This is a genomic window from Cohnella soli (assembly GCF_042655525.1).
GTDB lineage: Bacteria > Bacillota > Bacilli > Paenibacillales > Paenibacillaceae > Cohnella > Cohnella soli.
The window spans coordinates 56200-171542 of record NZ_JBHSMI010000008.1 but is presented as its reverse complement, the minus strand read 5'-3'; the positions used below and the strand labels follow the sequence as shown (position 1 = coordinate 171542).

At 53.7% G+C, this 115343-nt stretch carries 113 protein-coding genes and 1 pseudogene (1 of these 114 running past the window's edge); 5 read left to right on the top strand and 109 right to left on the bottom strand.

Annotated elements, in window-relative coordinates; all coding sequences use genetic code 11:
• From ACFPOF_RS04530 to sucC, 74 genes are all read right to left on the bottom strand, one after another.
• A protein-coding gene (locus ACFPOF_RS04530) for a ribonuclease J (RefSeq protein ID WP_378130010.1) crosses the window boundary here: on the bottom strand, nucleotides 1-746 show its beginning. The gene continues 934 nt to the left of window position 1, outside the view; 746 of the gene's 1680 nt are visible here — the first part of the coding sequence; it begins with the start codon at nucleotides 744-746; the stop codon falls past the left edge of the window.
• Between the two features lie 271 nt (nucleotides 747-1017).
• Entirely contained in the window at nucleotides 1018-1893 is an 876-nt protein-coding gene (dapA, locus tag ACFPOF_RS04525) for a 4-hydroxy-tetrahydrodipicolinate synthase (RefSeq protein WP_378130008.1), read from the bottom strand.
• 14 nt (nucleotides 1894-1907) lie between these two features.
• Nucleotides 1908-3140, bottom strand: coding sequence for an aspartate kinase (gene dapG, locus ACFPOF_RS04520; RefSeq protein WP_378130006.1), 1233 nt, complete (start codon nucleotides 3138-3140; stop codon nucleotides 1908-1910).
• Nucleotides 3141-3212: 72 nt separating this feature from the next.
• Nucleotides 3213-3809 (bottom strand): dipicolinate synthase subunit B, encoded by a 597-nt coding sequence (locus tag ACFPOF_RS04515; protein ID WP_378130004.1) that lies wholly within the window; start codon nucleotides 3807-3809, stop codon nucleotides 3213-3215.
• On the bottom strand, nucleotides 3806-4705 hold the full coding sequence (dpsA, locus tag ACFPOF_RS04510) for a dipicolinate synthase subunit DpsA (protein ID WP_378130088.1): 900 nt from the start codon (nucleotides 4703-4705) through the stop codon (nucleotides 3806-3808). Before dpsA ends, ACFPOF_RS04515 begins: the two co-directional genes overlap by 4 nt.
• 118 nt (nucleotides 4706-4823) lie before the next feature.
• Nucleotides 4824-5267 carry a dUTP diphosphatase gene (gene dut / locus ACFPOF_RS04505; RefSeq protein ID WP_378130002.1) on the bottom strand — a complete coding sequence of 148 codons (444 nt, stop codon included), beginning with the start codon at nucleotides 5265-5267 and terminating at the stop codon, nucleotides 4824-4826.
• Complete coding sequence (locus ACFPOF_RS04500; protein ID WP_378130000.1) at nucleotides 5230-6510, bottom strand: M16 family metallopeptidase; 1281 nt, start codon at nucleotides 6508-6510, stop codon at nucleotides 5230-5232. Before ACFPOF_RS04500 ends, dut begins: the two co-directional genes overlap by 38 nt.
• Nucleotides 6511-6575: 65 nt before the next feature.
• Nucleotides 6576-7580: a polysaccharide deacetylase family protein gene (locus ACFPOF_RS04495; protein WP_378129998.1), complete on the bottom strand. Its 1005-nt coding sequence runs from the start codon at nucleotides 7578-7580 to the stop codon at nucleotides 6576-6578.
• 140 nt (nucleotides 7581-7720) lie between these two features.
• The gene (pnp, locus tag ACFPOF_RS04490; protein ID WP_378129996.1) at nucleotides 7721-9829 is read right to left on the bottom strand and encodes a polyribonucleotide nucleotidyltransferase; all 2109 of its coding nucleotides are present in this window, start codon (nucleotides 9827-9829) and stop codon (nucleotides 7721-7723) included.
• A gap of 177 nt (nucleotides 9830-10006) precedes the next feature.
• The gene (gene rpsO, locus ACFPOF_RS04485; protein WP_378129994.1) at nucleotides 10007-10276 is read right to left on the bottom strand and encodes a 30S ribosomal protein S15; all 270 of its coding nucleotides are present in this window, start codon (nucleotides 10274-10276) and stop codon (nucleotides 10007-10009) included.
• Between the two features lie 379 nt (nucleotides 10277-10655).
• The gene (locus ACFPOF_RS04480) at nucleotides 10656-11639 is read right to left on the bottom strand and encodes a bifunctional riboflavin kinase/FAD synthetase (protein ID WP_378129992.1); all 984 of its coding nucleotides are present in this window, start codon (nucleotides 11637-11639) and stop codon (nucleotides 10656-10658) included.
• An 18-nt stretch (nucleotides 11640-11657) separates the two neighbouring features.
• Nucleotides 11658-12632: a tRNA pseudouridine(55) synthase TruB gene (gene truB / locus ACFPOF_RS04475; protein ID WP_378129990.1), complete on the bottom strand. Its 975-nt coding sequence runs from the start codon at nucleotides 12630-12632 to the stop codon at nucleotides 11658-11660.
• Nucleotides 12629-13615, bottom strand: a complete 987-nt coding sequence (locus ACFPOF_RS04470; protein ID WP_378129988.1) for a DHH family phosphoesterase — start codon at nucleotides 13613-13615, stop codon at nucleotides 12629-12631. The genes truB and ACFPOF_RS04470 overlap by 4 nt, the downstream gene beginning before the upstream one ends.
• Before the next feature lie 165 nt (nucleotides 13616-13780).
• On the bottom strand, nucleotides 13781-14137 hold the full coding sequence (gene rbfA / locus ACFPOF_RS04465) for a 30S ribosome-binding factor RbfA (protein WP_378129986.1): 357 nt from the start codon (nucleotides 14135-14137) through the stop codon (nucleotides 13781-13783).
• A 64-nt stretch (nucleotides 14138-14201) separates the two neighbouring features.
• Nucleotides 14202-17375, bottom strand: a complete 3174-nt coding sequence (infB, locus tag ACFPOF_RS04460) for a translation initiation factor IF-2 (RefSeq protein WP_378129984.1) — start codon at nucleotides 17373-17375, stop codon at nucleotides 14202-14204.
• Complete coding sequence (locus ACFPOF_RS04455; RefSeq protein ID WP_378129982.1) at nucleotides 17368-17700, bottom strand: L7Ae/L30e/S12e/Gadd45 family ribosomal protein; 333 nt, start codon at nucleotides 17698-17700, stop codon at nucleotides 17368-17370. Before ACFPOF_RS04455 ends, infB begins: the two co-directional genes overlap by 8 nt.
• Nucleotides 17684-18004 (bottom strand): RNase P modulator RnpM, encoded by a 321-nt coding sequence (gene rnpM / locus ACFPOF_RS04450; RefSeq protein WP_378129980.1) that lies wholly within the window; start codon nucleotides 18002-18004, stop codon nucleotides 17684-17686. The genes ACFPOF_RS04455 and rnpM overlap by 17 nt, the downstream gene beginning before the upstream one ends.
• 11 nt (nucleotides 18005-18015) lie before the next feature.
• Nucleotides 18016-19113: a transcription termination factor NusA gene (gene nusA, locus ACFPOF_RS04445; RefSeq protein ID WP_378129978.1), complete on the bottom strand. Its 1098-nt coding sequence runs from the start codon at nucleotides 19111-19113 to the stop codon at nucleotides 18016-18018.
• Nucleotides 19114-19152: 39 nt separating this feature from the next.
• Complete coding sequence (gene rimP / locus ACFPOF_RS04440) at nucleotides 19153-19614, bottom strand: ribosome maturation factor RimP (protein WP_378129976.1); 462 nt, start codon at nucleotides 19612-19614, stop codon at nucleotides 19153-19155.
• A 200-nt stretch (nucleotides 19615-19814) separates the two neighbouring features.
• A complete protein-coding gene (locus ACFPOF_RS04435; protein ID WP_378129974.1) occupies nucleotides 19815-24146 on the bottom strand; it encodes a PolC-type DNA polymerase III in 4332 nt (1443 codons plus the stop codon).
• A 271-nt stretch (nucleotides 24147-24417) separates the two neighbouring features.
• Nucleotides 24418-25866 carry a proline--tRNA ligase gene (gene proS, locus ACFPOF_RS04430; protein WP_378129972.1) on the bottom strand — a complete coding sequence of 483 codons (1449 nt, stop codon included), beginning with the start codon at nucleotides 25864-25866 and terminating at the stop codon, nucleotides 24418-24420.
• Between the two features lie 64 nt (nucleotides 25867-25930).
• On the bottom strand, nucleotides 25931-27199 hold the full coding sequence (gene rseP / locus ACFPOF_RS04425) for an RIP metalloprotease RseP (protein ID WP_378129970.1): 1269 nt from the start codon (nucleotides 27197-27199) through the stop codon (nucleotides 25931-25933).
• Nucleotides 27200-27283: 84 nt separating this feature from the next.
• Nucleotides 27284-28429 (bottom strand): 1-deoxy-D-xylulose-5-phosphate reductoisomerase, encoded by a 1146-nt coding sequence (locus tag ACFPOF_RS04420; protein WP_378129969.1) that lies wholly within the window; start codon nucleotides 28427-28429, stop codon nucleotides 27284-27286.
• A 69-nt stretch (nucleotides 28430-28498) separates the two neighbouring features.
• Nucleotides 28499-29290: a phosphatidate cytidylyltransferase gene (locus ACFPOF_RS04415; protein WP_378129968.1), complete on the bottom strand. Its 792-nt coding sequence runs from the start codon at nucleotides 29288-29290 to the stop codon at nucleotides 28499-28501.
• Nucleotides 29291-29294: 4 nt separating this feature from the next.
• Nucleotides 29295-30095 carry an isoprenyl transferase gene (locus ACFPOF_RS04410; protein WP_378129966.1) on the bottom strand — a complete coding sequence of 267 codons (801 nt, stop codon included), beginning with the start codon at nucleotides 30093-30095 and terminating at the stop codon, nucleotides 29295-29297.
• 91 nt (nucleotides 30096-30186) lie between these two features.
• The gene (gene frr / locus ACFPOF_RS04405; protein ID WP_378129964.1) at nucleotides 30187-30741 is read right to left on the bottom strand and encodes a ribosome recycling factor; all 555 of its coding nucleotides are present in this window, start codon (nucleotides 30739-30741) and stop codon (nucleotides 30187-30189) included.
• Nucleotides 30741-31469 (bottom strand): UMP kinase, encoded by a 729-nt coding sequence (gene pyrH, locus ACFPOF_RS04400; protein WP_378129962.1) that lies wholly within the window; start codon nucleotides 31467-31469, stop codon nucleotides 30741-30743. Before pyrH ends, frr begins: the two co-directional genes overlap by 1 nt.
• A 75-nt stretch (nucleotides 31470-31544) precedes the next feature.
• Nucleotides 31545-32195, bottom strand: coding sequence for a translation elongation factor Ts (gene tsf, locus ACFPOF_RS04395; protein ID WP_378129960.1), 651 nt, complete (start codon nucleotides 32193-32195; stop codon nucleotides 31545-31547).
• A 118-nt stretch (nucleotides 32196-32313) separates the two neighbouring features.
• The gene (rpsB, locus tag ACFPOF_RS04390; protein ID WP_378129958.1) at nucleotides 32314-33012 is read right to left on the bottom strand and encodes a 30S ribosomal protein S2; all 699 of its coding nucleotides are present in this window, start codon (nucleotides 33010-33012) and stop codon (nucleotides 32314-32316) included.
• Between the two features lie 180 nt (nucleotides 33013-33192).
• Complete coding sequence (locus tag ACFPOF_RS04385) at nucleotides 33193-33759, bottom strand: RodZ family helix-turn-helix domain-containing protein (RefSeq protein WP_378129956.1); 567 nt, start codon at nucleotides 33757-33759, stop codon at nucleotides 33193-33195.
• Nucleotides 33752-34327 carry a hypothetical protein gene (locus ACFPOF_RS04380; protein ID WP_378129954.1) on the bottom strand — a complete coding sequence of 192 codons (576 nt, stop codon included), beginning with the start codon at nucleotides 34325-34327 and terminating at the stop codon, nucleotides 33752-33754. Before ACFPOF_RS04380 ends, ACFPOF_RS04385 begins: the two co-directional genes overlap by 8 nt.
• A gap of 26 nt (nucleotides 34328-34353) precedes the next feature.
• Nucleotides 34354-34674, bottom strand: a complete 321-nt coding sequence (locus tag ACFPOF_RS04375; protein WP_378129952.1) for a hypothetical protein — start codon at nucleotides 34672-34674, stop codon at nucleotides 34354-34356.
• 29 nt (nucleotides 34675-34703) lie between these two features.
• Nucleotides 34704-36113 carry a DUF342 domain-containing protein gene (locus ACFPOF_RS04370; protein WP_378129951.1) on the bottom strand — a complete coding sequence of 470 codons (1410 nt, stop codon included), beginning with the start codon at nucleotides 36111-36113 and terminating at the stop codon, nucleotides 34704-34706.
• A gap of 17 nt (nucleotides 36114-36130) precedes the next feature.
• The gene (locus ACFPOF_RS04365) at nucleotides 36131-36919 is read right to left on the bottom strand and encodes a FliA/WhiG family RNA polymerase sigma factor (RefSeq protein ID WP_378129949.1); all 789 of its coding nucleotides are present in this window, start codon (nucleotides 36917-36919) and stop codon (nucleotides 36131-36133) included.
• A gap of 16 nt (nucleotides 36920-36935) precedes the next feature.
• Nucleotides 36936-37370, bottom strand: a complete 435-nt coding sequence (locus ACFPOF_RS04360; protein ID WP_378129947.1) for a hypothetical protein — start codon at nucleotides 37368-37370, stop codon at nucleotides 36936-36938.
• A gap of 1 nt (nucleotide 37371) precedes the next feature.
• Entirely contained in the window at nucleotides 37372-37866 is a 495-nt protein-coding gene (locus ACFPOF_RS04355; protein WP_378129945.1) for a chemotaxis protein CheD, read from the bottom strand.
• Nucleotides 37866-38483 (bottom strand): chemotaxis protein CheC, encoded by a 618-nt coding sequence (locus tag ACFPOF_RS04350; RefSeq protein ID WP_378129943.1) that lies wholly within the window; start codon nucleotides 38481-38483, stop codon nucleotides 37866-37868. The genes ACFPOF_RS04355 and ACFPOF_RS04350 overlap by 1 nt, the downstream gene beginning before the upstream one ends.
• Nucleotides 38484-38486: 3 nt before the next feature.
• Nucleotides 38487-38948 (bottom strand): chemotaxis protein CheW, encoded by a 462-nt coding sequence (locus tag ACFPOF_RS04345; RefSeq protein WP_378129941.1) that lies wholly within the window; start codon nucleotides 38946-38948, stop codon nucleotides 38487-38489.
• A gap of 30 nt (nucleotides 38949-38978) precedes the next feature.
• Entirely contained in the window at nucleotides 38979-41072 is a 2094-nt protein-coding gene (locus ACFPOF_RS04340) for a chemotaxis protein CheW (RefSeq protein WP_378129939.1), read from the bottom strand.
• Nucleotides 41073-41113: 41 nt separating this feature from the next.
• Nucleotides 41114-42682: a protein-glutamate methylesterase/protein-glutamine glutaminase gene (locus tag ACFPOF_RS04335; protein ID WP_378129937.1), complete on the bottom strand. Its 1569-nt coding sequence runs from the start codon at nucleotides 42680-42682 to the stop codon at nucleotides 41114-41116.
• A gap of 72 nt (nucleotides 42683-42754) precedes the next feature.
• Nucleotides 42755-43618 (bottom strand): MinD/ParA family protein, encoded by an 864-nt coding sequence (locus tag ACFPOF_RS04330; protein ID WP_378129935.1) that lies wholly within the window; start codon nucleotides 43616-43618, stop codon nucleotides 42755-42757.
• Nucleotides 43611-45005, bottom strand: coding sequence for a flagellar biosynthesis protein FlhF (flhF, locus tag ACFPOF_RS04325; RefSeq protein WP_378129933.1), 1395 nt, complete (start codon nucleotides 45003-45005; stop codon nucleotides 43611-43613). Before flhF ends, ACFPOF_RS04330 begins: the two co-directional genes overlap by 8 nt.
• Nucleotides 45002-47035, bottom strand: coding sequence for a flagellar biosynthesis protein FlhA (flhA, locus tag ACFPOF_RS04320; protein WP_378129931.1), 2034 nt, complete (start codon nucleotides 47033-47035; stop codon nucleotides 45002-45004). The genes flhF and flhA overlap by 4 nt, the downstream gene beginning before the upstream one ends.
• Before the next feature lie 23 nt (nucleotides 47036-47058).
• Nucleotides 47059-48147 carry a flagellar biosynthesis protein FlhB gene (gene flhB, locus ACFPOF_RS04315; RefSeq protein ID WP_378129929.1) on the bottom strand — a complete coding sequence of 363 codons (1089 nt, stop codon included), beginning with the start codon at nucleotides 48145-48147 and terminating at the stop codon, nucleotides 47059-47061.
• 28 nt (nucleotides 48148-48175) lie between these two features.
• Nucleotides 48176-48961: a flagellar biosynthetic protein FliR gene (fliR, locus tag ACFPOF_RS04310; protein WP_378129927.1), complete on the bottom strand. Its 786-nt coding sequence runs from the start codon at nucleotides 48959-48961 to the stop codon at nucleotides 48176-48178.
• 5 nt (nucleotides 48962-48966) lie between these two features.
• Nucleotides 48967-49236, bottom strand: a complete 270-nt coding sequence (fliQ, locus tag ACFPOF_RS04305) for a flagellar biosynthesis protein FliQ (protein WP_209746858.1) — start codon at nucleotides 49234-49236, stop codon at nucleotides 48967-48969.
• Nucleotides 49237-49269: 33 nt separating this feature from the next.
• A complete protein-coding gene (fliP, locus tag ACFPOF_RS04300; RefSeq protein WP_378129925.1) occupies nucleotides 49270-50016 on the bottom strand; it encodes a flagellar type III secretion system pore protein FliP in 747 nt (248 codons plus the stop codon).
• On the bottom strand, nucleotides 50013-50555 hold the full coding sequence (locus ACFPOF_RS04295; protein ID WP_378129923.1) for a flagellar biosynthetic protein FliO: 543 nt from the start codon (nucleotides 50553-50555) through the stop codon (nucleotides 50013-50015). Before ACFPOF_RS04295 ends, fliP begins: the two co-directional genes overlap by 4 nt.
• Before the next feature lie 27 nt (nucleotides 50556-50582).
• The gene (locus ACFPOF_RS04290) at nucleotides 50583-50945 is read right to left on the bottom strand and encodes a response regulator (protein ID WP_378129921.1); all 363 of its coding nucleotides are present in this window, start codon (nucleotides 50943-50945) and stop codon (nucleotides 50583-50585) included.
• A 21-nt stretch (nucleotides 50946-50966) separates the two neighbouring features.
• Nucleotides 50967-52160 (bottom strand): flagellar motor switch phosphatase FliY, encoded by a 1194-nt coding sequence (gene fliY / locus ACFPOF_RS04285; protein WP_378129919.1) that lies wholly within the window; start codon nucleotides 52158-52160, stop codon nucleotides 50967-50969.
• Nucleotides 52150-53151 (bottom strand): flagellar motor switch protein FliM, encoded by a 1002-nt coding sequence (fliM, locus tag ACFPOF_RS04280; RefSeq protein ID WP_378129917.1) that lies wholly within the window; start codon nucleotides 53149-53151, stop codon nucleotides 52150-52152. The genes fliY and fliM overlap by 11 nt, the downstream gene beginning before the upstream one ends.
• Nucleotides 53152-53190: 39 nt before the next feature.
• A complete protein-coding gene (locus ACFPOF_RS04275) occupies nucleotides 53191-53673 on the bottom strand; it encodes a flagellar basal body-associated FliL family protein (protein WP_378129915.1) in 483 nt (160 codons plus the stop codon).
• A complete protein-coding gene (locus ACFPOF_RS04270; RefSeq protein WP_378129913.1) occupies nucleotides 53670-53903 on the bottom strand; it encodes a flagellar FlbD family protein in 234 nt (77 codons plus the stop codon). Before ACFPOF_RS04270 ends, ACFPOF_RS04275 begins: the two co-directional genes overlap by 4 nt.
• Before the next feature lie 67 nt (nucleotides 53904-53970).
• Nucleotides 53971-54789 carry a flagellar basal body rod protein FlgG gene (gene flgG / locus ACFPOF_RS04265; RefSeq protein WP_378129911.1) on the bottom strand — a complete coding sequence of 273 codons (819 nt, stop codon included), beginning with the start codon at nucleotides 54787-54789 and terminating at the stop codon, nucleotides 53971-53973.
• Nucleotides 54790-54881: 92 nt separating this feature from the next.
• The gene (locus ACFPOF_RS04260; protein ID WP_378129909.1) at nucleotides 54882-55268 is read right to left on the bottom strand and encodes a TIGR02530 family flagellar biosynthesis protein; all 387 of its coding nucleotides are present in this window, start codon (nucleotides 55266-55268) and stop codon (nucleotides 54882-54884) included.
• Nucleotides 55261-55728, bottom strand: a complete 468-nt coding sequence (locus ACFPOF_RS04255; protein WP_378129907.1) for a flagellar hook capping FlgD N-terminal domain-containing protein — start codon at nucleotides 55726-55728, stop codon at nucleotides 55261-55263. The genes ACFPOF_RS04260 and ACFPOF_RS04255 overlap by 8 nt, the downstream gene beginning before the upstream one ends.
• A gap of 26 nt (nucleotides 55729-55754) precedes the next feature.
• Nucleotides 55755-57173, bottom strand: coding sequence for a flagellar hook-length control protein FliK (locus ACFPOF_RS04250; RefSeq protein WP_378129905.1), 1419 nt, complete (start codon nucleotides 57171-57173; stop codon nucleotides 55755-55757).
• Nucleotides 57174-57439: 266 nt separating this feature from the next.
• Complete coding sequence (locus ACFPOF_RS04245) at nucleotides 57440-58351, bottom strand: MotE family protein (protein ID WP_378129903.1); 912 nt, start codon at nucleotides 58349-58351, stop codon at nucleotides 57440-57442.
• 37 nt (nucleotides 58352-58388) lie between these two features.
• Nucleotides 58389-58844 (bottom strand): flagellar export protein FliJ, encoded by a 456-nt coding sequence (gene fliJ, locus ACFPOF_RS04240; protein WP_378129901.1) that lies wholly within the window; start codon nucleotides 58842-58844, stop codon nucleotides 58389-58391.
• A 10-nt stretch (nucleotides 58845-58854) separates the two neighbouring features.
• Nucleotides 58855-60174 (bottom strand): flagellar protein export ATPase FliI, encoded by a 1320-nt coding sequence (gene fliI, locus ACFPOF_RS04235; RefSeq protein ID WP_378129899.1) that lies wholly within the window; start codon nucleotides 60172-60174, stop codon nucleotides 58855-58857.
• Nucleotides 60161-61003: a flagellar assembly protein FliH gene (gene fliH, locus ACFPOF_RS04230; protein ID WP_378129897.1), complete on the bottom strand. Its 843-nt coding sequence runs from the start codon at nucleotides 61001-61003 to the stop codon at nucleotides 60161-60163. The genes fliI and fliH overlap by 14 nt, the downstream gene beginning before the upstream one ends.
• A complete protein-coding gene (fliG, locus tag ACFPOF_RS04225; RefSeq protein ID WP_378129895.1) occupies nucleotides 60996-62006 on the bottom strand; it encodes a flagellar motor switch protein FliG in 1011 nt (336 codons plus the stop codon). The genes fliH and fliG overlap by 8 nt, the downstream gene beginning before the upstream one ends.
• Nucleotides 62007-62017: 11 nt before the next feature.
• Nucleotides 62018-63592 (bottom strand): flagellar basal-body MS-ring/collar protein FliF, encoded by a 1575-nt coding sequence (fliF, locus tag ACFPOF_RS04220; RefSeq protein ID WP_378129893.1) that lies wholly within the window; start codon nucleotides 63590-63592, stop codon nucleotides 62018-62020.
• Nucleotides 63593-63685: 93 nt separating this feature from the next.
• Nucleotides 63686-63985, bottom strand: a complete 300-nt coding sequence (fliE, locus tag ACFPOF_RS04215) for a flagellar hook-basal body complex protein FliE (protein ID WP_378129891.1) — start codon at nucleotides 63983-63985, stop codon at nucleotides 63686-63688.
• A 60-nt stretch (nucleotides 63986-64045) separates the two neighbouring features.
• A complete protein-coding gene (gene flgC / locus ACFPOF_RS04210) occupies nucleotides 64046-64492 on the bottom strand; it encodes a flagellar basal body rod protein FlgC (RefSeq protein WP_378129889.1) in 447 nt (148 codons plus the stop codon).
• 3 nt (nucleotides 64493-64495) lie between these two features.
• Nucleotides 64496-64903 (bottom strand): flagellar basal body rod protein FlgB, encoded by a 408-nt coding sequence (gene flgB, locus ACFPOF_RS04205; RefSeq protein ID WP_378129887.1) that lies wholly within the window; start codon nucleotides 64901-64903, stop codon nucleotides 64496-64498.
• Nucleotides 64904-65164: 261 nt separating this feature from the next.
• Nucleotides 65165-65935, bottom strand: coding sequence for a GTP-sensing pleiotropic transcriptional regulator CodY (gene codY / locus ACFPOF_RS04200; RefSeq protein ID WP_378129885.1), 771 nt, complete (start codon nucleotides 65933-65935; stop codon nucleotides 65165-65167).
• A gap of 68 nt (nucleotides 65936-66003) precedes the next feature.
• Entirely contained in the window at nucleotides 66004-67425 is a 1422-nt protein-coding gene (hslU, locus tag ACFPOF_RS04195; RefSeq protein ID WP_378129883.1) for an ATP-dependent protease ATPase subunit HslU, read from the bottom strand.
• Nucleotides 67422-67970 (bottom strand): ATP-dependent protease subunit HslV, encoded by a 549-nt coding sequence (gene hslV / locus ACFPOF_RS04190; RefSeq protein ID WP_378129881.1) that lies wholly within the window; start codon nucleotides 67968-67970, stop codon nucleotides 67422-67424. The genes hslU and hslV overlap by 4 nt, the downstream gene beginning before the upstream one ends.
• A 94-nt stretch (nucleotides 67971-68064) precedes the next feature.
• Complete coding sequence (gene trmFO / locus ACFPOF_RS04185; protein ID WP_378129879.1) at nucleotides 68065-69396, bottom strand: FADH(2)-oxidizing methylenetetrahydrofolate--tRNA-(uracil(54)-C(5))-methyltransferase TrmFO; 1332 nt, start codon at nucleotides 69394-69396, stop codon at nucleotides 68065-68067.
• Between the two features lie 83 nt (nucleotides 69397-69479).
• A complete protein-coding gene (gene topA / locus ACFPOF_RS04180; protein ID WP_378130086.1) occupies nucleotides 69480-71576 on the bottom strand; it encodes a type I DNA topoisomerase in 2097 nt (698 codons plus the stop codon).
• Between the two features lie 59 nt (nucleotides 71577-71635).
• Entirely contained in the window at nucleotides 71636-72856 is a 1221-nt protein-coding gene (gene dprA, locus ACFPOF_RS04175) for a DNA-processing protein DprA (RefSeq protein WP_378129877.1), read from the bottom strand.
• 152 nt (nucleotides 72857-73008) lie between these two features.
• The gene (gene sucD / locus ACFPOF_RS04170; RefSeq protein WP_378129875.1) at nucleotides 73009-73935 is read right to left on the bottom strand and encodes a succinate--CoA ligase subunit alpha; all 927 of its coding nucleotides are present in this window, start codon (nucleotides 73933-73935) and stop codon (nucleotides 73009-73011) included.
• Between the two features lie 65 nt (nucleotides 73936-74000).
• The gene (gene sucC / locus ACFPOF_RS04165) at nucleotides 74001-75161 is read right to left on the bottom strand and encodes an ADP-forming succinate--CoA ligase subunit beta (RefSeq protein WP_378129873.1); all 1161 of its coding nucleotides are present in this window, start codon (nucleotides 75159-75161) and stop codon (nucleotides 74001-74003) included.
• 394 nt (nucleotides 75162-75555) lie between these two features.
• On the opposite strand from sucC, the gene ACFPOF_RS04160 reads away from it, so the two are divergent.
• A complete protein-coding gene (locus ACFPOF_RS04160; RefSeq protein WP_378129871.1) occupies nucleotides 75556-77112 on the top strand; it encodes a YifB family Mg chelatase-like AAA ATPase in 1557 nt (518 codons plus the stop codon).
• Between the two features lie 141 nt (nucleotides 77113-77253).
• Here ACFPOF_RS04160 and ACFPOF_RS04155 read toward each other — a convergent pair whose 3' ends face one another.
• The 17 genes from ACFPOF_RS04155 to ACFPOF_RS04075 form a co-directional block, all read right to left on the bottom strand.
• Entirely contained in the window at nucleotides 77254-77988 is a 735-nt protein-coding gene (locus tag ACFPOF_RS04155) for a GTP pyrophosphokinase (protein ID WP_378130084.1), read from the bottom strand.
• Between the two features lie 129 nt (nucleotides 77989-78117).
• Complete coding sequence (locus tag ACFPOF_RS04150; RefSeq protein WP_378130082.1) at nucleotides 78118-78534, bottom strand: YraN family protein; 417 nt, start codon at nucleotides 78532-78534, stop codon at nucleotides 78118-78120.
• 25 nt (nucleotides 78535-78559) lie between these two features.
• Nucleotides 78560-78877 carry an EscU/YscU/HrcU family type III secretion system export apparatus switch protein gene (locus ACFPOF_RS04145; protein WP_378129870.1) on the bottom strand — a complete coding sequence of 106 codons (318 nt, stop codon included), beginning with the start codon at nucleotides 78875-78877 and terminating at the stop codon, nucleotides 78560-78562.
• Entirely contained in the window at nucleotides 78874-80751 is a 1878-nt protein-coding gene (locus ACFPOF_RS04140) for a hypothetical protein (RefSeq protein ID WP_378129868.1), read from the bottom strand. Before ACFPOF_RS04140 ends, ACFPOF_RS04145 begins: the two co-directional genes overlap by 4 nt.
• 120 nt (nucleotides 80752-80871) lie before the next feature.
• Nucleotides 80872-81555 (bottom strand): ribonuclease HII, encoded by a 684-nt coding sequence (locus tag ACFPOF_RS04135; RefSeq protein ID WP_378129866.1) that lies wholly within the window; start codon nucleotides 81553-81555, stop codon nucleotides 80872-80874.
• 43 nt (nucleotides 81556-81598) lie between these two features.
• On the bottom strand, nucleotides 81599-81733 hold the full coding sequence (locus ACFPOF_RS04130; protein ID WP_378129864.1) for a hypothetical protein: 135 nt from the start codon (nucleotides 81731-81733) through the stop codon (nucleotides 81599-81601).
• Nucleotides 81734-81784: 51 nt separating this feature from the next.
• Entirely contained in the window at nucleotides 81785-82240 is a 456-nt protein-coding gene (locus ACFPOF_RS04125; RefSeq protein ID WP_378129862.1) for a thiol-disulfide oxidoreductase DCC family protein, read from the bottom strand.
• Nucleotides 82241-82426: 186 nt separating this feature from the next.
• On the bottom strand, nucleotides 82427-83305 hold the full coding sequence (gene ylqF / locus ACFPOF_RS04120; RefSeq protein WP_378129860.1) for a ribosome biogenesis GTPase YlqF: 879 nt from the start codon (nucleotides 83303-83305) through the stop codon (nucleotides 82427-82429).
• Nucleotides 83306-83403: 98 nt separating this feature from the next.
• Nucleotides 83404-84102 (bottom strand): signal peptidase I, encoded by a 699-nt coding sequence (gene lepB, locus ACFPOF_RS04115; protein WP_378129858.1) that lies wholly within the window; start codon nucleotides 84100-84102, stop codon nucleotides 83404-83406.
• A gap of 78 nt (nucleotides 84103-84180) precedes the next feature.
• Nucleotides 84181-84525 carry a 50S ribosomal protein L19 gene (rplS, locus tag ACFPOF_RS04110; RefSeq protein ID WP_378129856.1) on the bottom strand — a complete coding sequence of 115 codons (345 nt, stop codon included), beginning with the start codon at nucleotides 84523-84525 and terminating at the stop codon, nucleotides 84181-84183.
• A 177-nt stretch (nucleotides 84526-84702) separates the two neighbouring features.
• The gene (gene trmD, locus ACFPOF_RS04105) at nucleotides 84703-85488 is read right to left on the bottom strand and encodes a tRNA (guanosine(37)-N1)-methyltransferase TrmD (protein WP_378129854.1); all 786 of its coding nucleotides are present in this window, start codon (nucleotides 85486-85488) and stop codon (nucleotides 84703-84705) included.
• Between the two features lies 1 nt (nucleotide 85489).
• Nucleotides 85490-86011: a ribosome maturation factor RimM gene (gene rimM / locus ACFPOF_RS04100; RefSeq protein WP_378129852.1), complete on the bottom strand. Its 522-nt coding sequence runs from the start codon at nucleotides 86009-86011 to the stop codon at nucleotides 85490-85492.
• 132 nt (nucleotides 86012-86143) lie between these two features.
• A complete protein-coding gene (locus tag ACFPOF_RS04095) occupies nucleotides 86144-86377 on the bottom strand; it encodes a KH domain-containing protein (protein WP_209746958.1) in 234 nt (77 codons plus the stop codon).
• A gap of 26 nt (nucleotides 86378-86403) precedes the next feature.
• A complete protein-coding gene (gene rpsP / locus ACFPOF_RS04090; RefSeq protein WP_209746960.1) occupies nucleotides 86404-86676 on the bottom strand; it encodes a 30S ribosomal protein S16 in 273 nt (90 codons plus the stop codon).
• Between the two features lie 40 nt (nucleotides 86677-86716).
• Complete coding sequence (ffh, locus tag ACFPOF_RS04085) at nucleotides 86717-88114, bottom strand: signal recognition particle protein (RefSeq protein ID WP_378129850.1); 1398 nt, start codon at nucleotides 88112-88114, stop codon at nucleotides 86717-86719.
• A gap of 29 nt (nucleotides 88115-88143) precedes the next feature.
• Complete coding sequence (gene ylxM / locus ACFPOF_RS04080) at nucleotides 88144-88494, bottom strand: YlxM family DNA-binding protein (protein WP_378129848.1); 351 nt, start codon at nucleotides 88492-88494, stop codon at nucleotides 88144-88146.
• A gap of 103 nt (nucleotides 88495-88597) precedes the next feature.
• Nucleotides 88598-89956: an MFS transporter gene (locus ACFPOF_RS04075; protein WP_378129846.1), complete on the bottom strand. Its 1359-nt coding sequence runs from the start codon at nucleotides 89954-89956 to the stop codon at nucleotides 88598-88600.
• A gap of 143 nt (nucleotides 89957-90099) precedes the next feature.
• Here ACFPOF_RS04075 and ACFPOF_RS04070 point away from each other — a divergent pair, with 143 nt between their 5' ends.
• Nucleotides 90100-90957: a helix-turn-helix transcriptional regulator gene (locus ACFPOF_RS04070; RefSeq protein WP_378129844.1), complete on the top strand. Its 858-nt coding sequence runs from the start codon at nucleotides 90100-90102 to the stop codon at nucleotides 90955-90957.
• A gap of 69 nt (nucleotides 90958-91026) precedes the next feature.
• Here the strand turns inward: ACFPOF_RS04070 and uraD are convergent, their stop codons facing one another.
• On the bottom strand, nucleotides 91027-91542 hold the full coding sequence (uraD, locus tag ACFPOF_RS04065) for a 2-oxo-4-hydroxy-4-carboxy-5-ureidoimidazoline decarboxylase (protein WP_378129842.1): 516 nt from the start codon (nucleotides 91540-91542) through the stop codon (nucleotides 91027-91029).
• 33 nt (nucleotides 91543-91575) lie between these two features.
• Nucleotides 91576-92586: a signal recognition particle-docking protein FtsY gene (gene ftsY / locus ACFPOF_RS04060; protein WP_378129840.1), complete on the bottom strand. Its 1011-nt coding sequence runs from the start codon at nucleotides 92584-92586 to the stop codon at nucleotides 91576-91578.
• A 152-nt stretch (nucleotides 92587-92738) separates the two neighbouring features.
• Between ftsY and ACFPOF_RS04055 the strand changes: the two genes are divergently transcribed.
• The gene (locus ACFPOF_RS04055) at nucleotides 92739-93104 is read left to right on the top strand and encodes a hypothetical protein (protein WP_378129838.1); all 366 of its coding nucleotides are present in this window, start codon (nucleotides 92739-92741) and stop codon (nucleotides 93102-93104) included.
• Here the strand turns inward: ACFPOF_RS04055 and smc are convergent.
• The 11 genes from smc to ACFPOF_RS04000 all read right to left on the bottom strand — a co-directional run bounded on the left by smc (nucleotide 93017) and on the right by ACFPOF_RS04000 (nucleotide 104566).
• On the bottom strand, nucleotides 93017-96586 hold the full coding sequence (gene smc / locus ACFPOF_RS04050; protein ID WP_378129836.1) for a chromosome segregation protein SMC: 3570 nt from the start codon (nucleotides 96584-96586) through the stop codon (nucleotides 93017-93019). The genes ACFPOF_RS04055 and smc overlap by 88 nt on opposite strands.
• A gap of 38 nt (nucleotides 96587-96624) precedes the next feature.
• Entirely contained in the window at nucleotides 96625-97326 is a 702-nt protein-coding gene (gene rnc / locus ACFPOF_RS04045) for a ribonuclease III (protein ID WP_378129834.1), read from the bottom strand.
• Nucleotides 97327-97415: 89 nt separating this feature from the next.
• Nucleotides 97416-98654, bottom strand: a complete 1239-nt coding sequence (fabF, locus tag ACFPOF_RS04040) for a beta-ketoacyl-ACP synthase II (RefSeq protein WP_378129832.1) — start codon at nucleotides 98652-98654, stop codon at nucleotides 97416-97418.
• Between the two features lie 99 nt (nucleotides 98655-98753).
• Entirely contained in the window at nucleotides 98754-98987 is a 234-nt protein-coding gene (acpP, locus tag ACFPOF_RS04035) for an acyl carrier protein (protein WP_378129830.1), read from the bottom strand.
• A gap of 65 nt (nucleotides 98988-99052) precedes the next feature.
• Nucleotides 99053-99799 carry a 3-oxoacyl-[acyl-carrier-protein] reductase gene (fabG, locus tag ACFPOF_RS04030; RefSeq protein ID WP_378130080.1) on the bottom strand — a complete coding sequence of 249 codons (747 nt, stop codon included), beginning with the start codon at nucleotides 99797-99799 and terminating at the stop codon, nucleotides 99053-99055.
• A 46-nt stretch (nucleotides 99800-99845) separates the two neighbouring features.
• Nucleotides 99846-100772 carry an ACP S-malonyltransferase gene (gene fabD, locus ACFPOF_RS04025; protein WP_378129828.1) on the bottom strand — a complete coding sequence of 309 codons (927 nt, stop codon included), beginning with the start codon at nucleotides 100770-100772 and terminating at the stop codon, nucleotides 99846-99848.
• A 50-nt stretch (nucleotides 100773-100822) separates the two neighbouring features.
• On the bottom strand, nucleotides 100823-101809 hold the full coding sequence (locus ACFPOF_RS04020) for a beta-ketoacyl-ACP synthase III (protein WP_378129826.1): 987 nt from the start codon (nucleotides 101807-101809) through the stop codon (nucleotides 100823-100825).
• A 10-nt stretch (nucleotides 101810-101819) separates the two neighbouring features.
• Nucleotides 101820-102809, bottom strand: a complete 990-nt coding sequence (gene plsX, locus ACFPOF_RS04015; RefSeq protein ID WP_378129824.1) for a phosphate acyltransferase PlsX — start codon at nucleotides 102807-102809, stop codon at nucleotides 101820-101822.
• Between the two features lie 53 nt (nucleotides 102810-102862).
• Nucleotides 102863-103438 carry a transcription factor FapR gene (fapR, locus tag ACFPOF_RS04010; RefSeq protein WP_209747100.1) on the bottom strand — a complete coding sequence of 192 codons (576 nt, stop codon included), beginning with the start codon at nucleotides 103436-103438 and terminating at the stop codon, nucleotides 102863-102865.
• A gap of 383 nt (nucleotides 103439-103821) precedes the next feature.
• Nucleotides 103822-103995, bottom strand: a complete 174-nt coding sequence (rpmF, locus tag ACFPOF_RS04005; RefSeq protein WP_209747011.1) for a 50S ribosomal protein L32 — start codon at nucleotides 103993-103995, stop codon at nucleotides 103822-103824.
• Nucleotides 103996-104047: 52 nt separating this feature from the next.
• A complete protein-coding gene (locus tag ACFPOF_RS04000; RefSeq protein ID WP_378129822.1) occupies nucleotides 104048-104566 on the bottom strand; it encodes a YceD family protein in 519 nt (172 codons plus the stop codon).
• Nucleotides 104567-104745: 179 nt separating this feature from the next.
• Between ACFPOF_RS04000 and ACFPOF_RS03995 the strand changes: the two genes are divergently transcribed.
• A complete protein-coding gene (locus ACFPOF_RS03995; RefSeq protein WP_378129820.1) occupies nucleotides 104746-105981 on the top strand; it encodes a nucleotidyltransferase in 1236 nt (411 codons plus the stop codon).
• A 69-nt stretch (nucleotides 105982-106050) separates the two neighbouring features.
• Entirely contained in the window at nucleotides 106051-107328 is a 1278-nt protein-coding gene (locus ACFPOF_RS03990; RefSeq protein ID WP_378129818.1) for a hypothetical protein, read from the top strand.
• 45 nt (nucleotides 107329-107373) lie between these two features.
• Here ACFPOF_RS03990 and coaD read toward each other — a convergent pair whose 3' ends face one another.
• From coaD to ACFPOF_RS03965, 5 genes and pseudogenes are all read right to left on the bottom strand, one after another.
• A complete protein-coding gene (coaD, locus tag ACFPOF_RS03985; protein ID WP_378129816.1) occupies nucleotides 107374-107904 on the bottom strand; it encodes a pantetheine-phosphate adenylyltransferase in 531 nt (176 codons plus the stop codon).
• On the bottom strand, nucleotides 107891-108529 hold the full coding sequence (gene rsmD / locus ACFPOF_RS03980; RefSeq protein WP_378130078.1) for a 16S rRNA (guanine(966)-N(2))-methyltransferase RsmD: 639 nt from the start codon (nucleotides 108527-108529) through the stop codon (nucleotides 107891-107893). The genes coaD and rsmD overlap by 14 nt, the downstream gene beginning before the upstream one ends.
• Before the next feature lie 364 nt (nucleotides 108530-108893).
• Nucleotides 108894-113795: an OmpL47-type beta-barrel domain-containing protein gene (locus ACFPOF_RS03975; RefSeq protein ID WP_378130076.1), complete on the bottom strand. Its 4902-nt coding sequence runs from the start codon at nucleotides 113793-113795 to the stop codon at nucleotides 108894-108896.
• A gap of 184 nt (nucleotides 113796-113979) precedes the next feature.
• The gene (locus ACFPOF_RS03970; RefSeq protein WP_378129814.1) at nucleotides 113980-114630 is read right to left on the bottom strand and encodes a hypothetical protein; all 651 of its coding nucleotides are present in this window, start codon (nucleotides 114628-114630) and stop codon (nucleotides 113980-113982) included.
• A gap of 61 nt (nucleotides 114631-114691) precedes the next feature.
• Nucleotides 114692-115343: pseudogene (locus ACFPOF_RS03965) on the bottom strand (hypothetical protein); the annotation flags it as partial.

The following is a 115343-nucleotide window of genomic DNA, read 5'->3' as shown; positions in this document are numbered from 1 at the left end:
TCCGCCGCCGCGTTAATGACTTGCTGCACACGATGTACGTTCGAAGCGAACGTTGCAACGACGACCCGCTGCTTAGCGGAACGGAACAGCGATTCGAATTCCTTGCCGATGTTGCTCTCGGAAGGCGTATATCCGGCGCGTTCGGCGTTTGTGCTATCGGACAGCAAGGCGAGAACGCCCCGGCTGCCGATTTCCGCCATCCGCTGCAGATCGGCGAACTGGTCGTTCACCGGAGTATGATCGAATTTGAAATCGCCCGTATGAACGACGTTGCCCTCCGGCGTCTCCAAGCATACGCCGACGGAATCCGGGATACTATGGTTCGTCCGGAAAAAGCTTGCTTTTATCGTACCAAACGTCAATTCCGAGTCTTCGTTGATCAAATGGCGTTTCGTATCGCCGAGTAAACCAGCCTCTTTCAGCTTGTTCTCGACAAGACCGAGCGTAAGCTTCGTGCCGTAGATCGGTATGTTTAATTGCTTAAGCACGTAAGGCAAACCGCCGATGTGATCCTCGTGTCCGTGCGTTAACAAAATCGCTTTCACTTTATCGCGGTTCTCGAGTAAGTAAGCGATATCCGGAATGACGACGTCGATGCCGAGCATTTCCTCTTCCGGGAATTTCAGTCCAGCATCAACGACGACGATGTCGTTGGCATACTGGATGCAATACATGTTTTTCCCAATTTCCCCAACTCCGCCTAGCGCGAAGATGAGCAATTTATCTTGGTTGTTTTTCTTTGACAATGCTAGAACCTCCTAGATCCATTCGACGCACCCGATCGATATGAAATTTTCAATTTGCTATTATTTACTAGCCGCACCCAATCACTCTCAATCATTATACATGAAGCAATTCAGGAAAAACAAGCGAAAACGCCTTCCTCCCAATTAGCCTACCCTTCCCGGCCGAGGAGATTCCAAGACCCGAAAATAACGAAAACCGGCGTCCGGAGGACGTCGGTTCCCTTCACGCGGCGACTGGGCGACGGAGCGACCGAACATTGTCCTGGATGGATTAGCCGAGCAGATCGCGAAGGAACTGCTCCTCCGCTTCCGTGGCGCCCACAAGCGGCAGGCGAACGCCGCCGACCGGTAAACCGCGAAGACCGAGCGCATATTTGACCGCGACCGGATTCGGCACGGGATTCGGGCAATTAAACAATCCGTCGAATACCGGGTATAATTCCGCGTTCAGCGAACGCGCGTCCTGAACGCGTCCTTCGAGATACGCCGCTACCAAGTCTTTCATCTGAGCACCGACGATATGACTGGCGACGCTGACGATGCCGTAAGCGCCTACGGACAGCGCCGGAAGCGTTACGCCGTCATCACCGGTGTACAATACGAAGCCTTCCGGAGCGGCGCTGACGATTTCCGTCATCTGCCCTAGCGAAGCGCATTCCTTCGTCGCAACGATATTCGGAATTTGCGCCAAGCGAAGCGTAGTCGCCGTTGTCATGCTAACGACCGTGCGAGACGGTACATTATAGAGGACAATCGGGAGCGAAGTCGCTTCGGCGATCGCACGGAAATGCTGATAGATGCCTTCCTGGCTCGGCTTATTATAATAAGGAGCAACAAGCAGAGCGCCGTCGACGCCGACTTCTTCCGCTTTTTTTGTCAATTTCACGGAGTGGGCCGTCTCGTTGCTTCCGGTACCTGCGATAATTTTACATCGTCCGGCTGCGTGCCGAACCGCGAAGCGGAACAGCTCGACTTTCTCCTCGTCTGTAAGCGTCGGCGATTCGCCGGTCGTTCCGGAGACGACAATACTATCCGTTTTCTGCTCATCGATCAAATAATCGATCAGTTTGCCTGTCGTTTCCCAATCGATATTCAAATTCTCGTCGAAAGGCGTGACCATTGCTGTAATTAATCGACCGAAATCCATTGCGATATCCTCCTCTAATTTCCGTGCGCTGGCGTCAGATGCAGACCGAAAGCGGCATGCAGCGCTTGAAGCGCCTCAGCCAAGTTGCGTTCGGCAATGAGCACCCAGATCGTAGCGTTCGAATCCGCCGATTGGAAAATCGGAATGCCGGCATTCGTCAACGCTTCCACGATAATAGCCATAACGCCCGGTTCACCGTTCATGCCTCCGCCGATGACGGATACCTTGGCGCACCCGCGTCTGATAACCGGCGCAAAGCCTGATTGTTCAAGCAAGCCAACCGCCGTTTCCGTATCGGCTTCTGATACTGTATAATGCACGCCCGTAGGCATGACGTTAATGAAGTCGACGCTGATGCCATGTTTAGCCATCGCGCGGAAAATCTGCAATTGCAAGTCCGACGGGCCGTCGCCGCTCGCGACCGCGAGTTGGGTAACGCCTCTGACATGCGCGAGCCCCGTCACCGTTCTGTCGTACCAGATCCCTTGGCTTCTCAGCGATTGTGCGTTCGTGACGAGCGTGCCGACGCCGTCCGAGAACGTCGATCGAACACGAACCGGAATGCCGGCTTTCATCGCGATCTCGACCGCTCTTGGATGAATCACTTTGGCGCCATTCTGCGCCATATTGCAGATTTCCTCGTAACTGACCGACGATAGCGGCCTGGCATCGCTCACCCAACGCGGATCTGCCGTCAATATTCCGTCGACGTCCGTGTAGATGTCCACGATATCGGCGCCGAGCGCGGCGCCGAGCGCGGTGGCAGATGTATCGCTGCCTCCGCGCCCTAGCGTCGTGGTCTCCCCGTCGGCAGTTGCGCCCTGGAAACCTGCGACGATAACGACCTGCTTGTCTGAGAGATGCTTGAGCAGCCGTTCCGTCCGAATTTCGACGATACGCGCCGAACCGTAACGGCCGTCGGTGACAATGCCGGCTTGGCCGCCGGCAAGCGCCACCGATGGAATGCCTTCGCTGCAAAGCAGACTGCACAACACAGCGGCGGAGATCAATTCGCCGCAAGACAGCAGCAAGTCCTTCTCTCGCGGAGGCAGATGATCGCCGTTGGCGCGAACGAGCTCGAGCAGCGAATCCGTTGCGTAAGGATCGCCGCTCCTGCCCATTGCCGATACGACGACGACAAGTCGGCTGCCAGCCTCGTATTCTCGTGTAATATGACGGAGGACGTGCCGCCGACTGCTGTCGTCGGTCAGCGACGTCCCGCCGAACTTCTGCACGATCAGATCCATTTGCTCTTCCTCCGCTCCTGCGATGAACTGATCAACGAGGGGAACGAGAACGAATGACTGCCGCGAATAAGCTTACGCGTACAAGAAACGTTCGATGAGCATCGGTTGCAATTGTTTGTTCTCAAGTGCCGCTTCGCAAGTTTCCATAACCAAATCCATTCTCGCAACTAGCGAGTTCGGCTTGGCTGTCGGATTGTCCTGCCCGAACGGCACGAAATAAACGTTTTTCATAATCAACAGCTTGGCGATGTTCGCCGCATTCAGCCCCAACCCATCGTTCGTCGATATCGCGAGCACGAGCGGGCGTTGGTTGCGCATTTGCGCCTTGGCAGCCATCAGAACCGGTCCGTCCGTCAACGCATTGGCCAGTTTGCTCGTCGTATTGCCCGTGCAAGGTGCGATCGCCATAACGTCGAACTTCTTGGTCGGGCCTAGCGGTTCGGCTTCTACAATAGAAGATATGATTTCGTTGCCCGTAATTTGACGCAAACTTTGTTGCCAATGATTCGAAGAGCCGAAGCGGGTGTCCGTCGTCATAATCGATTGCGAAACAATCGGCACGACGTTCGCCCCCGCATCGACGAACCGCTGAATTTGGGGCATAACTTCCTCAAGCGTGCAATGCGAACCGGATAACGCATAGCCCACCGTTAATCCTGTCCAGTTCATGGCTGATTCCCCCGTAATCGGTCGTCTTCCAGAATGATCTGGGTGAGACTGTTCGCGATGATGCGACCTGCCGTCTTGGGCGCCACGATTCCGGGTAATCCGGGGGCGAGCAACGCCTTAATTCCGCGCTTCTCTGCGAAGCGGAAATCGGTGCCGCCGGGCTTAGAGGCAAGGTCGATAATACATGCGCGCAGGGGAAGTTGTGCGATCACTTGTGCTGTGACTATCATAGTCGGAATTGTATTAAAAATCAAGTCGATATTCCCCGCGAGACGCGCCAAATCAGGCATATAGAACGGCTCGAAACCCATCTCGTAAGCTCTTGCGAACGACTCGTCGCGGCGAACTCCAACCTTCACTTTGGCGCCGAGCGCCTGGAGCGTCCGTGCCATCGTGAACCCCGTTCTCCCTAACCCGAGAACGATGCAATTCGACCCATGAATCGTAATGTCGGTGTTCTGAATCGCCATCATAACCGCGCCTTCCGCTGTCGGAATGGAGTTATAGATGGCCACGTCGTCTCTTTCGAACAGCTCTACTAGTTCGATGCGATGATTCTCGCACAGCTTTCGCAGGAATGGCTTCGCCATCCCCGTAATTACCTTGCCCGTTCTGGGCATGGCGGCGAGGTAGGCGTCCGTCAGCTTCAGCTCCTCATCTGAAAATAGAGCTGATATCATCCCTTCGTCGTCCGTCCCTACCGCCGGCAGCACGAGCGCCGTCGCCTGACTGAGAAGTTCGGGCGCCCATTCTGCTTTGACCGCCCCGCTGAACGGAGTGTCCAGCCGGTCGAAGCCGACCATCGTCACCGTCGCGTCCAGCTCCGTCAATCGCCGGATGACTTCAAGTTGCCTGGCGTCTCCTCCAGCGAGAACGATATGATGTCCCGTAAGGATCTTCGTTCCCTCCCCTCGGCATTGTTGCATAGATCATCGTATGCATGAGCCCAGTCCAGGGTGCGGAAACGAAAAAACGCAACCGTTCCGGCACAAGGCCGATCGGTTGCGTTATGTATTACTTACCCGTATGTCCGAAGCCGCCTTCTCCGCGAACGGTATCAGACAGTTCATCCACTTCTTCGATCGATACTTGCGGCACGCGCTGGAACACCATCTGTGCGATCCGCTCTCCTCTTTCAATCGTAAACGGCTGCTGACCGAGATTCACAAGCAACACTTTCACTTCGCCCCGGTAATCAGCGTCGATCGTTCCCGGGGTGTTCAGACACGTAATGCCGTGTTTATAGGCAAGCCCGCTCCGCGGTCGAATTTGCGCTTCGAGCTCAACCGGCATCGCCATCGCGAAACCCGTCGGCACAAGCGCCCTCTCGCCGGGGGCTAGCACAAGCGGCTCCGCGACGGCAGCGTGCAGATCGAAACCCGCGGCCATATCCGACATTCGGCGCGGCAGCGCAACGTCTTCATTCCCCGGTAGTCTTCTCAATTGCACTGGATACAATGAATTCCCTCCCGATTCCGGCGAGCGGTTTCTCGCTCGATCCGACGAGCGCAACCGAGCACGGCTGCGCCATTATTTCTTGCATAATATCGTTCAAATGCGACATCTCTACTTGATCGATACGTTCGAGCATTTCGTCCAGCGTATAGTGTCGACCGAGCATCAGCTCGTTTTTGCCGATTCGGTTCATCCGACTGCTCGTGCTCTCCAAGCTAAGAATGAGATTGCCCTTCAGTTGCTCTTTGCCGCGCGTGAGCTCCGCTTCCGTTAACCCTTTGGCTGCGATCTCGTTCAGCAATTCCATCGTTATATCGTACACTTCGCGCGTCTGCTTCGGCGCCGTTCCCGCATACACGGTAAAAAGACCGCTGTCCGCATACGACGTATGATACGAATAGACGGAATAAGCAAGTCCGCGCTTCTCCCGGATTTCCTGGAACAGATGCGAGCTCATGCCTCCGCCAATCGCATTGTTTAGCAAGATCATGGCATACAAGTTTTTCTCCTGGATCGAATAACCCGGGAACGTCAGGCACAGATGATTCTGTTCCGTCTTTTTCTTGTGGAACAACGCGCGGGAATGAAACTTCGGCACTTCGAGCTGTGAATCGGCCCCTTTCACGTCAAAAGAACCAAAATGCTTCTCGAGCAATTCAAGCACTTCTTCTCCAACGTTGCCTGCAAGGCTGACGACCGTATTATCGATCCTGTAACGCCGATTCATGTAATTGCGCAAATCAGCGGAGCTCATCGCATTCAGCCGTTCGGCCGTGCCGAGAATCGAGTAGGCGAGCGGATGGCCATCGTAGGCCGCTTTCGTCGACAAATCGTGCACCGTATCGTCCGGCGTATCTTCGTACATCGAAATTTCTTCGAGAATGACGTTTTTTTCTTTTGCGAGCTCAACGTCCGACATTTGCGATTCGAAAAACATATCCGACAAAATATCTACGGCAATCGGTAAATGCTGGTCGAGTACTTTCGCATAATAACACGTGTACTCCTTGGCGGTGAAGGCGTTTACGTTACCTCCAATGCCATCGAATCGATCGGCAATATCCTTCGCGGAATGGCGTTTCGTCCCTTTGAACAACATGTGTTCGATAAAGTGGGAAATGCCGTTATTGGTCTCATCCTCATAACGGGAACCGGTTTTGACCCAAATGCCGAACGATACCGACCGGCTCGTCGGTATGGATTCGATCATGACGCGCAATCCGTTTTTGAGTACGTATTTGTTCATCCGATTTCCCCCTTTGCCTCTTCTGCGTCAGGCAGTAGTACCAATATATCAAATTCCGACAACCGTCACAACCGAATGTCGATCCGCTCCGATGACAGCGTCTGTGCCACCGTCCCGGGAACTAACCCTTTTGCCCGTATCACTTTGATCATTCCGGCCAGCGCGCCCTTTGACGTTGATGTCGGGTGCATCAGAATAAGGCTGCCCGGACCGACTTTGCGAGACACTTTCTCGATGACGGAGGACGGATCAGGTTTCATCCAGTCGATCGTATCGAGCGTCCAGAGCACGGTTCTCAGTCCGAACTCGGAAGCGACCTTTACCGTATTGGCGTTAAAGTCTCCGGACGGAGGCGCGAACCACACATTGTGAACGCCTAACTGCTTCAGCAATTCTTCCGTCTTGCCTATTTCCTCGCGTTGGCGAGCAGCGCCAAGCTTGCTCATGTCCGGATGGGTGTATGCGTGGTTGGATACCTCGTGGCCCTGTGCGATAATTTCCTTCGCCGTATCCATATGTTTCGAGAGCCAGGTTCCATCGAAAAAAAACGTCGCCTTCACACCCGACTCTTTTAATGTTGCGAGCATCGGCGCCAAAAATTCGTCTCCCCATGCGACATTGATCATGAGCGCGACTGACGGTTTGCCTTCGTTCCCTCTGTAGATCGGTTGCAAAGGCAAGTCATTTAACGACACTTTGGGTTTAATCGCCTTATATACCCACGGAAAGGTTTTGTCGCCTGGCGACGCGCCAACCGACTTCGCCTTGGCGTACGTCAATTGCACATCAACCGTCCGTCCGTCGTACCCGGGAATTGCCTTCCATACACGGTCAATAACCGCATCGACCGGTTGCCGCTTCCGCTTGTCCGCTTCGCTTTGAATATACTCAAGCAATTGCGATTCCGGTTCGCCGGTCGCTGCCGGGACGACAGCTTCCGCCCCCGCGCCTTCGGCATGTTTGACAGCATGAACGTATTCGCCCATCGTTCCGTACGACCCCGCAAACCACACCGCGCAGCCGGCCAATGCAAGAACGGCGATAAAAGTAGCCGACATATTCTTTTTCATCTCATTCACCCCGTCTTGTCCAGCAATCCCTGCCTTCATACTATGCCCGGAAACACAAAAAGAGACCTCCCGATGAAGAGTCTCTATTGTGTGGATCTATGCAGTTGGGGCGAATCACGGCAAATCGGTCAGCCGGAAAATTATACCGACGGCTGAGCTTGCTCCGGATTGCTTAGCAATGCTTTGCGGGACAAATTAATCCGTCCCATGTTGTCGATCTCGGTGACTTTGACCGTTACCGTATCGCCAATGTTCAGGACGTCTTCCACTTTCGCCACCCGCTCGTTCGCAACTTGGCTAATATGGATAAGCCCGTCTTTGTTCGGCAAAATTTCGACGAAGCAGCCGAATTTCTCGATCCGCTTGACGGTACCGGTATAAATCTCGCCAACCGCGACTTCTTTGACGATGCCTTCGATAATCGAGCGGGCGCGTTGGTTCGCCGCTTCGTCAGCCGATGCGATGTATACGGTGCCGTCTTGCTCGATATCGATCTTGACGCCGGTATCTTCGATGATTTTATTGATGATCTTCCCGCCCGAGCCGATGACGTCGCGGATTTTGTCCGGGTTGATCTTCAAGGAAATGATCTTCGGCGCGTATTTGCTCAGTTCTTTGCGCGGTTGTTGGAGCGTTTCGAGCATTTTGCCGAGAATGAACAGACGTCCCTGTCTCGCTTGCTCGAGCGCCTCGGTCAGAATCGCCCGGTCAATGCCGTCGATCTTGATATCCATCTGGATAGCCGTAATGCCTTCCGCCGTACCCGCGACTTTGAAGTCCATATCGCCAAGATGGTCTTCCATGCCTTGAATATCCGTCAGAATCGACGTATGTTCGCCATCCTTGATCAGTCCCATCGCCACGCCTGCAACCGGCGCTTTAATCGGCACGCCAGCGTCCATCATCGCGAGCGTGCTCGCGCAGATGCTAGCCTGGGAAGTGGAACCGTTCGATTCGAGAACCTCGGAGACGAGACGAATCGTATACGGGAATTCCGCTTCGGACGGGAGCACCTTAAGCAACGCGCGTTCGCCAAGTGCGCCATGACCGATCTCGCGGCGCCCAGGCGGACGGAGCGGACGGGCTTCGCCGACGGAGAATGGCGGGAAGTTGTAGTGGTGCATAAAACGCTTCGATTCTTGCGGGCTGATCCCGTCGAGAATTTGCACTTCTCCGAGCGGTCCGAGCGTACAGATGCTAAGCGCTTGCGTCTGTCCGCGCGTAAACAGGCCGGAGCCGTGCGTACGAGGCAAAAGAGACACATCGCTTGAAATCGGACGAATTTCGTTCAGCGCACGTCCGTCCGGACGGACTTTGTCATGCGTGATCAAGCGGCGAACTTCGTTTTTGACGATATCGTACAGTGCTTCTTTGACATCCTTAATCTTAGCCGGCGTCTCCGCGTACTGAACGGCGAAGTGTTCGACCGTCTCGGCGTTGATCGCATCGATCGCCTCTTGGCGGGCGTGCTTCTCGGCGATGCTGACGGCTTGTACCAACCGAGCCTTCGCGAACGCTTGCACTTCGGCTTCGACTTCCGCGTCAACGGCGTGAAGCTTCACGTCCATCTTCGCATTGCCGGCGACAGCGACGAGTTCGTCGATTTTGTCGACGATTTTCTTGATCTCGTCGTGACCGAACATAATCGCCTCGAGCATGACTTCCTCGGACACTTCGTTCGCTTCCGCTTCAACCATCATGATGGCATCGCGCGTTCCCGATACAACGACATACAAATCGGAAACTTCTTCTTGCGCCTGCGTCGGATTCACAATGAATTGTCCGTCCACGCGACCGACAATGACGCCTCCAACCGGCCCGTTAAACGGTACGTTGGAAATCGCCAGCGCCGCGGACGTGCCGATCATCGCCGCAATTTCCGGAGAACAGTCTTGGTCGACGCTCATGACGAGATTAACGATTTGTACATCGTTGCGGAATCCTTCAGCGAACAGAGGGCGAATCGGACGGTCCGTTAGACGGCTCGCCAAAATCGCTTTCTCACTCGGACGTCCTTCACGCTTAATGAAGCCCCCCGGAATTTTGCCGACTGCGTACAACCGTTCTTCGTAGTTGACCGTCAACGGGAAGAAGTCAAGATCTTTAGGTTCGTTCGAAGCCGTAACTGTAGACAGTACGACCGTTTCTCCGTAACGTACGACGATGGCGCCGTTCGCCTGCTTGGCCAAACGTCCCGTCTCCAAAGCGAACGGGCGGCCGCCGAGCAGCATTTCCACGCGTTGTTCCAAACTGATTCCCTCCTTATGATTATCCTTATGTACTTCGACACATTTTCTATTATTTCCTGCCAGAAGTTTCTTAGGCAGTTCCCCGGCGAATAACGGAAAAAGCAACCTGATGCCGATACGGGGCGTAGAGCCCCATATCGGCGCGTCCAGGTTGCTTTCGTCGGTAACGTAACCGAATTAACGGCGCAGTCCCAATTTCGCAATCAGGGCGCTGTAACGGCTAACGTCTTTGTTTTTCAAGTATGCGAGCAACTTACGGCGTTGGCCAACCATCTTGAGCAAACCGCGACGGGAGTGGTGGTCTTTCTTGTGCTCCCTGAAGTGTTGCGTCAGATTGTTGATGTTCTGCGTAAGGATAGCGATTTGGACCTCCGGGGATCCCGTGTCCGAAGCGTGTGTCTTATGCTCGTTAATCAACTCTTGTTTGCGTTCTTGTGTCAATGCCATCCTTGGTCACCTCCTAATCTTATAATCGCCATTAGCCAAGCGGGCGTTGGTGAAGTCGCGTCGCCAAGCCAAGGTTCATCGTCGCTCTTGCAAGGGGCTAGCCCGTCTGCGGCAACGTTGTATAGTATAGCATAATGAGAGGCGAACATTCAACAGTTAAGAAAACACAGTTGCGAAAATACACCTCATGGTAATCGCCTACTGGACGCACGCGATTTGCAAGAACCGCCAAGAGCCTCGTACAACCGCAGCATTTTGTTCGATTAAACGCAACTACGACGCGCCACGGTGACTCCGTGCAGGCATTTAGTTCGACTAAACGCAACTACGACGCACCGCGGCGACTCTTGTTTGCTCAAGCGATGCTCTATCGTCGTCGTTACAGCCGCGATCCTAACTCGAACAGCCGTCTCGCTGCGGCAGCATCGCTCGTGATTTGCTCGATGAGTTGACCGATAGATTCAAACTTCTTTTCTTCTCGGAGGAATGAATGGAAAGAGAGCGTGAGCGTGCGCCCATACAAGTCCCCGTCAAAGTCGAACAAGTGCGCTTCCAACTTCAACGCGCCGCCCGGTGCGACAAATGTAGGACGGAATCCGACGTTCAGTACGCCTTCGTAACGGCTTTCCCGAGTGCCGGTTTCACCGTGCACGTCGATCCATATGGCATATACGCCGAAACGCGGAATGACATATGGTTGCTCCGGGTTCACGTTTGCTGTCGGAAAGCCGAGCTGCCGACCGCGGGCATCGCCGTTTACGACCGTTCCCGAAATCGCGTAGTTCCGCCCTAGCAGCCGAGAAGCCTCCAGACAATCGCCTGCTTGCAACTTTTCCCGGATGCGCGTGCTGCTTACTTTGTCGCTATTCAAAAATACCGGCGATACAACTTCGACGTCGATCGACCCCTCGCCGTAATTCCGAATAGCTTCCGCGTTGCCCGCTCCACGGTGGCCGAAAGCGAAATCGAAACCGACTGTCGTCGACTTCGCCCCAAGCGGGACGAGGATCGACCGGACGAACTGTTCTGCTGTTACTTCGGAGAACGCCTTGTCGAACCGGATAACATAAGTCGCTTCCACGCCAAGCTCGGCTAGTAGCTCAAGCTTGTCTTCAAGCGGCGTCAGTACAGTCTCGTACTGCGAGCCTTGCCCGAGCACGACACGCGGATGTTGGCTGAACGTCATCACCGCTGGAACAAGTCCTCGACGGCGAGCGGCGTCTACCGCCTGGCGGACGACTTCCCGATGGCCAAGATGCATACCATCGAAGAAACCGATTGCCAGCGATACGCCTTGCGGCTTCATTGCTTCTACAGGCAGCCCTTCCGCTACATGGACTGCCGATAATTCATACCGTTCCACTTGATGCCGACCTCCTGCTCAATCGGACGGTTCGCCGACCGATTCCCGTTCCGGTTCAGGTTCCGAAGGATGGAACACTTTCACCGGACTGACTCGAACTTTCCTCTCATCCAGCTCATACAAGCCGAGAAAAGCGCCGTCCGAACGATATAGCTTCAATAGTCCTGGATGGGAAGGGCGCGGCTGCAGCTTCACCGCTGATACACCCTTTCCTTGTAACACGTGCAACGACTCCGGATAGGATGCTTCCGCAGAGGGAACATTCGTCAGCAAGCCGTCCGGGGCCAGCAGTTTTTCCCGCAACTCGCCGTTTGCGACTAGCTCGGGAATTTGCTCCAGCGTTACGCATTGCAGCTGGCGAATGCCTGCACTTTCGGTTCGGACAAGCTCGGCCATCGTTGCGGGTACGCCAAGCTTGCGCCCGATATCGACGCATAACGTGCGAATATATGTGCCTTTGGAACAAGTGACCGAGAACGTCAGCTCGGGACGGGCGACGCCACAGTCAACGCTCTCGACGTCGAGGGAATAAATCGTTACTCTTCTTGCCGGGCGTTCGATTGTGACGCCCTCTCTTGCCAGCTCATAAAGCCGCTTGCCTCCGATTTTGACCGCTGACACCATCGGAGGCACCTGATCGATTTCACCGACGAACGACTTGGCCGCTTCAATGATCGTCTCTTCCGTCAGAAAGGAAGCATCGCTTTCTTCCAAGACGTTACCCGTCAAATCTTCCGTATCCGTCGAAAGACCGAAACGGAGTGTCGCCCGATAGGTCTTGGGCAGCTCTTGCAAATATTCGACGAAGCGGGTAGATCGCCCGATACAAAGCGGGAGTACGCCTGTAACGGCGGGATCTAGCGTGCCCGTATGGCCGATCCGACGCTCCTTCAGCATGCCGCGCGTCTTCGCAACGACGTCATGCGATGTCCATCCGGCCGGCTTCCATACGGCAAGTACGCCTTCCCATAACGGAATCTTGTTGTCGCTCATGATTCATCCAACGCTTTCTGGACTTCGGCGACGACTTGTTCGATCGCTTCCTGCAGCGGCACGGTTAATCGCAACCCTGCCGCGCGGACGTGTCCGCCTCCGCCGAACGTCTGCGCGACGGCAGCGACGTTAACTTTGCCCGCGGAGCGCAAACTCGCCTTTACAGACGTACTTCCGTTTTCCTTGAACAAAATACCGACTTCTATGCCATCAACATTGCGAGGATAATTCACGAGCCCTTCCAAGTCCTCGTTCGTCGCTCCCGTCTCTTCCAAGTCCTCGGAAGTGACCCAAAGCCATGCGATACGCTGGTCTTGGCTGAACTCAAGACGGTTTAACCCCCGACGGATCATTGACAGCTGCCCCGGCGTCATTCGTTCAAGCAGATGCTCGGCCAGCTCCGGTCCGTTGACGCCCTCTTTGAGCAGTCTTGACGCCATCGCCATGACGGCCGGACTCGTGTTCGAATACCGGAAACCTCCCGTATCCGTCATTAAGCCGGTATAAATCGCCGTCGCAACGTCGTTGTCGAGAGCGATCCCGAATTCGTCGATCAATTCGATTAAAATCTCCGCCGTCGCCGCAGCGTCGAACTTCATCAGATTCGCAGCGCCGAAGCCGTCGTTCGTCGGATGGTGGTCGATATTTAAAATAACCGCGTCCGGAGCGATCCACGACACCGACCGCCCGACCCGCGCGTAATCGGCGCAATCGACGCAAATGACGTTGCGATACGTCTTGACCGACTTCTCGCCGTTTTCTCCCGGTGTTTCGATCGTGCTGCTATTCCATAAATAACGCAGCTTCGAAGGTACGGGGCCTTCGTTAAGCATCGTATACCGCTTGCCCAGCTTATCGAGCAGCCACCCCGTTGCCACGGTGGAACTAATCGCGTCGCCGTCTGGCTGCACGTGAGAAACGATCAGAAAATCGTCTCTCTCGCGAATGAAGTCCGCCGCTTCCCGCAGAGCGTTGACCCACATGCTGTTTCCCCCTAGCCTTTGTGTCCATACCACGGCTTTAAACGCCTATAACGTTAATGAAACTGCAGTCGATTTGGCCGCGGTTATACAGCAAAAGATAAGCGTTAGCTTATCCTTTGCTCATAACCAGATCCGAACGCGGTTGCCCGACATTCGACTGATCTTCTAACTATCACGAGAATCCTGGTTAATTTGGTTCAATAACGCTTCGATGTGGCTGCCGTACGCGATAGAGCTGTCGAACTTGAACTCCATGACTGGCGTATGGCGCAGTTTTACTCTGCGCCCGAGCTCCGAACGAAGGAATCCGTTCGCCCGTCCGATCGCTTTCAGCGTCTCCGCCTTCTGCTCCTCGCTGCCGAGAATGCTCAAATACACTCTCGCGAGAGACAGATCGTTGGTGACGTCCACGCCGGTGACGGTAATGAAACCGATCCGGGGATCTTTCAGCTCCGTCTGGATGATGGAGCTGATCTCCTTCTTGATCTGTTCGCCGACCCGCCCGACCCGAAATTTGGCCATGCTGATCCCACCTTATCTGTCTTGCTTGTATAAAGTTGTTCAACGTGCCGCTGGCCTCAATCGCTTAACGCTCGACCGCTTCCATGACGAACGCTTCGATGATGTCGCCTTCTTGCAAATCGTTGAATTTGTCGAGCGTAATGCCGCACTCGTAACCTTCCGACACTTCTTTCGCATCGTCTTTGAAACGTTTGAGCGTATCGATCTTGCCCGTGTAGAGAACAACGCCTGCGCGAGTAAGACGAGCTTCTGCGTTGCGCGCGATTTTGCCGTCGATCACCATACAACCGGCGATCGTGCCGACTTTCGTCACTTTGAACGTCTGACGAACTTCCGCGTGACCGAGTACTTTCTCTTTGTACACCGGATCGAGCATACCCTTCATCGCATGTTCGATTTCCTCGATCACTTTGTAGATGATCGAGTGCAAACGAACATCCACTTTTTCCTGGTCCGCGATCAGTTGCGCGCGCGGCTCCGGACGGACGTTAAAGCCGATAACAATCGCGGACGATGCGGATGCAAGAACGATATCGGACTCCGTAATGGCGCCGACGCCGTTGTAGATCGTGCGGACGCGAACGCCTTCGATTTCGATTTTCTCGAGCGAGCCTTTAAGCGCCTCAAGCGAGCCTTGAACGTCAGCTTTGAGAATGACGTTAAGTTCTTTGATGTCGCCTTCTTTGATTTTGCTGAACAAATCTTCAAGCGTAACCGTCTGATTCGCCTTGATCTGCGATTGGCGCGTCTTGATCGAACGTTTGTCGGCGATTTCGCGCGCTTTGCGTTCGTCTTCGAACACCATGAACGGATCGCCGGCTTGCGGCACTTCCGTCAAACCCGTAATCTCGACCGGCGTCGATGGTCCCGCTTCCTTGATGCGGCGTCCGCGGTCATTCGTCATTGCGCGAATACGTCCGAAGCAGTCGCCGGCCACGAAGGCGTCGCCTACTTTAAGCGTACCGTGCTGTACGAGAATGCGGGCAACCGGCCCTTTGCCTTTGTCGAGCTCGGCTTCCATGACCGTACCGCGCGCCCGTTTGTCCGGGTTCGCTTTGTAGTCGTTCACTTCCGCAACGAGAAGAATCATCTCGAGCAAGCCGTCCAGGTTGATGCGTTGCTTGGCGGACACTTCAACGAAAATCGTGTCGCCGCCCCACTCTTCCTGTACGAGACCGTATTCTGTCAATTCTTGCTTTACTTTATCCGGGTTTGCGCCCGGCTTGTCGATTTTGTTCACCGCGACGATGATCGGCACGTTTGCCGCTTTCGCGTGAGCGATCGCTTCGACCGTCTGCGGCATAACGCCGTCGTCGGCCGCGACGACAAGGATCGTAATATCGGTCACCTGAGCACCGCGGGCACGCATCGTCGTGAACGCTTCGTGACCCGGCGTATCCAGGAACGTAATTTTTTTATTGTTGATCTCGACTTGGTATGCACCGATATGTTGCGTGATGCCGCCAGCTTCGCCGCTTGCGACTTTTGTCTCGCGAATAGCATCAAGAAGCGTCGTCTTACCGTGGTCGACGTGACCCATGATCGTTACGACTGGCGGACGGGAAATCAGATCGTCCGGATCGTCGTTCTCTTCGACCGTCTCGAATTGCGTATCCTCGACGACGATTTTCACTTCGGTTTCAACGCCGTATTCGCCAATGACGAGCAGTACCGTATCCAGATCGAGCTCTTGGTTTATCGTCGCCATAACACCCATCATGAGCAATTTCTTAATCACTTCGGACGCATCTTTATGAAGCAGCTTCGCCAGTTCACCGACCGTCATGCTGCCGCGAACGATAACTTTCTTAGGCGTGTTGTCGATTTTCTCGCGAGGAGGCATATTGCCTTTGCGGGCGTTTTTGCCGCCTTTGCCTTTCGGACCGCGGAAATTCGTCCGACCGTCTTCGAAACGGCTATTGTTCTCTTTCCGTTTGCCTGCCGCCCCGCCCGGAGCACCCGAGCGATTGAAATCATCGCGTTTGCCGTCCGGACGACCGCCGCGAGCACCTGCACCCGCAGCGGAAGAGCTGCGTCCTGCGCCGATGCCTTGACCTGGGCGGCTGGCAGCCGCGTTGCTTGTTCCGCCGCCGCCACCGAAACCTCCACCTTGCGGGCGAGGCGCTCCGCCGAAACCGCCGCCTTGTGGACGGTTGCCATATCCGCCGCCTTGACCGCCGCCTTGCGGGCGGTTGCCTGCATATCCGCCTTGACCGCCGCCTTGCGGACGGTTGCCTGCATATCCGCCTTGACCGCCGCCTTGCGGACGGTTGCCTGCATATCCGCCTTGACCGCCGCCTTGCGGACGGTTGCCTGCATATCCGCCACCTTGACCGCTGCCTTGTGGACGGTTGCCTGCATATCCGCCACCTTGACCGCTGCCTTGCGGACGGTTGCCATCGCGGTTGTATCCGCCCTGACCGCCTTGGCCTTGCGGACGGTTGCCATCGCGGTTATATCCGCCCTGGCCGCCTTGGCCTTGCGGACGGTTGCCGTCGCGGTTGTATCCGCCCTGACCGCCTTGGCCTTGCGGACGGTTGCCATCGCGGTTGTATCCGCCCTGGCCGCCTTGGCCTTGCGGACGGTTGCCATCGCGGTTATATCCGCCCTGGCCGCCTTGGCCTTGCGGACGGTTGCCATCGCGGTTATATCCGCCCTGGCCGCCTTGGCCTTGCGGACGGTTGCCATCGCGGTTGTATCCGCCCTGGCCGCCTTGGCCTTGCGGGCGATTGTTATCGCGACCGCTGTCGCTTTGACCGCCCTGACCGCTGACTTGCGCAGCCGGAGCCGGAGTCGTTGGAGCAGTCGGAGCCGGATTAGCAGGTGCTGCAGGCGCCGCTGCTGCCGGTGCGGGCGTTGGAGCCGCTGCGGATGGCGCCGGCGCAGCAGACACCGAAGCAGCCGGACGGGATTGCGACGCGGAACCGCTGCCGCTGTTGCCGGAACCCGCATTCGAAGAAGCGCCGCCTTGCGGACGACGATCGCCCGATGGCGCGCTGGAAGCCGCCGGTTTGGCCGCTTGTTGCGACATTTTGGCCGCCGCTTTCTCTTTCACGTCGCGGAAAAATTTCTCGACTGACTGTGTCATGCCATCTTCCATGACGCTCATGTGGTTATTGACCGGCATGTTTTGCCGCTTCAATATCGTAATAATTTCTTTGCTGCTCATGTTGAGCTGCTTGGCGTATTCGTAAACTCTAAGCTTATCTTTGTTATCCGTTTGATCTTGTTTACTCAATATTCTCCACCTCCGAGTGTTGAACCCAACCGGCGATCAGCATATCGGCGAATCCCCGATCCGTGACCGCGAACAGCACGCGTTCGGGTTTGCCGACCGCAGATCCTAATTCGAATCTGCTGTGGCCGATTAGCAAACGCACGCCGTAACTATTGCATTTATCTTTGACTTTTTTCGTCGTATTGTCCGATGCGTCTGCCGCAAGCAGCACAAGCTTCGCTTCCCCCGAGCGAACTGCCTTCAGCACGATTTCCTCGCCGCTGATCAGCTTTCCCGCCCTCATAGCGAGGCCCAGTCGCGACAGCGCCTTATTCGCCGGCTTCATCGTCGTCCGCCAACTCCTTGCTCGCCTGGAATTCGTCTTCGACTTTCACGAAGTCGGCTTCCAATCGATCGTAAATGTCGGGGGAGACGGGCACTTTGAGCGCACGCTCGAACGCCTTAGATTTCTTCGCCAGCTTAAAGCAGGAAACTTTACCGCACAAGTACGCGCCCCGACCGGGTTTCTTGCCCGACAAGTCAATCTGAATATCTCCTTGTGGGGAGCGGACAACGCGAATCAACTCTTTTTTGCCCATCATTTGCTGACAGGCGACGCATTTGCGTTGCGGAATTTTTCTAGGTCTCACGAGGATCCCCCTCAGTCGATGGAGACGCTGTCCTGGTGCATCGTCGCTCCGCTCGTTTTCGGACGGCCGTATTCCTGCTCCGCCTGCGTCTCACTCTTGATATCGATTTTCCAACCGGTCAGCTTCGCCGCGAGGCGAGCGTTCTGGCCTTTGATGCCGATCGCAAGCGAAAGCTGATAATCCGGCACGATGACCCGTGCCATTTTCTCCGCTTCGAATACGATCACTTCCAACACTTTCGATGGGCTAAGCGCGTTCGCGACGTATTCGTCGACCGCTTCCGACCATCTGACGATATCGATCTTCTCGCCTTTCAGTTCCGTGACGATCGATTGGACGCGAGCTCCCCGTTGACCGACGCAGGAGCCAACCGGGTCGACCTCCTCGTTGCGGGAGTACACCGCGATTTTCGAACGGAATCCCGCTTCGCGTGCGACCGAACGAATCTCCACCGTACCGTCGAATATTTCCGGAACTTCAAGCTCAAATAACCTTTTCAGCAGCCCAGGGTGAGTGCGGGAAAGGATGATTTGCGGTCCTTTGCTCGTGTTCTCAACTTTCGTAATGAACGCCTTGACGCGGTCCAATTGCTTGAACTTGTCAGTCGGCATCAATTCCGTAAGCGGAAGCGCCGCTTCGACTTTACCGAGATCGACGTATAAGTTGCGCAAGTCCATACGCTGGATAATGCCGGTCACGATGTCTTGTTCCTTGTCCACGTAGGCGTGGTAGATCAATCCGCGTTCCGCTTCGCGAATGCGCTGCGTGACGACCTGTTTCGCCGTTTGAGCGGCGATGCGGCCGAAATCGCGAGGCGTAACTTCAATCTCGGCGATGTCATCCAATTGATAGTGCGGATTGATTGAACGGGCAGCTTCCAAGGAAATTTCCAAGCGCGGATCAAGTACATCTTCGACGACCGTCTTGCGCGCATATACTTTAATCTGCCCTGTTGTCCGATTAATGTCCACGCGAACGTTCTGAGCCGTATTAAAATTACGCTTATAGCTGGAGATGAGTGCCGCTTCGATAGCTTCGATAAGGACATCCTTGCTGATGCCCTTATCGCGCTCGATTTCGGACAGCGCTTCTATAAACTCCATGCTCATTTCAACATCATTCCTCCTCATTTACGCGACAAAAAATATTTAGAAAACGATGGCCAGCCGCGCGGACGCTACTCTGTCGTACGGGATGACGACTTTGCGCCGACCAACCATCACGTTCAGCGTCGTGCCGTCAAAACTGTCCAAACGTCCTTCGAACTCTTTCGCGCCGTCGATTTTCTCGTAGGTCGTTACGAATACGTGTTTGCCGACCGCTTTCGAGACATCTTCGGCTTTCTTTAGCGGTCTTTCGGCGCCTGGCGAGCTGACTTCCAGGAAATACGCTTCCTCGATCGGGTCCAGCTCATCTAATTTCCCGCTGATGAACTCGGAAACGATGCCGCAATCGTCGATGTCGATGCCGCCTTCCTTGTCCACGTACACGCGCAGAAACCAGTTGCTGCCTTCTTTCACGTACTCCACGTCCACCAGTTCGAAGCCGTTCTCCTCCATATATGAAGAAGAAAAGTTTTCCACGATGGATTTGATTTGCGACGAATTCAAATGGGTTGACCTCCCGATGTTACAGCTGGATTGTCTCTCCGCCCCCCGCATTTCCATCCCGCGCAACGCAAAATGACCGCAGACAAAACGGAAAGAGTGGGTTTCCCCACTCTTCTGCAGACAGTGTTATCCACATGATTACCAAAATTAATATACCATAATCTTGACGAAGCTGGCAACTACAACTTTCCTTCGCTTTCCTAGAACAGCATAAGCTGGTTCGATTCGGGCAAGCCGCGGAAAGCACCAAGTCCGGCAAGCAGTTCGACGATCGTTTTACTTGCTTTCGAGCGCTGCTGGAAGTCTTCGATCGACAAGTATTCGCCGTCTTCCCGAGCCGCCGCAATGTTGCGCGCCGCATTTTCCCCGACGCCGGGGATGGCGCCGAATGGTGGAATGAGACTGTCACCGTCGACCAGGAAACGCGTCGCTTCCGACCGATACAAATCGATCGATTTGAATTTGAACCCGCGCGCCGTCATCTCGAGTCCCATCTCGAGGATGGAAATCATATTTTTCTCTTTCGTCGTCGCTTGGAAACCTTTCTCCTCGATTTCGATGAGCATTTTCAGAATCGCTTCATACCCTTGGCAGAACAGTTCGACGTCGAAGTCGGCGGCGCGCACCGAGTAATACGTCGCGTAATATTGGATGGGATAATACAATTTGAAGAACGCCGTTCGCACCGCAGAAATAACATAAGCCGAAGCATGGGCTTTCGGGAACATGTACTCGATACGCAAGCAAGAGTCGATGTACCATTGCGGCACTTTGCACCGCTTCATTTCCTCGATCCACTCCGGGGTCAACCCTTTGCCCTTCCGGACGCTTTCGGTAATTTTGAACGCGAGCGATGCATCCATTCCTGCTTTATAGATGAGGAAAAGCATAATGTCGTCCCGGCAGCCGATTACGGTTTTGATCGTACATGTGCCGTTCTTGATCAACTCTTGCGCATTGCCGAGCCATACGCCCGTACCGTGGGATAGTCCCGATATTTGGAGCAAATCGGCGAACGAAGACGGCTTCGTCTCCTCAAGCATCTGACGAACGAACCTCGTGCCCATCTCCGGTACGCCGAAAGTTGCGACGTTCGAACGAATTTTCTGAGGCGATACGCCGAGCGCTTCGACCGAATTGAATAAGCTCATGACTTTCGGATCGTTCATCGGAATCGTTGTCGGATCGACACCGGTCAAATCTTGCAGCATCCGCATCATCGTCGGATCGTCATGTCCTAGAATATCGAGTTTGAGCAAATTCGCTTCGAAGGCGTGATAATCGAAGTGTGTCGTTTGCCACTCGGAGTTTTTGTCGTCTGCCGGAAATTGAACCGGCGTTACATCTTCGACATCAATATAATTCGGTACGACTACGATGCCTCCGGGATGCTGGCCTGTGCTTCGCTTAACACCCGTGCAGCCCGACGCAAGCCGGTTCAACTCAGCTCCGCGCCACGACTTGCCGTGCTCTTCCTCGTATTTCTTCGTGAATCCGAATGCCGTCTTCTCCGCAACCGTGCCAATCGTCCCCGCGCGGAACACTTGCTTCTCCCCAAACAACACTTTCGTATAGTTATGGGCATGCGGTTGATAGTCGCCCGAGAAGTTCAAGTCGATATCGGGAACTTTGTCCCCTTTGAACCCTAGGAACGTCTCGAACGGAATGTCTTGCCCTTCCCCTCTCATGATCGTTCCGCAATTCGGGCATGTTTTGTCCGGCAAGTCGAAACCGCTCGGCACGCTGCCGTCCAGAAACCATTCGCTGTTTTTGCATTCGGGATTACGGCACAAGTAATGTGCGGGCAGCGGATTGACTTCTGAGATGCCGAGGAACGTCGCGACGACTGACGAGCCGACCGACCCCCGTGAACCGACGAGATAGCCGTCGCTGTTCGATTTTTTGACGAGCTTCTCGGAAATGAGATAGTTGGCCGCGAAGCCGAACTTGATAATCGGCACGAGTTCCTTCTCTAGCCGAGCCGTCACGACCTCGGGAAGCTCTTCGCCGTACATCGATTTCGCCGTTTCGTAACACGTCGCACGGATTTCCTCGTCCGCGCCTTCGAAGATCGGCGAGAACAGCCCGTTGTCTACGGGCCCGCCTTTGCTTGGGAACATATCGAAAGGCTCGAATCGATCCGCAAGTGCAGACGTGTTCGTCACAACGACTTCCTTCGCTTTCTCCGGTCCAAGAAACTGGAATGCTTCGAGCATTTCCGCTGTCGTACGGAAATGCGCGTCCGGCTTGCGTTGGTCTTTCAGCGGACTGAAGCCTGTAATTCCGTGAATCGTGATGTCGCGGAATATTTTTTCCCGCGGGAGCAGGTAGTGCACGTTGCCGGTTGCGATTACAGGTTTCATTAGTTTCTCGCCGATGCGAACGATGCGCCTCAGCGCTTCTTCTAGCGCCGCGCGGCTGGAGACGAGCCCTTTATCAAGCAAATGCATGTAGAAATCGAGCGGCTGAATTTCGAGCACGTCGTAAAATTGCGCGACCTCTTCCGCCTCTTCCTGCGACTTGTTCAGCACCGTCTCGAACAGCTCGCCTTTCTCGCAACCGGATATGACAAGCAAACCTTCGCGATATTCGACAAGTTTGCTCTTCGGGATGCAGGCGGTCTTGTTCAAATAATCGGTATGCGACAGCGAGATCAGCTTAAACAAATTTTTCTTGCCGGTCGCGTTCAGCGCATAAATGCCGCAATGGAACGGCCGCGTCGTCTTCCAACTGTTGATGTTAACTTCGTTTAATTGATGAAGTCCGATAACGCCCCGATCGAGCGTATCTTTCAATAGACCGTTCAAAATTCCGCCGAGCGCAATCGTATCGTCGATCGCCCGGTGATGATTTTCGAGCGAGACTTTGTACAGCGCGGCGAGCGTATTCAGACGATGATTTTTCATCGTAGGATGCAAGAAACGCGCCAGTTCAAGCGTGTCGAGCGCCGGATTCTGGAGCAGGGGCTCCCCGATCCGCTTCAAGTTTTCCTGGATAAAGCCGATATCGAAACGCGCATTGTGTGCAACAAGCACTGCATCGCCAACGAATGTGACGAACTCCTTCAGCTTCGGCTCAAGTTCCGGTGCATCCTGAACCATTTCGTCCGTAATGTTCGTCAATTGCTGAATGTTATACGGGATCGGCTCATGCGGGTTGATGAACGTCGAGTATCGTCCCGTCTCCTGGCCGTTCACCATCTTAATGCCGGCAAGCTCGATTATTTTGTTGTCCGTAACCGACAAGCCCGTTGTCTCGATATCGAACACGACGTATTCGGCATCGGCCAAACTTTGCTCCCGTGGTTGAATGACCATTGGCACGGAGTCGCTCACGACGTTCGCTTCGACACCGAACAGCACTTTAATGCCGTGCTTTTTACCGGCCTTCGCGGCCTCCGGGTAACATTGCACGTTCGCATGGTCCGTAATGGCAACCGCTTTGTGCCCCCATTTCGCCGCAGTCTTGATGTAGACGTCAACCGGCGTGACTGCGTCCATCGTGCTCATCGTCGTATGCAAATGGAACTCGACACGCTTCTCTTCGGCCGTATCCTTCGGTTCGGATGGTGCGGAGACCTCGCGAATATCGCTCGGAAACATGACAAGCTCTGGCGGGTTCAGGAACCGGTCATATTCGATTTTCCCTCTTAGCTTCACCCATTTGCCGTTGGCGAGCAGGCTGAGCATTTTGATATCTTCTTTATTTTTGCCGAACACTTTGCAAGACAGCGAATCGGAGAAATCCGTCACCGAGAACGTAAACAGCGTGCTGCCCGTCCGAAGTTCCTTCGTCTCCAGGCCGAACACCGCCCCTTGCACGGTCACTTTCTTCTCTTCCTCGCGAATTTCCTGAATCGGCACAGCAGGTTCCTTAATGTCATAGCCGTGGGCAAGCACTTGCGGCGGTTCGCCTTCCTCGACCGGCGCCTCTTCCCGCACGCTGGCCATCATCAGCTCGATGGCGGCGCGATTTTCCTGCTCGATTTTCTGCGTGAAATCGTTGTAAGTGTCCGGCGTCGTCTCGCCGACCGTCATCTTGATTCGGAGCGAACGGCCGAACCGTTCCTCGTAATATTTGACTGCCTGAACGTCAAGCTCCTTTTTGCGCGCAAGCCCAAGATTCGTCTCGTTCATAAGTGCAATCGTGACGAGTTCCTTGTCGAACTCAAGCTCCGCTTTCGCCAACCAGCCGCCTGCGGAGGCGACTTCCCGCTGCATCCATTCGATAAAGAGCGGCCAGTACTCCCGTACGATCTGCTCCGTCGTCACTTGGCTCGCATACCGCAGCACGTGCGTAATGTCAGCGACGTGACCGAGCTTCGCTTTCACCCTCTCGACGAAACCCGCATAAACCGCTTTCGGCAGCAGCGCCTCTTTGGTCGTATAGATTGTCCATTCTTTTCGCGAACGGCTAATTTCCACCTTCTCGATCTGACCGTCGCGAAAATGCTGGTTAAGCCATTCGGTCGGCAGTTCGGCCTGCTGCAGCAGCACCTCGAATCTTTTGCGTCCATCGTTCGTCGGCTGCATCGCTTCATTCCTCTCTTCTTTTCCGTTCCGTAGATCCCGTAAATAGAAAAGCTTCCGTGAATAAAGCCCGGAAGCTATCGTATGCGCTTTGTCTATTATTCTACCTGAATGAGTAGGGCGGAGCAATAGAGAACGGGCCGAAGCCATGGCAAACGTTTGTGAACGGAGCCAGGTCGCAATTACCGCATACCATCTGAGCATGCTTCTTCCAAACTAAAAAAACTGCAAGCGACACAATCACGAGTCGCTTGCAGTTTTTTAATAATTCGTCTTAATAGGCCCGCGCGAACACAACCGTATGCTGCGAAGCTTCTCCGCAGACGAGACATTTCGTCTTCGTCTCGGCAGGCTCGAACGGAATGTTGCGGCTTGTCGCCCCGGTTTCCGTCTTGACTTGCGCCTCGCATGCGTCCGAGCCGCACCAGCCGGCGAGCGCGAAACCGCGCTTCTCTTCCAGCGCCGACTTGAATTCATCCAGCGTCTCGACGGAGAAGAAGTTTTCCTCACGGAAACGCTTGGCGCGTTCGAACATTTCGCCGTGGATTTGTTCCAACATCGCCTGCACTTCGGCGACGATATTGTCGAGAGGCACGGATTTCTTCTCGCCGGTCACACGGGAAACAAGCACGCATTGTCCGTTCTCGATATCGCGCGGCCCGAGCTCAAGACGCAGCGGGATGCCTCTCATTTCGTATTCGTTAAACTTCCAGCCGGGAGACACGTCAGCCCGATCGTCAACGCGAACGCGAACGCCTGCAGCTTTCAACTGCGAGAACAGCTCGTCCGTCTTGCCGATAACGACTTCGCGCGTCTTCGGCGGCCCGATCGGAATCATAACGACTTGTGTAGGCGCCACTTTGGGCGGCATGACAAGACCGCGGTCATCGCCGTGCACCATAATCAGCGCGCCGATCAAACGCGTGCTTACGCCCCATGAAGTCGTGTGACAATATTGCTGCGTATTCTCGCGATCGAGATATTTGATATCGAATGCGACTGCGAATTTCGTACCGAGATAATGGGAAGTACCTGCTTGCACTGCCCGTCCGTCTTTCATCATCGCTTCGATGGAATAAGTGTCGACAGCTCCCGCGAATCGCTCCGACGGCGTCTTCTGACCGCGGATGACCGGGATAGCAAGCACGTTCTCGACGAACTCGGTATAGACGTCGAGCATTTGCATCGTCTCACGGCGAGCATCCGCCTCGTCTTCATGGGCCGTATGTCCTTCCTGCCAGAGGAACTCGCTTGTCCGCAGGAACGGAAGCGTTCTTTTCTCCCAGCGGACGACGTTCGCCCATTGATTGATAAGCATCGGCAAATCGCGGTACGAGTTAATCCATTTGGCATACATATGCCCGAACATCGTTTCGGAAGTCGGCCGAATCGCCAGCTTCTCTTCGAGCGGCTCACCGCCCGCTTCCGTCACAAATGGGAGCTCGGGATTAAACCCCTCGACGTGCTCCTGTTCCTTCTGGAAAAAACTTTCGGGGATGAACAACGGGAAATAAGCATTCCTGTGCCCTGTTTCTTTAAATCTGCGGTCAAGATCTCTTTGGATATTCTCCCATAGCTCGTACCCTTCCGGACGGAAGACGATACAGCCGCGAACCGGCGAGTAATCCATCAGTTCGGCTTTCTTGATGACATCGATATACCAACGGGAAAAATCTTCGCTCTGCGGCGTAATTTCCGTAACGAACGCTTTATCCTTCGACATGACGGTTCCCCAACTCCTACGTTAAATGTTGCGGTATGCTATGCGGCGTTAAGCCGAAAGTGGCTTAATCCTTAACCAACCCGATTATATCATTGTACGTGACGACGATCATGAGCAGCATGAGCATGGCGAAACCGATGAGGTGCACCATACTTTCGCGGCTCGGATCGACCGGCTTGCCCCGCACCGCTTCCAGACCGAGGAAAAGCAATCGGCTGCCGTCGAGCGCGGGAATCGGCAGCAGGTTAAAGATCCCCAAGTACAAGCTGAGAATGGCTGCCCATCTCGTTAAATCCGGAAGACCTTCCTTTGCGATCTGCCAAGTCATTTGCGTCGTCTTCACCGGTCCGCCGAGATCGTCCAGCTTCACTTCGCCGAACACGATTTTGCGGAAGCCTTGGAAAATCATCTCGGTCGTAAATTTCATCGCCTCTCCGGAAAGACGCACCGTCTCCAATGCCCCTGTTTTCCGATATTCACCCACAAAAGCGATGCCGATCAGCCCCGTTTTCGAGTCCGGCGTAATTTTCAAGGTCACTTGCTTGCTGTTACGATCAACGATCCACGTCATCGCTTTGCCGGGAGATGATTTGATCTGGGAGATGGCCAGATCTACGTCTCCTCCGATTTCATGCCCGTTGATCGATTTGACCAAGTCATCGCTGTGAAGTCCACCGAGCTCAGCCGGGCCTCCAGCGCTGATGTGGGAAACGAACACTTTCGAAGAAGTGTCGGAAGGAACGCCTTGCAACACGAAATACAAGCCAAACAATACAAAGGCAAGCAGGAAATTCATGACCGGTCCGGCAAAGATCGAAAGAGCTCTCTTGCCGACAGACTTCTGCCCGAATTGACGATCGAGTGGCGCAATCTGCGTCTCGCGTCCTCTTGCAATGACAAGCGCTTGCGGATGCACGTTGTACTTCTCGATTTCCCCATCGACATTCAGAGAGATGAACAAATGGTTTTCCAGGTCGACCGCCGTCACTTCTCCGCTGAAAACACCGGTACCGGACCGCTCTCCAAGCTTATCCAAATACAGCCTCGTTACGAGCCCGTCCTTCACGCGAACGGCAAGCGTCTGCCCGGCCTGCACTTCGACGATTTCCGGATCTTCCCCCGCCATGCGCACGAACCCGCCGATCGGCAGCAACCGCAACGTGTAACGGGTTTCCCCGCGTTTGATTGAAAAAAGCTTCGGCCCGAAGCCGATCGCGAATTCACGCACGAGAATGCCGGCTCTCCGCGCGAAGTAAAAGTGTCCCCATTCGTGCAGCGAGACAAGCAAGAAAAACATAAGCACGGTCAACAACGCGACTTGAATATTTCCCATCGATTCAACCCCTTCATACCGAGCGAACGGCTGCTCTTAGATTAACATTATTCTCCGAGCCGTTACAAGAGAATACCCTGTCGCTTAAACTTCGCTCGCGGACGCCTCCGAGCGGGCCCAAGCGTCCGTCTCCAATATGGTTTCGAGGTCGGGATCGGAAATGCCGGCATGTTTGGCCAGTACGTCCTCAATAATGCGTTCGATGGCGAGAAATGAAATTTCCTTGCGCAAAAAACGAGCGACGGCAACTTCGTTGGCCGCGCTATAGACGGTCGTCGCCGTGCCGCCGCTGCGTCCTGCTTCGTACGCAAGGAGCAAGCACGGGTAACGATCGAAGTCCATCGGCTTGAAGTGCAGCGTACCTTGCTTCAGCAGATCCAGCGGCGTAGCCGGCGAGACGACACGCTTCGGATATGTGAGCGCATATTGGATCGGCACTCGCATGTCGGGGTTGCCAAGCTGCGCCATAACGCTTGTGTCGACGAATTCAACCATCGAGTGGACGATGCTTTCCGGGTGGAGCATAACGTCGATACGATCGTAAGGCAAACCGAACAACCAGTGGGCCTCAATCACTTCGAGCCCTTTGTTGACCATTGTCGCCGAGTCGATCGTGATTTTGGCGCCCATGCTCCAGTTCGGATGTTTCAAGGCGTCCTCGACCGTTACGCCGGTTAGCTCTTCCCTGCCCAGATGGCGGAAACTGCCTCCCGAAGCGGTCACGATAAGTCGGTTGATCGTTGATACATCCTCGCCGTTTAAGCATTGAAAAATAGCGGAATGCTCGCTGTCGATCGGTAGAATGGACACACCTCTGCGCTTCGCTTTGTCCATCACGAGATGACCTGCCGTCACAAGCGATTCTTTGTTGGCTAGGCCGATGTCGGAGCCCGCTTCGATCGCCGCCAGCGTCGATTTAAGTCCTACGCTGCCGATCAGGGAACAGACGACGTAATCAGCACCTGCATGGGAGGCGATCTCCGTCAACCCCGCTTCTCCTGACAGCACGCGTACGCCTTGCGGCGCCTCGGCACGAATGCGGTCCGCGAGAGCTTCGTTGCCGGCGGACACCCATTGCGGCTTAAACGCGTGAACTTGCTCAAGCAGCAAATCGACGTTGTTGCCGGCCGCTAATCCGACAACTTCAAAATGTTCCGGCATCCGGGATACAACATCCAGCGTCTGCGTCCCGATCGAACCGGTGCTCCCCAAAATCGCAATTTTTTTCATCGATGATGCTCCCCCAAAAACGGATAACCGTACTTGTCGAACTTTTTCATTATGTAGTCGAAACGATTCTTACATCGTCAGCAGTCCGAGTAGATGGACAAGCGGAAACACGATTAGCCAGCTGTCCGTTCGATCGAGCACGCCGCCGTGACCCGGCAACAATTGTCCGGAATCTTTCACGCCGCGGAAACGTTTGTAAGCCGACTGCACTAAGTCTCCCAGTTGACCTGCGACCGCCGCAGTCAAGCCGATGAGCGCCGCTTGTCCATAACCGAGCCATTCCGACTGGCAATATGCGAACACGAGACCGACAACGACGGCGATAACGAGACCTCCGAGCGCGCCTTCGATCGTTTTGTTCGGACTAATGGACGGCCATAGCTTTGTCTTTCCAATCGCTTTTCCGACAAAGTACGCCCCCGCATCAGAAGCCCAAATACAGAAAAAAGTAAGCGCAGACCAGAATATGCCGTGTTCGAGATCCCTTGTAACCGCCATGTAGTGAAAGCCTGTTCCGACATAAACGGCGCCGAGAAACATAACGCTTGCATGTTCAAGCTGAATCCGGTTTTTGCTGAATACCGTCGCGCTCAGTAGAATAAACATCAGCACCCACGTTACCGCTTCGAAAGAGGGCAACTCCCATTCGAAGGGGAGCTTCGGAAGTGCAATAAGCGCGACAGCCGCGAATCCGAACAACACGTCCAGTCGTGTCCAACGCTGTCCGTTCAGTCTGGCGTATTCCCAATAGCCGATCAACGCCAGCAGAAGCAGGAGCCCCGTATAGTACCAGCCCCCCGCTAGAAGCAAGCCGATAAATGCCGCGCCGGCGACAACTCCGGTCACGATCCGTTGACCCATCGTGTCAAAGCCCCCCGTATCGCCGTGCGCGTCTCTGGTACTCGCGAACGGCGTCGTAAAGATGATGTTCGTCGAATTCCGGCCAGTACACGTCCGTGAACCAAAATTCACTGTATGCGAGCTGCCAGAGCATGAAGTTACTTAGCCTTAGCTCACCGCTTGTACGGATAAGCAGATCGGGGTCCCGAAGGCCGCTCGATAGCAATTGTCCGCAAATGTCGGCTTCTCCGATATTTTCCGGGTTAAGCTCGCCAGCTGCGGAAAGCCTCGCCAGTTCTTTGACCGCATCGACAATCTCGCTGCGGCTGCCGTAATTCAACGCAAAATTCAAAATAAGACCTGTATTGTCTTTCGTCCGTTCGATCGCTTCTTCGATTGCCGTTAGTGTGTGCGCGGGCAGAAACTCCCGCCGCCCCATCATGCGGACCTGGACGTTGTTCTCGATGAGTTCGCCGAGCTCCAAAGCCAAAAACTCTTGCGGAAGCTTCATGATATACTCGACTTCGGATTGTGGCCTTTTCCAGTTTTCCGTGGAGAACGCATACAACGTCAATACTTTGACGCCGATGCGGTCGGCCGCTTTCGTCACGCGTTTGACCGCTTTCATTCCATTATGGTGCCCTGCCACCCGCGGTAATCCGCGTGCTTTCGCCCAACGGCCGTTGCCGTCCATGATGATAGCGATATGCTCCGGCACGTTATCGCCCTCCGGAAGGGCTTCGGACTTCACTTGCGTGTGCCGAATGTCTTCGTCCTTGAAGACGCCGCTCTTCAGCTTGCGGAGCCATCCTCCGATTCCACTCATTGCCGTTCCCCCCAAAGGCGGGCAATCTTACTCCGCCGGTTCAACAAAAGAGAATAAACCCCACCTTTCGGAGGGGTCTTGCGCTCGTGCATTACACTTCCATAATTTCTTTTTCTTTGGAGGCAAGAATTTTGTCCACTTCGGCGACATATTTGTCGGTGATCTTCTGTACGTCTTCCTGGTGGCGGCGGGACTCGTCCTCCGAAATCTCGCCTTTTTCTTTTTTCTTGATCTCGTCGTTCGCGTCGCGCCGAATGTTCCGGATCGCGACTTTCGCTTCCTCGCCAAATTTCTTCGTCGATTTGGCAAGCTCGGCACGTCGCTCTTCCGTCAATGGAGGTACGATCAGGCGAATGATGCTGCCGTCGTTCGCCGGCGTCAGTCCGACATCGGATTTCATGATCGCTTTCTCGATCGCGCCGAGAGCGGTTTTGTCCCATGGTGTAATAATGATCGTCCGAGAGTCCGGCGTGTTGATCGAACCCATCTGGTTAATCGGTGTTGGCGTTCCGTAATAGTCCGCTTGTACGCGGTCCAGCATCGCTGCCGATGCTTTGCCTGCGCGCAGCGTTTGAAGGTCGCGCTTCAGCGCGCCCAGCGCTTTCTCCATCCGTTCTTCTGCGTCTTTCTTGATCGCTTGCGGCATTAGTCTGTGCTCCCCTTTACGATCGTGCCGATCTTCTCGCCCAGGACGGCACGTTTAATATTGCCTTTCTCGGTAATTGCGAATACGAGAAGCGGGATATTGTTGTCCATGCAAAGAGACGATGCGGTAGAGTCCATTACGCCCAAGTTTTTATTCAGGACGTCCATATACGTCAATTGCTCGTATTTCTCTGCCGTTGCGTCTTTGAACGGATCTGCGCTGTAGACGCCGTCGACTTTGTTTTTCGCCATCAGAATGACTTCTGCTTCGATCTCCGCCGCACGAAGCGCAGCCGTCGTATCGGTCGAGAAGAAGGGGTTACCCGTTCCCGCCGCGAAAATAACGACGCGCCCTTTCTCCAAATGGCGAATCGCGCGGCGACGAATGTAAGGCTCGGCAATTTGCTGCATCGCAATCGATGTCTGAACGCGGCTTGGCACGTCCATCTGTTCGAGCGCGTCTTGAAGCGCCAGAGAATTCATGACCGTCGCCAACATGCCCATATAATCGGCCGTCGCGCGGTCGATGCCCTTCTGGCTGCCGGCAATGCCGCGCCAGATGTTGCCGCCGCCGCATACGATCGCCACTTCAACGCCGAGCTCGATCACTTCTTTGATCTGCTCTGCAATCGACAGAATCGTCGATGCGTCGATGCCGTAGCCGTTCGGCCCGGACAACGATTCGCCGCTTACCTTCAATACTACACGTTTATAGACGGGACGTTCCAAATTGTTGTACCTCCAACCGTTCTGATGGTTAAAAAAGAGGGAACACGCCGTGTTCCCAAAAGGGTAAAACCGATCTTATTGTTTAACTTGCGCCATAACTTCTTCGACGAAGTTGTCCACTTTTTTCTCTAGGCCTTCGCCCAGTTCGAAACGCGCGAATCTGCGAATGGAGATTTTCTCGCCGATTGCAGCGATTTTCTCGTTCAACAACATCGTGATCGTTTTATCTTGATCCTTTACGAACACTTGCTCCATGAGGCAGTTTTCCTCATAGAATTTGTTCATGCGGCCTTCGACCATTTTGTCGACGATTTTCTCCGGTTTGCCTTCGTTCAGCGCTTGGTTGCGGAGTATTTCTTTTTCTTTGTCCAGTTCGGCTTGGGATACTTCTTCCCGGCTCAGGAACTTAGGGTTAGCCGCTGCGATCTGCATCGCGATGTCTTTAACGAATGTGCGGAATTGGTCGGTTTTTCCGACGAAGTCCGTTTCGCAGTTGACTTCGACGAGAACGCCGATACGTCCGCCTGCGTGGATGTAGGACTCAACGACGCCTTCAGTAGCGACGCGGTCGCCTTTTTTCGCTGCCGCGGAAAGTCCTTTTTCGCGGAGCAGTTCGGCTGCTTTCGTCAAATCTCCGTTTGCTTCCTCGAGAGCTTTTTTGCAATCCAGCATGCCTGCTCCTGTTCTTTCGCGGAGCGTTTTCACGTCTGCTGCGTTAACTGCCATTCGTATTCCTCCTAATAGTTAAGGCCTTAATCGGCCAGGTATGTTTTCTGGAAAAAAAGGGCGGTGAGAAGACATTCTCTTCTGACCACCCTTTACCGTAAGCTGTATGTGGCGGCGATTAGGCCGTCGTTTCTTCGCCTTGGCGGGACTCGACGATGGCGTCCGCCATTTTTGCCGTCAAGAGCTTAACGGCGCGGATTGCGTCGTCGTTACCCGGGATGACGTAGTCGATTTCGTCCGGATCGCAGTTCGTATCAACGATACCGACGATCGGAATGCCCAATTTGCGCGCTTCCGCAACTGCGATACGCTCTTTGCGCGGATCGATGATGAACAGCGCATCAGGCAGTCTACGCATATTTTTGATGCCGCCGAGGAACTTCTCGAGGCGCTCTTTTTCTTTGCGAAGGATAATAACTTCTTTTTTCGGCAGCACTTCGAAAGTGCCGTCGTTTTCCCATTTGTCCAATTGGTGCAAACGATCCGTACGCTTCTGGATCGTCGAGAAGTTCGTCAACGTACCACCCAACCAACGTTGGTTGATGAAGTATTGACCGGAGCGCTCAGCTTCCTCTTTCACGGAATCTTGCGCTTGTTTTTTCGTGCCGACGAACAGCATCGTGCCGCCGTTTTCAGCCAGTTGGCGAACGAAGTTGTACGCTTCGTCTACCTTCTTAACCGTTTTCTGCAAATCGATAATGTAAATGCCGTTACGTTCAGTAAAGATGTACTTATCCATTTTCGGGTTCCAACGACGTGTTTGGTGACCGAAATGAACACCTGCCTCAAGCAGTTGTTTCATGGAAATGACCGCCATCTTCCTGCACCTCCTAGTGGTTTTTGGTGAATCTCCGCCGCCTTTCGCTTTTCCCGCCAAAGCTCGCCGTCGAACCGGAAAGCACCGTTGTCGGAATTGAAAGACGTGTGTTTTTTACACCGAGAAATACTATACCATATCGCTCTTTATCGCGCAATGGGGCACTACGAAACAACTAAGCTATCTTTTTTTGCGAACGAGTTCTGCGATGATCTGCTCGTATGTCGGCTTACCGGTGAAGATCGCGTTGCCGACATTCATTTTCTTGGCGATCGGACGCGCTTGCTCGATGAAATCTTTGGAGTCGTCCACAATGCCGAGCTTTTGTAAGCTTTCTGCGACTTCGGTCAGCGACATGCCGGCACCGATGTACAACGTTACTTTATCGTTCGATGGCGATACAACCGGCGCATCCGGCTCAGTCGGCACAGAAGCAGATGGCTCAGTCGGCTCGGTCACGGGTGCTACTCCCTTACTTGAACTCGGCGAGGCCGGCGGTTGATCCGATTCTTCGCCCGCTTTTCCCTTGCTCGGCACAGACGACGACACTGCCTCGTCAAGACGCTGCTGCAGTTCCTTGTCGGTCAGCAACAATAGCCCTTGTTCCTTGGCTTGCGCGTCAAGCTGATCACGGGTCATCGCGACGCCTTCTGTCTGCTCCCTGGCCGTATTAATCAACTGTAACATCGATGCGCCGAGCATAATGCCGAGACCGAATCCAATAAGCCAGTTCCGATGTTTACGCATGCAGCTCTTCCTCCCGGCGAGCGAGCTGCAAAATCAATTGCACTTCGCCTTTGTTCATCCCAAACTCTTTGGCGATTTGGTCGACCGACTTGCCATTGTCGTGCATCGAGAACAGCTCCGGGTATCTTCCCCGCAGCGTCGGCGGTACGTTCGGTTCCGCTATTGGCTCTTCTACTTGCTCCTCAGGAGCGCTCGCCGGACTTCCCAACTCAGTCTCCACCGCCAGCACTTGCGCTTCAGGGACACCGGCCGCGGGTTCTATCGCAGGCGAGATAACAAGTTCCTGCACCGGAGCTCCAGCCGTTCGGCGTGCCCACGATTCCATTTGATGCTCGAGATCGACGATCCGCCGGCCGAGCCGCGCCACAGTGTCATCTTGCTCTCTCTTGAATTTCGCTACCGCGTCTACCAGTTCGCGATTTTCGGCTTCTAAATCTTCCAGAAGCTGACTATAAGCTTCTTCGCTTACGAACGACGACTCCTTCTCGCGGTTCGGCGCCTTCGGCATTAGCCACGAATAACCGGCGATCGCCGCTCCGAACAACACGACACTGATCCAAGGACTCACTTGTCCTCCCCTTTCCAGCTTACGCGTCAGCCCATAAAGTCGATATGTTTGCCTTTAAACGGATGCTCCGCCGCTTTGGGCTCGACAGCCTCATTATCTCCGTTTTTTTTGTTCGACTTCGACAATTGCCGGCGATCCCGCTCATGGGGCTGTCGGTCCGAAATCGTTTCATTCGATGCGGATTCCGCCTTGACGCTCCTGTGAGCGTCATGCTCCGCCGCCTTGGCAGCTTGCTGGCCAAGCATCGATTGCTCCGTCGCGGAGCGCAACTGTTGCTGCTGCTGCAAAGGCGACATTTCCATCGCCCGAGGAAGGGAAGCTTGCAAATCGATCGATTTGTAGCTCACGACCATTCACCTCGCTGATCGAATATCGGTTAATACGGAGCCATCATAATTTCGCCTTCGGAAAAACGGAGGGACACGTGCTGGGCAGAATCTTTGATGAATCGCGTATATCTGCCGATCACGATTTTCGTGCCGCCCCACAGCGTATGTACGGCATCTACGCGTGCAGTCGTCGCATCCTCAAGCGTTTTTTCGATTTCGAGAATACGCTCTTTCGCGACTTTCAACTCTTCGGCGACTTGCCGTTTCGTTGACGTCAGCTTCACCCTGAGCGCCAGCTTATCCGCGGTCAGCTGTCCGACTGCAGCCATCTGATCAAGTAGCGATAGCGCTTTCTCGGTCTTGTCCGCACTATCCGCGAGTTGTCTCATCGTCGCTCTGAGATCGTTAAGCTCAAGCCGCAGCTCCGGCCGGACGCCGACTTCGACTACGGTCGCCGTGGACATGGAATTGCCGATCATCCGCGCGGTGACTCGATCTCCCGCCTGAACGATACCACCGACGATGAGCCCTTTTGCTCCCAAGCATTTTACCGCTTTGCCGGCGCGAACGTTAGAGTGCATGATGCTTTGGGAGACGATCACCTCTTCTCCGGCAATCACGTTGCCTTCCTGCACGAAGGAACAACGCACATTTCGACCCGCTTTTACGAATCCTTTGTTGCTTCCGATGATGCCGCCGGATATTTCGATCGAACCGTCCGATTCGACTTCCGCGCCTTCGATACCGCCGGTTACGCGAATGTCGCCGGAAGCTTTCACCCGGAACCCCGTCAATACGTTGCCTCGGACGACCACCGTGCCCACGAAATCGATATTTCCAACTTTGTAGTCGACATCTCCGTTCACTTCGAACACGGGGAAAACGTTCAACTTGTCTTTGTCCGTCTTCGTGACCATGCCATCAATCGCAGCATACAAACCGATTTTCTCCGGGTTCACGACGACGTTTTTGCCAACTTTGAACTGAACGTCCTTGCCCTCTTTAGGCGGAATATCGTCTCCGTTCACCGACTTGCCCGGTATTCCGGGTTGTGCGGGCACGCGTTCGGCGATGAGTTGGCCCGCTTTGACATTAGGCAAGTGCGTAACCTGCTTGTAGTCGACGGTGCCGTCCTCCCGTTCGAGCGGTCGGCGTTCCTCCTCTTCGTCTTGGCCCACGATCACTTTGACGTAACCGTCCACGCCAGGCTGTGGAGGTGTGCCGACCGCGATAAGGTTTTGACTGAAGAAGAAATCTTGCGGCCTCTTCGCGATCAAAGCTACCGTGTCCGATTGAAGGCCGTACTTAACCCCCTGCGATTGAAAAAATTGCTCCAGATCGCGAGAGGTGAGCTTTAGATCGCCTTCAACTTTCTTGAATACGAGAAATGCGTTCAGCTTGTCGTCTGAAATTGCGACTTGCAAGCTTTCCACGAGTGGAAGGTTTTCGCCCGACATTAAAATCACCCCTTTGCTTATCCGTTGTATAGAAGCTGTTCCCTATGTTTCGAGAGCGCACCTCTCAATCTCAGGATCGCCTTTGAATGAAGCTGGGAAATACGCGACGGCGACAAACTCATCACTTCCGCGATTTCGCTTAGAGACAAGTCTTCGTAATAGAACAAGGAAACGACGATTCTTTCTTTGGCCGTCAGCTTCTCAATGCCGATTTTCAAAGATTCTTTCAAATAGGTCTCGTGAACTTTCGATTCGGGATTGATCGCTTTATCGTCGACAAGAAGTGTTAGGCGTGTCTCCGACTCTTCTTCCCGGATCGGATCTTCAAGAGAGAAGACCGCTGCGACGGCGACCTCTTGCAGCATTTGTTGAAATTCCTTGTCGCTTATGTTTAAGTAGTCGCATATTTCGTCATCGGAGGCAGAGCGTAACAGCTGCTGCTCCAATACCGCATAGGCGTCTTCCATTTTTTTCGCTTTGTCACGTACGGAACGCGGCACCCAGTCGCCTTGCCTGAGGCCGTCGATAATGGCGCCGCGAATTCTCCATGAAGCATACGTCTCAAACTGCAGCCCGCGACGATAATCGAATTTCTCGATTGCGTCGATTAAGCCCATCGAGCCGTTGCTGACCAGGTCGTCCTTCCATACGTTTTTCGGCAACCCGGCCGCCATTCGGCTGGACACATAGTCCACGAGCGGCAAATAAAGCTCGATCAGGGTGTTTCTCGCATCCGCATCTTCATGTTCTTTCCACCGTTGCCATACTTCTTGATGGGATAACCGTGAACGCGTTTGATCGGCCATCGCTGCTTCACCTTCCTTATTCGTCCGTCAGACGCCGAATCGCCTGAACCACTTCCTCCGGATTCGGGTTGTCAAGAGAAACTAACCGTTTCGGTTGCAACGGTTGGAACCCGGTTCCGTTATTGCCGGAATCCGTCTTCCCGCCTGCCCATTGCTCTTTCAATAAATCGGTCAACGAATCCCCTTCATCGGGGGTGGACACGTCTACATTCGTTCCTCTCCCGGCCGGTTCGGAGGCAGGCTCCGCATTCTTCTCCAGTCCCGGAGCAGCCGGGCGTATCGCTTGAGGAAGAACAAAACCTACAACAACCGCGATCGCTGTAAAAGCAAGAAAAGCGTATAAGCTTCGTGCCAAAGTCGTTCCGAACGGGTTGTTCGGCAGCGAGAACATAAAAGTGAGCAAAGCGCCGAACGCGCCGAAGCCGAGGATGAACCGCCAGGAACGTTTCATTTCAAATCTCCTTTACTCCGTACTGCACGCTCCGGATCGTGAAGATGCCCGATTCGGTGCTAAGTTCGACCGTTCTTCCGTAATTGCCGCCCGTATCTTCCGAGGTTAAGGAGATGGCGTAGCGGGCGAGCATTTGTTTCGTCGCTTCGACGTTGCGTGGACCGATTCTCATCGAATCCCCTCCGCCCATAAACGCAAACATTTGCGCCCCTCCCGCCATTTTGGCGACTAGCCTCCCGGCCGAAACTCCTTTTTTCTTAAGCCGCTCAAGCAGTTCAGGCACGGCTGTATCGGCGTATTTGGCAATATTCAGTTGCCCTTCCCTCGCGATGTCCGACGACGGGAGCATAATATGGGCCATGCCCCCGATCTTCAAGACGGGATCATATAACGTAAGACCGACGCAAGAGCCGAGTCCTGTCGTCTTGATCACCGCTCCCCTTTCCGCAATGTTCAAGTCGGCCATTCCGACTTTGATCAATGAACCTTCGGTCATTAGAGCGGCACTCCCAACGCGCGGAACAGCTTGTCGAAAGATTCCGGATCCGGAATGAGGAAAAATTGTCCGTCCGCTTCCTGCTGTCCTTCCAAAAAAGTCGTATCGATCAAAAGCGCGTCGTCGCCCATCGTGCCGAACTGAAGCAGACCGTAGCTGAGAATGGCGCCCGCCATGTCGACCGCCAAGGAAGGGACGGTAGGAGACATGTTTAGTCCAGTGAAATCTGCGAGAGACGATAAGTAAGACCCCGCCAAAATATTTCCGATTTCGTTTAATGCCGAAAGTTCCAGCTCGCTGTACATGTCGTCTTCAGCTGCAGCGAAACCAAGCAAATCCTGCAAAATTCTTCTGGCAGGTTCCCGATTAATAATGAAAAACATATTGCCGGGAGCGTCGCCTTCCACCCTAAGGAAAATCGCAATAACGACCGCTTCGCTGCCGCCGACCCGGTCTGCAATCGCTTCGAAAGGAAGCAGGCTGACCGTCGGAACGGCCATGTCGACCGGTTTGTTAAGCAACGTCGACAGCGCCGTCGCGGCATTGCCCGCGCCGATGTTCCCGACTTCCCTGAGCACATCCATCTTGAAGTCTGCGTCGTTCTTAAAAAGGCTCACCGGTTACTCCCCTATTTGTTCTAGCTGAATGATTTCACTGCGGTTGAGCACTTCGATCAAGTTCAACAGAATAAGCAGTCGGCTTTCTCCGATTTTGGCAACGCCGCTAATGTATTTCGCCTTAATGCCGCCAACGACTTCAGGCGGATTCTCGATCGTATCGCTCATGACATCCAAGACGTCATTCGCGGAATCGACGATAAAGCCGACTTCCAAATCGTTCGCGGCAACGATAATAATCCGCGAGTTTTCCGTAAACTCCGTTTCTGTCAGTCCGAACCGGCCGCGTAGGTCGATGACCGGAATGACGACTCCGCGCAAGTTCACAACGCCTTTAACGAAAGCTGGCGTCTTCGGCACCCGCGTAATCGGCATCATGCGTTCGATCGTACGGACTTTGTCCACTTCGATCCCGTACTCCTCGTGCGCCAGCGTAAACACGATGACTTTCAATTCCTCAGCCATGAATGAATTCCTCCTCGAAAGTCCGGTCTATTATTTGATCAATGCGTTCGGATCGATAATAAGCGCTACTTGCCCGTCGCCGAGAATCGTAGCTCCCGACACGACGCCCAGGCTGCCTGCCAAATATTTGCCAAGCGGCTTGAGCACGATTTCGTTCTGCCCGATGAACTCTTCGACCAGCACCGCCGCCAGCTTGTCTCCTTTGCGAACGATCAGCATTTCGGTTTCCGTCTCGTCGTCGTCGCGATAATCCGGAGAATCTACCAAATCTGCAAGCGAGAGAACCGGCACGATGCTTTGACGGTATTCGATAATCCGGTTACCGTGCAACATGCGGATATCCGAACGTTTGACCGCACCGGTTTCCACGATTGACGAAAGCGGGAATGCATACTTCTCGCCGCCGAGCTTAACGAGCATCGCTGCAATAATCGACAACGTAAGCGGCAATTGAATGGAAAACTTCGTTCCGGCTCCTAGAGTCGATGTAACCGATACGTGCCCGCCGAGCGCTGCGATCTTCGATTTGACGACGTCTAAGCCGACGCCCCTGCCGGAAATATCCGAAATTTTGTCTGCCGTACTGAAGCCAGCGGCGAAAATAAGCATGTTGATTTCGTCATCGCCCAGTTTCTTCGCTTCTTCCGGTGTCACAACGCCGCGTTTGATCGCCGTCTCGAGTACTTTCGGTCGGTTGATCCCTTTACCGTCCTCTTCGATCTCGATGAACACGTGATTGCCGCTATGATACGCTCGCAATATCACCGTTCCAACTTCCGGTTTGCCAAGCTGCGTCCGTTCGGCGAAAGGTTCAATGCCGTGGTCGACCGCGTTGCGGATCAGATGGACGAGCGGGTCGCCGATTTCGTCGATAACCGTTCTGTCGAGCTCTGTTTCGGCGCCGACAATTACGAGATCGACCTTTTTGTCAAGCGACTTCGCCAAGTCTCGAACCATACGAGGGAATCGGTTAAAGACGCTCTCGACCGGAACCATCCGCAGCTTCAGGACGATGTTTTGCAAATCCGCGCTGACGCGCGCCATATGCTCCACCGTCTCTGTCAAATCGTTGCGACGAACTTCCGAAGCGAGCTGCTCGAGCCGAACTCGGTCGATCAGCAACTCGCTGAACAAGTTCATGAGCGTGTCCAGCCGATCAATATCGACGCGGATCGTGCGCGGAGCATTGCTGCCGCCGGAAGCAGCGGGAGCGGCTGCAGGAGCTCGGGCAGGCGCCGGGGCGGCGGAAGAAGCGGCGGCAACAGGCGCCTGGTCTGCGGTCGCTGTTGCGGCGACTTCTTGGGCTGCGGGCGATGCCGCGTTACCGTTATGCTGAGCGTTGGTTAATTCGGCGAGCGAGTCGCGATCGACGGCGGTGAACGTCGCCGACTCAATCTCCGATACCCGAGACACTTGATCGCGGATCGAAGCATCGTCCTCTTTCGTTATGTAATACACAGAGAAGCCCCGATCGAACTGCTCTTGCTCGATTTCTTGAACGGACGGGAAAGACTTAACGACTTCGCCGTTGCGTTCCAACACATCGAACACCATGTACGCACGTGCCGCTTTGAGCAAGCAATCCTCTCGCACGATCACTTCGATATAAAATGCTTTGTGTCCGGCTTCGATCGACTGGTTCAAGACGGACATCTGGTACTGGTCAAGCGTGAGCGATGCGGACAACGTCGGAGCTTTTGCTGCCGGGGCCGTTGTGTTCGTGCCCGCCGCTGCTCCGCCAACATCGCCTTTGACGATACCCTTCAGCCGCTGCACAAGCTCCTCGACGTCCCCTTTACCGGTTCCGCCGCCTACGATGTCTTGCACCATCGCTTCCAAAGCATCCAAACATTTGAATAACGTATCGAAAATATGACCGTTCATTTGAAGTTTGCCGTTGCGAACAAGATCCAGCACGTTTTCCATGTCGTGCGTCAGCGCGGCTAAGTCTTCGAATCCCATCGTTGCAGACATTCCCTTTAACGTATGCGCAGACCGGAAAATCACTTGAACGATGCTGATATCCTCCGGCTGCTGCTCGAGCCGAAGCATATTTTCGTTCAGCGATTGCAGGTGATCGTTAGATTCGTCGATAAAAATGGACATGTATTGATTCATTTCCACTGGCCGGACACCTCCTCGTAGGCTGAACTAACGCGAGTCATTTAGGCTTTGCGGTTATTCACTTCCCGGACGAGCGCCGGGGCTATGCTTTGTAACGGAAGCACTTGGGACGCTGCGCCAAGCTCGACCGCCGAGCGAGGCATGCCGTATACGACGCAAGTCTGATCCGATTCCGCGATTGTCGTCGGCGCGCCATCGTCCCGAAGAGCTTTCATGCCTTTCGCTCCGTCGCTTCCCATCCCAGTCATGAGAACAATGTGCCTCTTCAATTGCTTCTGTCCGATCAGCGATTCGAACAATACGTCGACGGAAGGCATATGCCCGCTTCTTGGCCCTTCTTCCGACAGCCGAATTTTATATTTGCCCGAGGCGTCTTTAGCAAGCGACATATGTTTGCCGCCGGGAGCGATATATGCGGTCGCCGTCTCCACAGCCTCCCCGTCCGACGCCTCCCGAACGTGAATGTCGCAAAATTGATCCAGACGTTGGGCGAGCGAATGCGTGAATTTCGGCGGCATATGCTGCACGACCAGAATCGGCGCTGGGAAATCCGCAGGAATACCGGTCAGCACTTCATGAAGCGCCCTCGGCCCCCCTGTAGAAGTGCCGATCGCGACCAACTGCGTAAACGTCCCCGAGGGCTTCGGAGCCGGCGGCTGCGCGGCGACGGGCGGTGGCGATTTCGGCGTTTCGGAAAGTGGACGAGTCGCTTTCTTATCTCCGGTCGGCAATGCCGAAACGGCGGCTGGTTTCACAGGTTTCGCCGGCTTCGCCTCCATTGGCTCCTTCGGTTTGGTAATTCCTATCGTCGGCAGCGACTTCGAATGCCCGACTAGCGGAACAACCGAAGCGCTTGCTTTATTATCAGCAGCCGACGGTGAGGCTTGGGCTGCGGACTTCCGCTCTTCCGGTTTGGTGCTCCTCGCATTCGTCGACTCCGCTTTAGGCTCCAACGCCCGGCCGGACGCGCTTACCGAGGACACCCCGGCTTCGGCTGAGTTTCCGGCATTTGCGGGTTCGGCAGCCGGTGAGACGGCTGGCCTAGCCTTGCCAAGCAAACGATTCGGATGGTCAGGTTTCGCCGGCTTTCTATCGGATTCCATCCCGCGCCGTGAAGGCGACTCCGCCGCTGCAGGCTGTACGACAGGGCCATCCTGGCTTGCTGTCTTTTCCACGAAAGCCGTATGAACTTGATACGTCTTTCGCCCCATTGTCTCTAGCGCGATGTGAAGCTTCTCGAGCAATTGCTCCCTTACCTGATGGATATCAAGCCTAACGGCTCCGTCCGGCTTTCGCACGAAATCGACGGCCCCGTATTGTAGCGCCTTGATCGTGTCTCTCGTGCCATTGTCCGTAACGGCAGACAACATAATAACGGGTGTCGCTCTCGCTTCCATTATCCGCTGAAGCGCTTCAATCCCGTTCATATGCGGCATTTCCAAATCCATCGTGATAATATCGGGTTCCAGTTCAAGCGCCAGCTTTACGGCTTCTTGGCCGTTCGATGCCGTTGCCAGTACGGTGAAAGCTTCGTCTGCATCGATGACGTCGCTGAACACTTTTCGCATAAATGGGGAATCGTCAACAATCAACACTTTATATTCCGGCATTTTACGCCCCTCCCGTATAATCTAGTTGGTTGGTCTCGCTGTCGTTCGTGATGCGGCCGAGATGCCTGTGAACTAACTCCACAATTTTTTCATCCTGTTCAGGAACCCGGATAAGCCTTTCGGCTTCTGTTCCCTTTCTTCAAGCAGGAAACGAGATGCGATTCTGTCGATTCCTTTCGCCGCCTCGCTGTCGGGGAAAGCGACTGCCAACGGCGTTTGGCGTTTGACGGCTTTCATGACGTTCGCATCGTCGGGAATGTAACCAAGAACAGGGATGTCCAATCCTAAATACTTGTCGGCGACTTGACGGAAGTTGTCCGCCGTCTGCCTCCCCTCTCGTTCGTCTGCCACCCGATTCACGATGAGCTTGAACGCTGGCTCATGTCCCATCGTCTTCAACATCTTCACAAGCGCGTAGGCGTCCGTGATCGCAGTCGGCTCAGGTGTCGTGACGACGATCGTCTCTTCGGAAGCTGCGATGAATTTCACTGTTTCCTTCGACAATCCGGCGCCCGTGTCGAACAGAATAAAGTCGACGTGACCGTGAAGCTTGCCGATCTGTTCCGAGAAATATTCGAGCTGTTCGTCGCTCAAGCGAACAAGATCCTGGAATCCGGAGCCGCCAGCGATAAATTGCAATCCCCCAGGACCGATCTGGATAATTTCCCAGATCGACTTCTCGCCTTTCAGCAAGTGGATCAAATTGTATTTCGCCGGGGTTCCCAGCAATACGTCGATGTTTGCGAAGCTGACATCCGCATCGAATACGAGTACGCTATGTCCCCGGTTCTGAAGCGCCATCGCGAAGTTCAGGCTAAAGTTTGACTTCCCAACGCCGCCCTTGCCGCTCGTGACGGTTATAATCCTCGTCGTCCTTGCTGAACGGGAATCCTTCGAGTGCACGAGATGTCGGAGTGCTTGCGCTTGGTCAATCATCGCCCGGTTCCCCCAGAAGTCGGTTTACGATGGCTTCCGGTTCGAACGACCGAATATCATCTGGCACTGCTTGACCGCAAGTATAATAGGAGATCGTCAAGTCGAATTCCATGGCCAAGTTCACGATAGCCCCGTAAGAATCCGTCTCGTCGAATTTAGTGAGCAACAGTTGTTTGACGCCGTATTTTATAAATTGCGAAGCGACCAGTTTCATATCCGAGTATTTATGGGTCATGCTAAGCACGAGAACCGTTTCCGTTTGATCGGCTGGAGACAGCAGACTGTTCACTTCGGAGACAAAAAGTTCGTTTCGGTAATTCCGCCCCGCCGTATCCATAAACAGCAGGTCTCTGTCGGCGAGTTTCGAATAAGCCCGCGCTAATTCTCCCGGAGAGAACACGACTTCCAAAGGCAAGTTCAAAATGTCCGCATACGTTCTCAGTTGATCAACTGCCGCGATTCTGTACGTATCCGCCGTAATAAAACCAACGTTCCTTCGACGGACAAAAGCTTGCTCGGCCGCCAATTTCGCGATTGTTGTTGTCTTGCCGACACCTGTCGGGCCTACGAAATGTACGACCCGCGTTTGCTCGTCGATGCCGCCGCCTTTTATCCCTCCAACCCAGGAGATCAACACTTGCCGGGCGGCTTCGTAAGCGGCCGCGTTGCCAGCTTCCCCGGTCTCGCTTAGTTTGGCATTCGTCTCTTCTGCGAACTGCTCTACGAGGGAAGGTTCCACGCCTTGCTCGGCGAGTCTTCGACTCCACTTCATCACAGATGCTGGCATCGTTCGGAACGTTTGCTGCTTCGTCAGCTTTGCCATCATCTCTTTCATAGAGCGAAGCTCCAGCAATAGCGAATCCGACTCGGCGGAATGGTGAGGTGTCGAATCGGTCGACGCCTTCGCCACTTCTAGCTCAGGCTCTCGCTCTTTCGTTGCGATCGCCTGGGCGATGACGTTCGCGATCGATTCGGCCCGACTCGCGGGCGACTCCTCTCTTGCCCGCTCAGCAACAGGTGCCGCGGGAAGCGGATTGGCGCTTCTACCGCTGTCGGAGAATGGCGCCTTTACGTAGCGATCGCGAATAGCGCTTGGCGGCAGCATCGGCGACGCAGCCGGCTCGAGATCCGGCTGCGATTCCTGCGACACGGCCACCTCTTTTTTTAGCGCTGGCGAAAGCGTAAACGCGGGTTTTCTCGGAGCCGGTTTTTTCGCCGATTCGTCGACCGCCGCGAGCACTTCCACCTTTTTCTTGCGGAACATGCCAAGAAATCCGCCTACGCGGATTTCTTTCGTATTCAGGATAACCGCATCGGAACCGAGCTCAGCTCGTATTTGCTGCACCGCTTCGGGCAATTGATCCACGATATATCGTTTTACCTTCATGCACTCACCACCCCGACGCTTTGGACTTCGATGCTAGGCTCGAGCTCGCTGTACGAAATGACAGGCACGTCTTGCAAACTTCTTTCAAGCAACTGGCGCAAATACATCCGAATCGTCGGAGAAGTGAGAACGATCGGCTGCTGACCGGTTTGCACTAGCCGGTTTACCTGCTCCGTCACGCGCTGATAGATGCTTTGAGAGGAAGCCGGATCCATCGCGAGGTAACTTCCGTGATCGGATTGCTGCACGGCTTCCGCGATTTTCTTCTCGACGGCCGGGCTAAGCGTAATGACTTTAAGCGGCTCTTCCGAGTTCGCGTATTGCTGGGAAATTTGACGCGACAGACTCTGCCTGACATATTCCGTAAGAACGTCCGGATCTTTCGTGAACTTGCCGTAATCCGCAAGCGTCTCGAATATCGTAACCAAGTCGCGAATCGAAATTTTTTCTTTCAACAGCTTGGAGAGCACTTTCTGGATGTCTCCAACGCCAACGATCGACGGAATGAGTTCCTCGACAAGCGCGGGGTATGTTTCTTTGACACTGTCGATTAGTGCTTTCGTTTCTTGCCGTCCGATCAGTTCGTGCGCATATTTCTTGATCACTTCCGTCAAGTGCGTGGCAACGACCGACGGAGGATCGACGACCGTATACCCGGCCATTTCCGCACGTTCTTTCGTCGCTTCGTCGATCCAGAGCGCCGGCAAACCAAATGCCGGCTCCTGAGTTTCGATACCCGTAACGGAATCGTCGTCGAAACCGGGGCTCATCGCCAAATAGTGATGTATTAACAATTCGCCGCGCGCTACCGTATTTCCTTTCATTTTGATGACGTATTCGTTCGGTTTTAGTTGAATATTGTCGCGAATTCGGATAACCGGTACGATCAGGCCCATTTCCAAGGCGCATTGCCGTCGAATCATAATAATTCTGTCGAGAAGATCCCCGCCCTGCTGCGTATCCGCAAGGGGAATGAGACCGTAACCGAACTCGAACTCGATCGGATCGACTTGCAGCAAGCTGATAACGCTTTCCGGGCTCCGAACTTCCTCGATCTGTTTCTCTTCGACGAGAAGCTCTTCTTCTTGCTGCTTCCGATTCAAGTTCCGCTGCAGGCGATAACCGGCTACGGCTAACACGACTGCGTAAGGCAGCGTCGAAATGAGCGGAATCGGCGTTGCAAAACCGAGCAGCGTAACGGTGCCGGCGACGATATAAAGCAGCTTCGGATAACGCAGCAATTGCTGGCTCAGATCGTCCGCCATATTGCCGTCGGATGCCGCTCTCGTGACGATAATACCCGCCGCCGTGCTGATGAGCAACGCCGGAATTTGGCTGACGAGGCCGTCGCCGATCGACAGGATCGAATATTTTTCGATCGATTCCATTGCCGAGAAACCATGGAAAGCCATACCGACAATAAAGCCGGCGATCAAGTTAATGACCACGATAATGATGGAAGCGATCGCGTCCCCTTTAACGAATTTGCTTGCACCGTCCATCGAACCGTAGAAATCGGCTTCCTTCTCAATCTTCTCACGACGTTCGCGCGCTTGCTGCTCGTTGATCATCCCCGCGTTCAAATCGGCATCGATGCTCATCTGTTTGCCCGGCATCGCGTCGAGCGTAAATCTCGCGCCGACTTCGGCTACGCGCTCCGAACCTTTCGTAATGACGATAAACTGTACAACGACCAAAATAAGAAACACGACGAATCCGATGGCGATCTCTCCGTTTGCAACGAAACGTCCGAACGTCTCGACGACGTGTCCGGCATCCGCTTTGGAAAGAATAAGTCTCGTTGTGGAGACGTTCAACGCCAATCGGAAAATCGTCGTGATCAGGAGCAATGTCGGGAATATTGAGAAATGCAACGCATCTTTCGTGTTCATCGCGATCAGCAAAATCATGATGGCGACTGAAATATTAATAATGAGCAATATATCGAGTAGCCCTTTGGGAATCGGAACGACCATCATCAGGACGATGCCGATGACACCGACCAAAATGCTTAAGTCCCGGATTTTCATAAGCCGTCCCTCCCCATCTTTCGTTATCTCCGGCCTTTAAGCCGATATACGTATGCCAGCACTTCCGCAACCGTCTGAAAGAGATCGCCGGGAACGCTTTCCCCGATGTCGGTTCTTTCATACAACGCACGGGCGAGCGGCTTGTTTTCCATCGTAATGACGTCGTTCTGCTTCGCGATTTCCCGAATGCGCAGCGCCAAATAATCTTGCCCTTTGGCGATTACGGTCGGAGCGTCCATCTTCGAAGCATCGTATTTGAGCGCGACGGCGAAGTGCGTCGGGTTCGTAATGACGACGTCGGCTTTCGGCACTTCCTGCATCATACGCATAAGCGCCAATCGCCTCTGACGCTCCTTGATCTTTCCTTTGATCAGCGGATCGCCTTCCTGGTTCTTGAACTCATCCTTAATATCTTGCTTACTCATTCTCAAGTTTTTTTCGTATTCGTACTTCTGGTACATATAGTCGCCGATTGCAAGCACGAACAACAGCGACGCGACGAAAATGCCGAGTTTAATCGTCAGATTGCCGACGAAAGAGAAAATGTCTTGAACAGGCATATTGGCGAGCTTCAAGAAATTGCTCCGCTCGGACCATAAAATCGTATACACGATTAAGCCGACGGTCAAAAGCTTAAGCATACTTTTTGAGAACTCGACCAATGAGCGAAGTCCGAATAAATTTTTCGCGCCCGACAACGGATTTAACTTGTTAAACTTCGGTCGGATCGGCTCGAGTGTAAATAACCATCCAATTTGTACATAGTTGCTGCCGAATGCGATCAGGATAACAACGGCAAAAATCGGCGCCAGCACAAGCAGTATTTGAATGACGAAACTTCCCAACAGCTTCAGCGTGTTCTCCGCCGTCACTTCCATATTTAACCGGTGCAACAGCACATCGCTGAACAACGTCATAATTTGCTTTTGCATGAACGGCCCCAACATGATCAAACAGCAAATGCCGGCAAGCAAAATAAGCGAACTGGCGATTTCCGGGCTTTTGGCAACCTGACCTTTTTGACGGCTGTCCTGACGCTTTTTGGACGTCGCCTTCTCTGTCTTCTCGCCCGCGAACAACTGCAGGTCCATTCTCAGCCGATAACGGGACATGACGCCTTCTCCTTTATCGCGCCTTCGTTCAGGAGGTTGATTTCATAATAACGAACAACTTCTCCAGCGCTTTGAACATATGGTCGAATACGAGCTGGAACAGAACGCTGAACCCCGGCAACAGCAATACGAGCATCGCAAGTCCGATCAAAATTTTCACCGGAACACCGATGACGAAGACGTTGTACTGGGGAGCCGTCCGTGCAAGCAAAGCCAAACCGAAATCCGTTAATAACATGCTGACGACGATCGGGGCGGCAATTTGCAGGCTAAGCATAAACGTGTCCGTAAACGTGCGCGTCAGAAACTCTGTAATGTTGCCACCGTAATAAATGGCGAACAATTGGTTGTCGAGAGGCAGCCATTTGTAACTGTCCATAATCGCCGTTAACAAGTAATGATGACCGTTCAACGACAAAAACACGAGCATCATAAGCATGTACTTCAAGTTGCCCAGCATCGGCGCGGATACACCGGTAATTGGGTCGACGATGTTCGCAATGCCGAATCCCATCTGCATATCCATCAACGCACCGGATGTTTGGACGACCGTAAAAAAAATGTAGGACGTGTAGCCGATAATGAGACCGGCGAACACTTCTCTCACGATTGCTAGTATGTAGGTCGCGTCGGCTGTCACTTTCGTATCGAAGCCAATGGTCAGAAAAACGATGAGCGATACGAAAAACGCCAGACCGATTTTGATCATTGCAGGAAACGTGCGGGACGAAAAAATCGGCGCCACTACAAAAAACGATGAAATCCGACAAAAAACAAGCAGAAAGGCAGGAAACAGATCCGTTATTTGCGCCATTGTCATCACCGAATGTAACTCGAAAGATTGCCGAGCAACTGGCTTGTGAAGTCGATCATCATGTTCAAAATCCATGGACCGAACAACAGCAAGGCAACGAATACGGCGACGATTTTCGGAATAAATGCAAGAGTCTGCTCCTGAATTTGAGTTGTTGCTTGGAAAATACTAACGAGAAGGCCGACGATCAAGCCGATGCCAAGCATCGGCGCGCTGACCTTTAGAACCAGATACATAGCCTGACCCGCCAGGCCGATGACGAATTCGGCGCTCATGCGTTCCCTCCTACGTTACGATTGCGCGTTCCTTCAAGTGCTGAAGCTGGTCAACAGAGATTTCACGACAAGGTACCAACCGTCGACGAGCACGAACAGCAAGATCTTGAACGGCAGCGAAATCATTACGGGCGGCAGCATCATCATACCCATCGCCATGAGCGTACTTGCGACAACCATATCAATGACTAGAAACGGTATAAAGATCATGAATCCCATTTGGAACGCCGTTTTTAATTCGCTGATGGCGTAGGCCGGAACTAGCACCGTAATAGGAATGTCTTTGTACGTTTCCGGCTTTTCTGTTTTCGTATAGTTCATGAACAGCAACAGGTCTTTAGGCCGGGTATGCTTGTACATAAACTCCTTCATCGGAATCGAAGCTTTCTGCAGCGCTTCCGTCTGAGTGATCTTATTCGCCAAGTACGGTTTCAAAGCCGTCTCGTTCACTTGGGAGAACGTAGGCGCCATGACGAACATCGTCATAAACAGCGCTAAACCAATCAATACTTGGTTCGGGGGCATTTGTTGCGTGCCGAGCGACGTGCGAACGAAGCCGAGTACGATAACGATCCTTGTAAAGCTGGTCATGAGAACGAGAATGGCAGGTGCCAGACTCAATATCGTGATCAGGAGCAGCAGCGATAACGCTGACGCGCCTACCGGTTCGCTTCCGTCTCCCAATGTCACGCCTACGATCGGTTCGGCATACGCGGACGCTTGAAAAGCGAGAAATAACGCTTGAAGCGCAACAAAGCTGTAAATCAATTTTTTTCTCATGGCTTTTCTGACCGATCTTCGGATCGACCGTCCTCCATCAATTGCTCCACCCGCTGTCTTCTCTCGGAAAGCTGGCGAAGCCTGGCTTCGAGCGTTTGCTCGAAAACCCCGTCGCCGCGAGTTTTCGCGGCGTCGTTCGCCTCTTCCTGCGGCCGGTTGCGCCCTGCCCATTGGCGAAGCCACTCAGGCAGTGAAGCTCCCGTATTCGCGGAAACGGCCTCATGCTCAGCCAAGAGCGCGGCAACCATTTCGGGGTCCGTGATCGATTCAAGCAGCGTAACGTTCTCGCCAACGCCAAGCACGTAGATTCGGCCATTCCATTCTACGATCTGCATCGACTTGTTCGTGCCAAGCGGAAATCCGCCGAGCGATCGAAGAGCCCGATTCATTCCCCAACCGCGATTGCGTTTGGCGAAAAACCGCAGAAGCAGCACAATTAACGCGATAATAACGCCGAGCACGAACAATACCCATATCAAATCCCAAGCCGAGTAGTCTCCGTTATATTGGATTTCCTCGGCCAACCCGAAAGTACGCATGAATGCCTCAACGCTCCTTGCCGTATGTTACCCGAGGGTTTTCTTGATCGCTTCGATGACGCGGTCGGCTTGGAAAGGCTTAACGATAAAGTCTTTCGCGCCCGCTTGAATAGCGTCGATAACCATCGCTTGTTGGCCCATTGCGGAGCACATGATCACTTTCGCGTTGGAATCGAGCTTGCGAATTTCCTTAAGCGCCGTAATGCCATCCATTTCCGGCATTGTAATGTCCATCGTGATGAGGTCCGGTTGCAAATCCTTATATTTTTCGATTGCTTGCGAACCGTCTTGCGCCTCTCCGACTACCTCGTACCCATTTTTCGTCAAAATGTCTCTGATCATCATGCGCATGAAAGCTGCGTCGTCTACGATGAGTATGCGGTTTGCCATTTCAATTTCCTCCCGGTAAGCTTATTGGATTTTTTGTACCCGATCCCACTGGCTAACGATGTCGGTCACGCGTACACCGAAGTTCTCGTCGATGACGACGACCTCGCCCTTGGCAATCAATTTGTTATTCACTAAGATGTCTACAGGCTCGCCTGCCAGCTTGTCCAACTCGATGATCGAACCTTGGGACAGCTCCAAAATATCCTTGATTTGTTTTTGGGTACGGCCTAATTCTACCGTGACCTTGAGAGGAATGTCGAGCAATAGATTTAGATTCGTCTCATCGCCTTGCGGAAAGCCCGAACCTTGAAAGTTAGCAAATTGAACGGGATTCACGTTTACGTTCCGGTTTACGCCTCCAAGCGTTTGCGGATGGGACGGCATTGGAGCCGGATAATTCGGCTGCGGCGCGGCCATCGGAGGCGCTTGATGGACGGGCGGCGGCGCCGCGTGAGTCGCTTGCGGCGGCTGTGGGGCCGGTGCCGCGGGTGCTGGTGCCGGTGTCGGATCTGGAGCAGATGTTCCTCCCATCAAGGAGTTCACCAACTCTTTCGCGAACGGTACAGCGAGCAATTGCATAATCGACGAATCGATCAAATCTCCAATTTTCAGTCGGAAGGAAATCTTGACAAAAAAATCTTCGGTCGGCAAATTGCTAACGCCTGCATTATTGGGAACGTCCATAATGTCGATACCCGGAGGCGAAATGTTGACCATCCGGTTAAAGATCGTCGACATCGATGTCGCCGACGAGCCCATCATTTGGTTCATTGCTTCCTGGACGGCGCTAATATGTATTTCGTTTAGTTCTTCTGAAGTGACGTTGCCTTCTCCTCCGAGCATCAAATCCGCGATCACTTGCGCGTCGTGGGACTTGATCACCAAGGAGTTAATCCCTTCGAAACCGTCGACATAGCTGACATGCACCGCAACATGCGGCTTCGGAAACTCGTGCTCGAATTGATCGCGAGCGATGATCGATACCGTCGGTGTCGTAATATCGACTTTTTTACCTAGCAGCGTAGACAACGCGGTCGCAGCGCTTCCGAAAGTGATATTGCCGATTTCGCCGAGCGCGTCTTGCTCAAGCGGCGTCAAGAAGTCGTCGATCGTCTTGGCGCCGCCGGAAGCCGAATCGGACCCGCTGTCCCCGTCGGATGACTGCCGCAGCAACGCGTCAATTTCTTCTTGGGATAAATAGTCTTTACTCGTCATTGCTTTCATCCACCCCTTCGCTGACGATCTCCTCGATCTGGATCGCCAATTTGTCTCGTACAGTACCGGGGCTGGCGATGAACTTCACTTTCTCCCCGACTTTAACTTCCAATCCCTCGCCCGTCGGCTTCTGCAAAGCGATAACGTCGCCTACCGCAAGACTCAGAAACTCTCTAATAGAAATCTGGGACATTCCGAGTTCCGCAATAATCGGCAACTTCGCTTTGTTTAACCTTTGTTCGAGTATGTGCTGCTCCTCAGGAGCCCTCGTTTTCTTCTGCGACACGAACCAGTGGTGAACCGATAGCTTCGGCATCACCGGCTCGATGACGACGTGGGGAATACAAAGGTTGATCATTCCGGTCGTCTCGCCGATCTTCGTGCTGAGCGAGATGAGTGCAATCGTCTCGTTCGGCGATGCGATCTGCATGAACTGAGGATTCGTCTCCAGCCCTTCAAGCCGCGGCTGAATATCAAGAACCGTTCTCCAAGCTTCCTGAAGACTTTCCAACGCACGGCTGAAAATTTTCTCCATAATAATCGTTTCGATTTCCGTCAAGCTGCCGATTTTACCCGGCGCGCTCCCGCCGCCGCCGAGCATTCTATCCAGCATGGCGAAGGCGACGTTCGGATGGACCTCCAGCACCATTCGTCCTTCCAGCGGCTCGGCCTCGAAGATGTTCAGAATCGTCATCTTGGGGATCGAGCGAATAAATTCGTCGTACGGCAATTGCTCGACTTGCACGACGCTTATTTGGACGAACGTTCGAAGCTGTGCGGAGAAATAAGTCGTTAAAAATCGTGCGAAGTTTTCGTGAATCCGGGTTAAGCTGCGAATGTGATCCTTCGAAAAACGTGTCGCCCGCTTGAAATCGTAAGCGCGCACTTTTTTCTGCGTATCCTCTTTCTTTAGCTCTTCCGCATCCATTTCTCCCGACGAGAGCGCCGCGAGCAACGCGTCAATCTCGTTCTGCGAAAGTACGTCTACCAAATCTCTCACCCCTTTCTCAGGCCATGATCGGGTCGCAGGTTATACGGTCATCATAATGAAATCTTTAATATTGATTTGAAGCAGATTGCCCGTGGTCAGCGTCTTGTTAATCGTGTTGATCAGCCCCGCGGTCAACTGGTCTTTGCCTTTCGTACCGTTCATATCTGCCGGAGTCATTACCCACAGTGCGCGGTTAATGAGCGGCCTGATTTGGTTTTCTTTAATTTTGTCGAACTCTTCTTTCGCTTTCTCGTCGTCGAATTCGAACGAGAAGCTGATTTGGACGACGTAATCCGTATCGGCCAAGTTCGTTTTGATATCGGTTAATTCGGATGTCACTTTCACCAATTCATCCGCAGATCTCGGCTCAGGTTGAACGCTGCTCGTCGCTTCCTTGGCAGCCTGATCAGGGTCCGCAGACTTCTTGTCCCCGAACATGTTATTCCAGAAGTAGAACGTAACAACGACAATTAACGTGATCGCCAGTAAAAGCGAAACGAGCCATGGCAACAATCTTCTCATGACGAAGCTCCCTCCGATTGCGCGTCTACGGGCCGGGTAACGGCCGCGAGAACGCCGATGCTGCGTAAATAATGCCGGATCGACCGGATTACATCCGAAGAATTTTCGAGAACGATGTATTTCTTTCCTGTCGTTAGCGTGACGATCGTGTCCGGCGTGTCTTCCACCGTCTCGATCAATAAAGCGTTGACGAAAAACTTGCTGCCGTTCAAACGGGTCACTTGGATCATTGCTTGGTCCTCCGGAAGCCGCCGGGGGGGAAGGTTATGCAGCCATCCTCCCCCAGCAGTCTTTCAATTACCGTTTCAAGTTAACGATTTCTTGCAATATTTCGTCGGACGTCGTAATAATTCTCGAGTTAGCCTGGAAACCACGCTGCGCGACAATCATTTCCGTGAACTCGTTCGTCAGGTCTACGTTCGACATTTCAAGTTGGCCGGAGATGATCGAACCCGTCCCGGTTTCTGCGTTCGCCGCTTCCCCGATCGTCAGTTCGCCTCCTGGGTTCGCGTTCGGCGTCATTCGGTACAAGCTGCCTCCGACCTTCTCCAAACCGCCCGGGTTCACGACTTTCGCTACACCAATTTTGAAATCTGTCGCTGTCGCCAAACCGTCTTGGTCAATAGAGATGATCGTACCGTCCTGTGAGATCGAGAAAGCCGTTACTGTCTCGTCGAGAACGATCGGTGCGCCCTCGGAAGAAAGCACGAACATACCGTCGGAATTCACGAGCTGGCGGTTCGCATCAAGCGTGAAATTGCCCGCACGGGTCAAATATTGCGGTCCGCCGTCGGCCGGGCTGACAACGAAAAATCCGTCGCCGTCTATGCGCATGTCGGTCGGAACACTCGTCGTCATTGCGCTGCCCGGCGTATGAATTGTATCGATCGATGCGACCGATACGCCGAGTCCTACTTGCTTCGCGTTCACGCCGCCGGACTCCCCTTCTACGGGAGCGGTGACGCCGGACATCGATTGGCTCAAAATGTCCTTGAACATGACGCGTCCGGCTTTGAAGCCGACCGTATTGACGTTGGCAATGTTATTACCGATAACGTCGAGCTTCGTTTGAAAACCTCTCATGCCGGAAACGCCAGAGTACATGGAACGCAACATGTATTGCCTACCTCCAATAGTGTTTGGAATGAAGCCGCTTCAATCGGTCCGCGGCCTGGGGCTTCCTTGTGGGGCCAGCCCTTGTCCTACGATCAACCGACAACAACCGCGCTGTCGATTTGCGTGAAAATATGTTCTTTCATCGCGTTTCCGTCCATCGCCGTAACGACGGTGCGGTTCGGTACACTGACGATCATTGCAATATCTTTGAAAAGCACAAGCGAATCTTTTGCACCTTTCGCAGCCGCTTGATCGACGGCGCTTGCGATGCGTTCGACTTGCTCCGGAAGCAGCTTGATGCCTCTTTGCTGCAGTCGCTGTTCCGCATGATGACTGAACTTCAGTTGCTGACGGCTAAGAATTTCGCGAAAAGAGGTCTGGTCGGTCGACACCGAACGATTCCCGACAACGTTCAGGTTGTTGCGAATTGGCGTCGTGATTCCAGAAGCCAATTGCCCAACGAGCATCCGGTCACTCATCTCCCGACACCCCCGCCTTTGCGTCGCTCGACGCTTCGGTAATCGATGTCAGTTGATCTATCGGTACTTCCGTGGTTCCCGCCTTGACGTATTGAATGCCGTCACGCCATAAAATCGTATTGACGATTCCCGACTTCTCAACCACTTTGTTCGGATCCGTCGTATCCAGCCAGCTGATCTGCTTGCCGATGAGTCCCGCAGCCATGCCTGCGGATTGTCTCATGGAAGTTAACTCCTTGGACATGTTCATCGTCTGCTCGAGCGAGGAGAATTGCGCCATTTGGGCAATAAACTCCTTGTCCTGCATTGGCTGCATAGGATCTTGGTTACGAAGCTGGGTGACCAGAATTTGCAGAAACTGATCTTTGCCAAGCTCTTTGACCGGTTTTCTTGCCGCCGCTTGTACGTTCTGTGAAGAATAATAAGGCCATACGTTCGAAGTTCCCAGAAGATCGGCCACTCGATTCACCTCCTTCATCTCGGAATTTACGCGGTCACGTTGATGGAACCGCCTTGACCGAATTCCCTCATGAAGGATGTGCGTTCCATTTCCGCTGCGAACACGGCTTGATCATCGGCGGAATCGCCTGAGCCATTGCGGTTTGAACCGTTTCCGTTGCCGGAATTCGATTGACGTTGTTGCTGCTGCATAAAGCTTGCCCCCGTGGACGTCGAAGGTTGTTGAACGACTTCGAGTCGTTCGACGCTCAAACCTTGACTGCTAAGGGAAGCTTTCAGTTGCGACATTTGATTCTCGAGCATGTCTTTGGCCATGGCGCTTTCCGCCACGAACTGGGCAGTCACTTGACCATTATGCATGACGATTCGAATGTCGACTTGACCAAGATGCTCCGGCGTTAGAGACAGCTTCGCTTCGGATGTTCCGTTGCCTTGCGTGAGCTGGAATTGCTTCACAAGGAACTTCTCCATCTGCTCAGCGAATTGCTGGACGGGAACTGATGCAGGCAAATCTGCCTTCGGTGCCGATTGCGTGCTCGTAAGCGTATCGTTACGAACTAACGTCCAGGCTGGCTGCGCATCGGATGTTGTCGCCTCGGATTCGGACACGCCCGCAACAACCGTTTCTCCGTTTTCCGCGTTCGCTTGTTGCTCTGTCGCACTTAAGTTAAAGCGCCACACAGGCTCACGAAGGGTGAGAACCGACTTGCGCTGTTCGCCACTCGCAACGTTTGACGTGCCTGTAGCTTGCTGACTCGCTGGCTGATCCGAGATCTCTTTGTTCGCCTGTTCCTGATCGGAACTACGTTTGGCTTGAACATTCGCGTCGACAGCTTGTATCGCTGTCGGAGCAACGATCGTGTTCAGCGTTTGCTGAAGCTGACTCACGAATCCGTTCGTTTGCGGCGGAATATCCGCACCGGAAGCAATAGCATCGGACAACGCCTGAACCGCCTTACGAAGAGACGCGACGAGTTCACCCGAAGTCGACTTCGCACCTTGAAGCCCTGACCCAGCAACCTGCGCCACAACCACATTCGTCTCGTCTTCAGACAGGTTATTTGTCGGTTGTGCATTCGTTTGAACGATTAAGCTCTGCAGTGTCACAAGCATGGATGCCAGTTGATTTTGTACGTCTTCCGGCAACTTGTCGGCGCCGTCCTGCTCGATCTGCCCAAGTTGGTCGGCCAGCTTGGCCAGTGCATCCATCAATTGCTCAGCGGACAATGCTCCTTCTTCGCCATCAACTTGCGCGAACAACCCCGCCAATCCAACCGGTAAAGATAACGTGCCGTTCGTAGGCGCCTGATTGCCTTTGCCGTCAATCGCTTGAACGAGAGCTCCGGCGAACGCATTCCCTGTCGTCGAGACTGAAGCGTTTGCTCCTGTGCCCGTCGACGATGTTTTGCCCGCAGCGACTGGCGTTGTGTTAATCGCCATATTCATCTGTTTTCACCTCCCTTCATATAGGAAGTTCAAAAAGTTCGCTTTTGATCACGATGCAGGTTCGAGAAGGTTATTCGGCGTCGAATCTTGAATGCTGCACGGGTCTTCCGGTGCTCACGTAGGTTTGCCTACGCTCCGCTCCTCATTCCCGCGCTTCATCCAACCTTCTCGGTGCTGAAAACCGAACTTTTTGAACACGATCTGATTGAGGAAGTTCAAAAAGTTCGCTTTTGATCACGTTGCAGGTTCGAGAAGGTAATTCGGCGTCATTGCTTTGCCGGCATCAGCTTACTGACGAGAATCGCCGTCGTCTTCTTATCCTGGTCCGCCATCGCCGCCAGAACGCTCGATCTCGGAGAATCGTCCATGACGCCGAGGATCGTTAACGCTTTGCTTTGATTGCCTGCTGCCATCTGCAGAAGAAGCTGTGCAGCGCTTGCCGGTTTCATCGCGGAGAACGTACGATTCAGCTTCGCCGTATCGAGTACTTCCGACGAAGGTTTCGTGCCTTTCTCCAGCTCATTGATTCGCGCTTGCAATGCCGCGATTTCCCGATCGTTGACCGTCTCCGAATCTTTCAGCTTCATCGATACGTCGGCTGCTACTTTCGGGGTCATCCGTTCGAGCACTTTACCACGCAGCGTTTCGGTCATCGCCCCTAGCACAAGAGCCGATTCCTCCACCGTCATGCTTTCCAGGATCGGAGCAGCCTTGCTTGGCGTCATCTTGCCGTACATGTCCGCAAGAGACGATATTCTCGCATGATAGGCGTCCGCGTCGATCGTCTTGTCGGTGTTCGCTTTCGTGAGCTCGTCGAGCTTCGCTTTCATGTCCTCGATTTGTTTTTTCTGCTGCGTCGTTAAATCCGTCGCTTGCTTCAAAGCGTTTTCCCGATCCGTCAGCATCGCGTTTAGCTGCTCGACTTTCGTCTTGGCGTTCGACACGGTCAATTCCTCATCCGTTTTCGCCGGCGTATCCCCCGGCTTGTCCGGCGAAGGCAGCATCGACTTGATGACAGGAATTTTGTGACCGAATTCTAGAGCGGAATTGCGCCAATTCGTATTAAACATCAGCAGCAGCACGCCAAGCAGCACGGCCGTAAACAAGATCGGGGTCACAAAAAAGAGAAAACGCTCGAAGCCGCTGTAACTGCTCTTTTCCACATCCGCACTCGCCACGATCGTCCCTCCTTTCTACGGCGATACGTCAACCGACTTAATTCCGGCCCCTTGCCGCCGATGCGGCACGCACGATCGCGATTTCATCCAATTCGTTCTGTTCCTTCGCAAGCCTGTCACTCCGGAAACGTTCCAAAGCGCGCTCCCTTGAGTTAAGCCACACTTTCTCATCAACCATCTTCGCCGTCAGCAAAGCCTGGCGCTTATTCGCAGCAAGCTCCGCTGTCTTTACATCCTCGTGTTGCTTGCGGATACGATTGTCGACGACATCAATGTATCTTTGCACCGCGATCAACTCGGAAAGAGGAACCGGTTGAGCCGAAGTCACTTCCAGCGCCCCCTCCAGTCTCTCCCGTTCGTTTCTCAGCTCGCGCAATTGCTCTTCTTCCCGTCTGAGCTTGCCCAATGAGGCTGCGAACGCCCATTCGGCCATCGATTTCTCGCTGCCTTTCAAATCGACGATTTTTTGTAACGCATACCGGAAACCCGCCATCTTTTATCCGTCATCTCCTGTAAAAATCGATGATTAACCGGTCAATCGCTTCCTTAAGCGTTACTTTCTCGTTCGTTTTCTGCTGCGTGAACGTCTTGATCAGATCGTAAAATTGAATAGCTTTGTCGATATCCGGATTGGAACCTCGCTGGTAAGCTCCGATATTGATCAAATCTTCGGAATCCCGGTACACTGCTAGCAGTCTTTTCAGCTGTTCGGCCGCTCCCTGGTGCTCCTCTGTAACGATATCCTTCATTACACGACTTACGCTCGATAACACGTCAATCGCTGGAAAATGGCCCTTGTTTGCCAAATTCCGATGCAAGACGATATGACCGTCCAGAATCCCCCTGACCGCATCCGCAATCGGTTCGTTCATGTCGTCGCCGTCTACAAGCACCGTGTAAAAGGCCGTTATCGAACCCGTTTGCCCCGTCCCCGCTCGCTCAAGCAGCTTGGGCAGCGCCGCGAATACGGAAGGCGTGTACCCTCGTGTCGCAGGCGGCTCGCCGATCGCAAGGCCGACTTCGCGCAAAGCCATGGCATAACGGGTAACCGAATCCATCATGAGCATGACGTTCATGCCGCGATCACGGAAATATTCGGCGATCGACGTCGCGATCAAAGCGCCTTTAATACGAATAAGCGCCGGTTGATCGGATGTGGCGACAATGACGACTGAACGGGCAAGCCCTTCCGGTCCGAGATCTTTCTCGATAAACTCGAGCACTTCCCGTCCGCGTTCGCCGACAAGCGCAATGACGTTCACGTCGGCCGATGTATTTCTCGCGATCATGCCAAGCAGCGTGCTCTTTCCAACGCCCGAGCCTGCGAAGATGCCGACCCTCTGACCTTGCCCGACTGTTAGAAGACCGTCGATTGCTCTTACACCGACACCTAATGGCGTCTGCACACGTGGTCTCAGCAGTGGATTGCCTGGCACGTTGTGCGTCGAGTAATGTGGCATACGCGGCGGCAATCCTGTGCCGTCCAGTGGATTGCCGAGGCCGTCCAGCACTTTGCCAAGCAACTCGGAACCGACTTTGACGTTAAGAGGACTTCCGGTAGCGACGACATCGCATCCGGGCCCTACTGCGTGCAATTCGCCAAGCGGCATGAGCAGCACGCGATTGTCCCGGAAACCGACGACTTCGGCCAGAACGGGTTTGCCGCCCTTGTTCGGATAAATTTCGCAGACATCGCCGATGCTTGCATCCGGCCCCTCCGATTCAACCGTCAAGCCGATAATCTGAATGACTTTGCCGTTCACCCGCACCGGATCAATCCGATCCAATACCTCCGAGTACCGGTTGACGTTAAGGAGCGACATCCCGAATTCCCTCCTCGAACGTATGCGCGGCGATCTTCAACAACTGTTCGCGAATCGACTCCAGTTGAGTATCAATCGTCGCATCGATGCTGCCGAATGCCGAACGCACAACGCACCCGCCCTCCCTGATCGAATGGTCAGGCACAATCTGAAGTTCCGCCTGCGCATCGAGCGAATTGATCAACTCCGACTTCGCTGCCTGAACAAACGAGAAATGAGATGGAGCGACGCACAAGACGATGACGCCTTGCTCTTTTCTCCTCGCTAGCGCCTTCTCGTACAATTTCATGGCCATTTCCGGCGCATCAGATAGCTTCGAGGCGATGATTTTCTCCACGATGCGACAGCTCAGTTCGACAAGAAAAGCTTCGCCTTCAGCGATAATCGATTGTTTCGCTTCATATGCGCGTTCAACGATTGTCCGCGCTTCCCGAAGCTGCGACTCCCACTCGGAGGCGACGTCTTGTTCCGCCTGCCTCCTGCTTTCGCCGTAACCGTCCTCATATCCGAGCCGGCTTGCTTCTTCTCTATGCTGATCGTCTTCGCCGCGGCGCGCCTGCCACCATTCTTCCGCTTCCTGTTGCGCCTTCGACCGGATATCCGCAGCATCGGCTTGCGCCTGCCGCACAATATCCGCCGCAGTCGCTTCGGCATCGGACAAAATGCGCTCTTTCAACGATTGAGTTTCGACATCGACCGCGTCGTTTCCTTCGCCGTTCCCGTCAACTCTTGAATTATTTTGAGGAATCGACTCGTATTTTCGAATCGCCTCCAGCAACCTTAGTTCCTCAAGCGATACGACATGGGAGGACTTGATAAGATTAGACAATAATATCGTCTCCTCCACCGCGTGCGATGATGATCTCTCCGGCTTCTTCCAGTCTGCGGATCGTCGCTACGATGCGGGTTTGAGCCTCTTCGACGTCGCGAAGCCGCACAGGACCCATGTATTCCATTTCCTCCTTGAACGTCTCCGCCATCCGTTTCGACATGTTGCGGAAAATCGCTTCCCGCACTTCTTCGCTGGCCACTTTGAGAGAGAGCTGCAGATCGGCGTTCTCGATGTCGCGAATAATGCGCTGAATGGAACGGTTGTCCAAATTGACGATATCCTCGAACACGAACATCCGCTTCTTGATTTCTTCCGCCAATTCCGGGTCTTGAATTTCGAGAGAATCGAGAATCGTCCGCTCCGTGCCCCGGTCTACACCGTTCAAAATTTGCACGATCGCTTCAATACCGCCGGCGTTCGTGTAGTCCTGCGTGACAGTCGAGCTCAGTTTCTGTTCCAGCACTCGTTCGACTTGCGAGATGACTTCCGGGGAAGTGCTATCCATCAAAGCGATACGGCGCGCAACTTCCGCTTGTTTCTCTTGCGGAAGCGACGAGAGCACAGCGGACGATTGATCCGGCTGCAAGTACGAGAGTACGAGGGCAATCGTCTGCGAGTTCTCGTTCTGGATGAAGTTAAGAATTTGCGACGGTTCCGCTTTGCGGGCGAAGTCGAACGGACGAACTTGCAGCGTTGCCGTCAAACGATTGAGAATGTCGTGCGCCTTCTGCGAACCGAGCGCTTTCTCCAATATTTCTTTCGCGTAAGTGATGCCGCCTTGCGTAATATATTCTTGAGCAATGCAAATTTGATGAAACTCGCTAAGAATGGACTCTTTCTCGCCAGCGTCGACTTTGCGTACGTTTGCGATTTCAAGCGTCAATTGCTCGATTTCTTCGTCCCTCAAATGCTTAAACACTTGAGCAGACACATCGGGTCCGAGCGTGATGAGCAAGATGGCAGCCTTCTGCCTACCGGACAACTGTAACCCCTTTGCCAATACCGCCACCTCTATTCATCCACAAGCCAAGTCCGGAGAAGGTTGACGAATTCATCCGGCTTGCGCTTGGCCAAGCTTTCCAATTGCTTGCGTACTTGACTTTCGTTCGCGACGCCGTCGAGATCGATCGTCGGCATCTCCACTTTCGGCAACGCTGCGAGCTCTTCCGCTTCACGGGCCGCTTTGCGACGACGGTAGATCAGATAACCTCCGCCGCCCAGCAAGGCGAGCGCCAGCAAGCCCGCTCCAGCAAGCCAGAAAGAGGACGGCGTCGTACCGCCGCCGGAACCGTCGAGTTGCGAGAATGGCTGGGACAATACCGTCACTCGCTGCGCCAACGCTTCGTCCGTCAGCTCAAGTCCCGAGTCGGCGAGCAGCGTCCTTGCGCTGCTCCGCAGCACGTTTTGGATTTCCGTCAACCTCTCCGGCGTCATGTTCGTGGAGTCAACGCCGACATTAATCGAAATATCCTTCACTTTATAAGGACCGTAGTCGATATTATTTGTAATACGGTTTACTTCGTAATTGATCGTGCTCGATACTTTCTCCGACGAAGACGAACCGGAAGAACCGCTGGCCGGATAGTTGGACACGTCAGTTTCACCGACGCCGGCTACGCCGCCTGATTTTCCGTCAGCGCCTTGATAAGTTTCACTTTGATTTTGCTCGCCGATAACGATGCCTTTGTTATCGTTGTTAGGCAACGGTTGAACAAGTTGCTCTGTCGATTGCTTCTTGTCGAAGTTCAGCGTTGAGACGACGCTGACAACCATGTTGTCAGGACCGACGATCTTATTCAGGAAGTTCGTAATGTTCCGCTTGATCGTATTCTCGAACTGACTCTGAATTTCGAACTGGTTCTGGTAGGTGCCGCCGAGCGAAGTCCCGCCTTCGCCGCCAAGCGCATCAGAAGGCTGCAAGTCGCCCGTGCTGCTTGTGATCGTAATGTCTTTCACGCTCAAATTAGGCACCGCAGACTTAACGAGGTTATAGTAGCTGTCGACCTCTTCCTGTTTCGGCCTGAAACCTGGCTTAAACGTAATTACGACAGCTGCGTTAGCTTTTTCTTTATCGGAATCGTTCAGGAATACCGACTCTTCCGGCAACGTAACGAGCGCTTTAACTCGGGAGATGCCCTGTTTGCTCATGAGGAGTTGCTGAACTTCGCCATTCAATGCATTCAAATACTTTACCTTGAACTCATCTTCCGTCATACCAAGTGCAGAAGATGACTCGCTCATTTTGGCGAAGCTTCCGACTGAGCCGCTCTGAACAAGCCCCTTCGATCCAATATCGACTTTGACTCTCGACGCTGATGCGCTCGGCACCGAGATGCTCGTTCCGGCGTCCCCAAGCTTATAGCTGATGCCGCCCTTGTCCAACTCCTCCATAATTGATGCCGCGTCCGCGCTGTCCAAATTCGAGAACGCCACTTCGTATTCCGTACGGGTAAACAAATAAGTCAATAAAATAATCGCAAATAGCAACAAGGCTGCTGTTGAGGCGAGGACCCACTTTTGCGTTTTGCTATATTGGTTCCAGAAACCTAGCAATTTTTCCTGGACCCTTGCCCACTTCTCGTTCACGATTTCACCTCACCTGCGGGTTAAGACGGGGAACGGGACGTTTGAGCGCCAACGTTCCGCCGCCAGTTTGCAACTTTGCTTTATCTTTTACCGTTATACTTGCATGCGCATAATTTCTTGGTAAGCCTCGATGACCTTGTTGCGCACCTGCGCGGTCAGATTCAAGCTTAGTTCCGCTTGCGTGGCAGCAATCATGACTTTGTTCTCGTCGACTTCTCCAACGAGAAATTTATCGTTTAAGCTATGTACGTTCTGCTCTTGGGCGGCAACGCTGTCCAGCGCACCTTTCAGGAAGGAGGCAAAGCTTTCAGTCGCTTCCGCCGGCGTCGCCTTTGTTTGCACGCCTTGCACTTGATTCAGAAGCGATACGGACGAAATCGGATTCACTATCATGTCAACACCCCACATTTTCTTTATTTAAGTAAGCATCCGGTTCGCCCGTTCTATCCAGACTTAGCGTCGTCCAATGTCCAAAGCTTTCATAAACATCGATTTCCTTGCGTTTAAAGCAGTGACATTCGCTTCGTAGGAACGGGAAGCCTCAAGCAAATCCACCTGTTCTTTCAGCATATCGACGTTAGGCATGTACACCATACCGTTCGCATCCGCGTCCGGGTGGGAAGGATTGTAAACTTGCTTAAAAGGCGACTTATCTTCCTTAATCGCCGTCACTTGAACGCCTTGGGCAGCCCCTGCGTTTAATTTCTGAGCAAATACGTCCTGGAATTTCGGCTGAACGGCTTCCATGACGACCGTCTTCCGACGGTACGGGACGAACTTCCCGTTCACGTAACCGGCGCGCGTCACCTCGGCGTTCGCGATGTTGGCTGCGATTACGTCCATTCTCAGCCGCTGGGCAGATAACGCCGACGCGCTAATATTAAACCCTTCGAGCTTCATCCGTTACGCACTCCCCACTATTCCGATTCGCATCATTTTCGCCTCATGGCTGACTTGCTGACTAAGCAGATTGTACCTAAGTTGGTTTTCCGCAAGCATAGACATTTCCTTCTCGATATCGACGTTGTTGCGGTCATTGTTAAATGTCGTCGAAGAATCCGTTACGACCTCGGGCGCGGGATTAGAAGCATTCATCGGAAAGTGCCGTGAATTGGTCACTTTTATCGCGAGGGTCTTATTGCCATCTGAACCGATCGCTTGAGCGAGATACTCCTCGAAAGCAACATCGGAGCGTTTAAAATAGGGGGTATTTACGTTCGCGATGTTATTCGTCAGTACTTGCTGCCTCATCGTTGCGGCGTTAATCGCACTTTCCAGTCGGTGAAACGAAGCCCCGCTTAATACTTCCATCCGTGTTCCACTCCTAGGAAACATGATATTTCGACATAAAACCAGCTAGTTCGTCATTTCAACTCCACTGTATTCCACGCAAATCCTTCTTTTTCCTGCTTCATCCGACAGGAAAAACTGATTTCAGCAAAAAAAATACAGAAAGCGTCATATTAAAATTTTCTAAGAACATCATTACTTACGGAGAGGTTCGTGACAATAAGAAAAAAGCCCTAATCTTCCATATGGAAGAATGGGCTTAACTGCCAATTGCCTTTGTGCTCAGCTTCTGCGTTGTTCGAGCTCTTGCAGCAGTTGAACATTCAAAATGCGAATGTAAGTACCTTTCATGCCGAGTGAACGCGTCTCGATCACGCCGGCGCTTTCCAGCTTACGTAAAGCATTCACGATAACAGATCTCGTAATGCCTACTCTATCAGCGATCTTCGACGCGACAAGCAAACCTTCTTTGCCTTCCAGCACTTCGAAGATTTGCTCGACGGCTTCAAGTTCGCTGAACGATAGAGAACTTACGGCGACGGATACGATCGCCTTGCTTCTCGCCTCCGTCTCCCGTTCTTCCGCCCGTTCCCGCAATATTTCCATGCCGATAATCGTAGAGCCGTATTCAGCCAAAATCAGATCATCTTCGCCGAATGAACGGTTTTCACGCGATAGGACTAGAGTCCCAAGTCGGTCTCCGCCACCAATGATTGGAACGATCGTCACAATTTCTCCGGCGAAAGCCGATTCAATTGGGATTAAAATTTCCTCATCTGACGATACGTTGGCTGCCGTCTCCGCGATACGAAGAAGCCGGTCGTTCGTCTCCGCCGGGAATCTCGGATCGTCGCCCTGAACGCTCCTTAGCCATTCGTCCAAGAATGCCGAAGCGTGAGCTGATCCGAGTACTTTCCCTTTCCTGCTCAGCACGAATACATTGCCTTGCATCGTTTCCCTTAACCTTTCCGCCATCTCGCGGAAATTCAGCGGCTTACCGGCCGCTTCCTGAAGCAGTTTGTTTAGCGTTCGGGTTTTCATCAACAGCGTCATGAATGCTTTCCTCCCAATGCGACGAACGACAAGCTTCTTAATGGTGTGTCAATGTGAACTCTAATTAATTACAAAATATATTGGCTTAAATCTTTATTACTCGCGATCGACGAAAGTTTCTCACGTACGTATTCCGACGTAATCTCCATCGACTCGAGCTGAAGTTCGGGCGCTTCGAAGCTCAAATCTTCAAGAAGCTTCTCAAGCAACGTGTGCAGTCTCCTCGCGCCGATATTCTCAGTATTATGGTTGACGTCCTGCGCCATCCGTGCCAGCTCCGTGATCGCGGCTTCGTTAAATGTGACGGTAATGCCTTCCGTCTCGAGGAGCGCTGTATATTGCTTCGTCAATGCGTTCTCCGGTTCGGTCAGTATTCGGATGAAATCGTCCGCGGACAAACTGCTCAACTCGACACGGATCGGGAAACGTCCTTGCAGCTCCGGAATAAGATCGGACGGTTTCGCGATATGGAATGCGCCCGCCGCGATAAACAGTACGTAGTCCGTCTTGATCGGGCCGTACTTCGTCATGACGGTCGAACCTTCGACGATCGGCAAAATATCGCGCTGCACCCCTTCGCGGGAAACGTCGGGGCCTTGACCGCGCCCGCTTCCGGCGATTTTATCGATCTCATCGATAAAGATAATTCCCGATTGCTCCGCGCGACGAACCGATTCCGAGATGACGTCGTCCATGTCGATCAGCTTGTTCGCTTCCTCTACGATCAACACTTTGCGCGCTTCCTTCACCGTCAACCGGCGTTTCTTGCGTCTCTTCGGAAGAAACTGACCGAGCATCTCTTGCATGTTGCCCAGTTGATCTTGCCCGGGTCCCCCAAGCATGTCGAGCATGTTCGGCGAATTATCCTCGACTTCGATCTCGATCGTCTCGTTCTCCAATTCTCCGGCATCCAGTTTCGCCTTGGCGTCGCGACGCTTGTCATGCAACCCGGGATCTACCGGCTCCGGCTCATCGCTCGGCGTCGTTAATCCGCCGAACAGCATCTCGAGCGGGTTTTTGCCGTTTTTAGGCTTCGAAGGCGAAGGCACGAGCAAAGAGGCCAATCTTTCGTTAGCGGCTCTCTCCGCCCTGTCTTTGACCTTCTCCGTACGTTCTTCCTTGACCATACGGATCGCCGTCTCGACGAGATCACGCACCATCGACTCGACATCGCGCCCGACGTAGCCGACTTCGGTAAATTTCGTCGCCTCCACTTTAATGAACGGGGCATGAACGAGCTTGGCAAGCCGGCGAGCGATTTCGGTTTTACCGACGCCCGTTGGACCGATCATCAAAATGTTTTTAGGCACAATCTCGTCCCGCACTTCCTCCGGAAGTCTGCTGCGCCGGTAACGGTTGCGCAGGGCGACCGCCACCGATCTTTTCGCCGGCTTCTGCCCGACGATATATTTATCAAGCTCCGCCACGATTTGGCGAGGCGTCATCGACTCGTTCGCAGCGACTTCGATTTTCCCTTTTTCCAATCTCATGATCCGATCTCCTCTACGATCAGATTGTTGTTGGTGAATACGCAAATTTCCGCTGCCGTCTCCAGCGCGGCGCGCGCAATCTCTTTAGCGTCCATGTGCGGCGCATGGCGTTTCAGCGCCCTGGCTGCCGCCAGCGCAAAGCTGCCCCCGGAACCGATCGCAAGTATGCCGTCGTCCGGTTCGATGACTTCACCGTTGCCTGACAATAACAACATTCCCGTTGCATCAACGACAATCATCATCGCTTCAAGCCGGCGCAGCACTCTGTCGGAGCGCCAATCCTTGGCAAGCTCGACGGCTGCTCTTTGCAAGTTACCGTTGTGCTCTTCCAGTTTCCCTTCGAATTTCTCGAACAGCGTGATCGCGTCCGCGACCGATCCGGCGAAGCCGGCGAGCACTTGATTGCGATAAAGTCTTCGCACCTTTTTCGCAGTGTTCTTCATGACCATGCTGTTGCCGAACGTCACTTGACCGTCGCCCGCGATCGCTCCTTTGCCGTTGTGACGAACAGCGCATATTGTCGTCGCGTGAAAGCTCATCTCCATCGGAAGTCCCTCCCCGATCTCTTAATCGTTTTAATGGCGGATAAAGTCGCAAAAGCAGCGGCTTATGTCTTATACGCGGCCGCTGCTCGTTTGGTTACAATCCGGAAGTGCTATGAAGCTCGGCTTTAAGCGCTTCGATACCTTCGAGGGCACGCGCGGCGATTGCTTCGTTTTTCTCTTTTTTGCTTTTCATACGCCGATCAAGCGGCGGGAACAATCCGAAGTTCGCGTTCATCGGCTGGAAATGCTTGAAATCCGCCGTCGTAATGTAATGGGCCATACTGCCAAGCGTCGTATGCTGCGGCAGCGTCACTGGCTCCAATCCGCGCGCCAGGCGGCCTGCATTAATACCCGACACGAGACCGGAGGCAGCGGACTCCACATAACCTTCGACACCGGTCATCTGCCCCGCGAAAAACAGAGAGTCCCGATTCAGGAACTGATAAGTCGACTTCAGAAGTTTCGGCGAATTAATAAACGTATTGCGGTGCATGACGCCGAAACGTACGAACTCCGCGTTCTCAAGCCCTGGGATCATAGAAAACACCCGCTTCTGTTCCCCCCACTTGAGATGGGTTTGGAAACCGACGATGTTATAAAGAGTACCTGCAGCGTTGTCTTGACGCAATTGAATGACCGCATGGGATTTAATGCCCGTGCGAGGATCGACAAGTCCGACCGGCTTCATGGGCCCGAACAACATCGTTTGCTTGCCGCGCTTCGCCATTACTTCAATGGGCATGCAGCCTTCGAAGTACATCTCTTTTTCGAAGTCTTTCACTTCCGCGGTTTCCGCCGTCACGAGCGCTTCGTAGAAAGCATCGTATTCAGCCTCTGTCATCGGGCAATTCAAATACGCTGCTTCTCCTTTGTCGTAACGAGACGCCAGGAACACTTTGTCAAGATCGATCGAATCTTTCTCGACGATCGGAGCGGCCGCATCGAAGAAATAGAAGTATTCCTCGCCCATCAGCGACTTAATGTCTTCCGCCAATTCGGAAGATGTGAGCGGTCCCGTAGCGATCACTACGATGCCCTCGCGAGGAATCGATTGAACTTCTTCGCTGACGACTGTAATCAGCGGGTGGCTCCTCAAACGATTCGTCACTTCGGCGGAGAAGCCTTCGCGGTCTACAGCGAGCGCGCCGCCCGCTGGCACTGCGTGCTGGTCCGCGCAAGAAAGAATAAGCGAGTCAAGCCGGCGCATCTCCTCTTTCAGCACGCCGACCGCATTCGCGAGACCGTTTGCCCTTAAGCTGTTGCTGCAAACAAGCTCCGCGAAGTCTCCGGTATGGTGCGCAGGGGTGCGCTTAACCGGGCGCATTTCGTATAAAGTGACAGGTACGCCTTGCTTGGCGATTTGCCAGGCCGCTTCACTGCCGGCAAGGCCGGCGCCGACGACCGTCACGGATTGAACTTCTTTCAAAACGGCTTACCTCCTAGGGCGTGTCTGAATACTCCGAGGGCAACAGATAAGCTGTCGCAACGCTCTTCCCGATGCCGCGGACGTTATTCCGCCGCTTCTTCCGATTCTTCGGCTTGCTCCGAATGGCCGCAAACCGTGCAATTAATGTTCGTCTCGCCTTTCGAGCGCTTCTCAACCATTAGGCCTCCGCAGCTCGGGCATGGCTTGGCGACCGGTTTATCCCACGACACGAAGTCGCATTCCGGATAAAGATTGCAACCGTAGAATATGCGCCCCTTCTTGCTTCTTCTTTCGACGACGTGGCCTTTGGCGCATTTCGGGCATTGCACGCCCGTTTCCTTGACGATCGGCTTTGTGTTTCTGCAATTCGGGAATCCCGAACAGGCCAGAAACTTGCCGAAACGCCCCATCTTGTACACCATCGGACTGCCGCATTTTTCGCAAATCTCGTCGGAAGGCTCGTCTTTGATTTCGATTTCCTTCATTTCTTCTTCCGCGACATCGAGCCGCTTCTGGAACGATTTGTAGAAATCGCCGATGACGTTGACCCAGTCTTGGGTTCCTTCCTCCACGTGGTCGAGATCGCCTTCCATGTTAGCCGTGAACTCCACGTCCAAAATTTCCGGGAAAAACTCTTCCATCAGTTGGATCACAAGCTCGCCGAGTTCCGTCGGAATGAATTTCTTCTCTTCCATCGCGACGTAATTGCGTTTCTGGATCGTCTCCAGCGTTGGTGCAAACGTACTCGGACGACCGATGCCAAGCTCCTCGAGCATGCGCACAAGTCTAGCTTCTGTATAACGCGGCGGCGGCTGCGTGAAATGCTGCTTCGGTTCGATCCGCTCCGAACTAGCAATATCGCCGGTAGCGAGCGCAGGGAGCAAGCGATCTTCTTCCGTCGTTCCATCATCGTTCCCTTCGACGTACACTTTCATAAAGCCAGGGAACTTCAACTTGGAACCGGTCGCACGGAACGTCACAGGTCCGCTGTTCAGATCGACTGTCATCGTATCGAGCACGGCGGAAGACATTTGGCTTGCGACGAACCGTTCCCAAATGAGCTTATATAGCCGGAATTGGTCTTTGGAAGTGAACGCCTTGACCGACTCCGGATCGCGAAGCGCAGATGTCGGACGAATCGCTTCGTGCGCGTCCTGAGCGCTTGCATTTTTCTTCAAATATACGCGAGGAGTCTCTGGCATGTAAGCATCGCCATACTTGCCGACGATATATTCTTTCGCCTCTTCCTGAGCAACGGGCGAAATACGGGTCGAATCGGTACGCATGTACGTAATGAGACCGACCGTGCCTTCTTTGCCGAGATCGACGCCTTCGTATAATTGCTGAGCGATCTGCATCGTCTTGGAAGCGCGGAAATTTAGTTTGCGTGCGGCTTCTTGCTGGAGCGAACTCGTAATGAACGGAGGCGAAGGATTGCGCTGACGCTCCTTCTCCTTCACATCGCCGACGACGAACGGATTGTTGCCCATCATCGCCAGCATTTCCTTCACGTCGGCTTCACTTTTTAATTCTTTCTTCTCGCCGCTTACGGAATGGAATTTGGCTTCGAAAGCCGACTTCCCTTTCATTAAAAATGCGGTAATCGTCCAATATTCTTCGGGAATAAACGCATTGATCTCGTTCTCGCGATCGTAGATCAACTTCACCGCAACCGATTGTACGCGCCCAGCGCTCAGACCCTTTTTAACCTTCTTCCATAATAAAGGACTGATTTTGTAGCCGACGAGCCGATCAAGTACTCGGCGCGCTTGCTGAGCGTTGACGAGATCCATGTCGATCGGGCGAGGGCTTTTGAATGCGTCCTTAACCGCCTGCTTCGTAATCTCGTTAAACACAACCCGGCAGTCTTCCTTCTCGTCCAGCTCCAAGTAATGGGCCAGATGCCAGGCGATCGCTTCCCCTTCACGGTCGGGGTCAGCCGCGAGATAAACTTTTTTCACTTTTTTGCTCGCGTCGCGAAGCTCTTTCAAAACGTTTCCTTTGCCGCGGATCGTAATGTATTTCGGTTGAAAATCATTTTCTACCTCAACGCCGATCTGGCTTTTGGGCAAATCGCGGATGTGCCCCATGGACGCTTTGACGATAAATTTGCTGCCTAAATATTTGCCGATTGTCTTGGCTTTCGCCGGCGACTCTACGATAACGAGCGAATCCGCCACGTCCATTCCTCCTCTCCTACTGCCGACAAGTTCACGTGCCTGAACTGCTTATGTCATCTTTACAGGACATGATATATGGATCCCGGTTGTTGATGAATTCGTCTTTTCATTAGTAAAGATAGCAGAACGGCGTTTAAATGTCCAAATGTCAACCCGGATTTTACCGCAAGCTCGTCGATAGAACAAGCCTGATCGAGCAAAATTTCATAGATTGGTCGCTCAGCAGCCGTCAGCGGCGCCAATTTCCGATCGCCTGGCGTAACGTTGTTTTCCCCGTCTGCGGAAGGTAGCGGTTCAGGCAAACGATGGCTGTACATGTTGAAAATATCACTTTCGTCGAGCGCCGGATGTGCCCCTTTGCGAAAGTATTCTAACGCTCCCAAACAACGCGGCGAAGTCGCCTGCCCCGGCACGACGAATACGTCCCTGTCATACGCAAGCGCAAGATCGGCCGTAATCAGGGCTCCGCTCCTGTGCGCCGCTTCGACAACAACGACGCCAAACGACAACCCCGCGATAATACGGTTACGCAGTGGAAACAAGCCCGGACGGAGAATCGTTCCAGGCGGGCTTTCGGAGACGATCAGACCGCGAGTGGCAATTTCCTCATACAACGCTTTGTTCTCGGGCGGGTAACATACTTCAGCGCTCCCCGCTAGCACCGCAATCGTCCCGTATGCGCCTTTCAGCGCTCCGCCGTGGGCGTAGGCGTCTATTCCCCTAGCCAATCCGCTGACGACCGTCATACGCGCTGCGCAGCCTCTGGCAACATCTTCCGCCATCTTCCTCCCGTACCCCGTCGCGAGTCGGGTTCCGACGATTGCGATGCAAGGGCGATGAACAAGATTCCAATCCCCTTTGTAATAAAGAACCCAGGGAGGGTCGGCAATATGTCGAAGCAACTCCGGGTAGTCATCGTCTAAATAAGTGACGACTTGTAGCTGTTTCGCCGTGTGCCTCGCCCACATGCGCTCAATCGATGCCGGAAGAAAATTTGCCGCAACTGCTGGCGATTGCTTCAGCGACAATCCCATGTCCCTCCAATCCTGCTCCCTGTAGCGATGAACGTTCGCTAGAGCACCTTTCCCTTTGGATAAGCCACGTAAAAATACGTTCGCAATCGTAATTCGTCCTACGCCCTCTGTTTCATGGAGCGCGATAAGCGCCTCCCTCGGCATTCCCGTACGCCTTGCTTCTTTGAATGTCACCGCTCTTACGACTGCTGATTGCGTCTCCGCTTCGTTACTCTGTCTACCGAACACACCGCTTCCTGCCATCATGGACTCCCCTTCCTTCGTATGGAACGCTCGACCGTTAACGCCAAAAAGCCTCCCGCTCCCTCGTTAAAGGGGGCAGAAGGCTTCTTGCCTTGCCGTCGCGCGCGTCGTCTTATGCGAATCGCGCGATTGAATCTATTAAGCTAAATGTAACATTAGCTTTTGCATTTTTCCAGCATGCCTTTTTCCTCAAGCACTGCGATCAATGTCGCGCCCATGTCGGATGGTGTCGGGGCTACGCGAATGCCGCAAGCTTCGAGGACGGAAATCTTCTCCGCCGCCGTGCCTTTGCCGCCCGAAATAATCGCGCCGGCATGTCCCATCCGTTTGCCCGGAGGCGCGGTAGCGCCGCCGATGAAGCCAACGACAGGTTTCGTCATGTTCGCTTTGATCCACTCGGCCGCTTCTTCTTCTGCCGTACCGCCGATTTCGCCGATCATGATGACCGCATACGTGTCCGGATCTTCATTGAACAACTTCAAGATGTCGATGAACTCGGAGCCTTTAACCGGGTCGCCGCCGATGCCGACTGCGGACGATTGACCGATGCCGTTCGTCGTCAATTGGTGAACCGCTTCGTACGTAAGCGTACCCGAGCGGGAAATGACGCCGACGTGGCCTTTCTTGTGAATATAACCCGGCATAATGCCGATTTTGATTTCGTCCGGCGTAATAACGCCCGGGCAGTTCGGTCCGATCAACCGCGTTTTCTTGCCTTCCATGAAACGCTTAACTTTTACCATGTCAAGCACCGGAATGCCTTCCGTAATGCAGATGACAAGATCAAGTTCCGCGTCGACCGCTTCCATAATGGAATCTGCCGCGAAAGGAGGAGCAACATAAATAACGGATGCCGTTGCGCCCGTAGCCGCTACCGCTTCTTTCACGGAATTGAAAATCGGCAACGTTACTTTCGACCCGTTCTCCAAGTCGAAATCGATCGTTTGGCCGCCTTTACCCGGCGTTACGCCTCCGACCATTTGCGTGCCGTATTCCAGTGCACCTTTGGCATGGAACGCTCCCGTCGCGCCCGTGATGCCTTGGGTGATTACCTTGGTGTTCTTATCGATCAAGATACTCATGATTATACACTCCCCGGTAGGTTTTCCCAATCATCGGGATCTTTGAGCAACGCTCAAAGTCTCAATTACTTCACGAGCGCTACGATTTTTTGCGCGCCGTCGGACATCGAATCGGCAGCAACGATGTTGAGGCCCGATCCGTTCAAAATCTCTTTGCCCAATTTCACGTTTGTGCCTTCGAGACGCACGACGAGAGGCTTGTCAAGGCCGAGCTCGCGAGCCGCTGCGACGACGCCTTCGGCGATAATGTCGCACTTCATGATGCCGCCGAAAATATTAACGAAAATCCCTTTGACGTTCGCGTCGGAAAGGATGATTTTGAACGCTTCGGTTACTTTCTCTTTCGTGGCGCCGCCGCCTACGTCGAGGAAGTTGGCAGGAGAGCCGCCGAAATATTTGATAATGTCCATCGTCGCCATCGCAAGGCCTGCGCCGTTAACCATGCAACCGATGTTGCCGTCGAGCGCGATGTAGCTCAGGTCGAATTTGGATGCTTGAATTTCTTTCGCGTCTTCTTCGTCCAAATCGCGCAGCTCAACGATATCTTTGTGGCGGAACAGTGCATTGGAATCAAAGTTCAACTTCGCATCAAGCGCCATCACATTGCCGTCGCCGGTTACGACGAGCGGGTTGATTTCGGCAATGGAGCAATCTTTGTCTTCGAAAGCCTTGTACAAGGCCAACATGAATTGGACCGCTTTGTTTACGAGCGGGCCAGGAATTTTAATGTCGTTCGCCAACTGACGCGCCTGGAAAGGAAGCAATCCGACGGCAGGATCTACGACGACTTTAATGATTTTCTCAGGGGAATGAGCGGCAACTTCTTCAATGTCCATGCCGCCTTCTTCGGAGCCCATCATAACGACGCGTCCGGTTCCCCGGTCGACAACGACGCCGATGTAGTACTCCTTCTTAATGTCGCAGCCTTCTTCGATCAGGAGGCGTTTGATTTCTTTGCCTTCCGGACCTGTTTGGTGCGTGACCAATACTTTGCCAAGCAATTCTTTCGCATAGTTCGCGACGTCGTCCAAGCTTTTTGCGATTTTGACGCCGCCTGCTTTGCCGCGGCCGCCCGCATGAATTTGTGCTTTCACGACAGTAACCGAGCTTCCGAGTTCTTTCGCGGCGCTGACGGCTTCTTCGACGGTAAACGCCACTTTGCCGCGCGGCACGTTAACGCCATATTGCCTCAAGACTTCCTTGCCTTGATACTCATGAATATTCATGACTTTGGCATCCTCCCGTTGTGCGCTTTAATATCGAGTGAGGCCGGACGATCGGGCGTTGCCGCCGTACGGGGCCGTCACAGGTAAACAAAACCTACATTATTGTATCACTATTTTTTTCACGCTTCCTCACTTTTTCATCAATTTATTAGTCTAATTTGGCAATGATTTAATCTCAAATCGATATGGAAACAAGGCAAACATATATAGCTTTTGCGTTTTGCATGGAACTTATTCCAGATTTCCCTTCGCCCCCCATTTGTTCTGCCGAATCGATTCGAGATTTGTATTGACAATCCAATCGGCGGCGGAGTAAATTATTCATAAATTGAATGATCGGAAAGGAAGCACCTTTCCCGCACGTAATATCAACTGCGGAGAGAGGTGTTTTTTCATGTATGTGAAAATATGGAGCGCTAGCGTGTTCGGCATCGAGGGACGGTTGATCGAAGTGGAAGTCAACATCAGCTCCGGTCTCCCTCAAGTTGCCGTTGTCGGCCTTCCCGATTCTGCCGTAAGGGAAAGCGTGGAACGGGTCAGAGCCGCCATTCAGAACGGCGGCATGAAATTTCCGCTTGACCGGGTAACGATCAACTTGGCCCCTGCCGACTTGCGTAAAGAAGGTAGCGCCTTTGACGTGGCGATCGCCGCCGGCATTCTGTGTGCGAGCGGCCAAGTCGACCCAGCTCTGCTGGCGGATACGATGTTTATCGGGGAACTTGCTTTGAACGGCTCCGTAAGAGGCGTTCCCGGAATTTTGCCGATGACGGAGCTTGCGCGAGCGACCGGCATTCGCCGCGTCGTCGTGCCTCGATCTTCGGTCGCGGAGGCCCAGCTTATTTCCGGCATCGAAGTATTCGGTATCGGGTCGCTTGCCGAGTGGATCAACGGGTTTCTCGACGACGTTGAGACAACGCCGGAAGTCACGGATTGCCCTTCGCTTTGGGGGCGTTCAACACGTGGGAGGAAAGCCGTGGAGAGCGAAAATGCGTTCGATCTTGCAGACGTCATCGGCCAGGAAAAAGGAAAACGGGCGTTGTTAATCGCGGCGAGCGGCATGCATAACCTGATGTTCGTCGGTCCGCCTGGAACGGGTAAAACGATGCTGTGCCGGAGATTGCCAACGTTGATGCCTCCACTGGATGAAGATGAAGCCCTCTCCGTTACGAAAATATTCAGCGTAAGCGGTAAACTCGGCAAATCGGATTCCGGGCTCATCCGGCAACGCCCGTTTCGAGCGCCGCATCACTCGATTTCCGCAGCCGGCCTCATCGGTGGGGGCTCGATACCGAAACCCGGCGAAGTTACGCTCGCCCATCACGGTATTCTTTTTCTCGATGAGATGCCGGAGTTTTCACGTGCCTGCCTGGAGTCGTTGCGCCAGCCGCTGGAAGACCGCGAGGTAACGATCGGCAGAGCTCGCGGCGTTTGCCGGTTTCCCGCTCGATTTATGCTCGCTGCTTCCATGAACCCCTGCCCTTGCGGTTTTTTGGGTGGTTCGATTGCAGATCGACCTTGCACCTGCACACCGACTGCAATCGCCAGATACCGAGCCCGCATGTCCGGGCCGCTAGCTGACCGGTTAGACTTGCAAGTCGAACTACCGAGACAGACGGCTCGACGGGCCGATTCTCCGGCAATGACTTCCGCCCAAGCACGAGAGATCGTCGCGGAAGCAGCCGAGCGCCAGCGCCGTCGCTACTCGAAATACGGCTTCAGGTGGAATAGCCAGTTGCATGGCGCATATCTCCACCGATTCGCGGCGCTCGATTCGGAAGCCGAGTCGCTGCTTCGCCAAGTGTACGAACAACTCGGTCTCAGCTTTAGAGCACACGATCGGATTGTGCGTATGTCGCGCACGATCGCCGACCTCGCCGGGCGCGAACGGATTGCGCTTGAGGACGTGACGGAAGCGGTAGGGTACAGGTGCCTAGATGAAAGGGTAGTCTAAAAAAGCAAAAGCGACTTCGACGTTCTAGGGCGCCGAAGGCTCTTTTGCTTTATTTGGACAGTCGGACGTGTAACGTAAGACTCAAATGGGGGGCGACCAATGGCGCTCTAAAGCACGGTTTTTGCCGGCTATTGTTCGCAACTATTCGTTTCCTTGCCCATTTTTATCGATCCATTCCAACAACGCCGCCGGAACCTGGAATGATTCATCGTCGATAATGATTCGCTTGGACGCATTCGCCTGCTCTTCGCGGTCTTCTTTGATTTGGGCGATTTCGTCGTGAAGCCTTTCCATTTGCTTGTCGAGAGCCGCAGCCGAATCGGCCGCTTCCTTTAATTCTTGCAACAGCCTTGTCGGCACGGATTCGTTGTATTTGTAAAAGATTTTATGTTCGAGGCTCGCCCAGAAATCCATCGCGATCGTACGGATTTGCACTTCGACGTTAACCCGCTCCTGCCGGTCGGACATATACACAGGCACTTCGACGATCAAGTGCAAACTTTGGTAGCCATTTGGTTTCGGGGATCGGATATAATCTTTTGTCTCCACTATGGTGAGATCCGACTGAACAAGCAGCATGTCGCGAATCCGATAAATGTCTGTCACGAACGAGCAAGTGATGCGCATTCCGGCAATATCCTTAATATGCATTCGGATGCTCGGAAAGGTGATATCGCAGCCTTTGCGAATAATTTTGTTGAAAATGCTTTCCGGTGATTTCATGCGTGATTTCGTATGCTCGATCGGGTTATAGTCGTGTAGAAATTGAAATTCTTCTTTTAAAATCTCGATTTTCGTCTCAAGCGAATCGAGTGCGAATTTGTACATCATCATAAACCGGGTAATGTCATCTTTGAAACGTTTGAAATGCTCCATTGGGAGAGGTAGATTGCTGCTCAAATCCATCATCCTTGTCTCATGCTATTGATTTTGAATGTTCGGTCTCGTTAAAGCAGGGGACGAAAGGCGGTGAAAGGGGCCATTGGGCAGGTTTTCACACACGCCCTAGAATGCAGCTTCCAGATGCCGCAGTTCTCGGATAGTCCGATCTCGCTCGAACGTGACTGCCACGACGTCAAAACGCGCGGCTCGAGGCAAATCTGGCCTGCTTTTTAAGTACACAGCGGCTAGTTCGCGCACTTGGCGGCGTTTGCGTAACGTGACGGATTCAACTGCCGTTCCGAAACGGGTAGGGTTCGTGCGCGAACGCACTTCAACGAACACAAGAGTAGCACCATCCAACGCGACGAGGTCGATCTCGCCGGAACGGCAACGCCAATTCCGGTCAACAATTGTATAACCTTTCGCGACGAGGCTTTCCACAGCGGCATCTTCCCCTGCACGCCCATTCGCTGCCCTTTGATCCACTTTCCTGGAACGAGATTCATCATTCGGCGGGTTACCGTTATTCAAAGTATACACTTTCTCCAACGGCGACGCCTCCTTATTATAACGAATTCGGATTACGGCCTTCCAGTTTTGGGTCAGCCCTTCGATCCGAACGATATACGAAACTGAGCACTTCCGCAACGAGCTGGTAAAGCTCCGGCGGAATTTCCTGGTTCAAGTCCAGCTTGGACAACACTTCGACAAGCGATGAGTCTTCTTGCAACGGAATGCCGTGCTCTTGCGCGCGACGCATAATTTCTTCCGCGATCACGCCTTGTCCTTTGGCGATAACGGTCGGCGCGGCCGATTGTCCCGGCTCGTATTGAAGCGCGACCGCTTTTTTCGGCTTATATCTGGTCGTTTCTTTATCGGTCATGCGCGATAGTCGACTCCCTTGTAAGGCTTGGCGGCATACGCGCCGGTGAGAGCCGCCGCTCTGTCTCCGGACGCCCCTTGAGTCTTCGACGCTTCAGAACCGAGCTTCCATGCCGGCAAAGGCGAAGCGGATAAAGAGAGCAATTGAAATCCTGCGGATGACATGCCCGCTTCCAACTCGCCTTTTGCTTGCTCGATCAGATCGCCCATACCAGGGAAGTCGCTTAGCAGTTTCAATGAAACGATGCGATCAACGACCTGAACGTCTACGACCGTATCGCCCAAGTTACGCATGCGCAGGTCGAACAACAAATGACAGTTGCCCGCATCCCATTCCCCCTTGCGACCGCGTCGGGTCTGCACATGGACTGTCGCCGTCGTTTCGCCTCCAGGCCCCTTCATCGGCACGAATAGCGTCATATGACTGAACGGCGCAACATTCGCCTTATCCGACGACAAAAGCAGCTGCTGTCCGGTCACTTGGCTTGCCAGCGATTGCGCGGCCTCGCGCAAAGCGGGCGGCGCTTCCTCGTTCGCCGCAAGGGCGAGCAGCGCGCCCTTGAGCGTATCCGCGGCGGAACGCCGCTCTTCGCTCGCGGAGGCCGGGGCGGTTCCGTCCGCCCCGCCTCCCGCTTGCGAAGCGGCTGCGCCCGCTCCCAGCCCGGCGTCCAAGCCGGCGCCGGGCAACCGCGGCTCGGCAGCGTGCAGGAGCTGGCGCTCATGCCCGACGCCGAGCCATTGCAGGAAGCGGCCGATCCAGGCCGCTTCCTGCTTGGCGCCCGACGGCTGCGCCCCGTCGGGCCGAACGGCTTCGGCGCGGCTGCCGTCCGTCGCCGCGCCGTTAATGGCCCCCGCGCGCTCCGCTTGCGCGGGGGACGGGTTTGCCGCCGCTGGCTGCTGCGGCGGCAATGGCGCTGCACCGCTGCGGGCGGCATTCGCTTGCGCGGAAAGCGCGCTTTTGCCTGCCGGCGCATTGCCGGCAAGGCCCTTATCCACCGCCGAGCGTGCCGTTGCCGCCGATGCGTTATCGGCAGCCGGGCGCCCCGCATGCATATGCTCCGACGGATCATCTACCGCCTGGCCGCCATTCGCGGTGTTCGCCGCTTGCGTCCCTGCCTGTGGCGTACTCGCCTCGCTCGCCTTGCCTCCGGCCGTCGCCGCGCTAGGAAAGCCGCCCACCAATTGCTGGCCGCCTTCTTCTATAATCGCCGCGCCTTGAGACAGCAACGATTGCAACCGCTGCCCGAGTGCCGCTGCATCGCCGGTAGGAGGTTTCGCCCCGCCGAGCCATTGGTCTACCGCCGCCTTTAGCGAAGATAATTCTTCATGAATCGGTTGCCCGAACAAAGCTTGCCGCAATGACGACAATGTCGTCTCCGTCGGTTTCAATCCGCGCCGGAAAGCGACATCCGCCGCGCTTGCCCACGATTCCGCGTCGACGCCGGCCGGTTTGAGCGACAACGCCGTCTGGAATTGCGCCGCAGTATCTTTGCCGATCGCGTATCCGTCGCGCTTTAATCCGCGAAGCAAGTCCATCGACCATTTTTGCTCGGGCAGCCCGAACGATTTCAATATATCTTTTGTTAGCCCTTCGTCCGCGAACGTTTCCGTTGCATCCGGCAACGGCTTCAGCGTCACTAGTCCGCCAGAGCCGGGTTGCACTTGCAGCAGCGTCCCTTTGCCGAGCGGCATGTCCGCATCAAGCTTCGCCTTTACAGTAACCCCGTTGATGTTTACCATCGCTTCCTGGTTATCGAGCAATTCCAACAGAACACCTCTGACGATTTGCCCGATTCTGAGCTCCAGCGCACGCGCGTCGGTAGGCACTGCGTCTCCCATCAATGCCCGGATCAACGGTCCGATATTCATGCTCATGCCGCTTCCCTCCCGGTCGATCCTCTTACATTAAGTATCGGCATCCCCCATAGCCCCTTGTAGAGGTAGTTCAAAAAGCTCGATTTTGATCACGAACTTAGCTCCAATCCTCATGCCCTCTCAGAATAGCATCTGCTGTTCCGCAAATAAATTCCCGAGGAAGCTGCGGCGATGCAGCGGCGTCGGCCCAAGATCGAGCAGCGCCTGTCGGTGAACTTTCGTCGCGTAACCTTTATGTACAGCAATTCCGTAGCCCGGGTAAAGCTGTTCCCATATGCCCTCGCATAACCGGTCTCTCGTCACTTTAGCTATAATCGAAGCGGCGGCGATTGACTGGCTTAGGCTATCGCCCTTAATGATCGCAGTTTGCAGGATAGGCAATTCGACCGACTCCGCATCAACGAGCAAATGTTCCGGCGTGACGGACAATCCGAGAACCGCGTTTTTCATCGCCAATCTTGACGCCTGCCGAATATTGATCTCATCGATGACAGAAGCTTCTATTCGCGCCACCGACCACGCAACCGCCTCTTCCGTGATTTGGTCGTACAACGCATTCCTTTTCTTCTCGCTAAGCTGCTTTGAATCGTTTACTCCGTCCAGCACTAGTCCGATCGGCAAAATAACGGCGGCTGCCACAACGTCTCCGAACAGGCAGCCACGCCCGACTTCATCGACACCTGCGATAGCGCTGAGCCCTTGTCCCCATAGTGCAGATTCGTATGCAAGCCGGTTTATTTCAACATATTCCTCATCCTCGTGAATCCGTCCGTTCTCTTTGTCCGACTTCTTCTTTCCTGCCACTACCTGTTTTCCCCTTCCAGATCTAGTGCACTCGCGATCAACGTCACCGTCGTTGAAAATAGCGGTCTTTAAACGGTATTCCCGCATAGAACAATGCGTCTCGATGTCTGCCCGCGTACAGGTGACCCAATCCCGGGTGTATGAAAGTCAAACTTCTCATCACCGCTGCGTTTCTCATCTTATTACGCTCCTCTCGCCACGCAAAAGTCGCCACCCCCCTAGCAACCTGCTACTCATCCGACAAAAATCTGCTTCTCACGTCCGGCGTCGGCAGCATGCAACTGTCTGCGCGACCGAACCAACGATAGCGCCTTTTGGCGACGAAATCATATATCGCATCTCTTATGAACTTCGGCAATACGATGCCCGCATACAGGAGAGGCCATCCATCTGATAGTCTCTTCGCGATTTTGAGCGCTGCCGTCGACTTCGCGTAATATTTACCGTCCTCGACCAGCACGAACGTATCAAGCGCGGTCGCTGACAGACCCCCTTCGCCGAGCAAACGCCCACCTGTCGCCGATTGTAAGGACGCAAATTTGAACTGTGCCTTCTTGTCCCGAGCGATAATAAACCTCGCCGCCCCGTGACAGAAATGGCATACACCGTCAATCAGTACGATGCTGTAGCCTGTTGTCTCTTCGCGGAGCTCTTCGTCTGTCCTGTGCTCTTTTCTCAGACTCATCCCCCCGCCTCCATACGACTGACATCGCTGCTTCCCGACAATCACATTTCATCTCTATATGTAATCTACCATAGTTTGCAGCGCTCCGACATGGCAAAAGCCGTTCCCGAAGCGCTTTCCTTCGGCAAACGGCTTTTAACCTACTCCAGACTTCACACGAAGGTGCGCCTGAATTCAACCTCTATTCTAAGCTTCACCAAAGCTTTCCGGACTTTCCAGCGTCATCCGCCCGAGTTTCCCGGAGCGCAAATCGCGAAGCAGCAATGTGGCCGCTTTCTCGTAATCGACATGCCCGCCCCCAACGATGCAGCCCCGTCGACGCCCGATCGCTTCTAGCACGTCGATGGCCGCCTGCATGTCCGGCAACGCCGTCGGCAAATCCGTCAGCCCGTAACGATCGGCGAGCACGTTACCGTATTGCTCGACGAGCACCTTCAGCACGAAACAAGCGACCTCATCGATGTGTATGATATCTTCCTTGATCGCGCCCGTCGCCGCCAGACGGAAACCCGCAATCGGGTCGTCGAACTTCGGCCACAAAATGCCGGGCGTGTCGAGAAGCTCCAGATCGCCGCCGAAACGGATCCACTGCTGCCCCTTCGTCACGCCGGGCCTGTCGCCGGTTAACGCAATGTTACGTCCCGCCAAACGGTTGATCAACGTCGATTTCCCGACGTTCGGAATGCCGATAATGAGCGCGCGAACCGGTCGCGGCTTCATTCCTTTATTGATTTGCCGCTGGATTTTGTCCTCCAGCAGTTCTTTCGCTTTAGCCGTAATGTCTTTGACGCCGGAGCCGGCGTTCGCGTCAATCGCGTGAACGGCCAGTCCCTTGGAACGGAAATACCGTCCCCATTCCGCCGTTTTGTCCGGATCGGCCAAGTCCGCCTTGTTCAGCAGCACGAGCCGCGGCTTTGTCCTCGTCAGCTCATCGACCATCGGGTTGCGGCTCGATTGCGGAATGCGGGCGTCCAGCAACTCGAATACGACGTCAATCAACTTCAGTTTCTCTTCGATTTGCCTTTTCGCCCGAGTCATATGACCCGGAAACCATTGAATCGTCATGCTTGTCACCTCTTTTGCCTGCACTAGCCTTTATAACCGTACTTCCGTTGCTTCTTGATTTGTGAAAACAAAGCGAGGGGCTGCCCCCTCGCTTCACATCAATGTTTGACGAAACTGAAGTCGCTGAGCGGCCAGAAAATCAAATCCGCGCGTCCGACAATTCGACTTTGCGGGATGTAACCGATCATCCGGCTGTCCTCGCTGTTCGACCGGTTGTCGCCCATGACGAATACCGTGCCCTCTGGAACGACGCCATCAGGGAATTTGGTGTTCGGGAACGAGCCATCCGAACGGTAGTTATACTTCTCGCCGTTCGCGTGCGCTTCTTCGTAGGCGCTCTTCAAGTATTTTTCCTCGATCGGCTTCCCGTTTATGTACACCGTATCTCCGTCGACTTTTACGGTATCTCCCGGCACGCCGATTACCCGCTTGATGAAATCGCGTTTCTCTTCCGGCACGTGGAACACGATCACTTCGCCGCGTTTCGGAGCTCTGATGTCGTAAATGATTTTGTTGACGATAATTCGTTCGCGATTCCAGAAGTTCGGTTGCATCGATGGGCCGTCGACGATAAACGGGCTAAGCAGCAGCCAACGGATCACAAACACGAGAATGCCCGCGATTGCCAGTGCTTTTATCCATTCGAGCAGTTCGTTGCCTTGTTTCTTGACCGGTTTACCCGGAGGCGGGCCTTCCGGCTCCCTTTCGGCGATGTCGCGCGTGGAAGAACCGGCCGCGTCATCACGTTCCTCTGACCCGGGGGAATCATTGGTGTAGCCGTCCTTGTTATGCTCCATTCGTTATCGCCTCTAACTTTCGTTATGAAAATGCAAAAAGGAGGACTTGAACGTTGCCAAGCCCTCCTCTGTCGCACATTATCGAATTTCTTTAATACGCGCTGCTTTACCGCGAAGGTTGCGCAGGTAGTAAAGTTTCGCACGACGGACTTTACCGCGGCGAGCGACTTCGATTTTCTCAATGCGCGGGGAATGTACTGGGAAAGCACGTTCTACGCCGACGCCGTAAGAAATTTTGCGCACCGTGAATGTTTCGCTGATACCGCCGCCGCGACGTTTAATAACGACGCCTTCGAACAGTTGCACGCGCTCACGGGAACCCTCGACGACTTTCACGTGTACTTTGAGCGTGTCGCCCGGACGGAAGTTAGGTACGTCCTTGCGCAGTTGCTCTTGAGTAATCGACCGAATCAGGTTGCTCATAGAGTTTTCACTCCTTCCATAACAGACGTTCGTACCCCACTCCCCGAATGCTCCTTGGCTTCGGATCTTGGCGTGCAGAGGACCGTCCTACTTGTGTCTCCGTCCTTGTCCTTCGCGAGAAGTGACAAGACAAACAACATCAGCAATCATAGCATAACTGGGTGATTAATACAACCTTTATTCCCTAGTTTCAGCCGGGTTTGCGCGTTCCATACTCATTTTCTCCAACCATTCCCGTTCTTTCACCGTCAGTTCCGCCGTCTTCAGCAGCTCAGGGCGGCGCTGAAACGTGCGTTCCAGCGATTGCTGTCTACGCCACTTCTCGATTTCCGCGTGGTGCCCGGACAACAAAGCGTCCGGTACTTTCCAGCCTCGGAATTCCGCAGGTCGCGTATAATGCGGGTATTCCAGCAAGCCGTCGCTGAATGAATCGGTCACTGCGGACTGCTCATTGCCAAGCGTCCCCGGCAACAGCCGAACAACAGCGTCCACGACAACCATCGCCGGAAGTTCGCCGCCTGTCAGCACGTAATCGCCTACGGACAGCTCGTCCGTCACGAGAAACTCCCGGATGCGCTCGTCATAACCTTCGTAATGTCCGCAAATAAAGATCAGATGATCTTCTGCCGACAATTCTTTTGCGATTTCCTGCGAGAACGTCCGCCCTTGCGGGCACATGAGAATAATTCGCGGCTTTCGCTTCTCTAAGCCATCCTCCGCTGATCGGTCGGCGTTTTCCAGCAAGTGCTCAACGGCCCCGAAGATCGGCTCGGCTTTCAACACCATGCCGCCCCCGCCGCCGTACGGCATATCATCGACCGTGTTGTGCTTGTTGTTCGCGAAGTCGCGGAAGTTCACCGTATTTAGCGAGGCAATGCCTTTATCCCGCGCCTTACCGAGGATGCTCGAGCCGAACACGCCTTCGAACATTTCCGGAAACAGCGTCAATACGTCGATGCGCATACTAGAGCAACCCTTCCATCAGATGAACCTTGATTTTGCGGGCCGCGATATCCACTTCCAGCACAACGTCGTCAATAACAGGCAACAGCAGCTCCTTGCCTTTCGGCATCTTAACCACCCATATATCGTTCGCTCCAGGCGACAAAATATCGGATACGGTGCCGAGCGTCTCGCCTTCCTCCGTCACGACCTCGCAGCCGACAATGTCCCGAACGTAATATTCGTCTTCTTCAAGCGGGACGCGTTCGTCGTCGCCGACTTTCAGTTCCCAGCCCTTGTATTTCTCGACATCGTTAATGTTGTCGAATCCTTTGAACTTCACGACAAACATGTTTTTCTGCTCTCGCGAGCTTTCGATTTCCACTGTCAACGAACTTCCGTCATTCGGAGAAATCATTTGCAGCTTGTTGCCTTTCTTAAACCGAATATCCGGAAAATCCGTCTGCGGCCATATTTTCAGCTCGCCCTTAATGCCGTGCGTGTTGGCAATTTTGCCGATATTGAGCAAACGCTCCTGCGTCATGCGGTAATCCCCTCTCTTGCTATGACCGATCTAATGTTCTTATCATATCCCACACCACTTCGATTTCGCAATCGAACGGGCACACTATGGAAAAAGCCGCATCATGCTGTCGCACGATACGGCTTTCGTTAATTATTCCGAGACAATGTCCACGATGACGCGCTTCCGCTCTTTAACGGAGGCGGATGAGACGACCGTACGCAGCGCTTTCGCGATACGTCCCTGCTTGCCGATGACTTTGCCGACATCATCTGGATGAACGGAAAGCTCGTACACCAGGCCTCTCGCGTCTTCCTTGACCTGAATTTGCACGTCTTCCGGATGATCCACGAGTGCCCGGGCGATAACCCGAATCAATTGTTCCATGGCTCAACCCTCCGGTATTGGGACGATTATTTCTGGAGCTTGGATTCGTGGAATTTCTTCAGAACGCCAGCTTTGCTCAGAAGATCGCGTACTGTGTCGGACGCTTGAGCGCCGTTTTGCAGCCATTTCAGAGCTTTTTCTTCGTCGATTTGCACTTGAGCCGGTTGAGCGACCGGGTTATAAACGCCGATCTCCTCGATGAAACGGCCATCGCGCGGGGAACGGGAATCGGATACGACGACGCGGTAGAACGGAGCTTTGTGTGCGCCGATACGTTTCAGACGGATGCGAGTTGCCATTAAAATTCACCTCCTTGAAAAAGTTACGATCAACCGTTCGTCAGAACGGGAATTTCATGCCGCCTTTGCCACCAAGCATGTTCTTCATGTTCTTGAGCCCTTTCAGGCCCCCCATGCCGCCTTTCGGGCCTTTCGGACCCATCATGCCGGAAAACTGCTTCATCATCTTCTTCATGTCCTCGAACTGTTTCAACAGACGGTTGACATCGGCGATCGTCGTACCGCTGCCCGCAGCGATCCGCTTGCGCCGACTGTAGTTGATGATGTCGGGCTTCTGCTTCTCGTTCTTCGTCATCGACTTGGCGATCGCTTCCGTGCGCGCGATTTGCTTCTCGTCGATTTTGAAGTTCGGATTGTTTTTGAGCTTGCCCATGCCGGGCATCATGTCGAGAAGCTGTTCGAGCGGCCCCAACTTGCGAACTTGCTCCATCTGCTCCAGGAAATCGTCGAAGGTAAAGTCGGCGGTACGCATTTTGCGCTCCATCTCTTTTGCCTTCTCGGCATCGATATTCTCCTGCGCCTTCTCAATGAGCGACAACATGTCGCCCATGCCGAGAATCCGCGAAGCCATCCGATCCGGGTGGAACGCTTCGAGCTGATCCACTTTCTCGCCGATGGAAGCGAATTTGATCGGACAACCGGTTACGGCTTTGACGGAAAGTGCAGCACCGCCGCGCGTATCGCCGTCAAGCTTCGTCAACACGACACCGGTAAGCGCAAGTTGCTCGTGGAAGCTCTGCGCCACGTTAACCGCCTCTTGGCCGGTCATGGCATCAACGACAAGCAATACTTCGTCCGGATTGACCGCGGCGTGAATATCTTTAATTTCCTGCATGAGCTCCGCATCGATCTGCAAACGGCCGGCCGTATCGATGAGCACGTAGTCGTTGCCTTGCTCCTTCGCGAGTTGTACCCCTTGCTTCGCGATGTCGACAGGACTGACCTGGTCGCCGAGCGTGAAGACCGGAACATCGATTTGCTCGCCGAGAACTTGCAACTGCTTGATCGCGGCGGGCCGATAAATATCTCCCGCGACGAGCAGCGGCTTATGATTCTGCGACTTGAGCAATTTGGCAAGCTTACCGCTCAGTGTTGTCTTGCCGGCGCCTTGCAAACCGGCCATCAGCACGATCGTCGGCGGCTTATTCGATTTCGCAAGCTTCGACTGTGTGCCGCCCATCAGCTCGGTCAGTTCTTTGTTGACGATGTCGATAATGACCATTGCCGGGGTAAAGCTCTTCTGTACTTCTTGTCCGAGCGCCTTCTCCTTCACCTTGCCGATGAAGTCTTTGACGACTTTGAAGTTGACGTCCGCTTCAAGCATCGCGAGCCGAACTTCGCGCATCGCGTCATTGACGTCGTCTTCGGTTACTTTGCCGCGTCCCCGCAGCTTGCCGAACACGTTCTGCAGCCGGGTCGACAATCCTTCGAAAGCCATTCGCCATCCCTCCTTCGGAACGGTTAGTTTTACTCCGCGCCCCGCAGCATTGCCGCCGTCTCCGTTAACGGCTTGCGCCATTCAACCGGAAGGCCGGCGATCTGCGTTTCCAACAGCTCGATGCCCGCGTGGAACTTCTCGTGTCGGGCTGCCAGTCCGAGCTTCGCCTCGTAATCCTCAAGCACTTGTTCGGCGCGTTTCAAATGCTCGTACACCGCTTGTCTGCTAATTCGGAAATCGGCGGCAATCTCGCCTAACGTATAATCATCGTGAAAGTAACATTTCAAGAACGTCTGTTGTTTATCGGTTAACAAAGGTCCGTAAAAATCGTACAACACATTGATTCGGTTCGTCTTCTCAAGCGCATTCTCCCCGCTCACAATGGCTGCTCCCTTCGTTGCCTCGCGTCAAGTAGAAAAGCTTTACACCCTGACCGCTCCACCTATGTTACCGAATTGCCGGGCACATGTCAAGGAAAAAACCTTAACAATCTTTGTTTCTTCGACCGATCATCCAAATTGAAATCGCACTCCCGGAGAACAGCACTGCGGCAATCGCGATCAAGGAGACGCGCATTCCAGCAGTGAAAGATGCGCTGGCACCGAGCAGCGAGCCTGAAACAGCGATACCAAGGGTTGCTCCGATTTGCCTGCTTGAATTCAGCGTTCCCGTGACGGTACCCGTCTGGTCTTTCGATACGGCAGAAATGACAGCCGTCATGAGCGAAGGGATCGTAAACGATACGCCGAACCCGATCGCAAGCAAACCAATCGCTGTCGCAACATGATTCGTTTCGCGATTTAACAGAATCAGCAACAGCGAACCTACTGCGGACAATAGAAAACCGATCGTCATCGGAATTTTGGCTCCGATCCGCCCGGCCATCCGACCGCTGATAATCGGATTAAAAGCAAGCGGAATCATCATCGGAAGCATCGCGGCACCGGCATCTCCAGCCGACAAGCCGCGAACTTGCTGAAAAAATAGCGGCAGCATAAACAAAATAGCCGATAATCCGAAATTAATGATCATGCCGGCGACAATCCCTCCCGACACAGTCGCATTCTTGAATAAGCGAAGCGGGAGCAGCGGCGCCGGATTCTTCGCTTCAACGATAAGAAACAAGCCGGTACAAAGCGCCGCCAGAACAAACATGGCAACGATAAGAGGAGAACGCCAGCCGTACGCCTCCCCTTCCATCAGTGCGAAAGATAACGTGCCGATTGCGACGATGGCCAGAATTTGCCCCTTCCAGTCCAGGCTTCTCTGGGCATTACGGCCTGTCTTACCTACGAACAACCAAGCGATCAACAGACTGATCACGGCAAGCGGCACGTTAAGCAGAAAAATGCTGCGCCAGCCGAACGCATCGACCAGCAGCCCGCCGACGACAGGGCCAGCGGCCATCGCCACTCCGGTAATCGCCGCCCATATGCCCATCGCACGTGCGCGTTTGGTCGGTACGGGATAAGCATGTGAGAGCAACGTAAGCGACGCCGGCATTAAAGCCGCTCCTCCTATGCCGAGCAACGCCCGCAGGCCGATCAGCGCTCCTGATGTCGGAGCGACTGCTGAGTTCGCCGAAGCTGCAAGAAATATAACCAATCCCCCGACGTATACTTGTTTGGCTCCCATTTTGTCGGTTAACGATCCCATCGATAATAGAAGGCCTGCGAAGACGATTGTGTAGGCGTTAACGACCCATTGCAATGTCTCAATGCCGCCTCCCAGATCAGCTTGAATCGCTGGAAGTGCGACACTTACCACTGTCGTATCCAGCAGCACCATAAAATACCCAAGGGAAAGTCCGAACAGAAGCCACCCTTTTTTTGACTGTCCCACAACCGTTTCCTCCTTATTCCCTTACTTGCTTGATTCATTTTCATCGTTGCAAGTGTATAATCTTTCGTATACTAGAATAAGTTGAGTATTTAACATAGGATAAATAATCCTTGTTTAAGCACTGGGAAAGGGTGAGGAATCGAGTGAACACATCGGACAACGAACGGCTGCAAGAACTGGCACAATTTCTGCGGACGAGACGAGCACGAATCTCACCGGAGCAAGCGGGCTTGCCTAGCGGCACGCGACGGCGTACGCCGGGACTGCGACGCGGAGAAGTCGCCTTGTTGTCCGGCGTCAGCATCGATTGGTATACATGGCTGGAACAAGCTCGCAATATTCAGGTGTCTACGCAAGTATTGAGCAATATTGCGCGGGTTCTCCAACTCGATACCAATGAACGTAAACACCTTTTTCTGCTTGCTCTCCAACAAGTGCCGATTGAAGTCACATCTCTCGAGAGCGGCATCAGCCCGCTGCTGCAAAACTTCCTGGACTTGCAAGGGACAAGTCCCGCTTACGTCATGGATCAACGACTGAATATCGTTGCATGGAACAAAGCCGCCAACCTCATTTACGGAGATTACGAGAAAATGTCCGGAAGAGACAGAAATTCCGTCTGGCGTACGTTTACTTCACCGGACGTCCGACAATTGCTTCGGGAACATTGGGAAGCCCATGCCCGTCACCGACTGGCTTCCTTTCGAGCCAGCTACGGGAAATTCACGGGAGATCCGTGGTGGATGGAGCTGATCGACGACCTGAAACGGATAAGCCCGGAATTCAGCGCCTGGTGGCCGCAGCATGATGTGCTGGGAGGCCCCGAAGGCAAAAAAGTCAATTATCATCCGACCGGCGGCGTGCTTGAATTCGAACAACTATCGTTTCAAGTCGCTGATTCACCCCAGCTTACCGCAGTCATCAACATCCCGTCCGGCGGAGGCGACACCGCCTATAAACTTGCAAAGCTGCTGTCCTCGCATACAAACGGCATAGAATAAAGCAAAAGACGAAGCAGAGAAAATCTGCTTCGTCTTTTGCTTAGCGGCTGCGAATACCGTCGTATTTGCTCATTCCGCAACCAAATCCCCGATTCGGAATGCGGTGACTTTCGCGATTTCCTCCAGCGCCGCTTGTCGCTCTTCCGCGACCGTATGCTGGATCCGGATTTTCATCGCGGCGAGTATTTCATCTTTCCCCTTGCCTCGAACAGCCATAATAAAAGGAAAACCGAACTTCTCTGTATAGGTGCGGTTAAAGCCCGTGAACAAGTCATGTTCCTCTTGCGTTAGTTGACTTAAACCCGCTCCTTGTTGTTCCGTTACGGAGTAAGGCGTCATGACCTCAAGTCGGGTAGCCAAATCCGGGTGCCCCCGAAAAAAAGCCGTAACTTCGTCTTCCGACGCGGAACGGACAAGCGTCATCATTTGGTCGTGCAGTTGCTTGCACGAGTAAAATGGACGGTGTGCCCATACGTCCTTCGCCACCCAAGGCGCGTGTTCAAACACCCCGCCGAACGTCTCGGCAAATTGTTCTTGTTCCATATGATTGACGACCGAAATTGGAATGCCGGCATTTGCTGTCATGATGTAAACCTCCATGCTGTATGTTCGGCTCGCCTATTCCGCTATTTCCTCTTCGTCCGTGCCCGTATCCGATCCAACCATGCCGGCGAACAACGCATGAACGAACTGGTCGGCGTCGAATTGCTGCAAATCGTCCATTTTCTCGCCGAGACCGACAAACTTAACCGGCAGTGATAGTTCATTGCGAATCGCGATAACGATACCGCCCTTCGCTGTGCCGTCGAGCTTCGTCAGCACGAGACCGGTTACGCCGCTTTTCTCGCCGAACAATTTCGCTTGCTGCAAAGCGTTCTGGCCGGTCGTCGCATCGAGAACAAGCAACGTCTCGTGCGGGGCGCCAGGAATTTCCCGTTGGATGACCCGATGGATTTTGGCCAGTTCCTCCATCAAGTTGTTTTTGTTCTGCAAACGACCGGCCGTGTCGCAGATCAGCACGTCAACTCCGCGCTGCTTAGCCGCTTGGACGGCGTCAAACATGACCGCTGCAGGGTCGGCGCCGGACTGCTGCTTAATGACGTCAACGCCGACGCGACCGCCCCACACTTCGAGCTGCTCGATCGCGCCCGCGCGGAACGTGTCCCCGGCGGCGAGCAGCACGTTTTTGCCTTGCTGCTTATATCGCCAAGCGAGCTTGCCGATTGTCGTCGTTTTGCCGACGCCGTTGACGCCAACGAACAAAATAACCGTTATCCCGTCCGGGTTTTCTTTTAAGCCGACTTCGTCGCCGGTCGATTGGAGCATACCGATAAGCTTCTCCGACAAGATCGGGCGCAGCTCGGAAGGCTCCTCGATTTTGCGTTTCTTCACTTCCGCGCGCAGCTCGTCGATTAGCGCCATTACTGTGTTGACGCCAACGTCCGCGCCGATAAGGATTTCCTCGAGTTCCTCGAAAAATGCCTCGTCGATTTTTTTGCGCCGGCTGAACAACTCCTCGACTTTGCCGACGAATGCGTCGCGCGTTTTCGCCAGCCCTTCGCGGAACTTACTCGTGACGGCTTCCGTCTTGGACGCGATGCTCTCACGCAATCGTTTGAAAAAACTCATTGTGTTTCCTCCACTCCCAGCCCTCGCACTTGTTCCCAGCCGTTAACGGCTCGAGAGTACGTTATTTCTGCAACTTCGCACTTTTCCCGGCCAATAGCGGCGCGGGAGGACGTTATTTCTGCAACTTCGCACATTCCCCAGCCGTTAACAGCGTGAGTGGACGTTATTTCGTCAACTTCACACATTCCCCCGCAGTTAAGGGCGTAGGAGGACGTTATTTCGCCAACTTCGCACATTCCCCAGCCGTTAACGGCGTGGGAGGACGTTATTTCTGCAACTTCGCACTTTTCCCGGCCAATAGCGGCGCGGGAGGACGTTATTTCGCCAACTTCGCACATTCCCCAGCCGTTAACGGCGTGGGAGGACGTTATTTCGCCAACTTCGCACTTTTCCCAGCCGATAGCGGCGCGGGAGTACGTTATTTCGCCGATTACGCCGTTGCCGTCATCTCTTCCGTCTCTTCCAATCGGACGGATACGAGCTTCGACACGCCGCCTTCTTCCATCGTAACGCCGTAGAGCACATCCGCCTCTTCCATCGTGCCTTTGCGGTGCGTAACAACGATAAACTGCGTCGAATCCGAGAACTCTCGCATGTATTGCGCGTAACGCGCCACGTTCGCTTCGTCGAGCGCTGCTTCGACTTCGTCGAGTACGCAGAACGGCACCGGCTTCACGTGTAAAATCGCAAACAGAAGCGCAATCGCCGTCAGCGCCCGCTCGCCACCGGAGAGCAGTTGCAAGTTCGTCAACTTCTTGCCGGGAGGCTGCGCGACGATGTCGATACCCGTATCGAGCGGCCGATCCGGCTCCACCAACACCAGATCCGCGCGCCCGCCGCCGAACATCCGGGCGAACACGACGACGAAATGCTTGCGGATCTCCTCGAACGTCGAGCGGAACCGCTTCGACATCTCGTCGTCCATCTCGCGAATTATGCCATGCAGCTTCGTCTTCGCCTCAATCAAGTCGTTCTCCTGACCGGACAAGAAGTCGAAGCGCTCGGAAACACGCTTGTATTCCTCGATCGCACCCAAGTTGACATCCCCGAGCGAAGTGATTTTGCGTTTCATATCGCGTACTTCGTTCTGCGCCGCGACAATATCTTCGGGAATGGGGTAACGCTCTTTCGCCAGTTCAAAACCGATCTCGTACTCCTCGGACAACTTGCGGAGCAAGTTGTCGAGTTCGACGTCCATCCGATTGACCGAAATTTCCGCTTGACGCAGCCCTTCTTCGACATTGCGCAGCTTAGCCCGCTGGTCTTTCGTTTCGCCTTCCTTACGCTCCAACTCACGTTGTTTCTCGGCGCGGTCGGCTCGCTTGAATTCGATGTTTTCGGTATATTGTTTCTTCTGAATACGAAGCTCGTTCAACCGTTCGCGTTGCTCGACCGATTCCTGTTCGGCTTTCGCCGACTCCGCTTCATTGTGCTCCAACGATTCCTTGAGCTGCGTACGCTCGCCCGTCAAACGCGCAAGCTCAGCGCGTTGCCGATTAGATTGCTCTTCCAACGCCGCCCTATCTTGCTCGAGTCGGGCAATCGCAATTTTCAGTTCGGTAAGCTCCGCTTGCAGCTGCTCTTTGGCCGATGCACTCTTGCGCCGCAGTTCTTCCGCTTCCCGAATACGATTCTGGATACGCTGTTCCTCCGCAGCAAGCGAAGCAAGTCGGGCTTCCGCCTCTTCCTTGCTCGTAAGCAAACTGCCTGCTTCCGCGTTAAACGCCGCTTTCTCCCCCGCCAGAGCCGACTGCTGCTCGGCGAGCAACTTCTCATCCTGTTCGAGCTGGGCGCTTTCGCCGGACACTTGCTGCTCCCGCAGACGCTCCTGCTCCCCTTGCTCGCGCAACCGCTCGATATTCTGGGAAGCGAGTGCCAGTTCCTTCTTCAAATCGTCGACTTCGGCCCTCGCCAAGTCTTTCGCCTTTTCCGCAGTCGCGATCTCGCGGTCAAGCTCTTCGAGTTGGCGCTGGCGACTGAGCAGACTGGACGATTTCTTCGCTACGCCGCCCCCCGTCATCGAACCGCCGGCATTAACAACGTCGCCGTCGCGCGTTACGACGCGATAGCGATATTGCAACCGCGAAGCGATCCGGTTCGCCTGCTCAAGCGTCTCGGAAATAAGCACGTTGCCAAGCAAGCTGCCAATGATGGACGCATACTTCGGCGCGTACTCGACGAGTTCGGAAGCGATACCGACGAATCCTTCCGCCTGCTCCACCGTTCTTCTGTCGCTGTCGGATAAACTTCTCGCACGGATGACGTCCATCGGAAGGAATGTCGCCCGTCCCGATTGCCGCTGCTTCAAATAGGCGATCGCCGCACGCGAAGTCTTCTCGTCTTCCATGACGATGTGTTGAAGCGCAGCGCCAAGCGCCGTCTCCATCGCCACTTCGAGCGATCCCGGGACGCTGACGAGTTCGGCTACCGCCCCGTGGACACCATGAAGGTTGCCACGTTTGGCGCCCTTCAGCACTTCTCGGACGCCATGCTGGAAACCGTCATAGTCGTTCTGTAATTCTTTGATCGTATCCCGGCGGGAAACGAGCGCTTCGCGTTTTTGCTCTGAACGGCGCACATTCGCCTGGGCTTCCTCCAACTTCCGCTGAAGTTCTCCCGAACGAGCGCCTTCCGCCACGTAACGGTCGCGCACTTCCGCAAGCGAGCGCGACACCTCGGTTAAGCGCGCCTCCAATTGCGCGCGCTTGCTCTCCAGCGCCGCCAATTGCTCGACAAGCTTCGCTTCTTCTTCGGCGATGCGGGACATGCGACGCTCCAGAGCTTCGCGCTGCCCGTCACCGTAGCGAATGTCGTTGCGCGCCTGCGCCATCGCGTTCAGCGTATCGAACAGTTCGGCTTTGAGCTTCTCTTCCGCCTCCGTGCTTCCGTCAGCCAGCGCAAGTCGCAACTCCTCGTCCGCAAGCTTCGTCTTCAGCGCGCCAAGCTCTGTCTCCAACAAAGCGCGTTTGTCGCGTGCAACAGCTTCCTCGGACGTCGCCGCAGCGAAACGCTCTTCGGCCGTCGCTAACGAAGCGCGCAAGCCTTCTCTCGTCCGTTCCAAATGACCGCGTCGTTCGCTGAGAAGTTCGACGTACCCTTCGGTTTTCTCGGTTTCTTCACTGCAATGAAGCAGTTCATCCTGCAATTTCTCGAGCAATTCCTCGAGCTGCACGAGTGCAAGGCGCTCCTCTTCGAGCAATGCGTCGTGTTGGCTTACGAACGTCGACAACCCGAGCTGTTCCTCTCGAAGCGCGGCGAGTTTCTCGTTCGTCTGCGACCACGACGTGTGCACGCCTTCGATCTGGTGAACATATACCGCGATTTCCTTACTCTTCAACCCATCTTTCAGCTGCCTGTATGCCTCGGCTCTTTCGGATTGTTCGCGAAGGGGCTCGATCTGACCTTTGAGTTCGCTGACGAGGTCGTGGATGCGCAGCAAATTGTTTTCCGTATCTTCGAGTTTTTTCTGGGCTTCCTTCTTGCGGCTCTTATATTTCACGATGCCGGAAGCTTCCTCGAAGATGCCGCGGCGGTCTTCAGAACGCGTACTCAAAATTTCTTCAATTCGGCCTTGCCCGATAATCGAGTAAGCTTCGCGGCCGATCCCCGTGTCCATGAACAATTCGGTAATATCTTTCAGCCGGCAAGGCTGCTTGTTGATTAAATATTCACTGTCCCCGTTCCTATGGACACGACGCGTAACCGTCACTTCGCTGAAATCAAGCGGCAACGCCTTGTCCATATTATCGAGCGTCAACGACACTTCCCCGAAATTAACCGCTTTACGCGAATCGCTTCCGGCAAAAATAATGTCCTGCATGTTGCCGCCGCGAAGAGACTTGGCGCTTTGTTCACCGAGCACCCAGCGGATGCCGTCGGAAATGTTGCTTTTGCCGCTTCCGTTAGGCCCGACGACCGCGGTAATACCGCGAACGAACTCCAGCTCGGTCCTGTCGGCGAACGATTTGAATCCCGTCAGCTCGATTCTTTTCAAAAACATAAGGAAAATGCCCTCCTAGCGTCGATCCGTTATCCGAGTCAGCCGGGAAAATGTTCCGCGAACGCAGCCAGCGCACGCGAAGCCGCCTGCTGTTCCGCCTCTTTCTTCGAACGCCCTGCTCCTGTGCCCAACTGCCGGTTGCCAAGCGCCACAACCGCGACGAACTCCCTGTCATGCGCCGGCCCACGCTCCTCGACGATGCTGTAATCAAGCGCGCCGATCGACGTCTGTTGCACTTTCTCTTGTAGCTCCGTCTTATAATCTTTAAGCGGAGCCTGGCCGTTCTGCGGCAGCGAGCCAAACATATGACGTTCCAAAAAAGATCTAACCGCTTCCAATCCTTGGTCCAAGTAAAGCGCGCCCAGGAACGCTTCGAAAGCGTCCGCGAGCAACGACGGCCGCGTTCGGCCTCCCGTTTGCTCCTCCCCTTTGCCGAGCAGCACGATCTGCCCGAATTCGAGCGCCTCGGCAAAACGGACAAGCGATGGTTCGCAGACGATGCTGGCGCGTAACCGCGTCAACTCGCCCTCGGGTCGTTCCGGATAAGTTCGGTACAAATATTCCGATACGGTCAACTGCAGCACGGCGTCGCCAAGAAATTCGAGCCTCTCGTTGTCGGCGATCTTCGCGCCCCGTTGCTCGTTCACGTATGACGTGTGTGTGAACGCTTGTTTCAGCAGCGCGGGATTGCGGAATCGGACTTGTACTTTCTGCTGCAGCTTCTGGAAGTTTTCCTTCATTGTTTACACCCCATGCCGCGCTCGAACAGCCCCCGTAAACGAACGAACGCAGACAGCATATGCCGCCTGCGTCGACGTTCACGCGCTTATTAGGCTTCGTATTTACGCAAAATGATAGTCGCGTTATGACCGCCGAATCCGAAGGAGTTCGACAATGCGATATTGACGTCCGCCTTCCGGGGCACGTTCGGAACGTAGTCCAAATCAAGCTCTGGATCTTGGTTGTCCAGGTTAGCCGTAGGAGGAATGACACCGTTCTGCAAGGTCAATCCGACGATAACTGCTTCAACGCCGCCGGCAGCTCCGAGCAAATGGCCGGTCATTGATTTCGTCGAGCTTACAGCTAGCTTGTATGCATGCTCGCCGAACACCGACTTGATCGCCGTCGTCTCGGATTTGTCTCCGATCGGAGTTGACGTGCCGTGCGCGTTAATATAGTCGACCTCACTTGGCTCGATGCCGGCGTCTTTAATCGCCTTCTTCATCGAACGGGCCGCGCCTTCCGGATCAGGCTCGACCATGTCGTAAGCGTCGCCGCTCATGCCATAGCCGATCACTTCGCCGTAAATTTTCGCCCCGCGCGCATTCGCATGCTCAAGCGACTCCAAAATCATGACGCCGGAACCTTCGCCCATAACGAATCCGTCGCGATCGATGTCAAACGGCCGGCTTGCTTTCTCCGGCTCATCGTTGCGCGTGCTCATCGCTCGCATCGAGCAGAAGCCGGCCATGCCGATCGGACGGATCGTCGCTTCGGCACCGCCGCAGATCATGACGTCGGCATCGCCTCGCTGGATCATTTTGAACGAATCCCCGATGGAGTGCGTACCGGTCGCGCACGCCGATACGGCAGCCGTATTCGGGCCTTTCGCTCCGGTGAGCATCGAAATTTGGCCGCTGGCCATGTTCGCGATCATCATCGGAATGAAGAACGGGCTGACGCGTCGAGGACCTTTGTTCAGGAGAACCGTGTGCTGGTCTTCCCACGTACCAAGCCCTCCGATGCCGGAACCGACAACTACGCCTACCCTTTCGGGATCCGCGTTAACGCCGATTTCAAGCTTGGCGTCTTCGATCGCCAGCTTGCTGGCCGCAACGCCGAATTGTACGAAGCGGTCCATTTTGCGAGAATCCTTCTTGTCGATATATAAGCCAGGATCGAAATCCTTGATTTCAGCAGCGATCTTAGTCGTATATTCAGTTGTGTCGAACGCTTCGATCGTGCTGATTCCGGATTTGGCGTTCATCAGGTTGTTCCAGAACGTTGGTAAATCTGAGCCGAGGGACGTCACGACTCCCATCCCCGTAATGACGACGCGTTGTGTCAAAACCTATTCACCTCTCAGGGTATTTCAATCCCCGCGCTGCGGGAACGGTTCCATAAATGTGCAGAAGTCCCGTCGCGATAACGGGACCCGGTCGATCATTTACGAATGAGATTGTATGTATTTAACGACTTCTCCCACCGTTGTGATCTTCTCTGCATCCTCGTCGGAAATCTCCAAGTCGAATTCGTCTTCGAGTTCCATTACGAGTTCAACCACATCGAGAGAGTCAGCGCCCAAGTCGTCTTTGAAGGATGCTTCGGCTGTTACCTCTGCCTCTTCAACACCCAGGCGTTCGATAACGATGCGTTTAACGCGTTCTTGTACATCGGACATCCGGTTCACCTCCCTTAACGTATTATACGTGAATCATGGACAAAAAGCCATAGCGCCTATACCAACTACATGTACATGCCGCCGTCGATGTGAATCGTTTGGCCGGTCATATACGAAGCCGCATCGGACGCCAGATAGACGACGGCCGAAGCGATATCCTCCGGGCGTCCCATCCGGCCAAGCGGAATTTCTCCTTGCATTTTCTCGCGAATGTCCGCGGGAAGCTTGTCGGTCATGTCCGACTCAATAAAGCCCGGCGCCACAGCGTTCACTGTAATGCCGCGAGAAGCGAGCTCTCTGGCCGCGGATTTCGTCAAGCCGATGACGCCGGCTTTGGCGGCGACATAATTGGCTTGCCCCGCATTGCCGAGCACGCCAACGACCGACGAAATGTTGATGATGCGTCCAGAACGTTGCTTCATCATCGGGCGGGTAACGGCTTTCACGCCGTTAAACACGCCTTTCAGGTTCGTCTCGATGACTTCATCGAATTCGGATTCCTTCATTCGCATAATCAAGTTGTCGCGGGTAATCCCGGCATTGTTTACGAGAATGTCCAGCTTGCCGAACGCTTCCAGCGACGCAGCGACCAACGCTTCGAACTCGGCGGACTTGCCGACGTTCGCCTTAACGGCGATCGCCTTGCGGCCGAGCGCTTCGATCGCCTTGACCGTCTCCGCTGCCGCGGCTTCGCTGCCGGAGTAGTTCACGGCGACGTCCGCTCCCGCTTCGGCGAGTGCGATGGCGATCGCGCGACCGATGCCGCGGGATGCTCCGGTTACGAGCGCGCTTTTCCCTTCCAAACTCCACATCGTCATGTTCCGTTCACCCTCCCGCTCCATTTTCGCAGTTTCGCCTTCATTGCGCAACCGCAGTAGCCGCCTCGGCGCTGTTCACCGAGATAACTCGAACCGATTTGTCAATTTTCTTGATCAAGCCTGCCAGCACGGAGCCCGATCCGATCTCGACAAACGTATCGACGCCTTGGCCGATCAAATAATTCACCGTGTCTTCCCATTGTACGGGAGAGACGACTTGCTTCACGAGCAATTCGCGAAGCTCGTTCCCCGAGGTGACCGCTTGCGCGTGCACGTTAGCGACGACAGGTACTTCCGCATCCAGAAATTCGACTTTAGCCAGTTCCTCCGCCAAGTTATCGGCAGCCGGCTGCATGAGCGAAGAATGGAACGGTCCGCTTACATCAAGCGGGATAACCCGTTTCGCTCCGGCTTCCTTGCCGCGCTCGCCGATCGCCGCGACACCTTCGGCTGAACCGGAAACGACGATTTGTCCCGGGCAATTCACGTTAGCAAGCTCAACGCGCCCTATGCTGGCGGATACGTCTTCGCATAGCGTTTGAAGCGCTTCGCGTTCGGCGCCGAGAACGGCGGCCATCGCGCCTTTGCCGCTAGGAACAGCTTGTTCCATGAATTGTCCGCGCATACGCACGAGCATAAGCGCGTCTTCGAACTCGAGAACGCCAGCCGCGACGAGCGCACTGTATTCGCCCAAGGAATGTCCAGCCACGAAATCAGGCTTGACGCCTTGAGCTTTGTACATTTCCAGAAGCGCATAACTCGTCGCCAGTAGCGCGGGCTGCGTGTTTGCCGTCTGGCGAAGCAACTCGTCAGGCCCTTCGAACGCAAGCTCAGAGAGCGGGAAACCGAGCACCTCGTCGGCTTTGTCGAACGCCGCGCGGGCCGCCTCGTTGCTCTCGTATGCGTCTTTCCCCATGCCTACCGCTTGCGCGCCTTGACCGGGAAACACGAATGCGATTTTACCCAATGAGATTTCCTCCTCTTACGACGCGATTACAATGTTTTGAATGAGGCCGACTACCAGACCAACACCGACGCACCCCATGTGAGGCCCCCGCCGAAACCGACGAGCACAAGCTTGTCGCCTTCTTTCACCCGTCCCTGCTCGACCGCTTCGGCGAGCGCGAGCGGAATCGAAGCCGCTGACATGTTGCCGTACTTGTCCAGGTTGATCATTGCCTTATCGGCGGACAGCTCCAAGCGCTCGAGCGCGGATTGAATAATTCGAATATTCGCTTGATGAGGGATAAGCAGATCGATATCGGATTTCTCGTAGCCAGCTGTCGCTAATGCTTCCTCTGCCGCACTGCCCATAATGCGGACCGCGAATTTAAACACGTCGCGACCGTTCATTTCGATAAAATGCTTTCGTTCGCCGACCGTCTGTTCCGTCGACGGCAACCTCGAACCGCCGCCGCAAATGCGAAGGAGATCTCCGCCCGCGCCGTCTGCACCCAGCTTAAACGATTTGAACCCCCGGCCTTGCGGCACTTCCCCGACGACGACCGCACCCGCTCCGTCTCCGAACAAAATCGCCGTATTGCGGTCCGTATAGTCCGTAATACGAGACAAGGTTTCGGCGCCAACAACGAGAATCTTTTTGTACACACCTGTCGCAATGAAGCCGTTGGCGTTCGCCAAACCGTAAATAAAGCCCGAGCACGCGGCCGATAAATCGAACGCCGCCGCGTTCTTCGCGCCGAGCTTCTCCTGCAGGATGCAAGCGGTAGACGGGAAAAACATGTCGGGCGTAATCGTCGCTACGATGATGAGATCGAGTTCCTCGGCCGTCACGCCTGCCGCTTTAAGCGCTTGAATAGACGCCTCATAAGCAAGGTCCGACGTTGCCTGTTCAGGCGCCGCGATTCTTCTTTCCTTCATCCCCGTACGAGTGACGATCCACTCGTCGTTCGTTTCCACCATCTTCTCCAGATCTTGGTTCGTTAGACGCCGTTCCGGAACGTATTTGCCCGTTCCGAGGATGCCGACGGAAATTCCGTTCATTCGCCTCTACTCACTTTCCGCTGATTTCTTCGGCAATCGCCGAAATAAGTCCGTTGCCGATCGTCTTGCGGGTTTCACGAATCGCCACCTTCATGGCGTTCGCATCGGACGAGCCATGCGCTTTGATGACCAGCCCGTTCACGCCGAGGAGTGGCGCCCCGTTGTATTCGTTGTAGTCGAACAATTCTCTCACTTTGCGAAGTTTCGGTTTTAAAATCGACGCCGCGATCTTCGCAGTGAACGACGACGTCATCTGTTCCCTAAGCACTTTGAACACGACGGATGCTGCGCCTTCGATCGACTTCAGCATAATATTCCCGGAGAAACCGTCGCATACGACGACATCGCACGGGCCGTTCAGCACATCTCTCGATTCGACGTTGCCGACGAAGTTAATCGGCGCTTGCTCGAGCAGTTCATACGCCGCTTTCGTCAATTCATTGCCTTTGGCCGCTTCCGTGCCAACGTTCAACAATCCGACGCGCGGATTGGCGATGCCATGGACCTTGCTTCGGTACATGCTGCCCATAATCGCGTATTGAAGCAAATGCTCTGGTTTCGCATCCATGTTGGCGCCCATGTCAAGGGCAAGAATGCCGACTTGGTCAAGCGTCGGAAACATCGGCGCCAGCGCCGGACGTTCGATCCCTTTCAGCCGTCCGACAACGAGCAGCCCCGTTGCCATAAGCGCTCCAGTGTTCCCGGCGGAAATCATCGCATCGGCTTTGCCTTCTTTCACAAGCCTGCCGGCGACAACCATCGAGGAGTTGGTTTTGCGGCGTACCGCTTTCACCGGCTCATCTTCGCTACCGATGACTTCAAGCGCGCTTTCAATCGTGATATTTGCAGGAACATCGGGACCGAGCAGCGGCTTAATCGCTTCCGGGTCCCCGACGAGGATGAGTTGCGTATCCGGCCATTCGGCGGCAGCGGCTTTGGCGCTTTCGACCTGGGCGCGCGGCGCATGGTCCCCGCCCATGACGTCAATCGCAATCCGCATGGACAACATTCCTTTCTGAAAATCGAACTTTGTGACTTTGTTGGCTTCCCGGTCTATGTTTTCGATTCTCCAGCGGATCTGTAGATGATGAAATTACCCTGAAACACCATCTCTTCGCCGACGTACGTAAACACTTCGACTTTCGCTTTGCCTTTTTGCTCGCCGCTCGTTCTTACATACGCTTTGGCGATGCATTTCTCGCCCAATCTTGCAGGACGGATAAAACGAATGTCCGCGGAAGCCGTCAGCGCGATTTCGTCGTTGATGACCGCAACTGCCAGCGAGTTCGCCTGCGCGAATACGTGATGTCCCCTGGCGATGCCCGTACGAGAAAACACGTGTTCGTCTCTGATTTCGAATAAAGAAATACCGCTTTTGTCGAGCTGCAAATCCAAAATATCGCCGATAACCTCGTGCAGCGGCAATGATTTTACGGAGTCGTAAGACCTTTCCGCCATGAGTTTGAGCCGTTCCCTCAATTCTGGAATGGCTAGCTCCAGCCGATCCAAGCGGATCGTCTGAATGCTGACCTTCAGCAGGCGGGTCAATTCCCGGTCGGTGAGAAACGGATTCTCGTCCAGTAGCCGGCTAAGCTGTTGATGACGTTGACGTTTAGGAAGCCGTTCCATGCCTACCCCCCGCTTTCATTCCGTTAGAGGAAGTTCAAAAAGTCCGCTTATGATTACGAAGTAATTTCAAGAAGCATATTCGACGTCGAATCTTGAATGCTGCACGGAACTTCCGGTTCTCACGTAGGTTTTGCCTACGCTCCGATCCTCATTTCCTTGCTTCACCCAACCTTCTCGGTGCTGATAACCGAACTTTTTGAACTCGATTGAATCGAGGATGTTCAATAAGTTCGCTTATGATCACGAAGTGTTTTTTTAATACCAGGTGCCAAAAAGAGTATAAAGAAAAACGCGCCTGGTTGCAACGAGAGCGCGATCGCGCATCGTGCGGCTGTTAGGCAACCGATGCGCTGTCCCGTCGTCGATCCGGACGCGTCTAAGCTTTATTGCTTGATGATTTCGCGCGCTTTGTAAGTACCGCACACTTTGCATACGCGGTGCGAAAGTTTCAACTCTCCGCACTGCTCGCATTTCACCATACCAGGAACCACCAACTTAAAGTGCGTCCGGCGCTTGTGTTTGCGGGCTTTCGATGTCTTCGCAAAAGGGACTGCCATTGCTGCCACCTCCTTATTCAGATCCGAGTAACGTCGGCCGCGGAGCCTTCTACTACTCTTCCTGAGATTTAAACCAATCCTGAAGCGCAGCCATACGGGGATCGATCTTCTCCGTATTGCAACCGCACGATTGTTCGTTCAGGTTGTTTCCGCATTCCGGGCACAAGCCTTTGCAATCTTCTTTGCAAAGGGGCGCGAAAGGCAGCTGTACGACGAACTCCTCTGCTACGTAAGGCATCAGATCAATCCGTTCCTCCGTGACTGGGACAGCTTCGTCGTCTTCGCTCACCGTCGCTTCTTCATCGTTCACGACACGGAAATGCTCCTCAAAAGGAACGTTCATTGTTTCGTCAAACAACTCTAAGCAACGGGAACACTGCATGCGGACTTCGCAGGCGAGTTGACCGGTTACGAGAATCCGATCTTCTGACGCTTGGGCGGTCAAATCAAATTCGACTGGTTTGAGCGGCTTGAACTCGGGGTTGTCCCGGAACAATTCCGTCAAATCCAATGCACCCGACACGTGCAGCGGCTCTTGCCTGGCCGCAAGTTCTTGTACTCTAAGCAACATTAGGATCACTCCAAACAAACAAAAATTATTATATCGAGATCAGCGAGGCTTTGTCAATATATTCACGAGAATACGCCCTTCTTCACTCTCGGGCGTTCACGTGGTATATTGGGGCAGTCAAGCCTGAACGCTAATTCAGCGCCTCCGGGCATCGATGAATTTTCGCATAGGAGGCGGCCATGTCAACCGTCGGTGTCATCGTCGAGTATAACCCGTTGCACAACGGGCATTTGTATCATTTGCAACAATCGAAAAAAATAACGGGGGCGGACAGCGTCGTCGCCGTTATGAGCGGACATTTTCTGCAGCGGGGAGAACCGGCGATGGCCGACAAATGGGCACGAACGGAGATGGCGCTGCTCGCAGGATGCGATCTCGTGCTTGAGTTGCCCGTCGCCTACAGCTCCCAACCTGCCCAATGGTTCGCTTACGGCGCTGTCGCCGTGCTTGAGGCGACCGGGATCGTCGATTCGCTCTGTTTCGGCAGCGAAAGCGGGAACATCGACGCCTTGCTCGAAGCTGCCGCATTGCTTGCGGACGAGCCGCCGGCCTTCGCTACCCTGCTCGAAGCCGAACTGAAAACCGGACTGCCATACCCTTCAGCATTCACGAACGCGTCCGCCACTTTTTTGAGCGATTGCGGCAAGGATGGACTCATCTTCGCATTGGCTCAGCCGAACCATACGCTGGGCTTGCATTATTTGCTCGCCTTGCGCAAGCTGAATAGCCGAATCGTACCACACACTGTGCTGCGGGAAAAGTCCGGTTACGGACAGACCGACATTACCGACGCGCGAATCGCCAGCGCGACCGCTCTACGCAAATTACTTTTCGGACAAGCCGGGTCGATTGATGAGCTCGCTCCGTTCGTCCCTGCGACAACGCTGGATGTGCTGAGACGGGAGTTAAAAGAAGGTCGCGGCCCCGTCCATTGGGAACGATTCGCCCGCCCTCTCTTCCATGAACTGTTCCGCCAAAACCCGGAGCGATTAGCCGAATACGCAGAAGTGACCGAAGGGCTGGAGCACCGGATCAAAAAAGTATTGCGAGATATGCCTGCATACACGATCGATGCACTCCTCGACGGGTTAAAAACGAAAAGATATACACGTACGAAGCTGCAGCGTACGCTCCTTCGCATCCTGCTCGGCCACCGACAAGAATTGTTGACGACTTCACGGCTACAAGACGGCATAACGTATATTCGTGTGCTCGGCTTCACTGAGGGCGGACGCGCCCTGTTGAAGGAGATGCGCAGCAAAGCTTCGGTTCCGGTCATTTCGTCTGCCGCAGAGCACAGTTCGCCTTACCTTGAGATGGACGCGCAGGCGACAGCCGTGTACGCGCTGGGCATGCCGATATCCCCGCCCGGCGCCGCATATCGCGATTTCACTTTGTCTCCGATTCGCGTCTAAATGGACAAGAAGGTCTATCGAAGCCCCCCGGAACGTACATTGATAATGTATCGGATCGGGGGGCTTTTTTTGTTCAATCGCAAAGGTCGCAAACGTTCGCTGCTCTTGACCCTCGTCACCGGGACCGCTGCCTTGGCTATCGTAGCAGGCATCGTAGCTTCACCCGGGGAAGCATTCCGTGCGTCGCTCGAGGGTTTGCAAATATGGTGGCAGAACGTGTTTCCAGGCCTGCTGCCTCCTCTTCTTCTCGCGGAGCTGCTCGCAGCTTCCGGCTTGCTTCATGGCTTCGCTGCAATCGCTGAGCCGCTTACGAGAAGGCTGTTCCGTCTTCCCGGCGCCGCCGGCTGGGCGATTGCTTTCGGGTGGTCAGCAGGCATACCTGCGGGCGCTAAGGAAACGGCCAGGCTAAGAGAAAACGGCCTGCTTCGCGACAGCGACGTCGATACCGCGTTGCTCGTCTCGCATATGCCAAACCCTTTCCTCGTCGTGCTTGTCATCGGTTACGGGTTTCTTCGCTCTCCTTCCCTTGGCTGGGCGATTGCGTTCGGATTGTGGATTGCGACGCTGCTGACCGGGTTCGTCTGGGCGCGAATCGCCAAGCCTCGTTCGCCAAATGTGCCGTCTCTACCCGTGACGCAGCCGGTTGCATTCGTTCAGCGCGCCGTCAGAGCGACGATGGACGCGCGATCTGATGACGGGCGGCCGCTCGGCAAGCAGTTGGCAGACGCAGTGACGAACGCCGTCTCTACGCTGATGACGCTCGGCGGCCTGATCATGATGAGCGCTGTCGTCGTTCGGCTTATCCAGCTGTTCGCGCCTGGCAACGACGTCTGGCTCGCATTTCCTGGCTTATACGAGATGAATCTAGGCGCATTCGAAAGCTCGCGCTCTGCCCTGTTCACCGTTGCTCCCGCCGGCGCAGCGGCACTGATCGCGGCCACGCTCGCGTGGAGCGGTTGGAGCGGCTTGCTGCAGGCTCGGGCCGCCTTCGGCAGCGAGTTCCCTTTCCCCTGGGCGAAAGTCGTCGCAAGCCGGCTACTCCTCAGCGCTGCCGCTCTAGGCATAACTTATGGCATCGCCACATATGCGCTGTCAGAACAGGCTTCGGGCTGGCTGACAGGGCTCCTCCCCGTCACCTCGGCTGCAACAGAGGCATGGGCAACGGGAGGACCGCTGCCGAATGGCTGGACGCGGCTACCCGACAGCATTGCCGTCTCATTGGCCAGCTTCGGCGTCTTTATTCTGCTCGCGCTAATTGCCGCCGCCATCCGTCCGCAACCGCCGAAGTCGCCGCCGACACCTCGTGACAGATCGTCAACTTCGAACGAAATCCCTCCTCAGTTATAACGGCGAAAAACCCGGCGATTCGCTCGCCGGGTTTTGTCTTATACTTTATTTCACATCGCCATCGGGCGGAACGTACTTGCCTTGAAGCGCCTTCTCCACCGCCGGGGGCACAAGATCCTGCACCGGGCCGTTAAACTTGGCGATTTCCTTGACAATGCTGGAGCTTAAATAAGAATATTTCGGATTCGTCATCATGAATACCGTCTCGATGTCTTCGTCAAGCTGTCTGTTCGTGGAAGCCATCTGCAGTTCATATTCGAAGTCGGTGACTGACCGAATGCCTCTCACGATCACTTGCGCTTGCTTCGATCTCATATACCTGACAAGCAAATCCCTGAAGCTGTCGATTTCAACGTTCGGAAAATCGCGCGTCACTTCCGCTAGCAGCGTTTTGCGCTCCTCGACGCTGAACAGCGGCGATTTCAACGTATTGTTCAGAACAGCTACTACGACACGATCGAATTGCTTGGCCGCCCTCCGAATAATATCCAGGTGCCCTAAAGTGACGGGGTCGAAGCTCCCAGGATATACGGCCACCCGCGTCTCGTGTCCGATCCGGTTCTCATGGGGACTCATGGCGTTCCTCCTCCGTTTCCGAGGAGGAGATCTGCTCCGCCTCTGTCTGTGATGTGCGATATCTATATATAGAAAGCGCAATTTCGCCGTATTTCGCATACCTTACTCGCTCGAATGAGCCGATCGCTTCTCCGTATTCCACGTCCGGATGATGCTCCACGACTGCAGTTGCGCCATCTGCGATCAAGCCTCTGACCGCCATGCCCCGTAATATTTCATCGCAGTCTTTCAAAGCGTATGGAGGGTCGAGAAAAACAAGATCGAACGGCTTACCCGCTCGCTCGAGCAGCTTCAGCGCCCTTTTAGCGTCGTTGCGGTACACTTCAGCCTTGTCCGCAAGCCGGGTCGATGCGAGGTTCTTTTTCACGATATCTACGCTCTGCGGCTGCGAGTCGATGAACACGGCGCTGCCCGCGCCTCGACTGAGAGCCTCAATGCCTAAGCCGCCTGTCCCAGCGAATAGATCGAGCACCCGCTCCCCGTCGAAATAGGGACCGATGATGCTGAATAACGATTCTTTCACTTTATCCGTCGTCGGACGGGTGTTGCTGCCCGGCACCGCTTTCAGCGGATGCCCTTTGGCTTGTCCCGAAATAACCCGCAAATGCTCAACCCCTGCATGTATGAATCACGTAAGCCGATTGTTTTCGACAGGTGTAATGTTACCACATTCTTCCGCGCTCCGAAAGGCGGGCGAAGTTCGCACAATTTTTTCGACCGCGGGTATATTTTCCTTGTATCAGGCCACAATGATAGTACCGGTGCCGAGAGGTGCCGGGGACAACCGCGGAGAAGACTTACGTTTCCCCATAAGCTCTTCGTCCGGTTTCTCCTCTCCCATGAAGGCCCTCGTCGCGAGACGGGGGTCGACTTTTTATTTGAAAAACAACCCAAAAAACCGACAAATCCCCCTTAAGCAACACACATGCCTCGTTCTGCATGTGTCGCCTTAAGAGGGATCCATCTAGCGGCTTCGTAATTTATTCAGTCTACAGATTATGAGGTACCGAAACGTGCAATATTGCTTTAGTAACATTCCCTGCGACATCGGTAATGGTATAAGTGATCGTATAAATTCGACCGTTACCCTTACCGGATCTTTCTGCGCGAAGGTCAAATTCGAAGTCGGCTGTACCGTATTCCGCATTTTGAATATCGTTCGCCGTATCCCCATCGCCCAATCCATTATCCGGCTCATTGCTAGTGATCGAAGTTAATACAATAGACTTCACACCGGAAGTTTCATTCAGGATCACAGGTTTAACCTTGATCGTGACCATTTTATGATTAGGTGGCCACAGCACGCCAAGATTAAGATTAAAACTAACTTCAGGGGCAGTCTTATCAATAATAATTGTACTCGTCTTTACATCTTCTACATTACCCGCCAGATCAACGCCACGATAATCCACTTGATGAGTACCGTCATTGGTAAAAAGAAGAGCAGACTTATAGATTTTCCATTCGCCGCCGTTTACCCGATATTCAATTTTACTCAAACCTGACCCGGTATCCGTTGATGACAGAGCAACCGTTACATCGTCGGTGTACCATCCGTTATTTTCGTTTGAAGTCACGAACGCGACGGTGCTTGGAGCCGCTTTATCCACTTTCGCTTGAACGGATCTGGTATCTTCTACATTCCCAGCCTGGTCGACACCTCGATACTCCACTTGATGCGTGCCCTCACTAGCTAAAAGGATTGCGTTCCCATAATTCGTCCATGCGCCCCCGTCTACCCGATATTCAATTTTGCTCAAACCTGACCCCGTATCCGTCGATGACAGAGTAACCGTTACATCGTTGGTGTACCACCCATTATTACCGTTCGGCAGGTTAGGAGCCAGGGTCGTGACAGTGCTTGGAGCCACTTTATCCACTTTCACCTGAACGGATTTGGTATCTTCTACATTCCCGGCATTGTCGATACTACGGTATTCAATGGAATGCTGACCCTCATCGGATATCGTAATCTGTCCGCTATAAGGAATCCAGCTTCCTCCTGCATGGCGATACTCCGTCTTGGCAATTCCGGAGCCTTCACCCACCGCACTAAGCGTAAGACCGACATTGGTTGTATACCAACTGTTATTCCCGTTTGGAGCCGAAGGGTTCAGACTCGCGGTTGTAACAGGCGGCGTTTTATCCTCTGGCGTCGGATCTTTAAGGTTATACAAATCTTTTACTTCCTGCTCCGTAAGAGCATAGTTGTAGATTCTAAAATCATCCATCAGACCGTGATAATATTCCGTAATCCCAGGCGGATCGAAACCAATAACAAGATTATCGGTTGTATTCGGCAACACCCCATTCCATGGACTTGTTGCTCTTAATTCACCATTGATGTAAAACTTAATCACATTCCCGTCCCAAGTAGCCGTCGCAAGATACCACTGTTTAAAGTCCGCAGGCGTATTGGTAAATCCAAAAGATAAGTAATTAGGGCTATCTCCGCCTACCAATCGAACGCCTGGCGACTTGCCGGTAGCGTCATGCATGAGCGCGTACGGTCCATACGCGGCAGTATCTCCTTTAGCAAAAACAGGTGCACACGGTGCATATCCTCCGAATCCGCCATCCTCTTTATACAGCCACATGGAGAAGGTAAAAGAAGTCGACAAATCAAGGGAGTCATTGTCCATGACCTGAAGCCCGCTTGTGGGATCAAATTGGGCGGCTTTCCCTTTAACGCCCGGCACAAACGTCGGCGTTCTCATCACCGGCTTCGCGTCGTTTCCATTCCCTGAAAAGTCCTTGAAGGTATCATCGAACGTATAGAACGCGATAAGTTTAGGCGTACGTTCTGCACGAGTCGTGATTTTTTTGCTAGCTTGAGCCTCACCGCCGTCATTATCTGTCACGGTTAAATTCGCGGTGTAGGTTTTATCAGGTGCATCCTTCTCCATAGCCGGATAAGCATGACTGAAATTGCAGGCTATTGATGTCGTCCCGTCCCCAAAATCCCATAAACAAGTGAATTGATCCTTTCCACCCGGATCGCTGATTTGGGTAACAGACTCAAACTTCTGACCAGCGCGAACAGTAACGTCACGTCCAACTTGAACTGTCGGCGGTGCATTGAATACTGTTACATCTTTTGTAACCTGATAGGACTGACCATCCTTTGTCACGACATTAAGCGTAACCTTGTAGGTTTTGTTATCATCGTATTTACGACTCGCAGTTAGTCCTGTTGCCGTATTATTATCATGGAACAACCATTTACTCGACGTTAAGGCTCCCTCATCGGCGCCTGCCGTCGTATTCACGAAAGTGACCAAACCTCCCTCCTTCGGATTTTTGGGGAGATACTCAAAATCGACAGGCTCAACCGTTTGATCCAAAGAAACGCTGTTCGAATGTCCTTGCGAATCGGTTACCGTAAGCGTAACGTTATAGGTTCCCACGCTTGGGAATGTATGAGTCGGTTCTTTTTCAGTGCTGACAGCACTATGATCGCCAAAATCCCAATTCCAGGACACGATATCGTTATCCTCGTCAGTTGACGTGTTTTTAAACGAAACGACCGGCCCGCCGATTTGACTTGTTTTTACTTTAAACTGCTGGGTAGAGATATAAGGTGAGCTTTCTCTACTGCTAAGCGGCTTGTAAAGAATATATTTAGCCATAACCGGTTGATCTAGCTTAAAATCTTGCAAATTTGCATTGTCTGCTGCCGTGGCCCGTAACACTGTCGTAAAAGCACTATCGTCTAGCGTCGTCGTGGATACGGCAACCTCAAAATCCTTAACCCTCTGATAAGAATAAGGTCTGATTTGGATTCGATCAATGAATTGCTCTTTGCCGTCAGCCAGGCTGATTTTAACCCACTGGTCCGTACTTTTCGCTGTAGCCCACCGTCCTTGTGGATCAAATTGCAACATATTCTCGGGGCTATACCCATTACCGGCAAATTGGCTGGAATAGGCTTCGATTTTTGCGCCTTCTTCCAGCGCGGCAACGTTCTTCCCTGCACCGACAGGATAAAAGAATGCCTTTGGCGTGTGATTTCCCGGCTGCGGCTTCTTTAACAACTGCAATGTCCAACTGATACGCGCAGATCCGCCAAGCGTTCCCGCATCGGCAACGATCGCAGCGATCTGGTGAATGCCGGCATTTGCCGAAGGATCATTAAATGCAAAGGATGTACCCGTTCCCGATTGAACGCCGTCCACATACCAAGTCACTGCGGTCGCGTCGTTATCTGGATCCGTAGCAACAACCTCGAATGTCTTCGTCTCTCCGATATGGAGTGCGACTTTCCGTTCTAAGGGTGAACTCGACGATATGACCGGAGGCCGGTTCACGTCAGCGACAGTTACCTTCGCATAATCGACGGATTCCTTTCCGGCAGTATCCGTCACCTTTAACCCGACGAGCCCTGTATAAGACTGCGTGAATGTATGAGATACGACTGCTCCCTGCGCATCATCGAAGTTGCCGTCATTGTTGAAATCCCACTCGTATTTCGTAATGCCGGCAGAACTGGAGGATGATGAGCCGTCGAATGCGATTGCGCTGCCTTCATTCCCGGAATAAGGTCCGCCGGCTTTTGCGGTAGGATCATCGTTACGAACGGCCGGATCCTGAAGGAGTTGATTAATCAAGTCGACCATTTGATTACCGAAAGTAACTAGATTAGCGCCAAAAACATTATTATCGTCTATGAGTCCAGCGCCCCAATTGAGCATGTCAGCTTTGGTGAACAAGAAGTCTTTTGCAATAAAATCAGCTTTGAACTGCGCAATTTCGGCATCACTCATGCCGATATCTTGAAAAAATGCGATCTCATCATTCGTAAATCCTGATGTTGCCACTCTACTGCGAAGCTGCTCCATCTGGGCAGCGGTATCTGTCAGAGGTCGCGAATCTGCCGCCAAAGCTTGATTCATCCGAGATATGCTTTGATTCGTACGTTGCAATTGTGCAATGAGCAAATTCACGTTGTTGCTTAGTTCCTTGGCATTCGTCAATGCCCAGTTGACATCGCCTGCAGCCTGAGCGCCTTGATACCTCTCAAGCAGCGTCCACATTTGTTGATTGATCGCTTGCTCCACTGCCGCTTCATTAGCGACTGCTTGCGTAGCTAGATCCAATGGATCGCTGCTCTGAAAGTCAATGACTGGCCGATCGCCTAACGGCGTTACGTGCTGATAATCCGGGTTAGGCGGATCTGCGGCAATTCCTGCATAGTGCTTCGCTTGATTCGCCAGTTGAATAAGCGCCATGGCACGGGGCTCCGGAAGCCCGGTTCTCATCAAGAAATCTACAAATTTCTCGTTAGGATTATGGGCATCTTCAGCCTTTGAAAAATCAAAGAGTTTCTTCGTATAATCATGAAACTTTTCCCAGTACTTCGCTTTTTTCTCCGCGTCTTTCTTCAATTGTGTCAAGTCGAGCGGAGGAACGACACCCGTCGTATAATTCACTTCGAAAGCCGGATCGATAACCCCGTCTACCAAGTAATCGTATTTTCCATCTTGACATTCATCGAAAACAACGGCGTATTTTCCCGGCGGAATTTTCCCATCCGGACCTGTATAACCGAGCGTCTCGGAAATAAATATACCGCTTGATAGACTCATGACCGTGTTCGGCCCATCACCCGAAATGTCCTTTAGCTCATCCCCATTGGAGAGCGCCGTTAGACTTCCGCTCGGCACGATGTAGAGGTCGGTCCACGCCGTCATTCCGTCGGAAACGCCTTCGGAACAAGCGGGAATAATTTGCATCTTGCCGGTATTGATCGTAATATTCGTGTTCGCTCCAAACGTATGATATACATCTCCTGTTTCACTCCACCAAAGCCACTGGCCGAGTCCTTGCGCACTTATTTTGCCCGCCGGTGACAGCGATATGGCCGACAGTACGACAACCAGGCTCATAAGCATTTTCAAAAATCGAGACATGATTTCAACATCTCCTCATCCATTCTTCTACTCAGTGAAGGGCGTGCCTTCTCCACAAATCAGATTATAGAAGGTGCAGGGATAACGAGGGAGGCTGAACTTTCTTCACCCTTCGAGCTGAAATAAAAGAAGCCCGGAGGCACAACTCCAGGCTTCAAACATATCCTTAAGCGTACTCGGGAGTCATTATCGGCTTGTCTTTATCAGGTATGAATTTCGATCCGTTGATTACTTTGAACATTTTAGATGTTAGAAACACAGCTCTTAGTTCATTGCCGCCATAGAGAATGTAGACCCTTTCATCCGAGGATGCTGCCTCCAAAAGTTTGTTAACGATTCCGAAAGCTCTTATTGTACTGAGTTCCCAAATATTTTGGTGCAATTCATCTCCGCTGTATATCTTGTACGATTCCCCATTTATTTCAACAGAATAGTCCGTATCAACCAGATCATCATTTACCTTAGTTATCTGCACATTCTGGGTTCTTAAAAACGGATCTATCGCTTTAATGAACTCGCCGACTCCACCTTCTGCCAAGCTTTCAGCATCCGACATAAACTCTCTTCCGGATTGTTCCCAACCAAAGAGACAACCGGCACTCATTGCGTCTTTCTTTATTTCCCTTTTCCTTGTACGTTCAACATATTTGTAATATCCCAATTGATCTAATCTATTAATTAGCGAGACGATCTCTGTATTTGATCTGATAATATAAGATGAATTGTTGGATTTCCCTTTATCACTTGAGTAAAAATCAGTATTAAAATACAACAAAAATACGACGATTCCCACAATGCTTACGATTAGGACCTCCATGACATTGATCTCCTTCGCAGTGAAGCCTCTCCAGATCTGAGAGGCTTCACTCGCGCTTGGTCTAATTTCCGGTCGAACTGCTGAGCTTGGCTTCAAATTTGTTCACAAATATGGAAGGCGACCCTAGTGGATTGTAGAAATCAAATTCGAGAGACTGGGCAAATTTACCGGTGCCTGTGATGCTTAACAACATAGGCATAGGATCGTGCCCATCCGGCATCCATCTCACAGCGATCTTGTACCGGCCGAGCGGTATTTTATCCACTCCATGACCTCCTGTTGGGAGTGCATCCGCACGTACTGTTATCGTTTGGCCCGCACTGCCGTCGAATAAAGCGCCAACAGGCGTGAGCGTAACTTCCAGGTCGCTCATTTTGAATTCCGGCAAATTATCGTCGAATGACCAAAAATCAGGATTGATTTCAATATGCCCTACGACATTCTTCAAAGTAAAATTGCGAATGGCTCCTGAACTCCCGGCGAACGGTTGATCGACATCAGACCTTAGATAGAATCTTTGCTCCTTGCCGTTGTACTCACGGGTGAAAGTCGTGGACATTACCCAGGTTGCGGGAACGTGAGCTAATTCAATCCGATAGAATCCCTTCTCGTCGGTAACGCTTTGCATGTGGCTGTCATAGAGCAGTTGGTTATCTGCATTAATCGTGACTCCCGGTATGGGCTTACCCTGAGCATTCAGTAAGTACCCTTTT

Coding starts and splice junctions, on each gene's coding strand:
- ACFPOF_RS04275 (WP_378129915.1), bottom strand. CDS start 53,673: ATGAGAAGATTGTTGCCATGGCTCGTTTCGCTTTTACTGGCGATCACG.
- rpsP (WP_209746960.1), bottom strand. CDS start 86,676: ATGGCAACTCGCATCCGTCTGAAACGTATCGGCGCACACAAAGCTCCG.
- ACFPOF_RS03970 (WP_378129814.1), bottom strand. CDS start 114,630: ATGGAGGTCCTAATCGTAAGCATTGTGGGAATCGTCGTATTTTTGTTG.
- ACFPOF_RS04145 (WP_378129870.1), bottom strand. CDS start 78,877: ATGACCGATAAAGAAACGACCAGATATAAGCCGAAAAAAGCGGTCGCG.
- proS (WP_378129972.1), bottom strand. CDS start 25,866: ATGTCGAAGGATAAAGCGTTCGTTACGGAAATTACGCCGCAGAGCGAA.
- nusA (WP_378129978.1), bottom strand. CDS start 19,113: ATGAGCATGGAGTTTATAGAAGCGCTGTCCGAAATCGAGCGCGATAAG.
- dprA (WP_378129877.1), bottom strand. CDS start 72,856: ATGATGGCAGGAAGCGGTGTGTTCGGTAGACAGAGTAACGAAGCGGAG.
- dapA (WP_378130008.1), bottom strand. CDS start 1,893: ATGGATTTCGGTCGATTAATTACAGCAATGGTCACGCCTTTCGACGAG.
- ACFPOF_RS04140 (WP_378129868.1), bottom strand. CDS start 80,751: ATGAGCATGAATATCGGACCGTTGATCCGGGCATTGATGGGAGACGCA.
- flhF (WP_378129933.1), bottom strand. CDS start 45,005: ATGAAGGTAAAACGATATATCGTGGATCAATTGCCCGAAGCGGTGCAG.
- ACFPOF_RS03975 (WP_378130076.1), bottom strand. CDS start 113,795: ATGCTTATGAGCCTGGTTGTCGTACTGTCGGCCATATCGCTGTCACCG.
- dapG (WP_378130006.1), bottom strand. CDS start 3,140: ATGGATCTGATCGTGCAGAAGTTCGGCGGGACGTCGCTGACCGACGAC.
- rpsO (WP_378129994.1), bottom strand. CDS start 10,276: ATGGCATTGACACAAGAACGCAAACAAGAGTTGATTAACGAGCATAAG.
- rimM (WP_378129852.1), bottom strand. CDS start 86,011: ATGACGCAGGAGCGTTTGCTCAATATCGGCAAAATTGCCAACACGCAC.
- ACFPOF_RS04130 (WP_378129864.1), bottom strand. CDS start 81,733: ATGAGAAACGCAGCGGTGATGAGAAGTTTGACTTTCATACACCCGGGA.
- fliI (WP_378129899.1), bottom strand. CDS start 60,174: ATGTCGCTCCTTAACGTCAACCGGTACTCGGAGGTATTGGATCGGATT.
- coaD (WP_378129816.1), bottom strand. CDS start 107,904: ATGAGTCCCCATGAGAACCGGATCGGACACGAGACGCGGGTGGCCGTA.
- hslV (WP_378129881.1), bottom strand. CDS start 67,970: ATGGAGATGAGCTTTCACGCGACGACAATATGCGCTGTTCGTCACAAC.
- flgG (WP_378129911.1), bottom strand. CDS start 54,789: ATGTTGCGTTCCATGTACTCTGGCGTTTCCGGCATGAGAGGTTTTCAA.
- trmD (WP_378129854.1), bottom strand. CDS start 85,488: ATGCGCATCGACGTATTGACGCTGTTTCCGGAAATGTTCGAAGGCGTG.
- ACFPOF_RS04410 (WP_378129966.1), bottom strand. CDS start 30,095: ATGAGTGGAATCGGAGGATGGCTCCGCAAGCTGAAGAGCGGCGTCTTC.
- ACFPOF_RS04435 (WP_378129974.1), bottom strand. CDS start 24,146: ATGCAGCCGACGAACGATGGACGCAAAAGATTCGAGGTGCTGCTGCAG.
- ACFPOF_RS04290 (WP_378129921.1), bottom strand. CDS start 50,945: ATGGCAAACCGCATACTCATCGTAGACGACGCAGCTTTCATGCGCATG.
- ACFPOF_RS04270 (WP_378129913.1), bottom strand. CDS start 53,903: ATGATCCAAGTGACCCGTTTGAACGGCAGCAAGTTTTTCGTCAACGCT.
- rnc (WP_378129834.1), bottom strand. CDS start 97,326: ATGAAGGAAAACTTCCAGAAGCTGCAGCAGAAAGTACAAGTCCGATTC.
- ACFPOF_RS04160 (WP_378129871.1), top strand. CDS start 75,556: ATGTATGTGAAAATATGGAGCGCTAGCGTGTTCGGCATCGAGGGACGG.
- ACFPOF_RS04360 (WP_378129947.1), bottom strand. CDS start 37,370: ATGAAACGTTCCTGGCGGTTCATCCTCGGCTTCGGCGCGTTCGGCGCT.
- ACFPOF_RS04345 (WP_378129941.1), bottom strand. CDS start 38,948: ATGGCTGAGGAATTGAAAGTCATCGTGTTTACGCTGGCGCACGAGGAG.
- lepB (WP_378129858.1), bottom strand. CDS start 84,102: ATGGAGCATAACAAGGACGGCTACACCAATGATTCCCCCGGGTCAGAG.
- ACFPOF_RS04155 (WP_378130084.1), bottom strand. CDS start 77,988: ATGGAGCATTTCAAACGTTTCAAAGATGACATTACCCGGTTTATGATG.
- ACFPOF_RS04260 (WP_378129909.1), bottom strand. CDS start 55,268: ATGAGTGACCGGATGCTCGTTGGGCAATTGGCTTCTGGAATCACGACG.
- acpP (WP_378129830.1), bottom strand. CDS start 98,987: ATGTCCGATGTACAAGAACGCGTTAAACGCATCGTTATCGAACGCCTG.
- ACFPOF_RS03995 (WP_378129820.1), top strand. CDS start 104,746: ATGTCAACCGTCGGTGTCATCGTCGAGTATAACCCGTTGCACAACGGG.
- sucC (WP_378129873.1), bottom strand. CDS start 75,161: ATGAATATTCATGAGTATCAAGGCAAGGAAGTCTTGAGGCAATATGGC.
- truB (WP_378129990.1), bottom strand. CDS start 12,632: ATGAGCGACAACAAGATTCCGTTATGGGAAGGCGTACTTGCCGTATGG.
- ACFPOF_RS04335 (WP_378129937.1), bottom strand. CDS start 42,682: ATGCCGGAATATAAAGTGTTGATTGTTGACGATTCCCCATTTATGCGA.
- ACFPOF_RS04515 (WP_378130004.1), bottom strand. CDS start 3,809: ATGAACTGGACAGGATTAACGGTGGGCTATGCGTTATCCGGTTCGCAT.
- fliQ (WP_209746858.1), bottom strand. CDS start 49,236: ATGAGCGCCGAATTCGTCATCGGCCTGGCGGGTCAGGCTATGTATCTG.
- fliY (WP_378129919.1), bottom strand. CDS start 52,160: ATGACGAGTAAAGACTATTTATCCCAAGAAGAAATTGACGCGTTGCTG.
- ACFPOF_RS04095 (WP_209746958.1), bottom strand. CDS start 86,377: ATGGAACAATTGATTCGGGTTATCGCCCGGGCACTCGTGGATCATCCG.
- ACFPOF_RS04415 (WP_378129968.1), bottom strand. CDS start 29,290: ATGGGTCAACGGATCGTGACCGGAGTTGTCGCCGGCGCGGCATTTATC.
- rbfA (WP_378129986.1), bottom strand. CDS start 14,137: ATGGCCAAATTTCGGGTCGGGCGGGTCGGCGAACAGATCAAGAAGGAG.
- fliR (WP_378129927.1), bottom strand. CDS start 48,961: ATGGCGCAAATAACGGATCTGTTTCCTGCCTTTCTGCTTGTTTTTTGT.
- uraD (WP_378129842.1), bottom strand. CDS start 91,542: ATGACAGCAAATGCCGGCATTCCAATTTCGGTCGTCAATCATATGGAA.
- fliE (WP_378129891.1), bottom strand. CDS start 63,985: ATGATAGTGAATCCGATTTCGTCCGTATCGCTTCTGAATCAAGTGCAA.
- ACFPOF_RS04295 (WP_378129923.1), bottom strand. CDS start 50,555: ATGCGTACTTTCGGGTTGGCCGAGGAAATCCAATATAACGGAGACTAC.
- ACFPOF_RS04470 (WP_378129988.1), bottom strand. CDS start 13,615: ATGTGGGTCAACGCTCTGCGGGAAGCGGCGGACTTCATTCGCGAGAGA.
- fliP (WP_378129925.1), bottom strand. CDS start 50,016: ATGAGAAAAAAATTGATTTACAGCTTTGTTGCGCTTCAAGCGTTATTT.
- ffh (WP_378129850.1), bottom strand. CDS start 88,114: ATGGCTTTCGAAGGATTGTCGACCCGGCTGCAGAACGTGTTCGGCAAG.
- ACFPOF_RS04500 (WP_378130000.1), bottom strand. CDS start 6,510: ATGAACAAATACGTACTCAAAAACGGATTGCGCGTCATGATCGAATCC.
- tsf (WP_378129960.1), bottom strand. CDS start 32,195: ATGGCAGTTAACGCAGCAGACGTGAAAACGCTCCGCGAAAGAACAGGA.
- codY (WP_378129885.1), bottom strand. CDS start 65,935: ATGACGCTGTTGATGAAAACCCGAACGCTAAACAAACTGCTTCAGGAA.
- plsX (WP_378129824.1), bottom strand. CDS start 102,809: ATGCGGATTGCGATTGACGTCATGGGCGGGGACCATGCGCCGCGCGCC.
- flhA (WP_378129931.1), bottom strand. CDS start 47,035: ATGAAAATCCGGGACTTAAGCATTTTGGTCGGTGTCATCGGCATCGTC.
- rpsB (WP_378129958.1), bottom strand. CDS start 33,012: ATGGCGGTCATTTCCATGAAACAACTGCTTGAGGCAGGTGTTCATTTC.
- rplS (WP_378129856.1), bottom strand. CDS start 84,525: ATGAGCAACCTGATTCGGTCGATTACTCAAGAGCAACTGCGCAAGGAC.
- ACFPOF_RS04495 (WP_378129998.1), bottom strand. CDS start 7,580: ATGAAAAAGAATATGTCGGCTACTTTTATCGCCGTTCTTGCATTGGCC.
- flgC (WP_378129889.1), bottom strand. CDS start 64,492: ATGAAGCTCGAAGGGTTTAATATTAGCGCGTCGGCGTTATCTGCCCAG.
- fabG (WP_378130080.1), bottom strand. CDS start 99,799: ATGTGGAGTTTGGAAGGGAAAAGCGCGCTCGTAACCGGAGCATCCCGC.
- ACFPOF_RS04365 (WP_378129949.1), bottom strand. CDS start 36,919: ATGGCCGATCAAACGCGTTCACGGTTATCCCATCAAGAAGTATGGCAA.
- ylqF (WP_378129860.1), bottom strand. CDS start 83,305: ATGACGATTCAATGGTTTCCGGGTCATATGACTCGGGCGAAAAGGCAA.
- frr (WP_378129964.1), bottom strand. CDS start 30,741: ATGCCGCAAGCGATCAAGAAAGACGCAGAAGAACGGATGGAGAAAGCG.
- ACFPOF_RS04250 (WP_378129905.1), bottom strand. CDS start 57,173: ATGAATATGGCGATTAACACAACGCCAGTCGCTGCGGGCAAAACATCG.
- flhB (WP_378129929.1), bottom strand. CDS start 48,147: ATGTCCCGTTATCGGCTGAGAATGGACCTGCAGTTGTTCGCGGGCGAG.
- sucD (WP_378129875.1), bottom strand. CDS start 73,935: ATGAGTATCTTGATCGATAAGAACACCAAGGTAATCACCCAAGGCATC.
- flgB (WP_378129887.1), bottom strand. CDS start 64,903: ATGGAAGTATTAAGCGGGGCTTCGTTTCACCGACTGGAAAGTGCGATT.
- ACFPOF_RS04000 (WP_378129822.1), bottom strand. CDS start 104,566: ATGTTGCTTAGAGTACAAGAACTTGCGGCCAGGCAAGAGCCGCTGCAC.
- ACFPOF_RS04020 (WP_378129826.1), bottom strand. CDS start 101,809: ATGAACGGAATTTCCGTCGGCATCCTCGGAACGGGCAAATACGTTCCG.
- rseP (WP_378129970.1), bottom strand. CDS start 27,199: ATGGGAAATATTCAAGTCGCGTTGTTGACCGTGCTTATGTTTTTCTTG.
- fapR (WP_209747100.1), bottom strand. CDS start 103,438: ATGGAACGGCTTCCTAAACGTCAACGTCATCAACAGCTTAGCCGGCTA.
- ACFPOF_RS04330 (WP_378129935.1), bottom strand. CDS start 43,618: ATGATTGACCAAGCGCAAGCACTCCGACATCTCGTGCACTCGAAGGAT.
- ACFPOF_RS04125 (WP_378129862.1), bottom strand. CDS start 82,240: ATGAGTCTGAGAAAAGAGCACAGGACAGACGAAGAGCTCCGCGAAGAG.
- rpmF (WP_209747011.1), bottom strand. CDS start 103,995: ATGGCAGTCCCTTTTGCGAAGACATCGAAAGCCCGCAAACACAAGCGC.
- fliJ (WP_378129901.1), bottom strand. CDS start 58,844: ATGGCGGGTTTCCGGTATGCGTTACAAAAAATCGTCGATTTGAAAGGC.
- ACFPOF_RS04420 (WP_378129969.1), bottom strand. CDS start 28,429: ATGAAAAAAATTGCGATTTTGGGGAGCACCGGTTCGATCGGGACGCAG.
- hslU (WP_378129883.1), bottom strand. CDS start 67,425: ATGAGATTGGAAAAAGGGAAAATCGAAGTCGCTGCGAACGAGTCGATG.
- ACFPOF_RS04355 (WP_378129945.1), bottom strand. CDS start 37,866: ATGACCGAAGGTTCATTGATCAAAGTCGGAATGGCCGACTTGAACATT.
- ACFPOF_RS04455 (WP_378129982.1), bottom strand. CDS start 17,700: ATGAAGCCGGCGAATAAGGCGCTGTCGCGACTGGGCCTCGCTATGAGG.
- ftsY (WP_378129840.1), bottom strand. CDS start 92,586: ATGAGTTTTTTCAAACGATTGCGTGAGAGCATCGCGTCCAAGACGGAA.
- smc (WP_378129836.1), bottom strand. CDS start 96,586: ATGTTTTTGAAAAGAATCGAGCTGACGGGATTCAAATCGTTCGCCGAC.
- ACFPOF_RS04370 (WP_378129951.1), bottom strand. CDS start 36,113: ATGTCGGGCGAAAACCTTCCACTCGTGGAAAGCTTGCAAGTCGCAATT.
- ACFPOF_RS04385 (WP_378129956.1), bottom strand. CDS start 33,759: ATGCGTAAACATCGGAACTGGCTTATTGGATTCGGTCTCGGCATTATG.